Here is a 115,343-nt window from a genome sequence, read left to right as displayed (position 1 = left end):
ACAGGACGAGCGATCCTCACGCGTCTCCTTGGCGTCATCCTGGCGGCGTTGGCAGTGCAGTTCGTCGTCGACGGCGTGAAGTCGGCTTTCTTGGCTTAACACGTCTTCGCGTGGATGAATCGAAGGCTGGCAGAGCCGCGAGGTGGCGCGCCGAGGTCGTCAATTGCACCGCCACTGCCGGCTACAACCACGATGACCGTCAAAAACGCAAAAAGCCAGTCCCCGGGGACTGGCTTTCCCGTTTCAGCAAAGCATGAGCCGCTCGTGAAAGCGACCAAGCATCAGAACGGAATGTCGTCGTCGAGATCGCGCGAGAAGTTGCCGCCGCTCTGACCGCCCTGGCCGCCGGAGCGTCCGCCCGACGACTGGCGCGGTTGGTCGTAGTCCTCGTAGCCGCCACCATAGTCGTTGCCGCCGCCACGGCTGACACCGGAGCCGCCGCCCTCGCCGCGCCCGTCCAGCATCGTCAGCGTCGAGTTGAAGCCTTGCAGCACCACCTCGGTCGAATAGCGGTCGTTGCCGTTCTGGTCCTGCCACTTGCGCGTCTGCAACTGGCCTTCGATATAGAGCTTCGCGCCCTTCTTCACATATTGCTCGACCACCTTGCAGAGGCCTTCGTTGAAGACGACGACCGTGTGCCATTCCGTCTTCTCGCGACGCTCGCCGCTATTGCGGTCGCGCCAGGTTTCCGAGGTGGCGATGCGCAGGTTGGCGATCGGGCGGCCATCCTGCGTGCGCCGGATTTCCGGGTCGGCCCCGACATTTCCGATCAAGATCACCTTGTTGACGCTACCAGCCATATCGCTTTTCCCGTGCTTTCCGCCGAACCGCCGGCCCGGCTCTCCAAAATTTCAAGAACGCGTATCTTAGCGGCCCGCCGCCGTTGATACGCCCCGCATCGCGGATAATCCACAGCGATTTGTGAGATTACCTCTGCCATCTGTTCTTTTTTTGTTCTAATATTTCCCTATTATCCTGTCAACCGAATCGCAATTGCGCCGCCTCCTTGCCGATTGCGCCTCGACATGGGCGTAGTCGTCATTACATAGGAGGCTTTCAACGACATGTAAAAGCTGGCTTCCGATGAGCGAACTCAAGACCATCTCCATTCGCGGTGCGCGTGAGCACAATCTCAAGGGCATCGACCTTGATCTGCCGCGCAACAAGCTCATCGTGATGACAGGGCTTTCCGGATCCGGCAAATCCTCGCTCGCCTTCGATACGATCTACGCCGAAGGCCAGCGTCGTTATGTCGAGAGTCTTTCGGCCTATGCGCGCCAGTTCCTGGAAATGATGCAGAAGCCGGATGTCGACCAGATCGATGGCCTATCGCCGGCGATTTCGATCGAGCAGAAGACGACCTCGCGCAACCCGCGCTCGACGGTCGGCACCGTCACTGAGATCTATGACTATATGCGCCTGCTTTTCGCACGCGTCGGCGTGCCCTATTCGCCCGCCACCGGCCTGCCGATCGAGAGCCAGACTGTCAGTCAGATGGTCGATCGCGTGCTGGAGTTCGGCGAAGGCACGCGGCTCTATATCCTCGCGCCGCTCGTGCGCGGCCGTAAAGGCGAGTACAAGAAGGAACTCGCCGAGCTGATGAAGAAGGGCTTCCAGCGCGTCAAGGTGGATGGCCAGTTCTATGAAATCGCCGACGTGCCGGCGCTCGACAAGAAGTACAAGCACGACATCGATGTGGTCGTCGACCGCGTTGTGGTGAGGCCCGACCTCTCTACACGTCTTGCCGACAGCCTTGAAACCTGCCTGACGCTCGCCGATGGCCTGGCGATCGCCGAATTCGCTGACAAGCCCCTGCTGCCGGAGGAAACCGCGGCTGGCGGCTCCGCCAACAAGTCCCTGAACGAGACGCACGAGCGGGTGCTGTTTTCGGAAAAATTCGCATGCCCCGTCTCCGGCTTCACCATTCCGGAGATCGAGCCGCGGCTCTTTTCCTTCAACAACCCCTTCGGCGCCTGCCCGACCTGCGATGGGCTCGGCAGCCAGCAGAAGATCGACGAAGCGTTGATTGTCCCGGAGCCGAACCGGACCTTGCGCGACGGCGCGATTGCGCCTTGGGCAAAATCGTCCTCGCCCTACTACAATCAAACGCTGGAGGCGCTGGGCAAGGCCTTCGATTTCAAGCTCGGCAACCGCTGGAGCGAACTGTCCGACGAGGCGCAGCGAGCCATCCTGCATGGTACGGAGGAGAAGATCGTCTTCCACTATGTGGATGGTGCGCGTTCCTACAACACCACCAAGACCTTCGAAGGCATCGTGCCCAATCTCGAACGCCGTTGGAAGGAGACCGACAGCGCATGGGCGCGCGAGGAGATCGAGCGCTTCATGTCGGCAGCCCCCTGCCCGGCCTGTGCCGGTTATCGGCTGAAGCCGGAGGCGCTTGCCGTCAAGATCAACAAGCTGCACATCGGCGAGGTCACGGACATGTCGATCCGCGTCGCCCGCGACTGGTTCGATGCCTTGCCGGAGCACCTCAACGCCAAGCAGAACGAGATTGCCGTGCGCATCCTCAAGGAGATCCGCGAGCGGCTGCGCTTCCTGAACGATGTCGGGCTTGAATATCTCAGTCTCTCACGCAATTCCGGGACGCTCTCCGGTGGCGAGAGTCAGCGCATCCGGCTTGCCTCCCAGATCGGTTCCGGACTGACAGGCGTGCTCTATGTGCTCGACGAGCCCTCGATCGGTCTGCATCAGCGAGACAATGCCCGCCTGCTCGACACGCTCCGGCATCTGCGTGACATCGGCAATACGGTCATTGTCGTGGAGCATGACGAGGACGCGATCCTGACGGCCGACTACGTCGTCGATATCGGTCCGGCGGCCGGCATCCACGGCGGCGAGATTGTCGCGGAAGGCGCCCCGTCCGACATCATGGCCAATCCGAAATCGCTTACCGGAAAATACCTTTCCGGCGAACTCGCCGTTGCCGTTCCGAGCGAGCGGCGAAAGCCGAAAAAGAAGAAGGAAATCACGGTAGTAGGCGCGCGGGCTAACAACCTGAAGGATGTTACCGCCTCGATCCCGCTCGGTGTCTTCACCGCGGTGACAGGCGTTTCGGGCGGCGGCAAGTCGACCTTCCTCATCGAAACGCTCTACAAGGCGGCCGCCCGCCGCATCATGGGCGCACGCGAGAACCCGGCAGAACACGACCGGATCGACGGCTTCGAGCATATCGACAAGGTGATCGATATCGACCAGTCGCCGATCGGCCGCACGCCCCGGTCGAACCCGGCGACCTATACCGGTGCCTTCACACCGATTCGCGACTGGTTCGCAGGACTTCCCGAGGCGAAGGCGCGTGGCTACCAGCCTGGGCGCTTCTCCTTCAACGTCAAGGGCGGCCGCTGCGAAGCCTGCCAGGGCGACGGCGTCATCAAGATCGAGATGCACTTCCTCCCGGACGTCTATGTTACCTGCGACGTCTGCCACGGCAAGCGCTACAATCGCGAAACGCTGGACGTGCATTTCAAGGGCAAGTCGATCGCCGACGTTCTCGACATGACGGTCGAGGAAGGCGTCGAATTCTTTTCGGCCGTTCCGTCCGTGCGCGACAAGCTCGTGACGCTGAACCAAGTGGGCCTCGGCTATATCAAGGTCGGCCAGCAGGCAAACACGCTTTCGGGCGGCGAGGCGCAGCGCGTGAAGCTGGCCAAGGAACTGTCCAAGCGTTCGACCGGCCGCACGCTTTACATCCTCGATGAGCCGACAACAGGGTTGCATTTCCACGACGTAGCGAAGCTTCTTGAAGTTCTGCATGAGCTCGTTAACCAGGGAAATTCGGTCGTGGTCATCGAGCACAATCTGGAAGTCATCAAAACTGCCGACTGGATCATCGACTTCGGCCCCGAAGGCGGCGACGGTGGCGGTGAAGTGATTGCCAAGGGTACGCCTGAAGACGTTGTGAAGGAGCCCCGCTCCTACACCGGACAATTCCTGAAAGAGCTGTTGGAGCGCCGGCCGGTGAAGAAGGTCGAGGCGGCGGAGTGACCGGCTCGCGGCCGCTTTGCATCTCCGACGATACCGGGAACGCGGTAGGCGGTGCTCCGTTGGGACCGATGCTTGCCCGGAAACAGGTGGCCATGCTGACCGGGAGCGGCGACGCTGACTGCGCGATGTCGCCGAGTCGCTTGGCGGCAGGCAAAATGAATCGCCCGGACGGGCCTTGAGGAGGAGACGATGACACAATCCGGTAAAATCCGCGTCGGCATCGGCGGTTGGACCTTCGAGCCTTGGGAAGGCACCTTCTATCCTTCCGACCTCCCGAAGAAGCGGCAGCTTGAATTCGCCGGCAAGGAACTGCGCACGATCGAGATCAACGGCACATATTACAGCTCGCAGAAGCCGGAAACCTTTGCGCGATGGGCGGCGGAAGTCCCGGACGGTTTTGTCTTTTCGCTGAAGGCCAGCCGCTTTGTGACGAATCGCAAGGTACTCGCGGAAGCCGGTGAATCGATGGAGAGATTCCTGACCCAGGGGCTGACCGAACTGGGCGACCACCTCGGCCCTATTCTCTGGCAGTTCGCGCCAACCAAGAAATTCGAGCCGGACGATTTCGAAGGATTTCTCAAGCTCCTTCCCGAAAAACAGGACGGGCTAAAACTTCGCCATGTGGTCGAGGTTCGCAACCCGTCCTTCCAGGCGCCCGACTTCATCGAGCTTTTGAACAAATACAACGTGGCCGTCGTGCTCGCCGAACATGCCGACTATCCGATGCTCGCCGACGTCACCGCGGATTTCGTCTATGCGAGGCTGCAGAGAGGCCGCGATGACACAAAGACCTGTTATCCGTCCGAGGGTCTGGATCTCTGGGCCGAGCGGCTGAAAACCTTTGCGGCGGGCGGCGAGCCGGAGGGGCTCGAAAAGAGTGCGCCGGATCGTAAGGCCGATAAGACGCCCCGCGACGTTTTTGCCTTCTTCATTACGTCGGGCAAGGTCAACGCGCCGAATGGCGCAAGGGAATTGCAGAAGCGGGTGAGCTAGCCCTGCTCCGCCGCCACGCTGAACGCCGAACATAGCTTGGTTCGTGGCGGCCGAGGCCCGCCACGATGACGCTGGATGTGGTGGCGACCTCTCAATGAGCGCGGAGCGGCCCCGTCCAAGTCGCTGCATAGCCGAATCACCAGGCGCGCGTCACATCCAGACGGTCTTTGCAATCGCGGGTAGCGCTAGGGCATGGCCTTCATCTGCTTTTTTACCCTTGAAAAATTTGATCTTGCGCCTGCCGTTGCCGCATTGTCGCAGGCAACGTTCTGAAGTCCCTGATTTTCAACGGATTGACCAATGTCCCCGTTTTCCACAGTCGGTCCACACAACATATAGCGCTCAAACTTCCGTCACAAACCACCCCTTGACGCCCCGCGCCGATTCACGGTTAATGGATTTCACGTTGCGACGGCGGCGGACCGGGAAGTTAAGAGGCCGGTTCATCCCCCTAAATCGTCGGTCCTGGCATGCGATCGGCACGGATGATCCGTGTGGCCGCGCCAAGGTAGTTTTGCGCGATTTTCGGGCCGCCGGGACAACATTCAGGCTGGCATAAATGACTTGTTAATACTATATTTAGTGTTTGCAGCCAGCATCACCACAAGATACAGGATGACCCAGGGCATATGGGTTTCCTTCAAATGACGGAAGCTGGAGCTGGCTGCGGTACCTCGCGGCCGGGCGGGGATATTTGCGCCTAGGCGCATGGCAACAAAGGACACGGGACAATGAAGATCGAACGCCGTTTCACAAAGGCTGGGCAATCCGCCTACGCCGAGATCGATTTCCGCAAGGCGACGAGTGAGATCAAGAACCCGGATGGGTCGATCGTCTTCCGCCTCGAGAACATCGATGTCCCCGCGCAGTTCTCCCAGGTTGCCGCGGACATCCTCGCGCAGAAGTATTTCCGCAAGGCGGGCGTGCCGGCCAAGCTGAAGCGTGTCGAGGAAAACGACGTCCCCTCCTTCCTGTGGCGCTCGGTCCCCGATACGGATGCGCTGAAAGCATTGCCGAAGGATGAACAGTATGGCTCCGAAACGGATGCACGCCAGGTTTTCGATCGCCTGGCGGGCACCTGGACCTATTGGGGCTGGAAGGGCGGCTATTTCGATACGGAAGAAGATGCGGCCGCTTTCCGTGATGAACTCGCCTATATGCTCGCTACCCAGCGCGTCGCGCCGAACTCGCCGCAATGGTTCAACACCGGCCTGCACTGGGCCTACGGCATCGACGGCCCCGGCCAAGGTCACTTCTATGTCGATCCCTTCACCGGCAAGCTGACGAAATCGAAATCCGCGTACGAACACCCGCAGCCGCATGCCTGCTTCATCCAGTCCGTTGCCGATGACCTCGTCAACGAGGGCGGCATCATGGACCTCTGGGTGCGTGAGGCGCGCCTCTTCAAATACGGCTCCGGCACCGGCTCCAACTTCTCGCATCTGCGCGGCGAAGGCGAAAAGCTTTCGGGCGGCGGCAAGTCCTCCGGCCTCATGAGCTTCCTGAAGATCGGCGACCGCGCTGCCGGCGCCATCAAGTCGGGCGGCACGACCCGCCGCGCCGCCAAGATGGTCGTCGTCGACATCGACCATCCGGATATCGAGGAATACATCAACTGGAAGGTCAAGGAAGAGCAGAAGGTCGCCGCCCTCGTCACCGGCTCCAAGATCGTCGCGAAGCACCTGAAGGCGATCATGAAGGCCTGCGTCAATTGCGACGGCACCGACGACGCCTGCTTCGACCCGAAGCAGAACCCGGCGCTGAAGCGCGAGATCCGCGCCGCCAAGCAGGCGCTGGTTCCGGAAAACTACGTCAAGCGCGTCATCCAGTTCGCGCGCCAGGGCTACAAGGACATCGAGTTCAAGACCTACGACACGGACTGGGATTCGGAAGCTTATCTCACGGTCTCCGGCCAAAACTCGAACAACTCCGTCTCGATCAAGGACGATTTCCTGCGTGCCGTTGAGGCCGATGGCGAGTGGAGCCTGACCGCCCGCAAGGATGGCCGCGTGCTGAAGACGCTGAAGGCCCGCGACCTTTGGGAATCGATCTCCTACGCCGCCTGGGCGTCGGCCGATCCGGGTCTGCACTTCAACACGACGATGAACGACTGGCACACCTGCCCGGCTGCCGGCCCGATCCGCGCGTCGAACCCGTGCTCGGAGTACATGTTCCTTGACGACACGGCCTGCAACCTCGCCTCGCTGAACCTGATGCAGTTCAAGGATGCCGCCACCAAGCGGATCAACATCGGCGATTACGAACATGCCGTCCGCCTCTGGACGATCGTTCTTGAAATCTCGGTGATGATGGCGCAGTTCCCGTCACGCGAGATCGCCGAGCTCTCCTATGAATACCGCACGCTCGGCCTCGGCTACGCCAACATTGGCGGCCTGCTGATGTCGTCCGGCATCCCCTATGACTCAGCCGAAGGCCGTGCCATCGCCGGTGCGCTGACCGCGATCATGACCGGCATCGCCTATGCTACTTCGGCCGAAATCTCGGCAAAGCTCGGTCCCTTCCCGAGCTTTGCCCCGAACCGCGACAACATGCTGCGCGTCATGCGCAACCATCGTCGCGCGGCTCACGGCGAAACCACGGGCTATGAGAGCCTGTCGGTGAACCCGGTGGCACTCGTCCATGCCGATTGCCCGGACCAGGACCTGATCGCCCACGCCAAGAGCGCCTGGGACAAGGCCGTCGAGCTTGGCGAGAAGCACGGCTACCGCAATGCTCAGGCAACGGTTATCGCGCCGACCGGCACGATCGGCCTCGTCATGGATTGCGACACCACCGGCATCGAGCCTGACTTCGCGCTGGTCAAGTTCAAGAAGCTCGCCGGCGGCGGCTACTTCAAGATCATCAACCGCGCCGTTCCGGAAGCGCTGCGCACCCTCGGCTACTCGGAAAGCCAGATCGCCGAGATCGAGGCTTACGCCGTCGGCCATGGCAACCTCAACCAGGCGCCGGCGATCAACCCGACGACGCTCAAGACCAAGGGCTTCACCGATGAGAAAATCGAGGCCGTCAACGCTGCGCTGAAGGCCGCCTTCGACATCAAGTTTGTGTTCAACCAGTGGACGCTCGGCGCCGATTTCCTCAAGGGCACGCTGAAGGTCACCGACGAGCAGCTTGCCTCGATGGACTTCAACCTGCTCGAGCACCTGGGCTTTTCGAAGAAGGACATCGAAGCCGCCAACATCCATGTCTGCGGCGCGATGACCCTCGAAGGCGCACCGTTCCTGAAGGCCGAGCACCTGCCGGTGTTCGATTGCGCCAATCCCTGCGGCAAGATCGGTAAGCGCTATCTTTCGGTCGAGAGCCACATCCGCATGATGGCGGCCGCCCAGCCGTTCATCTCCGGCGCGATCTCGAAGACGATCAATATGCCGAACGAGGCCACCGTCGAGGATTGCAAGAACGCCTATATGCTCTCCTGGAAGCTGGCGCTGAAGGCGAACGCGCTCTATCGGGACGGTTCGAAGCTGTCGCAGCCGCTGAACGCCTCGCTGATCGAGGATGACGAGGAAGAGGAAGCGATCGAAGAGCTCATGCAGGCGCCGGCCGCCGCCCAGGCAGTCGCCGTCACCGAGAAGATCGTCGAGCGCGTGATCGAAAAGGTCGTCCGCGCCCGTGAAAAACTGCCGAACCGTCGCCAGGGCTACACCCAGAAGGCGATCGTCGGCGGCCACAAGGTCTACCTCCGCACCGGCGAATTCGGCGATGGCCGCTTGGGCGAGATCTTCATCGACATGCACAAGGAAGGTGCCGCCTTCCGGGCGATGATGAACAACTTCGCCATCGCCATCTCGCTCGGCCTGCAATATGGCGTGCCACTCGAAGAATATGTGGAGGCCTTCACCTTCACCAAGTTCGAGCCCGCCGGCATGGTCCAGGGCAACGATGCGATCAAGAATGCGACGTCGATCCTCGACTACGTCTTCCGCGAACTCGCCGTTTCCTATCTCGGCCGCCACGACCTTGCCCATGTTGATACCTCCGACTTCGGCAATACCGCACTCGGTCGCGGCATTCAGGAAGGCAAGACCAACCTTGTATCGACCGGTTGGACCCGCGGCTACAAGCCGACCATCGTCGGCGGCACGGCCGATCGCCAGCTCTCCGAGCCGAAGGGCGCCTCGACCGCCGCACCGGCGCGGGCGTCCGGTGGTGCCACGGTCACCTCGATCGCCGGCAACGCCGCCCGCAAGCTGGAACCGGCGATAGCTGCCGCTACATCGGAAGTCCTGGCTTTCAAGCGCGACTATGAAGAGCGGGCCGCCGAGCTTGCCGAGGACATCGCGGCCGAATCCGAGCAGGACGTAACCGCCCTCTTCTCCGACAAGGCCGCTGCCGAAGCCGCTTCGGCAAAAGCCGACGCCAAGAAGGTCGAAGCCGAACGCCGCGCCCGTTCGATCATGCAGGGCTACACCGGCAACATGTGCTCCGAGTGCCAGAACTTCACGATGGTCCGGAATGGTACGTGTGAGAAGTGCGACACGTGCGGCGCGACGAGCGGGTGCAGCTGAGTCCCGATTGCCTGGGCCTCGCGGAAGAAGAAGACAGAAAAGAGAGCGGCCACTTGGCCGCTCTTATGCGTTATACCGCATCTTTGGTGCAGATTATTCGCTGTGACGAATATCGAGCGACCCCGGGAAAGGACTTGCACCGCCTGCGCCGGCAACAAATGCTTCCTTGTCCGAAACTCGCTGAATGGAGCTCCCGCCCCTAATGTGCGCGAATCCTGGAAAGGAAACGACAATGAGCGCTATTGACAGCAAAGAGTTCGTTCTTGCAGGCGTCGTCATGAAACGCCTGCTCTCCGGAGAACAGACAGCGGGACAGTTCTGCCTTTTCGAGAACAACAGCGATGGAAACACGAGGACGCCGATCCATGTCCACGCCAAGGACGACGAGACGGTTTATATCATCGAAGGCGAATTGACTGCGGTGATCGACGGCCAGCCTCGACGGCTGACAGCAGGCGAGAGCATCTTCCTACCACGCAGCATTCCGCACCAGCTTATGAACATGAGCGGCAATCCTTGCAGATACATCTTGATCGGGACCCCCGCCCTGTTCGAACGGTTTATCGAGGAAGCCGGCCACGAACTTCAACAGGGCGAAGTCGCAGGACCGCCGACGTCCGAGGAGATCGAGCGCCTGCGCGAGGCTTCGCCAAGGTTCGGCATCACCTTGCTCTCTGATTGGCCGTCACCCAAGTCGTAAGCATCAAAGCGTCTCTTGGTGAGCCGATCGATCGAGCTCGCCTTCGTCTCGCGCGCCGTAGCAGGCGATGCTGGTCGCGATGTTCCTTCGGACGAGTATCTCCGCCTTTCCGAAACTCGACAAGAACTGAGCCGAAAGGCATCACTTCCAAATCAGGACGCCGAGATTTACGGCGTCGACGCGTGCACAGGTACTGGCGTGCCCCGCGGATTTCTCTTATACACTTCAGCTAATGGGGTCGTAGCTCAGTTGGGAGAGCGCCGCAATCGCACTGCGGAGGTCGAGGGTTCGAATCCCTTCGACTCCACCAAGCCTTGTCTTGTCCATACCGAAGACATAGGTAACAGAACGTACCTAAGACATGGGTGACAACCTCGTGCCGGGGCAGGCCTCGGACGCCTCCCGCCTTGCCAAGGTCGCGCCATCTCGACCTACAGCGCCGAGCGCCTAATCGGACCCGCAAGGACGCTGTAGCATTTTGAATTGCTGCATGTTTTTTCCTTAGATCGGGGTACGATTTAAGAAAACATGCAGTAGCCTCAGTGCGATTTCCGATAATCACCGCGGCGGAACGATGCCCTGGTAGTATTCCCCTTCGCCTCCAACGTGAACGGTTTGTGAGCACGCAGCGAGAGCGGCGACTGCGAGCAACAATAGGATCTTGCGCATAGGCCTCGTACTTTTTGCTAACGGATTGACGATCATTGATATTCCGGCAATGGCGCGGGATCAATTCCCCACCGATGATCGCAACCCAATCTTTCGTGTGTGCACGGCTATCGGCGAGATGGGAATTGGCCGGCAAGGTGTCACCGCTGCGGCAAGCGAACCGTCCTGCAGGCGCGGCAGGAACCCGACCGGTGCGGCTCCTGTTCATTACCTGACGTGAATATAGGCAGCGTCCTAGAATGGGGTTGGCGGCACGATGCCCGGATAGTAGTCCCCCTCCCCACGTTCGTACCGGTCGACCATGGTCGACCTTGAGGTTTGTGAGCACGCGCATAGTGCAGAAAGCGCTACCAACAACACGATCACGCGCATAGACCTTCGTCCTTTCCTGGCTGAAGTGGCGTCCCCCGATGCTCTGGCGTTTGCGCAGGATCTGGCGGCCTTTTCTTCATCGCGGCTGTGATTGTACTCTGTTGCTCAACCGAAGGTATAGAAATATTTACGGGCGCATGAGGCGGACCGTCGCGGCGGGCCGCCCGACTGTAATGCCTATTTCCCCTCGACCTGCTCCGCCCAGCTCTTTGCGCCGCTCTCGCCATTGAGGAATGGCAAGGCCGTTTCGAAGAGCTTCGGCGAGACGAAGATGTCGTAATGGGTGAGATCGGGCAGGATCGCCAGCCGGTTCTTCGACATGTTCTCGCGCATCCAGCCGGCATCCTTCAGGCCACCGCCAAGCTTGTGATAGAAAGCGACCACGTGCTCCAGCCGGAACATATCGCTGTCGCCATAAATGAGCATAACCGGCATGGTGAGCTTGGCCACGGCTGCGGATCCGTCGTAGTCGCGCCGCATCAGATCCCCCATCGCGTCGAGCAGTTTCGGGAATTCCGATACGTCCGGCGCAACCGCGGCGTAAGACTTGTACATCGGCGTTTCCTTCATCATCTCAGCCGCGCCGGCGCCGACCTGGGCCTGCGCTGCGATCATTTCCGGATAGAAGCCATCCTTGGCGTAAGGTGTCGAAACGAGCACCAGCCGCCGCACGCTCTCGGGCGCCTGCGCTGCCATCTGCAGAGCGACGCCGCCGCCCATCGAATAGCCGAGCACATCGACCTGTTCGTAGCCTAACTCCTTGACGAGGGCGCTCATGTCCGCGCCCATCGCCACGAGATCGATCGGGCGATCTCCGAGGGGCGTGCGGCCGTGGCCCTGGAGATCGACGCCGATCACTTGGCGGGTCTCGGCAAGTTTCGCGAGATTCGGTCCGAACATTTCGATGATCCCGAGACCACCGTGAAGAAGCAGCACCGGTTCGCCCTCGCCATAGACCTGGTAATAGTAGTTGATGCCGTTGATGGTGACGTGTCCGCTCTTCGTCGGCGCCGGCGTTGCCGCCTGCTCCATTATCACCTCCTCGGCAGCGCTCATCGCGGGCGTGCAAAATGCGCCTATCGCCGCGACGATCAGAGTGATCAGGGTTGTCTTCGGCATGTCTCATCCTCCGATTGGGGGTCGCCAAGGCGACGGGTCATGCCTCAAGGACGACCTGGCGGATAACCTGCCGACAGCGCAGCGGAATTTTTTGCGATGCGCCGTTCAACTCGCTGCAAACGTTAAGATTTGCATAAAATCCGCTGGCCCGATTTCACCGCCTCGCAAGCGAAATCTGGCACAGAAGAAGGATTGTTGAGGTTCGAAAAGGCGCACGGGCGCCGATGAGGCGGAATATCTTGACCCAGTTGTCTCCATCTCCGCGACGACGGCGGCATACGCGGCGGAAGCCGTCAAGCCGTCCGCCCGCGTGCGTGGCGATGGCCCGACCGACGAGGCGATCCCGCTGCTTTCGGTGCGCAGGCAGGAACAGCCCGCGCCAGCGCCGATTGCGAAGGTCAAGGGCGCCCTGCCGCTAGGGCTGATGCTGATCAGCGCCGATGGCCGCCCGCCGCAAGAGACGCAGGCCGAAGCGCTGCGCCGCTATCTCGAATACATGCAGGACGATGAACGCGGCGAGAAGCAGGAAAGCCGGCAGGAGGAAACCGCCGGCGATGAGAAGGAAGGCGATGACGAGATCGCCACGATCCTTGATCAGTTCATCCAGGGATCGTGACGGACGATCTTTGAGCATTTTGCAGTCAGGTGGAATCAGCTGACGTCGCACAAATGCCGCAAAAACAAGCAGATAGAGCTGCTGCGCGAACGCACGTGAGTGCATCTCGCGCTAGTTGTGCTCGTGGCCACCAACAGCTGCGCCGACTGGCAGCACATAATCGACCTTGCCGGTCTTTTCGAAGGTGAGCGTCACGGGCACGGTGTCGCCCTCCGCAAAGGGCTTCTTCACCTCCATGAACATCAAATGCAGGCCGCCGCTCTTGAGCTCGACCGTCGCGCCTGCCGGGATCGCGACGCCGTCCTCGAGCCTGCGCATTTTCATGACGTCGTTTTCCATCTTCATTTCATGCATCTCGACGCGTCCTGCTGCCGGGCTTTCGACGGCCAGAAGTCGATCGTCGGCGCTGCCGGTGTTTTTGACGACAAGGCCGCCACCGCCGACCTTCGCGCCGGGCAGCATCGACTTGACGGCACCGCCGGAAATTTCGAGGTCGCCGACTTCGACCGGAGCGCCGGCCGTCTGGTGGCTGTCATGCTCATCGTGTCCCTGTGTGCTGCTTGCGAGCGTCACGGTCGGTGCCGGGCTCTTGAGAGCATGGGTGCTCTGGCCCGCGGCTGCCATCTGCGCCATGCTTGCGGCGACAAGTGTCAGGCTGGCGGCAAGCAGGGTGAGTTTTGTCTTCGTCATGTCGTAATCTCCGAACCACGCGGGCCTCTGGCCCTCTGTGGTGAGCACCGCATTTGCGGCAGAATGAAAAATGATATGCGTCAGGAAAAGGTTACGACAGATGTTGGCGGACCACGTGACGGCGGTAGCAGCCGCAATGGGGTAAGAGCCGCTTCGGTCTTGATGACCGCTGCCTTGGCAAGCCAGTTGCCGTTTTCTGCGGGAGTGCTTTCCTGGGGTGGCGCCGGCAGCAGCACCGATCCGGCCAGGCGACAGGCTTCACACACGGGGGCGATGTTCGGCGCTTTGCCCTGCTGCCCGGCATCATGATTGACACCGTCCGTGCCGAAGCAGATATCCGCGAACGTACCGTCGGGCAGCAGGTAGTCGGCAGCCGCCGCTGGGCCCAGTGTCTTCGAGACAGCCGGCTTGTGGGCGAAAGACAGGAAAACGAGCGCAAAGGCGGCGAGCATCCGCACCGCAACCCGCCATTTGTCCACGCGCCTTGCCATGGTTCCCTCTTGGTCAGCCAATTCGTTATCCCTAGCCGACTAGAATTGCAAAGGCCGAATTGCCGCACGTAGCGAGCAGTGGTGATGAAGCCTCCGCGACAAAAATATGTTCGGTCGCGACATAGGCTCTTGCCAAGTTCTGGGCTTCGCCGTTATCTGGAGACGATCTCGTTGGGAGAAACCGGTTCAATCCGGTGCCGAAGGAGCAACCGCCCCGGAAACTCTCAGGCCAAAGGACCAGCAAGATACCGGTAGGACTCTGGAGAGAAGCGTTCGCGCTCGCCGAAGGGATAACAATCTCAGGCAAAGGGACAGAGGGGGCTCAAATTTCTCGGCGTTTGACGCCGGTAGTGTGAGCCGGCGCAGGATGCGCCAGACCTGGAGGCCGGATTTGGAAGATATTTCCCATTTGAAGCACACGCCGCTTAACGCGTTGCACCTTTCGCTCGGTGCGCGCATGGTGCCCTTTGCCGGCTACGACATGCCGGTGCAATACCCGGAAGGCGTGCTCAAGGAACACCTGCACACCCGGGCCGCGGCGGGCCTCTTCGACGTGTCGCACATGGGCCAGATCATCGTTCGGCCGAGGTCTGGTCGTATCGAGGACGCGGCTCTGGCGCTCGAAAAGCTGGTGCCGGTAGACGTTCTCGGCCTAGCGGAGGGCCGCCAGCGCTACGGCCTTTTTACCAATGATGAAGGCGGTATCCTCGATGACCTGATGATCACCAATCTCGGCGATCATCTCTTCCTTGTTGTCAATGCCGCCTGCAAGGACGCGGATTTCGAGCACCTGAAGAAGGGCCTCGGCGATACTTGCGAGGTCACGATGCTCGACGACCGTGCGCTGGTTGCGCTGCAGGGGCCGCGCGCAGAAGCAGTGCTCTGCGAACTCTGGGCAGACGTAGCCTCCATGCGTTTCATGGATGTGGCCGAAGCCGACCTCCACGACGTGGCCTGCATCATTTCCCGCTCCGGCTATACCGGCGAAGATGGTTTTGAGATTTCCATTCCAGTCACGTCGGCGGTCGATGTTACCCAGCGCCTGCTCGAACATCCGGACGTCATGCCGATCGGTCTCGGCGCGCGCGATTCGCTTCGCCTTGAGGCGGGTCTTTGTCTTTATGGCAACGACATCGACACCGGCACGACCCCGGTCGAGGCCGCGCTCGAATGGGCGATCCAGAAGAGCCGCCGTTCGGGCGGCGTTCGCGCCGGCGGCTTCCCGGGTGCCGAGCGCATCCTCGCCGAATTCGCCAATGGCGCCAAGCGCCGCCGTGTCGGTTTAAAACCGGAAGGCCGCGCGCCGGTTCGTGGCGGTGCGAACGTTTTTGCGGACGCCGAAGGCAAGATAGCCGTGGGCGCCGTTACCTCCGGCGGCTTCGGCCCGAGCGTCGATGGGCCGGTTGCCGTGGGCTATGTCGACGCCGCCCAAGCCGGTAACGGCACGAAGCTTTACGCAGAGGTGCGGGGCAAATATCTGCCGCTCACCGTCACCGCCCTGCCCTTTGTGAAACAAACCTACAAACGCTGATCAGGAGAGAGCGCCCATGCTGAAATTCACCGAGGAACACGAGTGGCTGAAGATCGAAGGTGACGTCGCGACCGTCGGCATCACCGAGCACGCAGCCGGACAGCTCGGCGATCTCGTCTTCGTGGAACTGCCGGAAGCCGGTGCCTCCTTCGCCAGGGGCGATTCGGCCGCTACCGTCGAATCCGTGAAGGCAGCCTCCGACGTCTATTGTCCGCTCGACGGGGAGATCGTCGAGGTCAACCAGGCGATCGTCGACGATCCGTCGCTCGTCAACAGCGATCCGCAGGGAGCCGCGTGGTTCTTTAAGCTGAAGCTCGCCGATCCGAGCGCCGCCAATGCCCTTCTCGACGAAGCGGCCTATAAGGAGCTCGTCGCCTGATGAGCATGCCCAAGGACTTCACTTTTACGGATTACAAGCCATACGACTTCGCCAATCGGCGCCACATCGGCCCGTCGCCCGCGGAAATGGAGGAGATGCTGAAGGTCGTCGGCTATCCGAGCCTTGACGCCCTCATCGACGATACGGTTCCGCCCGCGATCCGCCAGAAGACACCGCTCGTCTGGGGCACGGCGATGACCGAGCGCGAGGCGCTCGACAAGCTGCGCGAAACGGCGAACCGCAACCAGAAACTTGTCTCGCTGATCGGCCAGGGGTACTACGGCACGATCACGCCGCCGGTCATCCAGCGCAACATTCTGGAAAATCCCGCCTGGTACACGGCATATACGCCCTATCAGCCCGAAATCAGCCAAGGCCGGCTCGAGGCGCTGCTCAATTACCAGACCATGGTCTGCGACCTGACCGGCCTCGATGTCGCCAATGCTTCGCTGCTCGACGAGGCAACGGCGGCTGCGGAAGCCATGGCCATGGCAGAGCGGGTTGCGAAATCCAAGGCGAAGACCTTCTTCGTCGACGAGAATTGCCACCCCCAGACGATCGCGCTCCTGAAAACCCGTGCCGCGCCGCTCGGGTGGCAGGTCGTCGTCGGCGATCCCTTCGCGGATCTCGATGCCGCCAATGTCTTCGGCGCGATCTTCCAGTATCCGGGCACCTATGGCCATGTTCGCGATTTCACGACGCTGATCGCCACGCTGCATGAGCAGGGTGCGATCGCCGCCGTCGCGGCCGACCCGCTGGCGCTGGCGCTGCTGAAGTCGCCAGGTGAGATGGGCGCCGATATCGCCATCGGCTCGACGCAGCGCTTCGGCGTCCCAGTCGGCTATGGCGGTCCGCACGCGGCCTATATGGCGGTGAAGGATGCCTACAAGCGCTCGATGCCGGGCCGGCTTGTCGGCGTTTCGGTCGATTCGCGCGGCAATCGCGCCTACCGTCTGTCGCTGCAGACGCGCGAACAGCACATTCGCCGCGAAAAGGCGACGTCCAACATCTGCACGGCGCAGGTGCTGCTTGCTGTGATGGCGTCGATGTATGCCGTTTTCCACGGCCCGCAGGGCATCAAGGCGATTGCGCAAAGCGTTCACCAGAAGACGGTGCGTCTCGCCATGGGGCTGGAAAAGCTTGGCTACACGGTTGAGCCGAATGTCTTCTTCGATACGATCACGGTCGAGGTCGGCAAGCTGCAGGGCATTATCCTGAAGACGGCGGTGGCCGAGGAAGTGAACCTTCGCAAGATCGGCAACACGAAAATCGGCATCAGCCTTGACGAGCGTTCGCGGCCGGTGACGCTCGAAGCTGTCTGGCGCGCCTTCGGCGGCGATTTCAAGGTGGAAGATTTCGAGCCGGGCTATCGCCTGCCGCAGCCGCTGCTGCGCACCAGCGAATACCTGACCCACCCGATCTTCCACATGAACCGCGCCGAAAGCGAGATGACGCGCTACATCCGCCGTCTCGCGGACCGCGACCTCGCGCTCGACCGGGCGATGATCCCGCTCGGCTCCTGCACGATGAAGCTCAACGCAACGGCGGAAATGTTGCCGATCAGCTGGCCGGAGTTTTCCGAAATTCATCCTTTCGCTCCGGCGGACCAGGCGCTCGGCTATCGCCACATGATCGAGGACCTGTCGCAAAAACTTTGCGCGGTCACCGGATATGACGCGATTTCGATGCAGCCTAACTCGGGTGCGCAAGGTGAATACGCCGGACTATTGACGATTCGCGCCTATCACATCGCCAACGGCAACGGCCATCGCGACGTCTGCCTCATTCCGACCTCGGCGCACGGCACCAACCCGGCCTCTGCACAGATGGCTGGTATGAAGGTGGTGGTCGTCAAGGTCAGCGACATCGGCGAAATCGACATGGACGATTTCCGTGCTAAAGCCGAGCAATATGCCGACAATCTCTCCTGCTGCATGATCACGTACCCGTCCACGCATGGCGTGTTCGAGGAAAACGTGCGGGAAGTCTGCGAAATCGTCCACAAGCACGGCGGCCAGGTCTATCTGGATGGCGCCAACATGAATGCCATGGTCGGCCTTGCCCGGCCGGGCGACATCGGCTCCGACGTCAGCCACCTGAACCTGCACAAGACTTTCTGCATTCCGCATGGTGGCGGCGGCCCGGGCATGGGGCCGATCGGCGTGAAGGCGCATCTTGCTCCCTTCCTTCCGGGCCATCCGGAAACGGATGGCCATGAGGGCGCGGTGTCCGCGGCTCCCTTCGGTTCGGCTTCGATCCTGCCGATTTCCTGGAGCTACTGCCTGATGATGGGTGGCGAGGGCCTGACCCAGGCAACCAAGGTGGCGATCCTCAACGCCAACTATATCGCCGCGCGGCTGAAGGGTGCCTACGACGTGCTCTATAAGTCGGCTAAGGGCCGTGTCGCGCATGAATGCATCATCGACACGCGTCCGCTCGCCGACAGCGCAGGCGTAACCGTCGACGATGTCGCCAAGCGTCTGATCGACTGCGGCTTCCATGCGCCGACCATGAGTTGGCCGGTTGCCGGCACGCTGATGATCGAGCCGACCGAGTCGGAAACCAAGGCCGAACTCGACCGCTTCTGCGATGCGATGCTGGCTATCCGCGAGGAGGCCCGGGCCATCGAGGAGGGCCGGATGGACAAGGTCAACAATCCGCTGAAGAACGCGCCGCATACGGTGGAAGACCTCGTTGGCGACTGGGACCGGCCCTATTCGCGCGAGCAGGCCTGCTTCCCGCCGGGCGCCTTCCGGGTCGACAAATATTGGTCGCCGGTCAACCGTGTCGACAATGTGTACGGCGACCGTAACCTTGTCTGCACCTGCCCGCCAATCGAAAGCTACGCGGAAGCGGCGGAATGATGTGAGGCGGCGGGGCGTGCCTCGTGCACGCCCGCCGACACATCAAACGACAATGCGATGAAACGAAAAAGCCCGTCTGAAACCGGGCTTTTTTAAATTCATTGCATTTGCAAAACGTCAGTTCGCGCGAACGACCGCCTCGCCGCTGGCGGCCAGTGCAGCAAGGTCGGCCGGCTTGAGTTCGACGGACTCGCCGCAGCCGCAGGCCGACGTCTGGTTGGGATTGTTAAAGGTGAAGCCGGAGCGGAGCGGCGTCACTTCGAAATCCATCTGAGTGCCAAGCAGGTAAAGGACGGCTTCGGGCGCGACCCAGACCTTTGCATCGAGATGTTCGATGAGATCGTCCTTGGCGTTGGGTTCGGTCACGAGATCGACGGCATATTCCATGCCGGCGCAACCGCCCTTCTTGATGCTGAGGCGAATGCCCTTGGCATCGCCTCCCGCATGCTCGACGATCGCCCGCACGCGGCCGGCGGCCGCATCGGTCAGGCTCATTACGGCAAAGCCCATCGACTTTATCTCCTTCACGTCACCGGGGTAAAGGCCCGGCGCTTTCCAGAATCTAATGTAATGCCCGTATCTTAACGGATCAATATGGCTCAGTACCAGCCGAGCGCGACTTGTGCTTCTTCCGACATGCGATCCGGCGTCCACGGAGGATCGAAGGTCATCGTCACCTCGACGCCAGAAACACCCTCGACGGCGCCGACGGCGTTCTCGACCCAGCCCGGCATTTCACCCGCAACGGGGCAGCCAGGAGCGGTCAGCGTCATCTCGATCTTCACCATCCGGTCGTCTTCGATGTCGATCTTGTAAATAAGACCGAGTTCGAAGATATCGGCCGGGATTTCCGGATCATAGACTGTCTTGAGCGCCCCGATGATGTCGTCGCTAAGGCGCGCCAATTCCTCGGCCGGGATGGCCGAGTGAACGATGCCTTCGCGGACATCGATCTTTTCTTGCGTTGCGTCCAGACTCATGTCCGTCTCCCTGAGCAGGCTCCGCGAAAGTGTGCCACACCTTTACGGCAAGAACCTGCGGCAATCCATGTTTTGAACAGACGCTTTGCAGCGTGCGTTCACGCGAAAAACTTCCGAGCGTGGTCCAGCGCATCCGCGAGCGCATCGACTTCGGCCCGGGTATTGTAGAGGCCGAAGGACGCACGGCATGTGGAGGTGACGCCGAACCGTTTCAAGAGCGGCTGCGCGCAATGTGTTCCGGCCCTGACGGCAACGCCGGCGCGGTCGATCACCATCGAAACGTCGTGGGCATGGACCCCGGCAATCTCGAAGGAAAAGATGCTGCCCTTGCCAGGCGCGTCGCCGAAGACCCGCAGCGAATTGATCGATGACAGCCGCTCTCGCGCGTAAGCCGTGAGATCTGCCTCATGGGCGCGTATCGCTTCCCGGCCGACCTTTTCCATATAATCGAGCGCATAGCCGAGGCCGATTGCCTGCACGATCGGCGGCGTGCCGGCCTCGAAGCGGTGCGGCGGGTCGTTGTACGTGACGCGGTCCTCGGTCACCTCCTCGATCATCTCGCCGCCCCCCATGAAAGGACGCATCTCCTTCAGGCGATCCATCTTGCCGTAGAGCACGCCGATACCAGACGGGCCGTAAAGCTTATGGCCGGTCATCACGTACCAGTCGCAATCGATGTCCTGAACATCGACCGGCATATGCACCGCACCTTGGCTGCCGTCGACCAGCACCGGAATGCCGCGCTCGCGTGCGATGCGGCAGATTTCCTTCACCGGTACGACCGTGCCGAGCGCGTTCGACATGTGCGTGATGGCAATGAGCCTTGTCCGTTCCGTCAGGCATTTGACGAAATCTTCGATGTGAAACGCGCCGTCGTCGTCGACGGGCGCCCACACGAGCTTCGCACCCTGGCGCTCACGGATGAAATGCCAGGGAACGATGTTGGAGTGGTGCTCCATGATCGAGAGCACGATCTCGTCGCCCTCCCCGAGCTTCGGCATGCCGTAGCCGTGGGCGACCGCATTGATCGCTTCGGTCGAGGACTTGGTGAAGATGATATTGTCGGCCGATGGCGCGTTCAGAAAGCGGCGAACCTTCTCGCGCGCCGCCTCATAGGCTTCCGTTGCGGCGTTCGACAGGAAATGCAGGCCGCGATGGACGTTGGCGTATTCATTGGCATAGGCATGGGCCACGGCATCGATAACGAGCTGCGGCTTCTGTGCCGATGCGCCATTGTCGAGATAGACAAGCGGCTTGCCGTAGACCGTCCGCGAAAGGATCGGGAAATCCTTTCTGATGGCTTCGACGTCATAGGCCGGCACCGGCACGATATGTTCCATATCCTTCGTCCAATCAGGCGTGTTTTTCCAGCCAGGCCGAGATTATGCCTTCCAGCGCCTCGACCAGTTCCTCGTCGTCTTCAAGCTCTTCGACGATCTCGGCGACGAAGGCGTTGACGAGCATCGCGCGCGCTTTCTTCTCCGGGATGCCCCGAGCGAGCATGTAGAAGAGCTGTGTGTGGTCGATGTCGGCGACCGTCGCACCGTGACCGCACTGCACGTCATCTGCAAAGATTTCGAGCTCCGGCTTTGAAGACATGTCGGCATCGTCGGACAAGAGCAGCGTATTGCAGGCCATCTTCGCGTCCGTCTTCTGCGCGTCCTTGGCGACCAGGATCTTGCCCTGGAATACGCCCTTCGCCCGGTCGAAAACGACGTTGCGGATGATCTCGCTCGACGTGGTGTGCGGCACGTCATGGGTGAGCGTGAAGGTCACGTCCGTGTGGCTGTCGCCGCCGAGCAGGTTGATGCCGCGCAGCGTCAGATCGGCGCCCTCGCCGCTCGCCTTGCCGTGGATTTCCTGGCGCACCAGCTTGCCGCCGGCATTGATGACGAAGAGGTGCAGCTTCGCGTTCTTGCCGAGGTCGAAGCGGATCTGGCCGAGATGCGTATCGTCCGCGCCCTGCTGCTGGACGATGATCCAGATCACGTCGGCACCCTCGGCGAGCGTGACGTCGCTCACCGACGAAACGAAGCTTGGCTCCGCGTTTGTCGACAGATGCCGTTCGATCACCGTAGCCTTGGAGCCGGCGCCGAAGGCCACGGGAAAGCGCGTGTGCGTCTGGCCGTGGCTCTGGACGACCTGAATCTCGAGTGGCGCTTCAAGTTCGGCCCCTTCCGCAATCTCGATTTCGAGACCGCCGCGAACCAGCCCACCATTGATCCGGCCGATTGCATCATCCGAGCCGAGCACGGCAAGGCCGGCAACAGCCGAACCGTCAATCAGGCTGTCGGTATAGGAGCGCGCCGTCACACCCTCGGGAAGGCCCTTGAGGTCTGCCTGGCCGCTGCGAACCGGAAGAACGGACGAACCCGGAACGACGGCATCGACCCTGTCGGCAAAGGCTGACGGATCGGCGGCAGGTACCGTGCGTAGCAAGGTGCGCAGGTCCGTATAGTGCCATGACTCGATGCGACGTGTCGGCAGCCCCGCCGTCCTCAGTTCGTGGACGAGCGTGTCGCGGAGCGACAGCACCGCTCCGTCGCCGGGCAGATCACCGATCTGCGCGGTATAGGCATCGACCAGCGCGGTTTCGGCAGCCGTCATCTTGATGGCCTGTTGCATATTCATTCGAACACTCCTTCAACAGGCGTCAGGCTGCCGCCTCGATGAGATCCGCATAGCCTTTGGCTTCGAGTTCATGCGCCAGCGTCTTGTCGCCCGACTTGATGACCTGACCCTTGTAGAGGACGTGGACGGTATCCGGCACGATGTAGTCGAGCAGGCGCTGGTAGTGCGTGATCACGACAACGGCGCGATCCGGCGAACGCAACGCATTGACGCCGTCGGCGACGACTTTCAGCGCATCGATGTCGAGGCCCGAGTCGGTCTCGTCGAGAACGCAAAGCTTCGGCTGAAGCAGCGCCATCTGCAGGATTTCCGCGCGCTTCTTCTCGCCGCCGGAAAAACCGACGTTCAGCGGACGGCGCAGCATTTCCGGCGCGATCTTGAGGTCACCGGCCGCTTCCTTGACGAGGCGCATGAATTCCGGTGTCGTCAGTTCCTCTTCGCCCCGATATTTGCGCTGTTCATTCATCGCCACCTTCAGGAACTGCATGGTAGCAACGCCGGGAATCTCGACCGGATACTGGAAGGCGAGGAAGATGCCCTTCGCCGCACGCTCGGAAGCGTCGAGCTCCAGAATGCTCTCGCCGTTATAGAGAATGTCGCCTTCAGTCACTTCATAGTCTTCGCGACCGGAAAGCACATAGGATAGCGTCGACTTGCCGGAGCCGTTCGGTCCCATGATGGCGGCGACTTCGCCCGCCTTCACGGTCAGGTTCAGGCCGCGGATGATCTCCGTGCCGTCTTCGGCAATGCGGGCGTGCAGATTCTTGATTTCAAGCATTTTCAATCGTCCTCTTGGGAAGCGAATAGTCTTTGCGCGCAAGTCCCGCGCGCTTTTCGATAATCAGGTCGAGGTGTTAGCCCACGCTGCCTTCCAGCGAGATGCCAATCAGCTTCTGCGCCTCGACGGCGAATTCCATCGGCAGCTCCTGAATGACTTCCTTGACGAAGCCATTGACGATCAGCGCGATCGCCGCCTCTTCCGGAATGCCGCGCTGCAGGCAGTAGAACAGCTGGTCCTCGGAAATCTTGGACGTCGTCGCCTCGTGCTCGAACTGCGCCGTCGAGTTCTTCGCCTCGATATAGGGCACCGTATGGGCACCGCACTTGTCGCCGATCAAGAGCGAGTCGCACTGGGTGAAGTTGCGGGCGTTCTCCGCCTTGCGGTGGGCTGAAACCTGACCGCGATAGGTGTTGTCCGAAACGCCGGCGGCGATGCCCTTGGAGATGATGCGGCTCGACGTGTTCTTGCCGAGATGGATCATCTTGGTGCCGGAGTCGACCTGCTGGTGACCGTTGGAGACGGCGATCGAGTAGAACTCGCCGCGCGAGCCATCGCCGCGCAGGATGCAGGACGGATATTTCCAGGTGATCGCCGAACCGGTTTCCACCTGCGTCCAGGAAATCTTCGAATTTTTGCCGCGGCAATCGCCGCGCTTGGTGACGAAGTTGTAGACTCCGCCCTTGCCATGCTTGTCGCCCGGATACCAGTTCTGCACCGTCGAATACTTGATCTCGGCGTCATCGAGCGCGATCAGCTCGACGACCGCCGCATGAAGCTGGTTCTCGTCGCGCTGCGGTGCGGTGCAGCCCTCGAGATAGGACACATAGGCGCCCTCGTCGGCGATGATCAGCGTGCGCTCGAACTGGCCGGTGTTCCGCTCGTTGATGCGGAAATAGGTCGAAAGCTCCATCGGGCACCGCACGCCCTTGGGTACGTAGACGAAGGAACCATCGGTGAAGACGGCAGAGTTCAGCGTTGCATAGAAATTATCCGACTGCGGCACAACCGTGCCGAGATATTTCCGCACCAGGTCCGGATGCTCCCGCATCGCTTCCGAGATCGACATGAAGATCACGCCGGCCTTCTTCAGCTCTTCCTTGAAGGTCGTGACGACCGAGACGGAATCGAACACCGCGTCGACGGCGATCTTCGACTTCTGAACGCCAGCAAGGATTTCCTGTTCCTTGAGCGGGATACCGAGCTTCTCGTAGACCGCGAGCAGTTCCGGATCGACCTCATCGAGCGACCTCGGCCCCGACATGCTCTTCGGCGCAGCGTAGTAGTGGATGTCGCTGAAGTCGATCTTCGGGTAGCGGACACGCGCCCAGCTCGGCTCGTCCATGGTCAGCCAGCGGCGATAGGCGTTAAGACGCCACTCCAGCATCCACTCCGGTTCGTTCTTCTTGGCCGAAATGAAACGAATGATATCCTCGGAAAGGCCTTTCGGCGCCTTTTCCATCTCGATATGCGTTTCGAAGCCGTATTTATACTGGTCCACGTCGATCTTGCGGACCTGATCAATGGTTTCCTGCACGGCAGGCATGTCGTTCTCCAATCTTGCCGGATCCAAGGTCCGGCAGCTTGTCAACACGATGCAAACTTTGCGCACCGCTTATGTAATGGCTAAAAGGCGCTTTTCACCCCATTTGCCAAGCGGAAATTTGCTTTTCCGCAAATTCCTTCAACGTTTTGCCTCATGCGGCCTTTCCGGTTGAGCGCCGGCGGGCCGCCACCTTCGCGAAGACAGCCGCGCAACGCTCGATTTCGGCCTCCGTCGTTGTCTCGCCGATTGATATACGCAATGCGCCCTGGCGAGGATCGTAACCCATAGCTGTCAGCACGTGGCTCTGCCCGACCTTGCCGGAGGAGCAGGCCGATCCCGCCGAAAGCGCCACGCCTTCGAGATCGAAGGCAATCTGGCCGGTTTCAGCTTTCAGGCCCGGAAGCGTGAAAAAGGTCGTGTTGCCGATGCGAGCAATATCGCGTCCGTGGATCACTACATCCGGCGCCGACGACTGCATTTCGGCTTCGAGCCGATCGCGCAAAGCGGCAACGGCCGTAATCCGTCCGTCTATGTTACCGGCAACCACCCGGGCCGCCGCTCCAAAGCCGGCAAGTGCGGGCGCATTTTCAGTACCCGAACGGTGACCTTTCTCCTGCCCGCCGCCACGGATCAGCGCCGAAGGCATCATGACTTCACCACGCGCGACAAGTGCGCCCGCGCCTTTCGGCCCGCCGATCTTGTGCGAAGAGACGATGAGGAAGTCGGCACCAAGCGCTTCGATCGACAAAGGCAGACGTCCCGCCGCCTGCACGGCATCGACGACAAGGAGGCCGCCATGGGCGCGCACTATGGCGGCGACCTCGGCGATAGGCTGGACGATGCCTGTCTCGTTGTTGGCAAGCATCACGGCGACCATCGGCAGCCCGGCCTCGCGATCATGGGAGGCAAGCAGTGCATCCAGCGCGGCACCATCGACGACGCCGGCGCTCGTCACCGGCACCTCGCAAACATCTTCGCGCGCGAAACGTCCGCCCTCGCGGACTGCCGGATGCTCGATCGCCGAGGCGTAGAGCTTGGCGATCCTGAGCGGCGTCCGTCCCATTCGGAAATCCGGGGTCAGCACCATATTAGCGGCCTCGGTCGCGCCGCTGGTGAAGGTGACCGAGGCGGGTTGTGCGCCGCAAAGCGCGGCGACATCACGCCGGGCGCTTTCGACAAGCGTGCGTATCGCCCTGCCCTCGCCGTGAACCGACGACGGATTGCCGACCTGATCGAGCGCCGACAGGAGGGCCTCGCGCGCTTCAGTGAGAAGCGGCGCCGTGGCGTTCCAGTCCATATAAATGCGCGATCCCGACATCGTTTCTTTCGTTAGGACAAGCGGCTCGGCCGTTACAATCGGTGCCGTTGCATTTTCCTTGAATTTTCCGCGTCGCTTGCCTTATGAGACGAAGCACAAGGCGGAATGCCCGCACCGAAGTTTTGAACGGTTCTAAACTAGGTTTTAGAAAAGCTGACTGCTTTCGTCAAGACAAGATCGGCACTGAAACCGCAATTAGAACCAGAAACATTCCCGGAGAGCCAATGCCCGAGATTATCTTCAACGGTCCAGCTGGTCGGCTGGAAGGTCGCTACCAGCCTTCGAAGCAGAAGAGCGCCCCGATAGCCATCATCCTGCACCCGCATCCCCAGTTCGGCGGCACGATGAACAACCAGATCGTCTACCAGCTTTTCTACATGTTTCAGAAGCGCGGGTTCACGACGCTCCGGTTCAATTTCCGCGGCATCGGGCGCAGCCAGGGCGAGTTCGACCATGGTGCCGGCGAGCTTTCCGATGCCGCCTCTGCGCTCGACTGGGTGCAGAGCCTGCATCCAGATTCGAAAAGCTGCTGGGTTGCCGGTTACTCCTTCGGCGCCTGGATCGGCATGCAACTCTTGATGCGCCGCCCGGAAATCGAAGGCTTCATGGCGGTCGCGCCGCAGCCGAACATCTATGACTTCTCGTTCCTCGCCCCTTGCCCCTCGTCCGGCCTGATCATCAACGGCGATTCCGACAAGGTGGCCCCCGAGAAGGACGTCAACGGTCTCGTCGACAAGCTGAAGGCGCAGAAGGGCATCCTGATCACCCACAGGACCGTGCCGGGCGCCAACCACTTCTTCAACGGCCAGATCGAGACTCTGATGGCCGAGTGCGAGGACTATCTCGATCGCCGCCTCAACGGCGAGCTGACGCCGGAACCGGCCGCCAAGCGCATTCGCTGACATAGCGGCGGGCCGAATCGTCCTCGCGTGCAGTTCAGCGTGCGAGGACGCACTGAGACGTGGCGTCTAGCGCATGTCGCCCGAAAGTGTGGTGCGGTTTCGGGACAACGACATCACTGAAAGCAATAAAATAAAGCACGTCGCATGGCTCCAATCGAATGCGACGTGCTTTAGCTTCGTCCAACCCAATGCGGCACTGCAGGCTTGACGACGTCTGCCGGCGCTTCGGCACACTCCACCCTGTTCCGTCCGGCGGCCTTGGCGGCATAGAGCGCCTTGTCGGCTCTTTGCATGGCCAGTTCGAGCGGCTCGTTTACGGCAACCGCCGCGACGCCAAAGCTGGCGGTAACCGTCGCCTTTTCAGGCAGGCCGTTAATCTGCATTGAGGCCATCGCCGCGCGGATGCCATGGGCGAGGACACGCGCCTCCGATAAATCCGTCAGGGGAAGAAAGACGGCAAATTCTTCCCCTCCGAGGCGCCCGGCAACGGCGCGGCTCGGCATCAGATCGCGAAGAAGGCGCGAAAACCGCCGGATCACCTCGTCCCCGGCATGATGGCCGTAACTGTCGTTCACCTGCTTGAAATGGTCGAGGTCAGTAAGGATGAGCGCGCCGGGATTGACCGTGCCGCGTCTTTCCAGCATCGGAGCAAGACGCTCCACGAAGCCCCGGCGATTGTAGAGATCAGAGAGGGCGTCGATTTCAGAACTCGCCCGCGCGTCGTCGATGATATCCTTCACCATGACGCCGAGCATCGCCAGGCCGGTTCCGACGATCAGCATGGCGCCAAGAGCCTGCGAAATCAGCGCAAACGGGCTGGAGACATAATCGGCCGCCGTTCTTCCGGAGCCCGCCGCCACTGCGGCGTAGATCTTCGCAAGATAGTAGATCGCGCTCAGCACCAGAAGGCAGAGCAGCGTGCGGTCCGCGTAATTTTGCCGCCGCGACCGGACGATCGTTGAGGCGGACCACGCCTGAATGAGGAAGAACGGCATCTGGTAAAAGAAGGCATGCTGGAAGGTGCCGCGCGGAAGGTCGTAGATCACGAGATCGACGATGACCGAAGCGATGAAGAAAGCGGCAAGCAGCGCCGGCCGAACCGGCACGTCGTAATGCAGTCCAAGTCCCACGCGGAGCAGGCTGAAGCCCCCGAGGACGCTGGCGAACGCCGCTATCGCGAAGAGGCGCGGAAAAGCGCTGAAGGGCAGAACGGCCTCAAACACCGCCGACAGGGAAGCGACAACGAAGCAGGCAGCGATCCAGATCGCTGGTCGGCCCGAACGACTCTTTGCCGCGATGATAAGAAATGCGACCGCAAAGATCTGGGCGACGATGAAATTCACGGCCAGAAGGGAAATCGCACCACCCATTCGACAGCTTCCGAAGAGTTCCGACTGCGAATCACGGATCCGCATAAATCTCACACACCGAGCTATCCTACCGGCGGAGTGCAAAGAAACAATTAGAGCAAATCAAGGAAAAATGTGCTGTCAGGGCAGTTCGACCTGCCTTGTCGCTTGCTGAGCCTCGATATCTACCGACTTCGATGCAAATCGACCCCCGCTTACAGGGCGATCGACGCCGGTCGTTTCGGGATAGGTCAACGGCAAGCCGCGCAGTGATCTCACCGCCAGATAGGCCCACGCTTCGGCCTCCATCGAGTCGCCGTTCAGTTCCAGTGCTTCAGCGGCAAGCACCCGGCCGTGCACCGCGCCGGCGAGTCTTGTCAAATCCTTCATGATGGTCTGGTTGAGGCGGCCACCGCCGCAGATGACGTAGGTGGCCGGGGCCTCCGGAAGATGCCCTGCCGATTTCACGATTGCTGCCGCGGTGACGTAGGCGAGTGTGCGAGCGCCGTCTGCCAGGCTTGCGTCGGCGCCCGAGGGCGGCGTGAAGTCGTTTCGGTCGAGGGAGCGGCGTTTCTCAGCGGTAAAGAATGGATGAGAAAGGTACCGATCGGCGAGTTCTGGCACGATCGTGCCTTCGCTTGCGATCATGCCGCCCTGGTCATAGGGGATACCGGCGTGGGCCTCCACCCACTGGTCAATCAGCGTATTGCCGGGACCGCTGTCATAGGCGACGATCCGCCGGCCGGCGCCAACGAATGTGAGGTTGGAGATACCGCCGATATTGACGAAGACGACCGGCGCATCGATCTCTTGTTTTTCCGACAAGCCGTTCGCCAGAGCAGCGTGGTAGGCCGGAATGAGCGGCGCTCCCTGGCCGCCATGGACCATGTCGTTGGCCCGCATGTCGTAGACGACGTCGATTTGTGTTTCGCGCGCCAGCAAGTCTCCATCGCCGATCTGCACGGTCAATGCCTCGTCCGGGCGGTGCAGGACTGTTTGTCCGTGGAAACCTATTACATCAATATTCTCAGGCAACAGATTGTTTTCATGTAGGAATGATTCGACTGCTTCCGCGTGGCGCAGCGTCAGGTCTCGCTCCAGTTGAGCGAGTTCCCCCGGCCTTTCCGTCCGTACGGCAATCGATCTCGCGTCATCAAGTCCCTGCTTCAGGCGCGCCCGGAAACGCGCGTCGTAGGCGTATCCGGCCGAGGGGCCACGCTGCACGACGTTCTCGCCGTCGGTCCGGAGCAGCGCAACGTCGATGCCGTCCATGCTCGTGCCGCTCATCAAGCCGATTGCCGTCAAGAGCTTGCCCATTGATTTCTCCGCGCGCGTGCCTCGATCGATGTCGGCAGAAACCGAGCGCACCAGTCCTCGTTCCGCCAGTGCGTTCATAACAAAATGCCCGCCAACCAAAAACGTGCACTTTCGATAAAACAATGATAAACGCCGCCCGCAGACGTCCTACCCAGCCGAAAGAAACAGGTCATGTCCGAGTTCAAGTCCGATTTCCTCCATACCCTCAGCGAGCGCGGTTTCATCCATCAGACCTCCGATGACGCCGGGCTCGACCAACTGTTCCGTACGGAAACCGTGACTGCCTATATCGGCTTCGATCCCACCGCGCCAAGCCTCCACGCCGGTGGTCTCATTCAGATCATGATGCTGCATTGGCTGCAGGCGACCGGCCACCGACCGATCTCGCTGATGGGCGGTGGCACTGGCATGGTCGGCGATCCGTCCTTCAAGGACGAAGCGCGGCAACTGATGACGCCGGAGACGATCGCGGCCAACATTGCCAGCATCAAGACTGTATTCTCCAATTACCTGAAATACGGCCAAGGGCCGACGGACGCATTGATGATCAACAATGCGGACTGGCTGCTTGGCATAAACTACCTCGAATTCCTGCGTGATGTCGGCCGCCACTTCTCGGTTAACCGCATGCTGTCGTTCGACAGCGTCAAGATGCGACTTGATCGCGAACAGTCGCTTTCGTTTCTCGAATTCAACTACATGATCCTCCAGGCCTATGACTTCGTGGAGCTTCACAAGCGGACGGGGTGCCGGCTGCAGATGGGCGGCTCGGACCAATGGGGCAACATCGTCAATGGTATCGATCTCGGCCACCGCATGGGCACGCCGCAGCTCTACGCCCTCACCTCGCCGCTTCTGACAACCGCATCCGGCGCCAAGATGGGCAAGTCTGTCACCGGTGCCGTCTGGCTCAATCCCGATATGCTCGGCGCCTACGACTTCTGGCAGTACTGGCGCAATACCGAGGATGCGGACGTCGTGCGCTTCCTGAAGCTCTACACGACCTTGCCGATGACGGAGATCGATCGTCTGGCGCAGCTCGGCGGCTCCGAGATCAACGAGGTCAAGAAGATTCTCGCGACGGAAATCACCGCCATGCTGCACGGGCGCATGGCGGCCGAGCAGGCAGCCGAAACGGCGCGCAAGACCTTCGAGGAAGGCGCGCTTGCCGAGAACCTGCCGTCGATCGAGGTCCCCGCCTCCGAACTCGAAGCCGGCGTCGGCCTGCTGACGCTCATCGTGCGCGCCGGCCTTGCCGCTTCGAACGGCGAAGCGCGGCGCCACGTCCAGGGCGGTGCCGTGAGAATCAACGACGAAGCGATCAGCGACGAACGTCGCGTCGTTGCTTATGACGACATCGCCGACGGCGTCATCAAGCTGTCGCTCGGCAAGAAAAAGCATATCCTCGTGCGGCTGGCCTGAGCCCCTCGGAGTGGAAGCCGAAGCGTTCTTGAACAGGATGGGAGCGTGCAGCTTCCCATCCCGTCCGCGTTTGCATCTGCCGCGGACCACAGCAACTCGGTGGATCCGCCTCACCAGCGCCGGGATCGAGGCCGCTCGCCTTACTGAAACTCGAAGATGTTGCGGAACACGCCCGGCGCGATGATCGACAACGGGTTGATCGTCAGCTGCGGTTGCGTGAATTGGCCGGTCAGCTTGAAGGTGATGCCGAGCAGGCCGCGATCACGGCCGTTGCCGAGCAGGACTCCGATCAGAGGCAGTTCGCCGAACAAACGGTTCAGGCCGTAGGCCGGCATGAACGTGCCCGTCATGTCCATTCGGTCTCGTGCGTCGCGGACGGTGCCCTGGAACGTCGCCCCTACATCGACGCCGCGCAGGACGCCGCTTTCGACGCGGATCGTACCCTGATCCAGGAAGAGTTGAGCGAAGCCCCGGTCGAACTGCGCGGTGCTCACATCGATATCGCGGCGAACGGCCTGGTTGAGGCTGCGGCCATCCTCTCCTGCCGGAGTCGAGACCATGGATTGGAGCCGCTGTTCGCCGACGAGTGAGAATTTCCGTACATCAACAGCACCGCGCCACGAACGTGCGCCACGGTCGCGCAACCTCAGATTCATGAGGCCGCCGCTCATGTTGCGGTAGATATCGGCAAAACGCGCCAGCGAGCCTGCATCGCCGGTGGTCAGTTCCAGTATGTTGTCGGCGCCGGATTTTGCCATCTTGGCCACAACCGCTTGCCCGCTTCCGGTCACAGCCGAAAGTTCGATGTCGTCGATCTGTTGCCCGCGAGCCGCATACAAGAAGCGCACATTGGACAGGACTTCGCCGTTGAATCCCGTGACATCGTCAAGCCGGGCATTGAGCGTGATATTGCCGCTGTCAGATGAACCGGATCCGGATTTCACTCGCACCAGCGCCGGCCTTATGTCCACAGCTCGGCCGGTCAAGCCAACATCATAACCGCCCTTGTTGCGATCGATCGTGACGGAGAAATTGTCTCCGCTTGCAAGGCGCACATCGTTCAGTTCAGCCGATGCCAGGCCCGAGTCATCGACACGCAGGCGACCGGCGGCGCCGAACCCGTCGCCGGCGATATTGAAATCGCCGACCTCCGTCACGCCGTCTGTTGCCTTGACCGCGAATTGGGCTCTTGCAGGGATTCCGGCCCCCTTGCTCCACCCGATCCAGGGCAGCGACAGCGACGCCTTGCCGAGGTCCGCCTTGACGGATTGGCTGCCGTCTTCGGCAAGCGAAACGTCGACGCCGACCGGCCCGCTGACGATGCCGGACAAGGCCGGAGCGATCTTCCGCCTGGCGGCGTCGTCGAGCGTCCCCGAGATCTCGCGTGTTCGCTTCACGTTTGCCTTGCTGTCAACCGGCTCGGTCAGTGCGATCCGCATCTTGGAACCGTCGATCAGTGCATCGGCCTCAAGCACCGCCCGGGTGTTGTCGATCCGCATGGTGCCCGCCAGGTTGGCGATGGAACGACCGGAAATGGGCTTGTTAATCGTCACGTCCTGTAGCTGCATCTCCGCCTGCCAGAGAGGCGAAGGGGGCTTCTGGTCCGAAATCAGGCCGAACCGCGCGCCCACCAGGGCTGTCATCGGCCCGGTGAAATCCTCCGGCACGAATGGCGTCTTCTGGAGGGCACGGATCGGTTTGTAGGCGACAAGCTCGGCAATCGCGTCGGCTTGCCCGCCGACCTCGATCTTCATTTCCGCCATCAGCGGCTTCGAATAGACGTCGGGTATGACGAAGTCGCCCCCGTTCAAGGCGACGGAGCGGCCGGATGGGAAATAGGCGGCCCCCTTTCCGACGTCGACGACCATGCGTTCGCCGCTGAGCTTGAAACGCCCCGATGTGTCGCGAAGCGGCGGAATCTCCCCGGCGATGTTGATGCGGGTGTCTTCAATGGCGAAGTTGATGTTGAGCTCGCGCTCGTCGAGCCTAAGCTCGCCCTGGTTATTGGCGATCCGTCCCTCGGGTATCGAAACCTCGATCCGCGCGTCGCTCACAGTCCCGCCGAAGAGATTGCCTATCGCCCACCGTCTCGCTCCTTTGGCGAGCCACCAAGGCCACAATTGTTTGACCGCGGTGGAATGCATCTGATCGCTGAGCGCGACGAAGCTGATCTGCGGCGACGTCTTGCCGAAGGCGACCGAAAGCGAACCGGCCATGGAACCAAGTGGGCTCGATATCGCCAGCTGATCGAAAATAAGCCGGTGACTGTCTGCCTCGAAGCGTCCGCTTGCCTTGGCGTCGAAGGCAAGCGGTTTTTCCTGGATGTCTTCGGGGTCCGAGTTCGCATTCCTCAAGAGAAGGTCGACGGCGAAGCCCTTAGGGCTGGCCTCTGCAACCTTGTCGAGATCGATGAGGGCGCCCGTGAAAGGAAAGCTCGAGCGTCCGATCTTGACGACGGACGGCAATATTTCGACCGAGGCGCGGTCAAAATCATAGGAGACGTTCAGGTCGGACGGGTTGAGAGCGGAAACAAGGCCCCCCGCATGAAACGAACCTTGCGTTGTCCTGACGCTGACTTCCAGCGCCGGCTTCTGGCCGTCAGCCGCACGGCTGGCTTTCAGGCTGACGTCCGCCGCCGCCTCGACGCCGAAGGCTTCCTCGTTTCCCGATTTGCCGTGATAGAGAAAGGGAGCGAGCGGCAAAGCGCTGACGGTCCCCTCGAAGCCACCGATGCGGCCGTTCTCACCGAGGGCCTTGGCGGTCAATTGCGCTTCGATGCCGTCGATCGCAACGATTCCATCGACGCGCATGGAGCTATTGGGGTCGTGGGTGAACTCGAGCGTTTTCACTTCGACGGGAACGGCGCGACCACGCGACCCTGTGACCGATAGGCTGAAATCCGAGAGCAGCACGGTTTGTGTCGCCCTGCCCGCAGTCAGTCGCGACAGGCGGTCCGCCTGGGCGAACAACTTCTCGAGCGCTTCGCCGACATCCGCGATTCGGATCGTCGTGAGGTCGATAGGTTCGCCGCGTGGCAGCAGGCCCGTGTCGAGTTCGCCTTCTTCCGCCTCGAGCCGCGACACGGCTATGCGTCCGGTCATCAGAGAGAACGGGTCGAGCGCTATCGAAATTGCGCCGAGCTTAGCGAGGTGGCGACCCGACCCGCTTTCCTTGAGCGTCACCCCGCGCGCCTTCAGCGCAAGCGCGCCGCCGCTCGTCATGCGGATCACGGTGCTCTCGACATCGGCATTATAGTTTTCGCCAAGAGCAGCGTTCAGCGCCGTGCGTGCCCGTGTGTTGAGCGGCCCGTCGACCAGGCCGGTTTCGATAACCGCGACAAGGGACGCCACGGCAACGAAAGCGAGCAGCGAGCAGCACAGTATGATCTTGCCGAGAAAACGCAGCGCGCCGCCCGGCCGAGGCGCATGCACGATGACCGGATCGTGGGCTTGCGCCGAAGGCAGCTCGTGCAGCGCGACGATGTCTTCCTTGCGAAAGCAGACCCTTTCGCCGCGGATATCGCTCATCGGCGCCGGCGCCCTCCGCCTAAGTGCGGCATTGCAAATTTCCTTGTAAGGCCAGTCGCCGCGCGCGAGGGCCGGACCCTTTGTTCACCCATGTAGATCACAATTCGTCGAGCCAAGTCACCACGCGTCCCTGCCGATGCTGTGGAAAGGCTCGCTATCGCCCCAGTTTTTGCACGACGACGCGCCGACCAACCTCCTAGCCGAAGGAGCCGTCCGCCACCTGTCAAATCTATCACAAATCCGCTGGACGGCCGCCGTCGATTTTCGATATGCCCTACAGCGCCGCGCGTCTCGTCAGACGCGCAAAAGGACGCTGTAGCACTTTGAATCGCCGCATGTTTTAAATCGGCTCCGATTTGAGGAAACATGCAGTAGCTGCCGAATGTCTGCAAAACTTGGCGTAAGAAAGGTTAAATCATGGCACGATTGGGACCAGGTGATGTCGCGCCCGACTTCGAGCTTCCTCGCGACGGCGGCGGGGCGATCTCGCTCTCCGCTCATCGCGGCAAGCCGGTGGTGCTCTTTTTCTATCCCAAGGACGATACCAAGGCCTGCACCGAGGAAGCGATCTCCTTCTCTGGCCTTGCCGCCGAATTCGAAGCCGCCGGCGTTGCTCTGATCGGGCTCTCGCCCGATTCGGTCAAACAGCACGATCGCTTCGCCAAGAAGCACAATTTGACGGTCACGCTGGCGGCGGATGAAGAGAAGAACGTCGTCAATGCGTATGGCGTCTGGGTGGAAAAGAGCCTCTATGGGCGCAAATACATGGGCGTCGAACGCACGACGTTCCTGATAAACCCGGACGGGACGATCAACCGGGTCTGGGAAAAGGTCAGGGTTGCAGGTCATGCGAGCGAGGTTCTGGCCGCCGCAAAGGCGCTTTGAACCGAAGGAGCGATGGATGACCAAGCTTCCGCAGTTCCACAGCCTGCGAGGCGCTGCCATCGAGGCGATTCGCTCAGCGGATCTCCACCAAAAGACAGAGCTCGCGCAGGAGGCGGCTCGGCGTTGGCAGGGAAGAAAGCTGTCATTGCGCTCCCCGCTGGATCGTGCGGTTCCGGAGCGGCCAGGCCGTCCGGCAAGACCCGTGCTCACGCCGCCGACCCAGGTGAAGCGGCGCTCGCTCGGCTCGTTGAAAGGGCGCATCGCCCTCCTCCATGCGATCGCCCACATCGAATTGAACGCCGTCGACCTGGCGCTCGATATCGTCGCGCGCTTTGCCTCGGAACCGGTGCCCAATTCTTTCTTCGACGGATGGATGCAGGTCGCCTTCGAGGAGGCGAAACACTTCCGCATGGTGCGGCAAAGGCTGAACGACCTCGGCGCGGACTATGGCGACCTGCCCGCGCATGACGGCCTGTGGCAGGCGGCGCACGACACGCGGAACGACCTGACCGCGCGCCTTGCCGTCGTGCCGCTCATACTCGAAGCCCGCGGGCTCGACGTCACGCCGCCCCTGCGGGCGAAAATGCGCGAAACGGGCGACCACGAGAGTGCCTCCGTTCTCGATGTGATCTACGAGGACGAAAAGGGCCACGTCGCCGTCGGTGCAAAATGGTTCCGCTTCCTTTGCGCCCGGCAAAAGAAGGATCCGGCCGCAACGTTTCAGGCACTCGTGCGAGCAAATTTTCGCGGACCGCTGAAGGCTCCGTTCAATGACGTTGCGCGTGCGGAAGCCGGTCTGACGCCATCCTTCTACCGCTCGATGACGGCGTCCACCAACATCTGACACCGATCAACGCTCAATGGTTTGTTAACCCTAATAAAGTGTAATCGCTCCCGGGCAACGCGAGTTATTTCGCATCCGGCTGGGGGTGATGTGGTGACTGTTCGTTCGGCAGACGGCGCCTTTCGAAAGCGCAGGCAAAGTCATGTGCTTATCCTGGCGAGCGGCGATAAGGTGCGGCACATGACCGTTCGCCCATGGATGGCGGCGCTTGTTACATCCGTCGTCGGGATCTTCAGCGTCGGCTATCTGGCGGCTACCACCTATCTCGTCCTGAGAGACGACCTGATCGGCGGCACGATCGCTCGCCAGGCTCGCATGCAACATGAATACGAAGACCGGATCACCGCGCTCAGGGCGCAAGTGGACCGGGTTACGAGTCGGCAGTTGCTGGACCAGCAGGTGGTCGAGGAGAAGGTCGAGAAACTCCTGGAGCAACAGTCGGCGCTATGGTCGCGCAGCGACAAGTTTGGTGCTTTGGCGGCAAGTGCTGATACTTCCGAAGATCTCGGTGAGGGCACATCTCCTGTAATTGACCCCCTCGCCCTCGAAAAGCCTGCGGATGCGAACGGTGGGGTGGAAGCAATCGAAGAAATCATGGGCCTTAACGGGGAAGCCGGCGCAACGCCGACGCGTCTCGGCGCCCTCGCCTATGCACCTGCCTCGCCCGAAAGTGGCGAAAAGGAAACCCTTTCGGATCGAGCGGACCGGAATTTTTCCAAGATCACGCTTTCGCTCAAGGATGTCGAACGCGATCAGATGGCACGCATGGAACATCTGACGAGCAGCGCGACCCGAACATCCGAAGCGATCAGGACGATCGTGGAACGCACCGGCGTCACGCTGCCAGCCGGTTCCGCGGAGGCTTCTGCTAGCGACGCCGATGGAAGCGCGATCGGTGGGCCGTTCGTCGAACCGCAGGATGAAGATTCGTTCGGAAAGTCGCTTGTTGCGCTCGATAGCGCGCTTCTGGAATTGGAGAAAACCCGCGACGCCGCCCGCAAGCTGCCGCTCCAAAGTCCTGCGCCTACCATTGACGTCACCAGCAATTTCGGCAACCGGCTGGATCCGTTTCTCGGTCGGCTGGCGCTCCACGCGGGCATCGATTTTCGGACATCGATCGGCACGCGCATTCGCTCTGCTGCTGGCGGGACAGTCACCACGGCCGGGCCGACGGGCGGATACGGCAACATGGTCGAGATCGATCATGGCGACGGAGTCGTGACCCGTTATGCCCACCTGTCGGTCATTCTCGTCAATGTCGGAGACCATGTGCGAGCAGGCGACGTCATCGCCAAGTCCGGAAGTACGGGGCGGTCGACCGGCCCGCACCTGCACTACGAAGTTCGCCTGAATGGCCGCGCCGTCGATCCGGTGCGGTTTCTTCGCGCCGGAACGAAGCTCGCGGGCCTGATGGATTGATGTTTACAGGCGCCAGCACCGTCTCCTTCCGCTTGACAAGAAATGGGAAGATTCGCACTCGTTTACCTTTCACAGCTTCAACGTGCTGGATTTCTTGACTTTCGGCGCCTTTCGGCTTAAGAGCGCCGCCACGTGGTGGCGCATTTTCCATCGATCGATCAGTGTTCTATTGAACCGGAACGGAAACAGTTTTCCCTTTGACAAATTTTGCTGACCTTGGCCTGAGCCAAAAAGTTCTCTCCGCCGTTACCGACGCGGGCTATGCAACTCCTACACCGATCCAGGCTGGGGCCATCCCTCCGGCGCTGCAGCGCCGCGACATCTTGGGCATTGCACAGACCGGAACCGGCAAGACGGCGTCCTTCGTTCTGCCGATGCTGACGCTGCTGGAAAAGGGTCGCGCCCGCGCCCGGATGCCGCGCACGCTGATCCTCGAGCCGACGCGTGAACTCGCCGCACAGGTCGCGGAAAACTTCGACAAGTACGGCAAGAACCACAAGCTCAACATCGCGCTTTTGATCGGTGGCGTTTCCTTTGACGAACAGGACCGCAAGCTCGAGCGTGGAGCCGATGTGCTGATCTGCACCCCCGGCCGTCTGCTCGACCATTTCGAGCGTGGCAAGCTTTTGATGTCAGGCGTTGAGATCCTCGTCATTGATGAAGCAGACCGCATGCTCGACATGGGTTTCATCCCGGACATCGAACGCATCGCGAAGCTCATTCCCTTCACGCGCCAGACGCTGTTCTTCTCGGCGACGATGCCGCCGGAAATCCAGAAGCTTGCCGACCGATTCCTGCAGAATCCGGAGCGTGTGGAGGTCGCCCGTCCCGCCTCCACCGCGAACACCGTGACGCAGCGGTTCGTTGCCTCACATGCCAAGGACTATGAGAAACGCGCCGTCCTGCGCGACCTGATCCGCGCCCAGGACGAATTGAAGAACGCAATCATCTTCTGCAACCGCAAGAAGGATGTCGCCGATCTCTTCCGTTCGCTCGATCGCCACGGCTTCTCCGTCGGCGCACTGCATGGCGACATGGACCAGCGCTCGCGCATGACGATGCTCGCCAATTTCAAGGACGGCAATATCAAGCTGCTCGTTGCTTCGGATGTCGCGGCGCGCGGCCTGGATATTCCGGACGTCAGCCATGTTTTCAATTTCGACGTCCCGATTCACGCGGAAGATTATGTTCACCGCATCGGCCGCACCGGACGAGCGGGACGTTCCGGCGCCTCCTTCACGCTTGTCACGAGGCGCGACACGAAGTTCGCCGACGCCATCGAGAAGCTGATCGGCCAGAAGGTCGAGTGGCTGAACGGTGACCTTTCCGAGCTCCCGGAGCCGATGGAAAGCCACGATGCCGGCCGCAAGGATCGTGGCCGCGATCGCCACAAGGATCGCAAAAAAGATGTGGAACGTTCCGGCAAGGGCCGTTCCGATCATAGATCCGATACCGCCTATGCGGATAGTGCGGCTGAACTCGAACCAGTCGCGGAAAGGGCGGGCGCGGTGAAACCGGAACGCAATGCAGACAACGGGCGTGGCCATGCCAGCCGCAACGATCGGCCGGGCCGTGCGCAGAATGCCGCCAATGACGACAATCGCGACCGCCGCAACCGGCATCGTCGCGATCATGACGACGGTCCGACGCCGGTCGGTTTCGGCGACGAGATCCCCGCCTTCATGCTGATCGCCGGCAAGGCTTGACCTCCGGCCCGATGGCTCTTCCCGGCATCGATTTCCCCGGTGTTGGCTGCGGCCTCGCCATCATGCGCGAAGGCAAGATCCTGCTTTGCCGGCGCCTCAAGGCACCAGAGGCGGGTCACTGGAACATCGTCGGGGGCAAGGTCGACCATATGGAGTGCGCTGAGGATGCGGCGCGGCGGGAGGCGGAAGAGGAAAGCGGACTTTCCATCCATTCGACCCGCTTTCTCTGCATCAGCGAGCAGGTGATCGAGGCCGACCAGCAGCACTGGATCTCGCTGATCTACGTGACGGACGATTTTTCAGGCGAGCCGCGTCTCACCGAACCTGACAAGCTCTCCGACATCGGCTGGTTCGATCTCTCCGCCCTGCCCCAGCCGCTGTCGCGTTTCGCCGCCGATGCCGTTCGGGCTCTTGGCTAAGCTGCTGGCCTCATCAGTTCGGCTGCACCACCCTATTTTCTCGTTCTGAGCGCTGCCGCATAGGCAATCCTCACCCACCGGGCCATCTCGTCCGGATCGTCGAGCGCCGGATCAGGAATGCTCCAGTAGGGCATCTTCACCGGCTTGCCTTTCCCCTCATACTCCCATTGGCGGCAGCCTGCCTGCTCGTATTCCGGTGCCGATTCGGTGTCGCCTTTGAGTAGGATTTCGCCGTCGACCTCGAGCGCGAAGATCACGCCTTCGAAATAGATGCCTTTGCCGCCGAACATGCGGCGGATCGTCACCGGTCCCAGCGTTTCGAACGTTTCCTCGATCGCGGCATTGTCCATTCTTCATTCCTTCAGTACGCCGCCTGCAGCGATGATCGCTTCCGGGGTATCGAGGTCGAGACGCGCCGCCTCGCCGAGCTCGACGTCGATGACCGGGAGCCCGCACCGTTCGACGATATGCCGTGCTCCGACATCGCCGACGAGCTGCCTGACCGCTGAGAAAGTCTCTCGCGGCAGAATGACGGGATTGCCGCGCTGACCTTCCGAGACTGCGCGCACGACGGCTTGGCGGCCCTCGTTGTCGAAGACCTCGATCATCTTGCGCAGATGGTCGCCAGTAATGCCCGGCATGTCCGCCAGCATCACGAGCACGCCGCCTGCCTCTGGCCCGAGCGCGGATACGCCTGCCACGAGCGAAGATGCCATGCCGGCCGCATAGTCCGGATTGGAGACAAGCGTTACAGGCAGGCCGGCGAGCGAGGCGCGAATATCACTTTCGCGGTGTCCGGTTACCACCACCACCTTCCCGGCATCGGCGGCAAGTGCCGTTTCGACCGTACGCCGCACCAAAGGAACGCCGTCAAACTCGGCCAAGAGCTTGTGACCGCCGCTCGCACCCATCCTGCTTGCACGCCCCGCAGCCAGAACGACGATCCGTGCCGGACCTCGCGGCGGACTGGCGGTTTGCTCCCGCGGTTGCGGCCGCGTTGGGATTTCGGTTAGCAGGCCGCCGACACCGAGGCCGGTTATGTCCTCGGAATTCGGCCATTCGCCGGCAAGCAGGCGGTCGAGAATCCAGTCAAATCCGTTCTCTTTGGGACTGCGTGCGCAACCTGGTGCGCCAACGATGGGAATTTCGCCGATCCTACCCAGAACCAGAAGATTGCCCGGATCGACCGGCATTCCGACCTGTTCGACGACTCCGCCAGCGCTGCGGATTGCCGCCGGAATCACGTCGTCCGGATCGGCGACGGCGGAAGCGCCGAAGACAACGATCAGGTCATGGTCCGGCTCGAGATCGGCGATGGCAGCGGCGACGGCGCCTTCCCTATGCGCCACGCGGCGTTCCGTGACGAGATGGCTTCCAGAGCGCAAAAGTCGGGCAGCGAGAACCGTATGGGTCTTGTCCATGACCTGCGGCTTCAGCGATGGCAACTCGGTTGCGATCAGCGCCGCGCGATGCGGCACGAAGGGTTTTACCTCAAAGGCTGCCTCCGCCCGCAGCATATTCTCCGCCTGCTCGACGAACTGCTCCGGTACTGCCAGCGGAATGATCTTGATCGTCGCCACCATGTCGCCCGTTGCGACCGCCGTGTGATCGGCGAGGCAGGCGAGCGTGATCGCCGGATCGATCCGATTCAGGCGGTCGACGATGGCGCGATTTGCGACGAAAAGACCCGAGACGGTGGAGTAGACATTCACCCGACCGGTCGCTGCTGGTGAGAAACGCAGGTGGTCGGGCGCAATCGCCGCTGCGATGCGTGCGGCCGCCTCGTTTTCGAGCAGGTCATCCGCATCGAGCCGGGCAACGACGACCTCTTCGATGTTGGCTTCAGCAAGCGTTGCGATGTCCGTTCGGCTTAGCCGGTGACCTTTCGGTAACCGCTGCGCCTCGGCTTTTACTGCGTGACCTAGAACAGCGCCTTCGGCATCGGCGAGCTTTACGGGACCGAACTTCATCTTGCACCTCCTACCCGGCCGGTAGGATCGCGGCGGCGCATGGCTTCGATGATCTCGGCCAGGACGGCGACAGCGATTTCGGAGGGGCTCGCCGCGCCGATGTCGAGGCCGATCGGAGCTTTGATCCGGCCAATGGCGTCCTGAGGCACGCCTGCTTGTCCCAATCTTTCGACGCGTGCCGCATGGGTCTTGCGGCTGCCGAGCGCGCCCACGTAAAAGCATCCCGCTTCCAGTGCCGTCCGGATCGGATAGTCGTCGATCTTCGGATCATGCGTGAGTGCGGCGAGTGCCGTGTAGCGGTCAAGCGGCCTCGATGGCAGAACGTCTTCCGGCCATTCCGCCAGGAGTTCGACAGCACTGAACCGCTCCGCTGTCGCGAACGCTGTGCGCGGATCTATGATCGTCATGTCGAATCCGGCGACCGCCGCCAGGTCGGCAAGCGCTTGGGAGATGTGAACGGCACCGATCGCAACGATGCGCGGGGGCGGCATATGAGCATTGATGAAAAGCGACCGTCCTTCTACCGCCGCAATGCCGGCGCGTCCTGAACGCAACGCGTCGACGATCAGGCTCTCCCATTCCTGCGGAAAGCTTGTGCCTTCCAGAAAGACCTGACTGGCGCCGTCCGAAAGATCGGTGACGACGACAGCCGCGCGTCGCGCGGCACGCGCCGCATTGATTGCTTTGAGGGTTGTGCGTTCCATCGTCAGCCGTCGATTCTTTCGACATAGACCCGAATGCGGCCGCCGCAGGAAAGGCCGACGCGCCATGCGGTCTCGTCGGCGACGCCAAATTCGAGGATTTTGGGTATTCCTGACTCGATGATCTCCATTGCCTCGGCGATGACAGCGCCTTCGACGCATCCGCCGGAGACGGATCCCTGGAAGTTTCCTTCGTCGTCGATCACCAGATGGCTGCCGACCCGTCGCGGTGCTGAACCCCAGGTTTCTATGACCGTCGCAAGCGCCACGTTGCGTCCGTCACCGCACCAGGTTTCCGCGATCTCCAGCGGGTCGAGGATGTTGGGCTCTTTAGACATATTGGCTACCAGTTGTTTGTGTCTCATGCCGCGCGCATATGCAGGAAGCGCCGCGGATCGGCGCCTTGCGCACCCTGACCGGACAGCGATTTCACCAGTTCGGCCACAGACTCAAGATTGTGCACCGCCCGGAATTCGTCAACATGCGGCAGCATGGCCCTGACGCCCCGGGCGCGTGCTTCGAAGCCGTCGAAGCGCAGGAGCGGGTTGAGCCAGACCAGGCGCCGACAGGAGCGATGCAGGCGATCGATCTCGACTTCGAGCTCTGCCGTATCGTCGCGCTCGAGGCCGTCGGTGATCAGGAGGACGATGGCGCCCTGCCCAAGCACCCGGCGCGACCAACGCCGATTGAATTCGTGAAGCGTTTCGCCGATGCGGGTGCCGCCGGACCAATCATTGACCGCCGCCACGCATTCGTCGAGCGCTTCATCGGGATCGCGGTGGCGCATCTGGCGCGTAACATTCGTCAGCCGCGTCCCGAAGAGAAACGTATGAACGCGTTGCCGCTGTTCCGTCAATGCGTGCAGGAAATGCAGGAAAATCCGCGTGTACTGGCTCATCGATCCGGAAATATCGGCAAGCACGACGAGCGGCGGATGAACAAGGCGCGGCTCGCGAAAGCGCGGCAGAATCAATTCGCCGCCAAAGCGCATCGCATCGCGCATGGTGGCGCGCGGATCGATCCGCACCGGCCGATGGGCGGCGCGAAAGCGGCGGGTCCGCACCCGATCCATCGGTAATATCAGCGATGACAGGGCTTTCCTCGCCTCGGCGATCTCCGCTGTGGTCATCTGTGCGAAATCCGTCTTGCGGAAAAGCTCGCGACCCGAGACCGTGTGGCGGGCATCGACTTCGATTTCCGGTTCGTCGCGGGGCGAACGGGAGTCGTCCCCGCCGGCGAGAAGCGCCTCGCGGAGGCGCTCCTCGCCGGCGCGCCTGGCCCGATCTCCACCCTGCCGCCCCGGTGCGACCGGCGAGAGGAGCGCGATCATCTTTTGGACGAGGTCTCGCGAGCGCCAGAACAGGTTGAACGCTTCGTCGAACAGAACCTGGTCCTCATGGCGCTTGACGAAGGTGCATTGAAGGGCAGCATAAAATTCGCTGCGCGAGCCGATCCCGATCAAAGTGACGGCGTCGATGGCGTCGGCAATGGCGGCGGGACCAATTCTCATTCCCGCCCGTCGAAGGGCGCGGGCAAAGAAGACGATGTTGTCAGCAAGCTTGCCGTCGCTAGGTGCGATCGGAGAAACTGCCGTTCGATCAACGCTCTTGCCCACCATGACGGTCAGCCCTGCGCCAGGAGTTCGGCCTTGACCTCGGCAAGCAGCTTGCGCCCCTCCGCGCCCTCGATCCGGGCGATATCGTCCTGGTATTTGAGCAAAGTGCCGAGCGTGTCGGCGATCGTTTCCGGATCAAGCGCCAGCCGGTCGAGTTCGGTGAGCGCTGTCGCCCAGTCGATCGTCTCTGCAACGCCGGGGTTCTTGAATAGATCGATCGCCCGCAGTTTTTGGACATAGGCGACGATTTCCCGCGATAGAGTGGCGTTGCAGCCGGGTACCTTGCGCCGGATGATCTCCAGTTCCTGTGCCGCCTTCGGATAGTCGACCCAGTGGTAAAGGCAGCGTCGCTTCAACGCATCATGAATTTCGCGGGTGCGGTTGGTCGTGATGATGACGATCGGCGGCTCGTCCGCCCTGATCGTTCCGAGTTCCGGGATGGTGACCTGAAAATCAGAAAGCACTTCCAGAAGAAAAGCCTCGAAAGCTTCGTCGGTGCGGTCAAGCTCGTCGATCAGGAATACTGGAGACCGACCCGTGCCGGCGGATATCGCCTGAAGCACCGGGCGGCGGATGAGAAAGCGTTCGGAGAAGATGTCGCCCTCGATCCTTGGACGATCGGCCATGCCGGCCGCCTCCGAAAGGCGAATCTCCAACATCTGCGCCGGATAGTTCCATTCATAGACGGCGGAGGAGACGTCGAGCCCTTCGTAGCATTGCAGCCGGATAAGCGGGCGATCGAGCGAACGGGCAAGGACTTTGGCGATCTCCGTCTTGCCGACGCCCGCCTCGCCTTCCAGAAATAGCGGGCGCTTCATTTTCAGGGCCAGGAAAAGCACGGTCGCAAGCTGGGTACCGGCGAGGTAATTCTGCGCCTCCAGCATTGCCAGCGTTTCATCGATGGATTGCGGCAGCTTTCCCGTTTCGTGTTTCGCCATGTTTCCTCCGTGGCCGAAGAAAACTTATAGCGTGTGGTATCCCCGGTCCACATAAATGAGCGGCGGCTGCTTTTCCCCCAGGCGCAGGTCGACGACTTCGCCGAAGAGAATGAGATGGGTTGCCATGATCTTGACCTCGATGAGGCGGCAATCGAAGGCGACGACGGCGTCGGTGAGGATGGGCGCGCCGGTGGCAAGCTGCGTCCATTGGCCGAGCGCGAAACGGCGGTCCATGTCGAGCTGATCGCGGCCGGAGAAAGCATGTGCCAGCGCCTTGTGCGGCTCGCCAAGCACGTTGAGCGCAAAAGCACCGGAGCGAGCAAAGATATCGTTGCGCGGATTTGCGGCATTGAGGCAGGCAAGGATCGTCGGAGGATCGTCAGACACGGAGCAGGACGCCGTGATCGTGACGCCGCGCCGCGCACGCCCATCGGCCGTGGTGATGAGCTGCACATGAGCGGACATGCGGCTCATCGCGTCGCGGTAACTTATCGGGTCCAGTCGGGTCTTCTCCAACACATCTCGCTCCGGATCGATGTCTTGCACATACATAGACTCTCACGGAAAATATGAAACCCGGCCGTGCGAGATTCTTGCGAAGCAGCGGCATAGTCATGGCGTGAACGGAATGACGAGCTCCTGCGGTGCGATCTTTTCCTTTGACGGAGAGAAACACATCCTTAAAAGATTGCGTCGTTGCGGGAAAAATACATGTTTAGATTGATTGTTAAGAGCATCGTCGTCGCCGGATTGATCTCGGCTTCCCCTGCCCTTGCCGCGGGCCTGAAAGTTGCCGTCGTGGCTCCGACCGAAGGGCCTTTCGCCACGCTTGGAAAGCAGATGGTGGACGGCGCCGCTTTTCAGGCGGACGATCGTGGAAGCCAGATTGTCCCGATCGCCGAAAGCTGCGATCCCGCTGGCGGCGAGGCGCTGACGAAGGCGTTGCTAGCGAGCGGCGCGGAGGCTGCGATCGGCTTTCTCTGCACGGAGAGCCTCGAGGCGGCCCTGCCCGCCCTGGCCGAGGCTCGCATCCCCGCCATCACGCTTAGCGTCCGCTCCGATATCCTGATGGAGGACGCGCTCAAGAAGAATTGGCCGTTTTTCCGGTTGGCGCCGAGTGGAAAGGCCGAAGCTGCCGCGATCACCGACGTGATCGTCGCGAGTTGGAAGGGCAAACCGCTCGCGCTCATTGACGACGGTACGATCCATAGTCGGGAGCTTGTCGAAAGCGTTCGGAACGCCCTTGCCGAGATCGGCGTGACACCCGTCTTCACCGACACCTATCGTCCGGCGCAGGAACAGCAGGTTGGCCTCGTGCGTCGATTGGCGAAGAGCGGCGCCACTCACATCTTTACCGGAGGCGACCGCTACGACACCGCCGTGATCGCGCGTGACGCGAAGGCTGAAAAGGTCGCGATAACCCTGCTCGGCGGCGACGTATTAAATGCCGCCGATCTTGATGTTCCCCTCGAGAACGGAGTGCTTGCCGTGACGGTTCCAGAGGCGTCTCGGTCGAGCGACGCCGAAGCCGTCGCCAAGGCGATGCGCGCAATCGGAATCGAGCCCGAGGGTTATGTCCTGCCGGCCTTTGCCGCCATGTCGCTGCTCGAACAGGCGAAGGACCAGGCTGCCAAGGACGGCAGCGCGCTTCCCGAAGCCCTGCTGAAAGGGCCTTTTGCAACGATCCTAGGGCCGATAAAGTTCAACGGGAGCCATGAGAGGACCGCCACACCCTATCGGCTGATGGAATGGCAGGATGGCCATTTCGTCGCCGCCACGGGCGAAGGCGGTGCTGACTGATGCGCAAGGGTCCGAACAATCTGATTACCGATGTCGCGGGTCTCTTGGTCGGCAACGCCGAAGACCACCGGGTGAAGTCCGGTGTCTCGGTCGTGCTTTGCGAGCAGCCGGTAACGGCAGCGGTTCAAGTCCTCGGCGGTGCGCCGGGCACGCGGGAGACCGATCTGCTCGCACCGGAAAATACCGTCCAGACGGTTGACGCCCTCGTGCTTTCCGGCGGTTCGGCCTTCGGTCTGGACGCAGCCTCCGGGGTACAGGCCGCGCTCCGGGAAATGGGACGCGGTTTTGCGGTCGGCCCCCACCGCATTCCGATCGTCCCGGCGGCAATTCTCTTTGATCTCGTCAATGGCGGCGACAAGAATTGGGGACGCTTTTCGCCCTATCGCGACCTTGGTTACGATGCCGTGCGCGCAGCCGGTGCTACATTCCTGACCGGAACCGCCGGTGCCGGTACGGGCGCACTGACCGCTACCTTCAAAGGCGGCCTCGGCTCGGCATCGACGGTGCTCGCCAATGGCATCACGATCGGCGCACTCGTCGCCGTCAATGCGCTCGGCTCGGCGACGATCGGCGGCACGCGCCATTTCTGGGCCGCGCCCTTCGAGCTTGACGGCGAGTTCGGCGGGCTCGGCTATCCGGTCCCCATGCCGCAGGATGCGGCGCTGCCCCGCCTCAAGTTCCGCGAGAAGCAAGCGGCCGCTGCGAATACGACGATCGCCGTCATCGCCACCGATGCGGTGCTCAGCAAGGCTGAGGCGAAGCGGCTGGCCATCGCCGCCCATGACGGCTTTTCTCGCGCGCTCTGGCCGTCGCATACGCCGCTTGACGGTGATCTTATCTTCGCACTGGCGACCGGAGCGAGCGGCAAGGCGCCTCTGCTTGAAGATTTCATCGATCTTGGCGCGGCCGCTGCATCGACGATGGCGCGTGCGATCGCACGCGGCGTTCACGATGCTGTTGCGGCCGACAACGATACGAAGCCGTCCTGGTCGCAATAGAGCGGATGAGGAAGAATGTGTGCGGCTTTCCGCCTGCATGCCGCCTCTCCACTTACTAGAATCGATCAGGCGCTGAGCCACGGCTTCCTGCGGATGTTGTTTGCGCGTTACCGGGATGCTATGGCCCGGAAAACATCGGAGCCTGTCATGACCCATCCCATCCGCATTGCCCCATCGATCCTGGCGTCCAACTTCTCCAAGCTCGGCCAGGAGGTTCGCGATGTCGTCGAAGCCGGCGCCGACTGGATCCATCTCGACGTCATGGATGGCCATTTCGTACCGAACATCACCTTCGGCCCGGACGTCATCAAGTCGCTGCGTCCCCATACGGATGCGACCTTCGACTGCCATCTGATGATTTCGCCCGCCGATCCCTATCTCGAAGCTTTTGCCAAGGCCGGCTGCGACATCCTGACGGTGCACGCCGAGGCTGGGCCGCATTTGCACCGGTCGCTGCAGATCGTGAAGTCGCTTGGCAAGAAGGCTGGCGTCTCGCTCAATCCAGCCACCCCGGAAGGCGCTATCGAATATGTGCTGGACTCAGTCGATCTGATCCTGGTGATGACGGTCAATCCGGGCTTCGGCGGACAGAAGTTCATCCACGCCACCGAGGAGAAGATCCGACGAATCAAGGCGATGGTCGGCGACCGGCCGATCGAGATCGAGGTCGATGGCGGCATCACGCCGGAGACGGCTGCATTGCCAGTCAAGGCCGGTGCCAATGTCCTGGTTGCGGGCTCGGCCGTATTCAAGGGCGATTCCGTCGAGACCTATCGCGCGGCGATCGAGGCGATCCGCAAATCCGCGGAGAAGGCGCGCGGATGAGTGTGCGGGCGGCAATCACCACAACACTTCTGGCAGCAGCGACGATTGTGACCGCCGAGGCGCGTGCAGGAGACTTTGCCGCCTTGCAGCCGATCGGATTTTCATCTGATGGCAACGTCTTCGCCTTCGAGGAATATGGCGTCCAGGACGGTTCCGGTTTTCCCTATTCGACGATTTACGTCCTCGATACGCGCAAAGACACCTTCCTCCCCGGTGCACCTGTCCGCGCCGTCATCGAGAAAGATGGTAGCGCCCTGCACGAAGCGCGCCGTGAGGCGCACCAACGTGCCGCACCGCTGATCGATGCGTACGGCCTGACGGACACACCCGGGATACTGGCCGCATACAATCCTGTAACTGAAAGAAGCAGTGCCGACCACACGTTGAGCTATGATGCTTTTCCGGCCGATGACCCGTTCCGCAAGCGCTATGCGCTGAAGCTCGAAGAGAAGAGCTTCGGGCCGCAGGGCGTCTGCGCCAGCTTGTTGAAGGAGGTCAAAGGCTTTCGCCTGGTGATGACGGAGAAGGCGGGGAAGCCTGCAGCGGACCTGTTGCGCGAGGATACGCGCATCCCGGAAAGCCGTCGCTGCCCAACCGGTTATCGCATCGGTGGCGTCGTGACCCGCGTCAATGATGACGGATCCGAAGTCCACGTGGTGATGATCCTGGTCAAGTCCCTTGGTTTCGAGGGCTCGACCGATGGTCGCTGGATTGCGTTACCGATCCGGCTTCCCAAATGAGCAGCGACGAGCAGGCTTCCAAATCGCCATTGCTCCCTTTGGATGTCGCATCGTCGAAGCGATCGCGGTTGGTGCTTTCCCTTCCCAAACGGCAGGAAGTGCTGATTGGGACTCCTGCGTGGGCCTTGGCGATGGCGATATCTGCCTGGCTGGCGCTGTGGCTGCGCGGAAACGAGGCGGACTTCCACCTCAGGGATGTCCTATCGCTTTACGCGCTTGGCGGGCTGCTGGCGTGGCCGCTTTCGCTGTTTGCTGCGAGGTTTGCAGCACAAGGACGAACAGTCGAGACCCGCTTCTCGGCATTTCTCCTGTGTCTCGTCGCAGGCACGGTCGGTACGACGGCATGCCTCTTCGCCTTTGACTACCGGATATTCTATGCGCAGTGGCATGCGACCACCGGCACGCGCACGTGGCTGTTCCAGTTCCTGTTCACGTTTCTCGCCGCACTCTACCAGTTCCTGGTTCTCGGGGTTCGGCTCTACCTGCCGCTCGGCCTTGCCGCCCTTGTCGCCGCCAGCCTTTGGCTTGCGAGATCGGACATGCGCCAACGGCGTTGAGCTTGATCGCCATCTTTGATAGAGGCACAGCCATCCTCCACTGACGACGAAAGCTTAAGCCCATGATCCCCCGTTACTCCCGGCCGGAAATGGTGGCCATATGGTCGCCGGAAACGAAATTCCGCATCTGGTTCGAGATCGAGGCGCACGCCTGCGATGCCCTCGCCGAAATCGGTGTCATACCGAAGGAAGCGGCGAAGACGATCTGGGAAAAGGGCGGCGCAGCAAAGTTCGACGTGGCCCGGATCGACGAGATCGAGGCCGTCACCAAGCACGACGTCATCGCGTTTCTCACCCATCTTGCGGAATTCGTCGGGCCGGACAGCCGTTTCGTGCATCAGGGCATGACCTCGTCGGACGTGCTCGATACCTGCTTCAACGTGCAGCTCGTTCGCGCCACAGACCTTTTGCTCGCCGACCTGGACAAGCTGCTCGAAGCGCTGAAGCGCCGTGCCTTCGAGCACAAGGACACGGTCACCATCGGCCGTTCGCACGGCATCCACGCCGAGCCCACCACCTTCGGGATCAAGCTGGCGCTTGCCTATGCGGAGTTCGATCGGTGCAAGCAGCGCCTCCTTGCCGCACGCGAAGAAGTTGCGACGGGTGCCATTTCCGGTGCTGTCGGCACCTTTGCCAATATCGATCCGCGGGTCGAGGAGCATGTCGCAAAGGCTCTCGGCCTGAAGCCGGAGCCGGTCTCGACGCAGGTCATCCCTCGCGACCGCCACGCCATGTATTTCGCGACGCTCGGTGTGATTGCCTCCTCGATCGAACGTCTTGCAACGGAAATCCGCCACCTGCAGCGCACCGAAGTGCTGGAAGCCGAGGAATATTTCTCGCCTGGCCAGAAGGGTTCCTCGGCCATGCCGCATAAGCGCAATCCGGTGCTGACGGAAAACCTGACCGGCCTTGCCCGCATGGTCCGCGCCTTCGTCGTGCCGGCCATGGAAAACGTAGCGCTCTGGCATGAGCGCGATATTTCGCACTCCTCGGTCGAACGCATGATCGGCCCGGATGCAACGGTGACGCTCGATTTCGCCCTGGCGCGACTGACCGGCGTGATCGACAAGTTGCTCGTCTATCCCGACAACATGATGAAGAACTTGAACAAGTTCCGCGGGCTCGTTCACTCCCAGCGCGTGCTGCTCGCGCTCACCCAGGCCGGCGTTTCGCGCGAGGATGCGTATCGGCTCGTTCAGCGCAATGCTATGAAGGTATGGGAAGAGGGCAAGGATTTCCTTGAGGAGCTGCTGGCCGACACTGAAGTTCGGGCCGTGCTTTCGGAAGAGGAAATCCGCGAGAAATTCGATCTCGGTTACCACACCAAGCATGTCGACACGATCTTCAAGCGTGTCTTCGGCTGACAGGAAGAAGCTCAAGGTTCGACAGGGACCTTTGCGCGTCTGATTAGACGCGCTGCGCCGTAGTCTCGGCGCGGGACATGGTGACGTTGTGCATGAATACAAACGCTCGCATTCGGTGCATTTTGTTCGAGTGCGGGCGAGCTTATTAGCAACTTGTTCATGAGTGATGTGAGAGCTTCCCTATCTGTCTAATCAGGTTTCGAGGAAGCCATGACTTACAGGGACAGTGTTCAGCGCGCATCGCCGCGCACGCAGACGAAAATAACCGGCAAGGTTACCTGCAAATTCGGGTCGAGCAACGGGATCGTCAGAGACCTTTCCGACGAGGGTATCTGTTTCCAGCTGCTGTTCGACATCGGTGCCCAGACCGGACAGGAGGTCACGATTCAAAGTGAAGAGCTCGGCTATCTGACCGGGATTGTGCGCTGGTATCGCGGCGACAAGATCGGCATCAAGCTCAAGCTCTCGTCGAACACGGCGGCGCAGATCTCATCCTACTACAAGTTCTTCCGCCCATGACCGCGTCGCCGGCGGCGAACCGGCGAACTTTTGAAGACAATCGCGGCGATCTTGGGTCATTCAAGATCGCCGCGATGCCGTTGGAGGACCTGCCGTTCAGCGGCCGGCCGGCTCAGGTTCCACCATCTTGCGATAGAGGTGCCATGTGGCGTGGCCAAAGATCGGCATGATAACGGCCAGGCCAACGAAGACCGGAATCGAGCCGATCACCAGTCCCGCCGCGATGATGAGGCCCCAGCAGGCGACCGGCACCGGATTGGTAAGCGTCGCGCGGATCGAGGTCTCGACGGCCGCGACGGCGCCGACATCGCGATCAAGCAGCAACGGGAATGTAACCACGCTGATGGAGAGCACGACCACGGCGAAGACAAAGCCGACCGCGTTTCCGACAACAATGAGGTTCCAACCCTCCTCCGTGCCGACAATGCCGTCCCAGAAGGCCGAAATCGAATTTGGCGGAACCGTTCCGAAAATTCTGACGTAAAGCGCCTGGGCAACCAGAAGCCACGCAACGAAAATAACGAACAGCATGGCGGCGACCGCCAAAATCGATGGCAGCGCCGGTGAACGGTGCAGCCGCAAGGCGTGCGGCCATGACGCATCCATGCCCAGTTCACGGCGCCGGCTGATCTCGTAGAGGCCGACTGCCGCGACGGGACCGATGAGGGCGAAGCCGGAGGCAAGCGGATAGAGCAACGGCAGCATGTTTGCGCCCGCGCTCCAGGTTATCAGTACTGCACCGGCGATCGGGTATATCAAGCACAAGAAAACATAATGCGACGGCTTCTCGCGAAAATCGTTCAGCCCGAGACGCAACGCATCGAACACATCAGCAATGCCAATCTTTCGTATTCCGGGATGCGAGACTCTCGCATTCGCCCCCGACAGGACATGGAAGGTTGTCATGGCTCACACTCCTCAACGAACCAGAGCGGCCACGGACCCGCGACAACGGTGAAACTTGCCGCTGCCAACCGCGACCGGCATTTTCGATTATACAGAAAATGCAGCCTCTGTCGCCTGTGCCTTGACTTCGGCGCTTTTCACCTCCAAATCGCCGCGATTATGAAGGTTTCAGAAACTGACATCCTGATCGTGCCGGGCTACACCAATTCCGGCCCGGACCATTGGCAAAGCCGTTGGGAGCGAAAGCTCTCGACGGCGCGCCGCGTCGAGCAGGCGGAATGGTCAAAGCCTGTGCGCGAGGATTGGGTTGCGCGGATGGTCGAGGCAGTCAATGCCGCGCAAAAGCCGGTGGTCATCGTCGCACATTCCCTCGGTGTCGCCACGGCGATCCAGGCCCTGCCCCATTGCGCGAAGAAGATCGCAGGCGCCTTCCTTGTCGCCCCGCCGGACGTCGCCAATCCAAAGATCCGCCCGAAACATCTGATGACCTTCGGCCCCTACCCGCGCGATCCTCTGCCCTTCCCGTCGCTGATGGTGGCAAGCCGCAACGACCCCTTCGGATCCTTTGAGCACGCCGGAGACATTGCCAACGCGTGGGGCTCGTTCTTGGTCGATGCCGGCGAAGCTGGACACATCAACGCCGAGTCCGGTCACGGCCCGTGGCCCGAAGGTACCATGGTCTTTGCCCAATTCCTCAGCCGGCTGTAGCCATAAAGAGCATCGGCAGAAAAGCACGCGCCATTAATCCGAATTTCATTGCTGCAGGTCATCATCGGCTGGCAACTCTCAGGATCCGGGATAAGTGACCGAGCCGCGAGAACCAATCGACACCGGCAATGGGCCGATGACACAAGACAGCTTGGCGCCGCACGCGATGGATCAGGTCCCGGCGGGTGTCATCCTTGTCGATGCAGGCAATGACATACGCACTGCCAATGCAACCGCACTCCGGTTGCTCGGGCGCACTGCCGAAGAAGTCATCGGGGCATCGATCGCCGCATTCGTTCATGGCGAAGATCTTCCAGCAGTCGTTGCGTTTGAGGGGGTAGAGGGAGCCGAGGAGCCAGCGGTCGTCCGCTTCATCGGAGCATTAGGCACGCATGCCATGCTCGTTTCACGGGCCGCTCTGCCTGCAGCGCCAGGAGCCGGCGCGACGACGATACTGACAATGCTTCCGACCGACCGTCTCGTTTCCGAAATCGCAAGCCTGCGCAAGGACGAGACCCGTTGGAAATACGCCCTTGAAAGCGCCTTGGAAGGCGTCTGGGATCACGACTTCGAAACGGGCAATCTGTTTTATTCTTCGACCTGGCGGCGTCTGCGCGGCTTGGCGGATGACGCTGAGGTCGATGGCACGCTCGAAAAATGGATCGAGAACGTACATCCGGATGACCGTGCGCACGTGCTTGCCTGCATCGCGCGCCAGGACTCGGGTGAAGCCAAGTTCAACACGTTCCAATATCGCGAGCGACATGCGGACGGGCGCTGGATCTGGATCGAAAGCCGGGGCGCGTCGGTCGCTTACGGCCCTGACGGCAAGCCATGCCGCATCATCGGCACGGATACCGATATAACCGCCCGCAAGGAGGCGGAAGCTCGATTAGCGGAAGTTTCGCGTCGCCTGCAACTGGCGCTCGATGTTTCCAGGATCGGCGTCTTCGAGCACAATCTCGATACCGGGGTTTCGCATTGGGACGAAGCCATGTTCAGGATGTACGGCCTGGACCCTGCCGGCGAAGCGCCCTCCTCCGCCGGCTGGGAGAGCTTTTTGCATCCGGAGGACAAGGCCGTCGCGATCAAACGCGTCAACGATGCGATTGCCAGCGGCACGCCTTTCACCAACGCGTTCCGCATCATCAGGCCCGATGGCGTCGTCCGTCACATCCGCTCTAACGCCGCGTTCCATACCGATCTGGATGGCGCAACAAGGCTCGTTGGCGCCAATTGGGACATTACCGATGATATCGCTCTGCAGGAGGAATTGAGGCGGGCAAAATCCTTTGCCGAGGCGCGCAACAGTGAACTTGAGGCGGCGCGTGTCAGTATCGAGTATAACGCACTGCACGATCATCTGACGGATTTGCCGAACCGCCGCTATCTTGATCGGATCCTGACTGAAGCGCGTGTGGTCAACGCTATTCTTCATATCGACCTGGATCGCTTCAAGCAGATCAACGATACACTGGGTCACCAGGCCGGCGACGCAATGCTCGTTCATGCCGCGGACGTGCTGAGGTCACACGCCGAGAGGGACGATTTCATAGCTCGCATCGGCGGCGACGAATTCGTCATCGTGTGCCGCAGCGGCCGGGGCTCAATTCATCTCGAAGAGCTTGCCCAGGGGATTATTCAGGCCTTCCGCCGTCCCGTCCCCTACGCCGGTCAATTATGTCGGCTTGGCGCAAGTATCGGCGTTGCCGTGAATGAAGGCAGGCTCACCGATCCCAGGCAGCTCCTGATGGACGCCGACATCGCGCTTTATCGCGCCAAGAGCCTTGGCCGAGACCGGTTTGAAGTCTTTTCCGACGAGATGCAGAACCAGATCCTGACGGCAAAGCGGATCGGCGACGAACTCCGTGAGGCTCTCGAAAAAAGGCAGTTCATTCCCTATTACCAGCCCCAGTTCGACGCCCGCTCTCTGGAGATCACAGGCGTTGAAACCCTGGTGCGCTGGAGCCACCCGGCACGCGGCGTGCTGGCGCCCATGCAGTTCCTGAAAGTCGCCGAAGACATCAATCTTCTCGCGGCAATAGATCGGATGGTGGTCGAAATGGCCTATGCCGACTTCCGCGCATGGCAGCGGCAGGGGCTCGCCATTCCCAAGATCTCCGTCAATATTTCGTCGCGCCGTTTGCGCGACCCTCAACTCGTGTCCGACGTGCGGGAAATGAAGATCCCGCGTGGCGTCATGTCGTTCGAGCTGCTCGAATCGATCTTTCTCGACGAGTTCGAGGACGAAGTTGCGGAAACGATCGCCGCCTTGAACGAGCTCGGCATCGATATCGAGATCGACGATTTTGGTACCGGTCACGCGTCGATCATCGGTCTCCTCAAACTCAATCCGGCGCGCCTCAAGATCGATCGCGCACTGGTAGGGCCGGTCACGGAAAACAGAAAGCAGCAAAAGCTGGTGCGCGCGATCATCGATATCGGCCATTCGCTGAACATCAAAGTGGTCGCAGAAGGCGTCGAAACCTGGACCCACGCCGCGCTTCTCGCCGATCTCGGCTGCGACGTCCTGCAAGGCTATGCGCTGGCGAAGCCGATGAGCCGAGAGGATTTCGAGAGATTGGCCCGGAAGGGCTTTGACGTACCGCGCAGCTTTTCAGAGGCGCGCAGAGTGCGGTGAGCATCGAGCCGCCGCAGTCCGGGCGAAGCTTCGCCCGATACAAAAAGGGCCGCCCGATTTTGTTGCCTGGCGGCGCCATGTTTCTTCGCTGGCCGCGAGATCAGTTGTTCTGAAGTTGCTCTATCGCTTGGGCCATCAATTCCAGCATCCGCAAGCGGATTTCGTCTTCCGTCTGTGCGATGCCGGCAGCATCGAAATCGGCCTTGATCTTACGCAGCACGTCCTCATGGCCGCGTGCCTCGAGATCAGCGGTGACGATTTCCCTTGCGTAGGCTTCCGGATCGGCCTTGTTCAAGAGACCTGCGGCCCAAAGACCGAGCAGCTTGTTTCGGCGCGCTTCCGCCTTGAACTTCAGTTCTGCGTCCAGCGCAAACTTTGCCTCGAAGCCCTTCTCGCGATCCTGCATCGTGGTCATAAACTAATCTCCCTCAGAATTCCTTGCCGGAAACTGTTATCGCCATAAACCAAAACACCGTCGAAAGTGCAATGCGAAGTTTTCGTCTTTGCTGACTTTCATGATACCCTAATCTAAATCGGGGGATGGGAAGATACGCCGATTGTGAAATCCGTTCTTTTCAGATATGGACCCGCTGAGAAAATTCCAATTGCGCGACCCAAGAGCGCCACCAACCACAGAGATAAAATCCATGAATCGTCGCCGCCGTATCTACGAGGGCAAGGCCAAGATCCTTTACGAGGGTCCGGAACCGGGCACGCTGATCCAGTTTTTCAAGGATGACGCGACCGCTTTCAACAAGAAGAAGCATGATGTCATCGACGGTAAGGGCGTGCTGAACAACCGGATCTCCGAGTACATCTTCACCCATCTCAACAAGATCGGCATTCCGACGCATTTCATCCGCCGCCTGAACATGCGCGAGCAGTTGATCAAGGAAGTGGAAATCATTCCGCTCGAGATCGTCGTGCGCAACGTCGCCGCAGGTTCGCTCGCAAAGCGCCTCGGCATCGAGGAAGGCACCGTGCTGCCGCGCTCGATCATCGAGTTCTACTACAAGGCCGACGCGCTCGACGATCCGATGGTGTCCGAAGAGCACATTACTGCCTTCGGCTGGGCAAGCCCGCAGGAACTCGACGACATCATGGCGCTTGCCATCCGGATCAACGATTTCCTTTCCGGTCTTTTCCTCGGCGTCGGCATCCAGCTCGTCGATTTCAAGATCGAATGCGGACGCCTGTTTGAAGGCGACATGATGCGCATTGTCCTTGCCGACGAGATTTCTCCGGATAGCTGCCGCCTCTGGGACATCGAAACCAAGGAAAAGATGGACAAGGACCGGTTCCGCCGCGACATGGGCGGTCTCGTCGAGGCCTATCAGGAGGTGGCACGCCGCCTCGGCATCATCAACGAGAACGAGCCGCCGCGCGGCTCCGGTCCGGTGTTGGTCAAGTAATTTCAGGGATAAGCAAAGTGATCAAAGCACGTGTAACCGTGACGCTCAAGAACGGCGTTCTCGACCCTCAGGGCAAGGCAATCGAGGGTGCGCTCGGGGCGCTCGGGTTTGACGGCATTGGCCAGGTTCGTCAGGGCAAGGTCTTCGATCTGCAGATCGAAACGGCAGACAAGGCCAAGGCCGAATCCGATCTCAAGGCCATGTGCGAGAAGCTGCTGGCCAACACTGTCATTGAAAACTACACCATCTCCCTCGCCTGACGGCGGGGGAATGCTTTCCGCTGGTCATCCGTTGCTCGCCTGCCTAAATCAGCTTAGCGGCCCAGCCGATTGACTGACCAGCGCTACACTGCGCATTGAAACTGCCTCGAACTGCTCAGGCGCCGAGGCCAAGGCAAGGTATGAACGTCCCATGAAGTCTGCCGTCGTCCAACTCCCCGGTCTCAACCGCGATCGCGACATGATCGCGGCGCTCACCAAGATCTCCGGCCGCAAGCCTGTGACCGTTTGGCAGACCGAGACCGAAATTCCGGATGTCGACCTGATCGTCATACCGGGCGGCTTTTCCTATGGCGACTACCTGCGCTGCGGTGCGATCGCCGCGCGGATGCCGGTGATGCAGGCGATCAAGGCCAAGGCCGATCGGGGCGTCAAGGTTCTCGGCGTCTGCAACGGATTCCAGATCCTGCTTGAAGCAGGCCTCCTGCCCGGCGCCCTGATGCGCAATGCTTCGCTGAAGTTCGTCTGCCGCGAGGTGAAACTGGAAATCGTCAACGCCGACACGGATTTCACGCGCGCCTATTCGAAGGGTCAGATCATCCGGAGCCCCGTTGCCCACCATGACGGCAACTATTTCGCCGATGCGGAGACGCTGAAGGCGATCGAGGGCAGCGGTCGGGTCGTGTTCCGCTACGCCGAAGGCACCAACCCGAACGGTTCGATCAACGACATCGCCGGCGTCATGAATGCGAAAGGTAACGTGCTTGGGATGATGCCGCATCCGGAAAACCTGATTGAAGCGGCACATGGCGGTTCGGACGGACGCGGAATTTTTGCCTCCGCCCTCGACGTAATCGCTGCTTAACCATCGCGCTGATAGAAGACGGCCTCCCGCCACCCACCGACGATCGAGACCGCCGATGCCTTCATTCCCCTCCGCACGCCTCGCCGTGCTTGCCAGCGCCGTCGCGAGTTTCACGCTTGTCGCCGGTTGCCAGTCGAATCGTCCAGCCACGCCCGCGGCGAGTTCCGCCGCATTGCCGACGATGGAGCGTGTGGCGCTCGGCGCCAATGGCTGCTGGTTCAAGTCGGGCGACCCGGCCTTCAAGGCCTATCGTCTCGCGCCGGAACTCAACTCTTTTTCGGGCCGTCCGCGCATCCTGATCGTGCCACGCAAATCACCTGAGGCGCGTCCGCTCGCCGTCATTCAGGCCGAAGGACATCCTGCCCGCCTGCAGGCTTTCGGTCCGCTGCTCAGCGAGCCAGTCGGCGCGCGCATGACGACGGATGTCCGCCGTTGGGCGGCCGGCGATAAGGGCTGTAGTTGATCTCGGGACCCGCCTCACGAAGCTGACGGCTGCGGGCTGTCGTAACCCTCGACGATTGCCAAATCCATCACCGACTTACCCTGCCTGAGCGCCATGGCTTTGGCATATTCGGGCGATCGGTAGCACTCCAGCGCCGCGCTGTAGGTGGGGAATTCGATCACGACCACCCGTGAGCGTAACTTTCCCTCGGGCATCTCGCATGGACCGCCGCGGGTGAGAAAGCGTGCACCGTACTTTCGAAAAGCATTCGCATTCTCGGCGATGTAAGCCTTATACCCCTCCGGATCGGTAACATCGACGGAGGCCACCCAGTATCCTTTTGCCATGGCTCTTCTCCCATTCCGCAGGTGGAACGATACCATCGTGGCGGCCTTACTGCATGTTGCCCTTGATCGGAGCCGATTGAAGGACAAAACATGCAGCAATTCAAAATGGCACAGCGACCTTTGCGCGTCTGATAAGACGCGCGGCGCTGTAGCGACATATACCGGCCGGAGAGCGAGAACCGCGCATGGACACTCAAAGCCGCGAGCGCCAGAAAGGAACGGACGCTTCTCGCCGTGCCTCCTCCTCCGTCAGGCCGATGTCGTCGAGCAGGTGCTTGTCCAGTTCGTCAAGCGCGAGGCGACTGCGCCTCTTCGCGGCGAGTGCGCAATAATGGTGCCAGAGCCGTGAGAATGCATTGCGGGCCGGGCCCTGTTCGCAGCCGAATTGCGCCTTGCGAGGCGCCCCCATCCGCAGAGATTGCGTCGCAACGATTGTATTCATTGTATCCATCGTCAATCGCCATTGTATCTATTCGACCCATTGACTCAGAGATAATTGACATGGCTGGCGATGCAATATAGACAATTGTCACTATGACAAGTTGGCTGCCCGATATTCAGCAGGGCCAAGGCCCCCTCTACGCGCGTATCGCCGATCAGATCGAGCAGGCGATTGGCAGCGGGACCTTGCCTGTGGGCACGAAGCTGCCACCGCAGCGCAATCTTGCCTTTGATATAGGCGTGACGATCGGGACGATCGGCCGGGCCTACAATATTGTCCGCGAACGAGGGCTCGTGAGCGGCGAGGTCGGCCGTGGTACCTATGTCCTCGATCACCCGGAGAGCCGCCCGCCCGAACAGGCCGATCCTTTGACGACCTCTTTGGCTGGAACGCGGCCAATCAACGCGCCGGCGGGCAAGTTGCGCTTCGACAGCACGGCGGCGCCCGACGTCGGCCAGGGTGACATTCTGGCCAAATTGTTGGGTGACATCAGTCGCGAACACCATGCGGATATTGCGAGCTATGCCCGCAATTTTCCGGATGACTGGTTCGAAGCGGGCTGCCAATGGCTCGCGCGCGGCAACTTTCGGCCGGCTCGCGAAACCATCGTGCCGACGCTTGGCGCCCATGCCGCTGTCATTGCCGTAATCTCCGCTGTCACCTCCCCCGGTGATCGGATCGCGTTCGAAACGTTGACCTACTCGCAGGTCAGCCGCAGCGCAGGTCTGATCGGCCGCCGGACCGCATTGGTGGAAAGCGACGAATTCGGCTTCGTTCCGGACGATTTCGAGCGCGTTTGCGCCCAGCAGCATCCGAAACTCGCTTTCCTCATGCCAAGCGCCCAGAACCCGACGGTCGCCGTCATGCCGCTGGACAGGCGCCGGGCCGTCGCCGAGATCGCGCGAAAATACGGCGTTTGGCTGGTCGAGGATGAAGTCTATGGTTCGATGACGGGCGATCTAGTGCCGTTGCTCACGGAGTTGGCGCCGGAACGGACCTTCCTTGTTGGCGGCCTGTCTAAATCCGTCGCCGCCGGCGTCCGCGGCGGCTGGGTCGCCTGCCCTCCGAATTTCAGCCAGCGGATCCGCATCGCGCACAAGATGGTGAGCGGCGGTCTTCCCTTCATTCTCGCCGAGCTATGCGCGCGCTTGGTACTTTCAGGCGCCGCATCCGCCCTGCGCAACCGCGCCGTCGAGGAAATCACCGCCCGTGAAACGATGGCGCGCGAAATCTTTTCCGGGCTCGAGTTCAATTCCCACCCGAAGGTGCCCTTCCTCTGGCTGAAACTGCCGGATCCCTGGCTTTCGGGAACCTTCAAACAAGCGGCGCTGCAGGAAGGTGTGCTCGTCGACGACGAGGATGAATTCAAGGCGGGGCGCGCGGAGCGCGCCTTCCATCGCATCCGCATCGGCTTTTCTTCGCCGCCCGAGCGGTCCGAGGTGCAGAGAGGATTTCAAATCCTGCGCCGGCTGCTCGACAGCGGCCGCACCGGCTACGACAGCTTCGACTGAAATCATCTTTTGAGATGACTTTCGCGCAAGCCACGGCAATCTATTGCTGTGCTGCGTAACATTGATTCGGTTGAAGGATTCTTGAATGACGCATCCACGCTCGTCCGCCGGTCAGGGCAAGTTATCCCAATTCGCTGTCGCCCTGCTCTTTACGACCGGACTGGCAGCCGGCGCATCCCAAGCGAAGGCGGCAGAAGGCATTTTCGATGAAATGCGCTTCGGCGCTACCACGTCGATCGGGGACGGAGATAATCACGAAAGCGGCGTCTTCCCGTCCTTCACGATCTTCTTCGATCCCCTCGGGGCCGACAGCGCCACCGGCATTGCGGAAAAGATCCTGCGGCCGCGCATCCATGCCGGCGCGTCGATCGCGACGTCCTCCAGCGGCGTGAACGAGATTTATGGCGGCTTCAGCTGGGATGCCGAACTTACCGATCGGTTATTCCTCGAACTTGGCGCCGGTGCCACCGTTCACGACGGTGACTTGAACGATGACGGCACCAGCGGGCCGAAGCTTGGCTGCCGCCTGCTCTTTCGCGAATACGCGGCGGCTGGCTACCGCTTCGACGACCATTGGAATCTCTCGGCCACCGTCGAGCATGCCTCGAACGCCAATCTTTGCAACGGCCCCAATGACGGCCTGACGCGCGCCGGCTTGATGCTGGGCTACAAGTTTTGATGGCAGGAATCTCCCGTGTCCGCCTACAGCGCCGTACGCCTTTGCAGACGCCCAAAGGACGCTGTAGCACTTTGAATTGCTCCATGTTTTGTCCTTGAACCGGTTACGATTTAAGCAAACCTGCAGCAGGCATGCACGCTTCCGCGCCCTGTTGATCGACCTTATTTTTCTGTCGCGCCGCGCCGCGGCATAGGCTAAAGAAGCCGCAAAGCGCCCCCTGCAGCGCCGCGGGTCTCAGTAGACGCGCAAAGGTAGCTGTAGCACTTTAAAGTTTGTTGCGGTTCGCACGCGCCGTGTCCCTTTGAGAGGGTTGCGCGCCGCCCGAAGGATTGACGGTCGACGATGACGATTTCCAACACCCGCCCCATCACCACGGACCTTATCGCGTCGCACGGGCTCAAGCCCGATGAGTACGAGCGCATCCTGAGCCTGATCGGGCGCGAGCCGACATTTACCGAACTCGGTATTTTCTCGGCGATGTGGAATGAGCACTGCTCCTACAAATCCTCGAAGAAGTGGCTGCGGACACTGCCGACGAAGGGGCCGCGCGTCATTCAGGGGCCCGGCGAAAACGCCGGCGTTGTCGATATCGATGACGGCGACTGCGTCGTCTTCAAGATGGAAAGCCACAACCATCCGTCCTATATCGAACCCTACCAGGGGGCCGCGACCGGCGTCGGGGGTATCCTGCGCGACGTCTTCACCATGGGCGCGCGTCCGATCGCCGCGATGAACGCGCTGCGCTTCGGCTCGCCGGACCACCCCAAGACCCGCCATCTGGTGTCGGGCGTCGTGGCCGGTGTCGGCGGCTACGGCAACTCCTTCGGCGTTCCGACCGTGGGCGGCGAGGTTGAGTTCGACGCGCGTTACAATGGCAATATTCTCGTCAACGCATTCGCCGCCGGCCTCGCGAAGAGCGACGCGATCTTCTATTCCAAGGCGGAAGGTGTCGGGCTGCCGGTCGTCTATCTCGGTGCCAAGACGGGCCGCGATGGCGTCGGCGGTGCGACGATGGCTTCGGCCGAATTCGACGAGTCGATCGAGGAGAAGCGCCCGACCGTGCAGGTCGGCGATCCCTTCACCGAAAAATGCCTACTCGAGGCCTGCCTTGAGCTGATGCAGACAGGCGCCGTGATCGCGATCCAGGACATGGGCGCGGCTGGCCTTACCTGTTCTGCGGTTGAGATGGGCGCCAAGGGCGATCTTGGTATCGAGCTCGATCTCGACAAGGTGCCTGTGCGCGAAGAGCGCATGACGGCCTACGAGATGATGCTTTCGGAGAGCCAGGAGCGCATGCTGATGGTGCTGCGCCCGGAAAAGGAAGAAGAAGCCAAGGCGATCTTCGTCAAATGGGGTCTCGATTTTGCGATTGTCGGCAAGACCACGGACGACCTGCGCTTCCGCATCCTGCACCAGGGTGAGGAAGTTGCAAACCTTCCCATCAAGGAGCTCGGCGACCAGGCGCCGGAATACGACCGCCCGTGGACGCCGGCAAAGACCCCCTCGCCGCTCGCCACCAATGACATCCCGCAGGCGGACGTTGCCGAAGCGCTCCTCAAGCTTGTCGGTTCCGCTAACAATTCGTCGCGCCGCTGGGTGTACGAGCAATATGACACGCTGATCCAGGGCAATTCGCTGCAGCTGCCGGGCGGCGACGCCGGGGTTGTCCGTGTCGAAGGTCATGAAACGAAGGCGCTGGCCTTCTCCTCCGATGTCACGCCGCGCTACGTCGAAGCGGATCCCTTCGAGGGCGGTAAGCAGGCGGTAGCCGAGTGCTGGCGCAATATTACGGCAACCGGCGCGCTGCCACTCGCCGCGACGGACAACCTGAATTTCGGCAATCCGGAGCGTCCGGAAATCATGAGCCAGTTCGTTCACGCGATCAAAGGCATCGGCGAAGCCTGCCGCGCCCTCGACTTCCCGATCGTTTCGGGCAACGTGTCGCTCTATAACGAGACCAACGGCCAGGCGATCCTACCGACCCCGACGATCGGCGGCGTCGGTCTCATCAAGGACTGGTCGAAGATGGCACGTATCGGCTTTGCCGCAGCGGGCGAGACAATCCTGCTTGCTGGCGCACCGGAAAGCTGGGGCAGCCATATCGCCCAGTCGGTCTACATGCGCGACATCCACGGCCGCACTGACGGTCCCGCACCGCATGTCGACCTCGCGCATGAGCGCAAGGTCGGCGATTTCGTTCGCGGCCTGATCGAAGCGGGCCTTGCGACGGCAGTGCATGATTGCTCATCCGGCGGCCTCGCCCTCGCAGTGGCGGAAATGGCGATGGCGTCCGCCATTGGGGCGACGATCGATGCTCAGGTAGGGCATGATCCCATCCCGGTTTTCTACGGCGAAGATCAGGGACGCTACGTCGTGACCATTGCTGCCGGCAATCTCGATGCGGTGCTGGAACAGGCGAAGGCCGCGGGCGTTTCCCTCCCGGTCATCGGCAAGACCGGCGGCGACGCCGTCAAGCTCGGTGATGCGCGAGCAGTTGCAATCAAGGATCTGCGCTCGGCACACGAATCCTGGTTCCCGGACTACATGGGCGGCGACCTCGCGCCGGACAATTAATCCATGTCGCGCAAAAGTGCGCAGCGGTTTTGCGACAACGGCATGCATGAAGACAATGATCTAAAGCCGAGACACCGGAAGCGGCCGATTCAGCATTTGCTTTCCGCACGTGAATCATGGTTCCCTGAAGCCATGAAAGGCGTCGGCGACACTGCCGGCGCAGAATAAAAGGGAGTTGGCGTATCATGCCCATGACACCAGGCGATATCGAAGACATGATCAAGGCCGGAATTCCCGGTGCAAAGGTCACGATCCGCGATTTGGCCGGTGACGGCGACCACTATGCCGCCGAAGTCGTGGCCGAGGCGTTTCGCGGCAAGACCCGCGTGCAACAGCACCAGATGGTCTACAACGCATTGAAGGGCAATATGGGTGGCGTGCTTCACGCACTCGCTCTCCAGACCAGTGCGCCGGAGTAAGCCGGAATGGCGGACCTGATCAAGGAGCTCGTCAGCGGTGTCGTTGACAGCGCGCTGAAGGAGATCCTGAAGAAGACCGGCGCGAGGCGTTCCGCGACGAAGCGGACGAAGCGCCGGACCAGGAAAGCCGGTTCGGGCGGCGGTCTGCTCGCGGAGATCATCGAAGCCGCGGTGCGCAAACCGGCGAAGAAACAGGTAAGCCGTCGCCGCACGGCGGCCGCGAGGAGCAAGCTGCGCCGCCGCTCCTCGTAACCAGTGGTATCAAAGCCACATTTTGAGGACCATCAATATTTGTTGCGATTGGGTGGTGAAAATCACGCGCACGCATGCTATCTAAGCCCCAATCGACATCCGGTCCTTGAAGCCGGCGCAGGAAGGAAGACAAAATGAGCGGAATTCACGATTTCATCGATAACGAAGTCAAGACGAACGACGTCGTTCTCTTCATGAAGGGCACGCCGCAGTTTCCGCAGTGTGGCTTCTCCGGCCAGGTTGTCCAGATCCTCGATTATATCGGCGTCGACTACAAGGGCATCAATGTGCTTGCCGATGCGGATCTTCGCCAGGGCATCAAAGACTATTCCAATTGGCCGACCATTCCGCAGCTTTACGTGAAGGGCGAATTTGTCGGCGGCTGTGACATCGTCCGCGAGATGTTCCAGGCCGGCGAATTGCAGTCGCATCTTCAGGGACAGGGTATTTCCGTGAAGGGTGCCGCCTGACCCGGAAGGCTCCTTTCCAATATCGGGAAAGGCGGGCGACCGCCTTTTTTGATTCTGAAGCTATATTTCGACTGTCTAATTTCTAATGTGCTTCTCGAGCGACTGGCAATTTCCGGTCGCGGGGGAGCCTTCTCGATAGCATGACAAAGCTGCCCGCGAGGGGCACCTTTCATTCAGGGCATAAAAAAGCGGCTACCGCTTCGCCCGGACCTCCGCTCGCTTCTCGTCCTGACGAGCGAGCGCGTCCTACACCCGACGTGACGACCGGCATTCGCTGCTCGCCAGTTCGTTCGGAACCACTGACCGCATCGTTCGGGCCAGACGCGGCCTGCACCAGATGCGGAAACTCAACGCGTTGCAGCCCTCTCCCGCTCGGAGAGCAATTGTTTTCAAGACCCGATTGCCATACCCCGGCCATCAGCAGGACAAATGACATGACGAGGCCCATTGATCAGACCGCCACCCTCTCGGGACTGACGAAGTTCCAGTTCATCACGCTGATGGCAATGCTGATGTCGATCAACGCGGTCTCGATCGACATCATGTTGCCGGGCCTGCAGGAGATTGGCGCGAGCCTCGGTGTTGCCGACGAAAACGACCGGCAGTTTGTCATTACCGCCTACCTCATAGGCATGGGCTTCGCGCAATTGTTCTTCGGCCCGCTTTCCGACCGCTTCGGGCGAAAGGGGCCGCTGTTGGGCGGGCTGGCCTTGTACGGCCTTTGCGCGCTTGCGATCGTGTTCGTACCGACCTTCGCGGCGCTCCTGTTCTTTCGGTTTGTGCAGGGTGTGGGTGCGGCCGCAACTCGCGTTATCACTGTTTCCGTCGTGCGTGACGTGTATGGCGGCCGCCAGATGGCGGAGATCATGTCGCTGGTCATGATGGTGTTCATGATCGTTCCGGTCGTTGCGCCGAGCATAGGCCAGTTGATCATGCTCTTTTCGGAATGGCACATGATCTTCGTCGTGATCGCCCTGTTTGCAGTGACCATCGCCGTGCCGGTAGCCCTTCGGCTTCAGGAGACGTTGGCACCGGCCAATCGGCGCGCCTTCACAGTTTCAGTGATACTGGACGGCTTCCGCATCGTGCTGACGAACCGCTTGGCGCTTTTTTACACGCTGGCGACATCCGCCCTCCTCGGCGGCCTTTTCGGCTTCGTGAATTCGGCCCAACAGATCCTCGTGGGCGTATACGGGCTCGGCATCTGGTTCCCAGCGGTCTTCGCAGCTTTCGCCGGCATGATGGCGGTCGCGTCCTTCACCAGTTCACGCCTTGTCCAGCGATTTGGCATGCGAGCGCTGTCGCACGCAGCTCTTCTCGGTTTCACTCTGGCAAGCTTCGTCTGGGTATCCCTGTCGCTGATCGGGCCGCTGCCGCTGCCGCTCTTCATCATTCTGCACGCCGCGACGATGTTCCAATTCGGTCTGATCGCGGCGAACTTCAACGCCATGGCGATGGAGCCTCTTGGCCACGTGGCCGGAACGGCATCCTCCGTGCTGGGCTTCACGCAGACGATCGGCGGCGGCGTCATCGGTGCCTTTATCGGCCAAGCCTTCGACGGCACGGTGACGCCCCTCGCTGCCGGATTTTTCATTGTCGCCATTTTCGCTGTCGCCTTCGTGCTGATCGCTGAGGGTGGTCGGCTTTTCAGACCGCACAACCCGACCGTTTAACGCGACACGACATGGATGCGCGCACCGCTTCGTGCCGCTCCTCCTCCCAAAACTGCCTTTTCGGATATTCGACAATGTCTTCCGTCTCAGAACGATCTTCCATTCCTCAAAAAGCCGAACATGGCGACGGGACTTCCGGCGCGGCACGCATCCGCATGGGCATCGCCGAGTTCATCGTGACAATCGCGCTCATGACCGCCAGCGTCGCGCTTGCCATCGACAGCATGCTGCCCGCGCTTCAGAGCATCGGTCAGTCGTTCGACGTCGCAAATGCGAACGACGCGCAGCTTGTCATCGGCATCTTCCTGCTCGGATTCGGGCTCTCGCAGATTTTCTTCGGCAGCCTTTCCGACGCCTTCGGCCGGCGTATCGTGCTGCTCGGCGGCCTGGCCTTCTTCACGCTAACCTCATTCACCGCCTCGCAGGCCACGAGCTTCGAAGCGCTGCTTGTGATGCGCTTCGTGCAGGGGATCGGTGCCGCTGCCATCCGCATCACGACCATGGCAATCGTGCGCGATTGTTTCGGTGGCCGCGAGATGGCACGAGTCATGTCTTACGTGATGATCGTCTTCATGATCATTCCGATTGTCGCCCCTTCTCTCGGCCAATTCGTGATTATCTATGCAAGCTGGCACTGGATCTTCATCCTGATCGGCGGCATCGGTGCCGTCTTGTTCACCTGGGCGCTTACCCGGATGAAGGAGTCCCTGCCGTCGCAGGAGCGTCTGCCGCTTTCGGTCGGCGCCGTCCTCGCTGGATTCGGCACGGTACTGACGAACCGCATAACCTGCGGCTATATGATCGGGCTTACGCTCTTCTCCGCCGTAATCTGTGCTTACATCGTCAGCGTTCAGCAGGTCTTCGGAGAGGTCTACGGTCTTGGCGAGTGGCTGCCGATCGCCTTTGCAGGGACGGCGGGCGGCATTGCAGTCGCCAACTTCGCCAATGGCTTCTTTGTCCGCAGCTTCGGTATGCGCCGCATCTCACATGCGGCGATGATCCTCTTCACGTTGCTGGCGTCGATCGGTTTCGTACTGTCGCTTGCCGGCACGCCGGCCTTCGTCATCAGCTATTTGCTTTTCTCGATACTGCTGATGTTCTTCGCCGTCATTGCCACGAACTTCACCGCCATCAGCCTTGAGCCAATGGGACACCTTGCGGGGACGGCAACCGCGATTACCGGCTTCGTATCGACGACGGGCGGGACACTGCTCGGCGCCGCCGTCGGCCAGCTCTTCAATGGCACTCTGCAGCCCCTGTTCGGTGGCTTCGCGCTGTTCGGGCTGCTCACCATTCTCGCCACGCTCTGGGCAGAGAACGGCAAGCTCTTCACGCATCCCGGCGACAAGGATATGGCACACGAGCACGGCGGCCACATCTAGTGCGTGTCGGCGGCCGCGCACCGAGGGGCGCGGCCGGTTTGTACATTGCGACGCTCTCAGTTCACATCCAGTGGCGGCCCGGTGAACCGTAGATTGTGCCGGCCTGCGACCTCCACGATTGCCGGCATATCGTCGGGAACGGAGAACTGGCCCGCCGCCATTTCTACGAAGAATCCCTCGAAGCCGCCGGGTGTCAGGACCACGAGATGGCGGCAGGGAATATCCCCGACGACCTGGAAGGTATGCTCCGATCCACGGGGGACAAACACCGTCTCTCCCGGTCCTCGCATGAACTCTTCGCCTTCCAGCCAGAATTTGCATCGGCCCGTGAGGATCACGAAGATCTCGTCTTCGGCCTCGTGGATGTGTCGGGGAGGTCCGCTTCCGATCGGAGAAAGGCTGTCGACGATCGACATTTTGCCGTCGGTCGCCTTGGTGGGGAGAATTGTTTTATATTTGACGCCATTCCAATCGAAGGCATCGGCGTAAAAGATTTCGTTGTGCATGCTTAGCTCCGTCAAAGCGTTCCGATTGACTTGAGCTTATGCGGTGGAGCACTATCGGTCCAACCGATTGTACAGATATGACCTATCGTGAAAATCAATTTCGCAACGTTCGACCTCAACCTGATGCGCGTTCTCGACGCCATTCTGCGCGAGGGTTCGACTGTCCAGGCGGGCAAGCGGCTGAACATGTCCCAATCGGCAGTGTCGGGTGCGCTGGCCAGGCTGCGGCACGCACTGAAAGACGAACTCTTCGTCCGCCATGGCAACCGCCTGGTTCCGACCGACTATGCAAGGTCCATCGAATTGCCGCTTAGGGAGGAACTGGACCGGCTTGCAGTCCTTTTTGCGCCACCGAGCACGTTCGATCCCACAACGGCGGAGGGAACGTTTCGGATTACGGCAAGCGATTTCTTCGCGGAGATGCTGATGCCGGCGCTCGCGGATCTGCTGCGCAAGCAGGCGCCCAATATCAGGGCGCAACTCGTCGATCTCGTTCCGAACAGCTATATCGACAGCCTGGAGAAGTATCATGCCGATTTGGCCTTGATCCCGAACCAGCCCTTTCCAGACTGGGCTATCAGCCAGCCGCTCTTTTATTCGACCTTCGTCGTGATCACGCGAAGCAGCCATCCCCAACTGACAGCGGCGGGGTTAAGACCAGGCGAAATCGTTCCGATGGAGCTGTTCTGCGAGATTGGACACGTCCTTTTCTCGCCCGAAGGAAATTTCTCGGCCATGGGCGACGCCGCCCTGGCTAGGGTGGGCCGCCGCCGAAAGGTGATGATGACCTTGCCGGTGTTCTCGGGCGTTTGCCGCGCAGTGGCGGAAAGCGACCTGATTGCGTTGGTGCCGCGTCAGCTTGCCGAGCGGGTCGCTCCGCAGATCGGCCTGGAGATCTACCACCCGCCGATGCTGATTGATCCACCCTTGATCATCGCGGTCTGGCACCGACGTTCGACGTCCAACCCGCTCCACAGATGGATGAGGGAGAGGATCACCGGGTTGATGCGTCCCCTCAACGAAGGCAGCGGACTGCCATCGCCTAAAGCGCGTCGCATTCAATCGGACTCATGCGGCGCTTTTTAGGCCCCTATTTTCATGCATGTCGTTGTCCCAAAATGGCTGCACACTTTTGGGCGACATGCATTAGATGTTTTGTCAGACCGTGAAAACCTCTCGGCGCAACGCGTCCCAGCTCTCCTTGTCGGTCGCCAGAAGCAGCCCTCCGTTGGTATGGGCGGGCAGATACCGCGAGCCATCGAACCGGGCCGCATAGGCGCCCGCCTCTTCGGTGATCAACGTGCCGGCGAGGTGATCCCACGGCATCAGCTTCTGGTACATCAGGAAGTGCAGATGGCCGCCGGCAAAAGCGCGGTATTCATGGGCGGCGCAACGGTAACTGGTGGCGATCCTGACCTTGGCCAAATTGCCCATGACGATCCGTCGGTCGTCTTCCTTGTAGAAGGCCGTCGAAGCACCGCCGACCATGGCCTCGAGCGGCACGCCCGCAGTCACCGCCAACTTCTCCTGCGATCCATCGGGTCGGCACAGCCAGGCGCCTGCCCCCTTCTCCGCAATGACCCAGTCGTTGCCGAGCGGGTCATAGATGATGCCGGCGACGGTCTCGCCCTTGGCGACCACGCTTGCCATCACGCCGAAGAGCGGCAGGCCGGCGGCGAAATTGAACGTTCCGTCGATTGGGTCGACGACGATCGCGAGATCGGCACCAGCCAGCTTGTCGAGGAGTGCCGGATCGGCGGCGACGGACTCCTCGCCGATGAAGACGGCGCCGGGCGCGATAGCGCCGATCCCGGCCTTGATCAACCTTTCCGCCGCTTCATCCCCGTCGGTGACGAGATCGATCGCTTCCGACTTCATGCGCACGTCGCCCGAGCCGAGATTGCGGAATCGCGGCAGGATTTCCTTGACCGCCGCCTCCTGCAGAAGGTTGGCAAGCGCGGCGATGTCGACGGAATGGCTCATTCTTGGGACTCCGGAGAAAGGGATTGGAAATCGAAAAGCTTCGCGTCGAGCAGATGTGAAGGGTTCACGTGGCCAAGCGCGCGCAGCATCGTGTCCTTGCGACCGGGCATGCGCCGCTCAATGTCGGCAAGCATCGCCTTCATCGCATTGCGTTCGAGACCATCCTGCGAACCGCAGAGGTCGCAGGGGATGATCGGAAATTCCATCGCCGCTGCAAACTTCGCGAGGTCGTCTTCCGCTGCATAGGCGAGCGGTCTCAACACCATGAGATCGCCCTCGTCATTGAGAAGCTTGGCCGGCATCGATGCGAGACGCCCGCCATGGAAGAGGTTCATGAAGAAGGTTTCGAGAATGTCCTCGCGATGATGACCGAGGACCAGGGCATCACACCCCTCCTCCCGTGCGATGCGATAGAGATTGCCGCGCCTCAGCCGCGAACAGAGCGAGCAGTAGGTCGCGCCGGTCGGCACCTTTTCCTTTACGACGGAATAGGTGTCGCGGTACTCGATGCGGTGCTTGACGCCGATCGAAGTCAGATATTCCGGCAAAATGTGCTTCGGGAAGTTCGGCTGGCCCTGATCGAGGTTGCAGGCGATAAGTTCGACCGGCAGGAGCCCGCGCCATTGCAGGTCCATCAGCAGTGCGAGCAGGCTGTAGCTGTCCTTGCCGCCGGAAAGACCGACCAGCCAGCGCTTCGCGCCCTTCAGCATGCCGAAATCGTCGAGCGCCTGACGCGTCTGCCGCAGAAGTCGCTTGCGAAGCTTGTTGAAGGAAACGGACGACGGCATCCGGGCAAACAGCGGATGGGCGCCGGCGTCGAAGCCGGCGCCTTCCTCACCGACGATGCTGTTCATCCCATCGTGCTCTGACGATCGTGCGAGTTCCATGGCGACAGTCTCGGATTAGGCGGGGCAGCAACAGCTGCCCCAGGTGCATTAACCAGCACTTGCCCTGTCCGGCGCTGGAGATCAAGGGGAAACGGTCCGGAACGGCATTATCAAGGACCAAACACCGACCAGCCGGTGCGCGCGGCCAGCATTTCGAGCGCCAGCGAACCGAGCAGCGAATTGCCGTTCTCGTTGAGGCCCGGTGACCAGACGGCGACGGAAGCCTTGCCCGGCGCGACAGCCATAATGCCGCCGCCGACGCCGCTCTTGCCCGGCAGACCGACGCGATAGGCGAAATCGCCGGAGCCGTCGTAGTGTCCGCAGGTCAGCATCAGGGCGTTGATGCGGCGCGCACGTTGACGCGAGACGACCGAATGCCCCGTCAGGGGATTGGCCCCGCCGGCCGCCAGGAACAGGCCGGCCTTGGCGAGCTGGACGCAGGTCATAGCCAGCGCGCAATGATGGAAATAGACGCCGAGCACGTGTTCGGCCGGATGATCGAGCCGGCCATAGGACCGCATGAAATTGGCAAGGGCGACATTGCGGAAACCGGTAACCGTCTCCGAGCGCGCCACTTCGTGGTCGATCACGATCGTGTCGTCGTCGGCTAGATAGCGGACGAACTGCACGATTTCACCGATTAGCTCCTTAGGCGTGTGGCCTGCGAGGATGAGGTCGCTGATGGTGATCGCGCCGGCATTGATGAAGGGATTGCGCGGCTTGCCGCCTTCGTGCTCGAGCTGGACGATCGAATTGAAGGCTGAGCCGGACGGCTCGCGCCCGACCCGGTGCCAAATATTTTCGCCGTGTTTGCCGAGCGCCAGCGTCAGCGTGAACACCTTGGAAATGCTCTGGATCGAAAACGGCACTTCGGCGTCGCCGACCCGGTAGATCTGGCCGCCCGTCGTGACGATTGCCATGCCGAAACGGCGAGAGTCGACGCGCGCGAGCTGCGGGATATAATCGGCGACCTTGCCCTCGCCGAGCCGCGGCGTCAGCTCGCGGTAAATGTCATCGATGATCGCCTGCAGATCTTGCGGCGCGTTTTGCTCCGGCATGCGGCATTCCTCGATACTGATTGATCGACATCTTCGTACAAAAAAACCGCCCCTTTCCGGGCGGTTTTCGAAAACTCACAAGGCCGAAGCCCCGGATCAACGCGAATAGAATTCGACGACCAGGTGCGGTTCCATGACGACCGGGTACGGAACGTCGGAGAGAACCGGGACGCGGACGTAGGTTGCGACCATCTTGTTGTGGTCGGCTTCGATGTAGTCCGGAACGTCACGTTCAGCGAGCTGTACGGATTCGAGAACCGAAACGAGCTGCTTGGACTTTTCCTTGACTTCGATGACGTCACCCGGCTTGCAACGGTAGGAACCGATGTTGACGCGGACGCCGTTGACCTTGACGTGGCCATGGTTGACGAACTGGCGAGCGGCAAAGACGGTCGGAACGAACTTGGCGCGGTAGACGATCGCGTCCAGGCGCGATTCGAGAAGACCGATCAGGTTTTCCGGGGTGTCACCCTTGCGGCGCGAAGCTTCGGCGAAGATCGCACGGAACTGCTTTTCACGGATGTCGCCGTAGTAGCCCTTCAGCTTCTGCTTGGCGCGCAGCTGCACGCCGAAGTCGGAAAGCTTGGACTTGCGGCGCTGGCCGTGCTGGCCCGGGCCGTATTCACGACGGTTAACCGGGGACTTCGGACGGCCCCAGATGTTTTCGCCCATACGGCGGTCAATTTTGTACTTGGACGATTCGCGCTTGCTCATCGCATTTCCTTTCAATCGGTTACGCCGGCTTGTTGCCAAGCCGGATCAAGGAAACACGCCCTCCTCTGAGCCCATTTTTGGAACTCTGACAGGTCTCTCACGATCACGCGGACGCAAGAAACCACGGGACATGTCAAATGAAACACCGGGCATCGCTGCCCGGCGTTGGGCGGGTCTTTATGCTCGGATCGCTGATTTGTCAACGGAATATGACGGAAACATAGCGATTTTCGCCAGATAGCCGTCACTCGGCGGCTGCCCGTTCCCCGTTGCCGATATCCGGGCCGCTTGCATCCCCCGGCGCGGTTTCGCTGCCGAGGTCGGGGAAAGCCACGATACGCTTGCCGGAGAAATCCGCGTGCACCACGATCAGCCCATGCTCTTCGAAATAGCCGAGCAGCCGCCGCGCGCGCCGGGCGGAATGGGTTCCATAGGCGCGCGCGATCATCGCGTCCGAAGGACACGGCAGGCCACGCACGGCTGCCTGCGCCATCATCAGGAACACCGCTTGCAAGTCCTCGCTCACGCGGTCTGCAAGCCGGAGCGCCGATGCCCATGTCTCTGTCGCAGCCGTCTCGGCATCGACGCCCGACCGGGCGACGGCCATCTTGCGGCGGAAGGCGCTCAAGGAGAGCGCCGGCCCGGGCACGCGGCGGATACGGCAACGGACAAGAAAGTCCTGGAAGAGTTCTGCGTCCGGCCGGAATGCCGCGTCCGGATTGGCCAGGATCTCGGCGAACAGGCTGACGATCAGCGCATCGCGTTCCTCCGCCGACATTTCCGGCAGGGCGGGCTTGGTCTCCACCGGCGCCAAAGGCTCGGGGCGCGGTCGCGACAGCTCGGCGAGAATGTCGGTCGCCGGGCGCGGCTGCGGGGTGGGTCGGCGCATGTTGGGCCGTGTCAACTCTTCCGGATCCGGCGTGAAAATCAAGTCCTCGACATCCTGCGGCGCTTCCGGCAGCGGCATCAGCTTCGGGCTGGTGGAGCGGGCAGAGGTCTCGACGGAACCAATCGTCACTTTCAACGGTCGACGCGACAGCGCAGGCCCGAGCGCGACGAAAGAGCCGCGTTTCAGGTCGCGGAACATCTCGGCGGTGCGGCGGTCCATGCCGAGCAGATCGGCGGCGCGCAGCATATCGATATCGAGAAAGGTGCGCCCCATGAGGAAATTCGACGCTTCTGCCGCGACGTTCTTTGCGAGCTTCGCCAGTCGTTGCGTGGCGATGACGCCGGCGAGCCCCCTCTTGCGGCCGCGGCACATGAGGTTCGTCATCGCGCCGAGCGATACTTTGCGGACCTCTTCCGCGACATCGCCACCGACCGATGGCGCGAACATCTGCGCCTCGTCGACGACAACCAGGACGGGGTACCAGTACTCGCGGTCCGCGTCGAACATGGCATTCAGGAAGAAGCCGGCGCTGCGCATCTGCTGCTCGATGTCGAGACCCTCCAGCGAAAGCACACAGGAGACGCGGTGCTGGCGGATGCGCGTCGCAATGCCGATCAGTTCCGCATCCGTGCGCTCGCCTTCGATGACCACATGGCCGAACTTGTCGGCGAGCGTGACGAAATCGCCTTCGGGATCGATGATGCACTGCTGCACCCAAGGCGCGGACTGTTCGAGCAGTCGGCGCAAGAGGTGCGACTTTCCCGAGCCTGAATTACCCTGCACCAGCAGGCGCGTCGCCAGAAGCTCCTCGATATCGAGCGAGGCCGAAGTCCCTTCGGACGTCGTTCCCATGTCGATGCCGACTTTCATCCATACCTCGTTCATCACAGATTGATTCGCGATCCGTCGGGATCGTCAAACGAGCGACACGTAGCACGGTTTATCCCACGACTATCCCGCAGATTCCGACAACCCACAGGGAATACTTCGTTCCGCGCCGGCCTGAGGGGAAACTCACCGCCTCCCCTTCAATGCAAGGGAAAGTTGAATATTAGGGTCGCAGCATCTTTCTTAGGTTCCCGACCGTCTCCATATGAGTTTTGTCGTCACAGCCTGCTAGGGACAGCGATGCACCAGAACGAAACCAAACAACAATTCGAGATGTACAAGCTCGATGAACGCATGCGCGAAGCGCACAAAGATGCCCAGCGGGTCATATCCAGGAAGGAAGCGGCGCAAATGAAGGTTGCCAACGCGATTGTCGCTGGCGCCTTGGCTGTCCTTGTTGGCAGACTTTTGTTCTTGCTGGACGTTTTCTAAACGATAGCTTGGCTGGGTTTCGCCCGCTTATCGGGCACGGTGTTTGCAATCACGGTTAACCCAAAGCCTTGCATCAGCCGTCGTGTGGCGAAGTCCGGCTTTCCCGAGGTAAAGACCGCCGGATCGAAGCCGTTCAATGGCTCGAAACCGTTCGGCAGCGGCACGAGCGAGCGGGCACGCCGCGCAATCGCCTCGGCTGGATCGAGCCAGTCCACCGGCCAGGGCGCCAACCGCCGGAAGACGTTCGCCATGAAGGGGTAATGCGTGCAGGCGAGCACCACGATATCGGTCTTTTCCCCATCCCTCTCGACGAAACATGACGCGATCTCGCCCAGCACTGCTTCGTCATCGAGCTTCTCGCCGCGGATATAGGCTTCTGCCATGCGTGCCAGATTTTCCGAGCCGACAAGCCGCACATGGCATTGCGAAGCGAAGGACTGGATGAGATCGCGTGTATAGGCGCGTTTTACCGTGCCGGGTGTTGCAAGAACCGAAACCAGCCCGGAGCGGGTCCGCTCCGCCGCCGGCTTGATCGCCGGCACCGTGCCGACGAAGGTCATCTGCGGATAGGCGCCGCGAAGATCGGCGCCGACGAGCGTGAAGGCGGTGTTGCAGGCGATGATGCAGATTTCCGGGTCGTGCGCGGCGAGCAATTCGCCGAAGAGCGCTATCACGCGCTCCTTCAAGGCCCCCTCCTCCCAGCCGCCGTAAGGAAAACCGGCGTCGTCTGCAACATAGATGAAATGCCGCTCTGGCATTAGCACGCGCGCCTCGCGCAGCACCGTCAGGCCACCGATTCCGCTGTCGAAGACGAGTATGGGTTTCAGTTCACTCGTTGTCACCGCTGCCTTGCACTTTCCTGTTGCGCCCTGCCGGTGCACCGGAGCCGCGCGGATTTTCGCGCGTGAACCGGTCGAGCGAAGAGATGACGCCGCGCAGCACCTGGATTTCAGATTCGGTAAAGGATGGTCTCGTTAGAACAGCGCGGAGATTTTCGACCAATTTCGGCTTTTTGTCGGCGGAGCGGAAGTAATTGCGCGCTTCCAGGGCGTCTTCCAGATGCTCGAACAGACCCTGCAGATGTTCCTTGGTCGCCGGGCGCTGTGGGATCGCCTGGAACGACGTTTCTTCTTCCGATTCCATGCCGGTCTTCATCCACTCGTAGGACATGAGCAGCACGGCCTGTGCGAGGTTCAGCGAAGCGAAGGCCGGATTGACCGGGAAGGTCACGATCTCGTCGGCCAGCGCCACTTCCTCGTTGGTGAGGCCCGTGCGTTCGCGGCCAAAGATGATGCCGACCGCTTCCCCGCTTTTGAATCGCTGGCGCAGCGTGCGTGCGGCGATGATCGGCGAGCGCACGGGCTTGTAGCCGTCGCGGTCGCGGGCCGTGGTGGCGTAGACGAAGTTCAAGTCCGCGATCGCCTCCTCGAGCGAGCCATAGAGTTTGGCGCCATCGATGACGTGGTCGGCGCGGCTTGCAGCGGAGCGCGCCTTCTCGCTCGGCCAGCCATCCCGCGGATTGACGAGGCGCAGTTCCGACAGCCCGAAATTGGCCATGGCGCGCGCCACCATGCCGATATTTTCGCCGAGTTGCGGATAAGCGAGAATGATCGCCGGACCTTCCGTCAGTAGTTCGCGCTCGCTGTTGGTACCTGCCATTTCTCAAGCCTTCGCCTTCTGTTCGCCGCTTCCCTCGCACAATTGTTCACGAAATTAAAGTCCGGCGTCCATCAGCCTTGAAGACGACTACCCTCAGCAACGTGAAGTCGCTCCAGCGATATGGAGATCATCTCCAGCCCGAGTTGAGCGTCGTCCCTGGAGATCGGCAAGTGGCGTTCGACAGGTGCGGCCACCCGGCGTGTTTCATAGAAATAGGCTGCGCCATTCTCGCGGACCTTGCCGGCGGTCTCCAGGTTTCTTTCGATCTCGGCGACGAATTGGGCCGTGTCGCCATCGGCCGCGTTCGGCATTCGCCGGGCGAAGATGCGGGCCCAATAGGTGCAGCCCATGAAGACCGCCAGCGTCTGGCGCACATGGCCTGGGCGCGTGACGAGCTGCCAAGAGGCGCCGAGCGGTTTGGCAGCCGCCGCCAGATCCCTGTATGCGCGATCGAGCGCCTGCGATTGGACAATCAATGACAAACCCGATGTACCTTTCTTTGCATCTTCAAGCAGCGCCATCAAAGCGTTGCACCAGGCCTTAATCGCCGCATCAAGCGTGGTGCGCGTCCGCGTCGGAAAGACGAGAAAGGCAACCGCCGCGCCGGCGACCGAGCCGATGAGCGTTTCCTCGAGACGCAGTTGCAGAAGGTGTGGTGTCAAAACGCCCATCAGGCTGTAGACCAGCGAGAGGACGATTGAGATGAAGAAGGTCATCGCCGCGTAGGACACAGCCAGGAAATAGAACGCGAGGAAGATGCAGGCGGCGCTGAGCGGCAGGATGACATAGAAATTGCCCGCGACCGCTGTACCAAGCGCGATGCCGACGACAATGCCGAACAGCGTTCCCGCCGAGCGCTGCAGCGCCTTGATTGCCGTATCGCCGCGCGAGCGCGTGTTGGTGAAAACGAGGAACGCCGCCAGCACCGCCCAGAACCAGCGGTCCCGCGAAAGCATCAGCCCGAAGACCATCGCAATGCCCGTGGCGAGCGTGATCTGGATCGCCGTCCGCAGCGCGGGATCGGATAAGGAAAGTTGTAGGCGACCCGTCGAAGGCACACTGCTTGGAGTGGTTGCCGGATCCTGCAGGTCGCTTTCGGAGAGCGCTGTGAGGCTCCGCTGCAGCCGCCGGCGGACGTCGCGAAGCCACAGCAAGGCCTTGGCGGTCTCGATCTGCTTCAAGTTCGAAGCGTCAAGCCGCTTCATTTCGTCCTCGATCTTCTCGGCGTCGCGCGCCAGCATCGCTTCGACGAGGGGTGCTGGCGGCATCGCCTGAAAACTGAGGACAATGGCGCTCTCGGCGGCGAGATGAATGTCGAAGAGGTCGATGACCAGGTCCGAGGATGCAAGGCCAGGTTCCGGCTCCGGCCGCCGGTTCTCCGTCGGGATGAGGCTCTCGGCCATCAGCACCGCTTCCTTCAGCCGCTCTTCCTGAGCCAGCAAGCGGCGACGGTCTATTTCCGTGAAAACAGGCCTGCGGGCGGTTTCGGCCAGTTCGAAGAGGATCTGATCCACGCGCCGTTGAACGCTCGCGGCGGCGCGCAAGAGATCAAGGTAGCGATTGTCGGGAAGAAGACGGGTGCGCACGAGGTGCGCGACGGTTGCGGAGATTGCCGCGCCCATGAACAGCGCCGGCAACTGGTCCGGCGTAGGACGAAGATAGGCGCCGAGGAAATAGGACATGAAGGCGAACATGCCGACGGCGAACCAGCGCTGCCCGTAGCCCCGGCCATAGACCGCCAGGAAGATGATGATCAGGAAGATCACGTCGGATATGTAGCGGTGGCTTTCCAGAGCCGAGGCGAGGCTCACCATCGCGACGCCGACGAGGACGGCAATGATGCGGGTGACCAGCTGTTCGCGCGACGTGCGGTCCCTGACGGCGAGGCCGCCTTCGATGGACAGGGAGACGGCGAGACCATAAGCCGCCGGCGGCAACGGCGCGACGATGAAGTGAAACGCGATCAGCAGGCAAACAGAAATGACGATCGTGGAGGTGACGCGCGACGCCTGCCGCAGGCGGGAAAAGGCCGGATCGTTGGCCAGCAACCAATCACGCAAACGAAGCCGAAACGTCATGAGGCGCCTTCTGCCTTTCCGCGGAGGGGCGATGCCGGACGCCGCCGTTATCCCTTTGCATATCGTCTTCCGCGATCTTTTCAAGCACTGAAGCCGGGTCGCCAAACGATCCCCGCCTTGCACGCGGAAAGCCGCAGGCGACAGTCTCTCCTCCATCCAAAGTTTCACCCAAGCATGCTTTGCCTTGCCGGTTCACAATGCTATAGGGCTCTGGATTTCTCCCACCGGGGGGCATCGCGTCCGATGCTCCGCAAGCTACGAGGCATACCCATGGCAAAGATCAAGGTCGCCAATCCGGTCGTCGAACTCGACGGCGACGAGATGACCCGCATCATCTGGCAGTTCATCAAGGACAAGCTGATCCACCCCTATCTCGACCTCGATCTCGAATATTATGACCTCAGCGTCGAGAACCGCGACGCGACCGAAGACCAGGTGACAGTCGATGCCGCCAACGCCATCAAGAAGCATGGCGTCGGCGTCAAGTGCGCGACGATCACGCCGGACGAAGCCCGTGTCGAGGAATTCAAGCTGAAGAAGATGTGGAAGTCGCCGAACGGCACGATCCGCAATATCCTGGGCGGCGTCATCTTCCGCGAGCCGATCATCTGCAAGAACGTGCCGCGCCTCGTTCCCGGCTGGACCAAGCCGATCATCGTCGGCCGTCACGCCTTCGGCGACCAGTATCGCGCCACCGACTTCAAGTTCCCGGGCAAGGGCAAGCTTTCGATCAAGTTCGTCGGCGAAGACGGCCAGACCATCGAACACGACGTCTACGATGCGCCTGGCGCCGGCGTTGCGATGGCCATGTACAACCTTGACGAATCGATCACCGAATTTGCCCGCGCTTCGTTCAATTACGGCCTGCAGCGCAAGGTTCCGGTCTATCTCTCGACCAAGAACACCATCCTCAAGGCCTATGACGGCCGCTTCAAGGACATCTTCCAGAAGGTGTTCGACGAGGAGTTCGCCGAACAGTTCAAGACTGAAAAGCTGTGGTACGAACACCGCCTGATCGACGACATGGTCGCCTCGGCGCTGAAGTGGTCCGGCGGTTATGTCTGGGCCTGCAAGAACTACGACGGCGACGTCCAGTCCGATATCGTCGCCCAGGGCTTCGGTTCGCTCGGCCTGATGACTTCGGTGCTGATGACGCCGGACGGCAAGACGGTCGAAGCGGAAGCCGCGCACGGCACGGTGACCCGCCACTACCGCCAGCACCAGAAGGGAGAGGAAACCTCGACCAACTCCATCGCCTCGATCTTCGCCTGGACCCGTGGCCTTGCCCACCGCGCCAAGCTCGACGGCAACGCCGAACTCGCCAAGTTTGCCGACACGCTCGAACGCGTCTGCGTCGAAACGGTCGAAGCCGGCTTCATGACCAAGGACCTGGCGCTGCTGATCGGTCCGGACCAGCCGTGGCTCTCGACCACCGGCTTCCTCGACAAGATCGATGAGAACCTCAAGAAGGCAATGGCCGCCTAAACCGGCCAAATCCGCAGGAAGTCCTGGAACCCGGCCATGCGCCGGGTTTCTTGTTTTATCGGTCCCCCGAGCGCTACAGCGCGCATGGAACGCATACGCCACTCGCTCATTTCCCGATGGACGTTTCCAACCATGGACATGTGCGGAATGGAGCAAGCGGGATCAAAACCGGTGCGGCTCGTCGCTTTTGATATCGATGGCACGCTTCTCGGCGATGACGGGGCGGCGAATCGCTTTCGTTCGGCCTGGCAGGCGCTCGACGAGAGCGAAAGGCCGCTGCTCGTCTACAATAGCGGCCGGCCGATCAACGACATATTTTCGCTGGTCGATGTCGATCAGTTGCCGCCGCCTGAATACGTGATTGGCGGCGTCGGGACGATGATAGCGGACGCGCGCAGAAGGGAACGGTTGCAGGCGTTCACCGAAGCGCTTGGACCTCCCCTCGACGTCAAGGCCGTCACAGCGGTCATGGAGACGGTAGAAGGCGCGGTTCCGCAGGCGGCCGTCGACCAACATGCTCACAAGGCGAGCTGGCGTTTGCCGGACGCACGAGAGGAGGAAATCTCTGCCATCGGGCAACGGCTGGCAACCGCGGGATTGGACGTGAAGCTGGTCTATTCCAGCAGCCGGGATCTCGACATATTGCCGCGCGCCGGCGGCAAAGGCAGCGCACTCGCCTGGATCTGCCGGGAGCTTGCGGTCGATCTCGACGAGGTGGTCGTCGCCGGCGATACCGGCAACGACCGCGAAATGTTCGACATGCCGCGCGTGCGCGGCGTGGTGGTTGCTAATGCGCTTGCAGAACTGCGCCAGGCCGTCGAGCACGGGAGCCGGCATTTCCTCGCGCGCAACTCCCACGCCGACGGCGTGCTGGAGGGACTGCGCCACTGGGGCGTCATCGGATAGGTCCGGTCCTTCGGCGCGCCCTACGGCGCCGCGCGTCTTACCAGACTCTGTAGAACTTTGATTTGCTGCATCTTTCCTTAAATCGGCTACCTCCTGCGGAGATCAAGGGCTCGAATTTGTTCGGGGTAGCGACTCATATACTCTGACGTCGTCTAGTCCGCTTGCCCGCCACAGCGGAATCCCGAAAGTCTCGTCGATGCCCGATTCTCTCGTCCCCAAAACGGTAAGCGTCTTCAAGGAAGGATACGACGGCGCGCGCCTGAAGGCGGACGCCTTTTCGGGGTTGACCGTCGCCATCGTTGCCTTGCCGCTATCCATGGCCATCGCGATCGCCTCGGGTGTTACGCCCGACCGCGGACTGTACACCGCGATAGTCGGTGGGTTTCTGGTTTCGCTTCTCGGCGGCAGCCGGGTGCAGATCGGTGGCCCTGCCGGCGCTTTCATCGTGCTGGTGGCTGCAACAGGCGCCAGGCACGGTCTCGACGGCCTGCTGCTGGCTACGGCGATGTCGGGCGTGATGCTGGTCGCTGCAGGCTACCTGCGGCTTGGCAACTACATCAAGTTCATCCCTTACCCGGTGACCGTGGGGTTTACCGCCGGGATCGCGGTGATCATCTTCGCCAGCCAACTGCGCGATCTCTTCGGCCTCACCCTGAGCGGCCGCGAGCCCGGGCCCATCATCGAGAAGCTTGCGACGCTTGGTCTTGCCGCCGGTACGGTCAACTGGGCAGCAGTTCTGACCGCGGCGCTGACGATCGGCATCATTCTCGCGCTGCGCAAGCTGCGGCCGCACTGGCCCGGCATGCTGATTGCCGTTGCTGCCGCTTCTGCCTTCGTCGCTCTCCTGCAGTTGCCGACGGAAACGATCGGAACGCGCTTTGGCGGCATTCCTCGTGGTCTGCCCTCACCGGCATTCCCGCCGTTCTCGCTCGAGAAGGCGGGCGCCGTCTTTCCTGATGCCGTCTCCTTTGCGCTCCTCGGTGCAATCGAGTCTTTGCTGTCGGCCGTTGTCGCCGACGGCATGACCGGTCGCCGGCACCGTTCGAGCATGGAATTGATTGCGCAGGGGATTGCGAACTTCTGCTCGGCGCTTTTCGGCGGCATCTGCGTCACCGGGACGATCGCCCGCACGGCCACGAATGTGCGTGCAGGCGGGACCAGCCCGGCTTCCGGCATGCTGCATTCCGTCTTTCTCCTTCTATTCATGCTTCTCGCCGCTCCGCTCGCAAGCTACATCCCGCTCGCGGCGCTCGCCGGCGTGCTCGCAGTCGTTGCCTGGAACATGATCGAGAAGCCCGCGTTTATGGCGCTCCTACGATCCTCATATGGCGATGCGGTCGTGCTTCTGGCGACCTTCGTCATCGTCGTCTTCCGCGAGTTGACGGAAGGCATCGTGATCGGCTTCGCGCTTGGCGCGGTGCTTTTCATCGACCGCATGGCAAAGAGCATCTCGGTCGGAGAAACAAAACCACTGGTGGCCCTGAAGAAGGAAAATGGTGAGGAAGAACACCCGGTCGTCGCGGACGATCCGGACACGGTGATCTATCGGATCTCCGGTATCTTCTTCTTTGGCTCGGCCGCAACTGTCGGCACAGTGCTCGACCGCATCGCCGACCAGCGCCGGAACTTCATTCTCGATTGCTCGGAAGTGCCTTTCATGGATTCGACCGCTGCGAATGTCATCGAGGGGACGCTGCGGAAGGCCGAGCGGACGGGCGTGCGTTTTATCGTCACCGGCGCCAGGTCGCAGGTGCGGCGCACGCTGCGCCAGCATGACGTCCGGCCACCGCGTGTCGTGATGCGCGCCTCGGTTCAGGCGGCGCTCAAAAGCATCCGCGACGAAAAGAGCGCATGAAAAAGGGCGCAGCGGCGCCCTTTGCTCTGTTCACTCAAGTGCAGGTCAACCGGCGAGCGCTACGGCGACCGCCTCGATCGCTTCAGCTGCACGGTTGCCATCCGGTCCGCCGGCCTGAGCCATGTCCGGGCGTCCACCGCCGCCCTTGCCGCCGAGTGCAGCGGAAGCGACGCGCACGAGATCGACGGCGCTGACCTTCGAGGTCAGGTCGTCGGTAACGGCCACCACCGCGCTCGCCTTGCCGTCGCCGGAAACGCCGACGAAGGCGACAACGCCGGAACCGAGCGTCTTCTTGCCGTCATCGGCGAGGCTCTTCAGGTCCTTCGGCTCGACGCCGGACACGACCCTGCCAAGGAAGCGGACGCCCGCGATATCACGGGCGGCATCGGCCGAACCGTTCTGGCCATCTCCGGCGAGAGCAAGCTTCTTCTTCGCCTCGGTCAGTTCCCGCTCCAGCTTGCGGCGCTCGTCGAGCAGGGCCTCGACCCGTCCGAGAACATCCGCCGGCTGAACCTTGAGGGCCGATGCCAGCGTCTTCACCCGTTCATCCTGCTCGTTGAGATAGGCACGGGCCGCCTCGCCCGTCAGCGCCTCGATTCGGCGCACGCCGGCACCGACCGCACTTTCAGAAACGATCCGCACGAGACCAATGTCGCCGGTCGCCGATACATGCGTTCCGCCGCAGAGTTCGACGGAATAGGGTTTCCCGGCTTTCGCGCCGCGAACGCCCCGGCCCATCGAGACGACACGGACCTCGTCGCCATATTTTTCGCCGAAGAGCGCCATGGCGCCTTCCGCGATCGCATCGTCGACAGTCATCAGTCGCGTCGTCACCGGCGAATTCTGAACGATGATCTCGTTCGCCATCTCCTCGACGACCTTCAACTCGTCGGCCGTCATCGGCTTCGGATGCGATACGTCGAAGCGCAGCCGTTCCGGCGCGACAAGCGAGCCCTTCTGTGCCACATGCGTGCCAAGCACCTCGCGCAGCGCTTCGTGCAGGAGGTGGGTCGCGGAGTGGTTGGAGCGCAGCCGCCCGCGACGCGCATGGTCGACGGTGAGCGCGGCCGCCTCGCCGGTCTTCACGCTGCCTTCGGCGACAACACAGTAGTGGACGAAGAGCCCCTCGCCGCGCTTCTGGGTGTCGGTGACCGTCAGCTTGCCGGTGTCCGTCGTGATGACGCCGGTATCGCCCATCTGGCCACCGGATTCGCCATAAAACGGTGTCTGGTTCAGGATCACCTGAATGCTCTCACCCTTGGCAGCGGATTCGACCACAGCTCCATCGCGGACGATCGCCTGGATCACGCCCTCGGCGGTCTCGGTGTCATAACCAAGGAATTCCGTCGCGCCGTGCTTTTCTTTGAGCTCGAACCAGATCGTCTCGGTTGCGGCCTCACCGGATCCGGCCCAATTGGCGCGAGCCTCCGCCTTCTGACGCTCCATTGCCGCGGAAAACGCATCGGTATCGACCGTGATGCCCTTGGCGCGCAACGCGTCCTGCGTCAGGTCGAGCGGGAAGCCGTAGGTGTCATAAAGCTTGAAGGCTGTTTCGCCGTTGAACTGGTCGCCCTCGGAAAGATCTGCCGAGGCTTCGGATAGGAGGTTCAGACCGCGCTCAAGCGTCTTGCGGAAGCGGGTCTCTTCCAGCTTCAGCGTTTCCGAGATCAGAGCTTCGGCGCGGGCAAGCTCCGGATAGGCGCGGCCCATCTGCTCAACGAGCGCCGGCAGGAGCTTCCACATCAACGGCTCCTGCGCGCCGAGCAACTGGGCATGGCGCATGGCGCGGCGCATGATGCGGCGCAGCACATAACCGCGGCCTTCATTCGAGGGCAGGACACCGTCGGCGATGAGGAAGGCGGAGGAACGCAGATGGTCGGCAATGACGCGGTGGCTTGCGCGGCGGTCGCCTTCTGCCTTGACGCCGGTTGCTTCTTCGGAAGCAGCAATCAGCGCGCGGAAGAGATCAATGTCATAGTTATCGTGCTGGCCCTGCAGCACGGCCGCAACACGCTCCAGTCCCATGCCGGTATCGATCGACGGGCGCGGAAGATCGATGCGCTCCTCCTTGGTGACCTGCTCGTACTGCATGAACACGAGATTCCAGATCTCGATGAAGCGGTCGCCATCTTCTTCGGCCGAACCGGGTGGTCCGCCCCAGATCTGCTCGCCATGATCGTAGAAAATCTCCGAGCACGGACCGCAAGGGCCGGTATCACCCATCGCCCAGAAGTTATCGCTGGTCGGAATGCGGATGATCCGGTCGTCGCTCAATCCGGCGATCTTCTTCCAGAGGCCGAAGGCTTCATCGTCGGTATGATAGACGGTAACGAGCAGGCGCTTGGCGTCGAGCCCGTATTCCTTGGTGATGAGGTTCCAGGCAAGCTCGATCGCCCGTTCCTTGAAATAGTCGCCGAACGAGAAGTTGCCGAGCATTTCGAAGAAGGTGTGGTGCCGGGCGGTGTAGCCGACATTGTCGAGATCGTTGTGCTTGCCGCCGGCGCGCACGCATTTCTGCGCCGTCGCAGCCGTCGAATAGGGGCGCTGCTCGAGTCCGGTAAAGACGTTCTTGAACTGCACCATGCCGGCATTGGTGAACATCAATGTCGGGTCGTTGCGCGGCACCAGGGGGCTCGACGGCACGATCTCGTGACCGTTCTTGCGGAAATAGTCGAGAAACATCGACCGGATTTCATTCACGCCGCTCATCTTGCGTCCTATCTGTGCACCATTCGCGGTCGCGACCGCACTTTTCGCCGGCTGCGCACCACTGTCTTCAACCCCGCGTCTATCGGCAATAGACACACCCTCCAGCAACGTCGGTCCGCCGGAACCTCAGGCTTTTATCTTCCGTGTCCCACGCTGTCCAGACGGCAGCAAAAAACCGGCCGTCTGGAAAAACGACCGGCTTTATCCAAAACTTACCCGCCGCAGATCTTACATTTCGGCGGCTGCATCGCCGTCGTCATCGCTCTCCGGTCCGCCGTTCTCCAGGAACTTGTCGGCGATCAGGCCGGCATTCTGCCGCAGAGCCATCTCGATCTCGCGCAGGAGATCGGGATTGTCACGCAAGAAAAGTTTCGCGTTCTCCCGACCCTGGCCGAGGCGCTGGCTATTGTAGGAAAACCAGGCGCCGGATTTTTCGACGATGCCCGCCTTGACGCCGAGATCGATGAGTTCACCGGTCTTGGAAACGCCCTCGCCATACATGATGTCGAATTCCACCTGCTTGAAGGGCGGCGCCATCTTGTTCTTGACGACCTTGACACGGGTCTGGTTGCCGACGACCTCTTCGCGCTCCTTGACCGAGCCGATGCGACGAATATCGAGGCGAACCGACGCATAGAACTTCAACGCGTTGCCGCCCGTCGTCGTTTCCGGCGAACCGAACATGACGCCGATCTTCATGCGGATCTGGTTGATGAAGATCACCATGCAGTTGGACTTGGAGATCGACGCGGTGAGCTTGCGCAGTGCCTGGCTCATCAGGCGGGCTTGCATGCCCGGCAAACTGTCGCCCATTTCGCCTTCGATTTCTGCGCGCGGCACGAGAGCTGCAACCGAATCGACAACGAGGACGTCGATCGCGCCGGAACGGACCAGCGTGTCGGTGATTTCCAGCGCCTGTTCGCCGGTGTCCGGCTGCGAGATCAAGAGGTTTTCGAGATCGACGCCCAGCTTACGCGCATAGACCGGATCGAGCGCATGTTCGGCGTCAACGAAGCCGCAAATGCCACCCTTCTTCTGCGCCTCGGCGATGGTCTGCAGCGCCAGCGTCGTCTTGCCCGAGCTTTCCGGGCCGTAGATTTCAATGATGCGCCCCTTCGGCAGACCGCCGATGCCGAGCGCGATATCGAGGCCAAGCGAGCCGGTCGAAACAGTTTCGATCTCGATTACGCTGTCCTTCGAACCGAGCTTCATGATCGATCCCTTGCCGAACGACCGTTCGATCTGGGAGAGAGCCGCTTCAAGTGCCTTGCTTTTATCCACCGATTTGTCCTCTACGAGCCGCAAAGAGTTTTGTGCCATTTGGTCCCACCTTTAGGTTATTGAAGCTACCGAGGCAATGAAGCCGCCGTAGGAGCTTTTGTACATGTTTTGTTCTGCTTTGGCAATAGAGTGGCAACCAATTGAATGATAATGGTTATTCTCGTTGCGTTCGATTCTTGTTCACGGCCATTGTACCACATTTCCGCGAAGCCATGCCGCAGCTCGGCCGGGCTTGGCGGCACCGGCGCGATTCGCCCGTGTCGCGTCTGCGAACTTGAATTGAAGCAGCCCAAAGAGGAGCTTTTATGAAGAAACGGGAAATCGCCGTGTTCGGCGGCGCCCACATCGACCGTCGCGGCCGCATCAGCGGCGTGACCGCTCCCGGCGCGAGCAATCCCGGTTCGTGGTTCGAGGAGGCGGGAGGCGGCGGTTTCAATGCGGCGAGAAACCTTGCCCGCCTCGGTCACAGCGTACGAATGATCAGCCCGCGTGGCGGTGACGCTGCAGGCGAGATGGTCGCGGCGGCAGCGGCCACAGCCGGCGTGATCGATTGCCCCTTCACCTTTCTCGACCGGAAAACGCCGAGCTACACTGCGATTCTCGAAGACGACGGCAACCTTGTCATCGCGCTTGCCGATATGGAGCTCTACCAGTTGTTTTCGCCGCGCCGGCTGCAGCAGCGCGCGATACGCGAAATAGTGGCGGCGAGCGATCTGGTGCTGATGGATGCGAACCTGCCCGAGGAGACACTCACGGCTCTGATCAACGTTGCGTCGAGGGACGACCGAATTGTAGCCGGCATCGCCGTGTCACCGGCAAAGGTTACGCGCTTCAGGAAATGCGTCAACGGGCTCAGCTTCCTGTTCATGAACGAGGCGGAAGCGCGTGCCCTGACCGGGAGGGATGTCGAAGGGGCCGCAAAGTGGCCGTCACTATTGCGGGAGGCCGGTCTTGTGGGGGGCGTCGTAACGCGCGGCGGCAGCGCCGCTGTCGCCTTCGATCGCAGCGGGGCTTGCCTCGTCGTCCCTCCCGCCCTGCCCGCGCTTGCGGATGTCACAGGCGCCGGTGATGCATTGGCCTCGGGATTTCTCACGGCGCGGCTTTCAGGCCTAGATCTTGCCGGATGCCTGCGCCACGGGATTGCTGCAGCGGGGATAACGCTTCGCTCGCCTTTTGCCGTTTCACAAGAACTCTCTCCGATCAACCTCGAACAGGCGTTGGCCCTTGTGCCGCCGCCGCAAATGCTGTCATGAGAACTGATGTCGAACGCCGGGCGGAAAGAAAGTGCGCGCAACTCTCCGCCCGCACTCGCTCCGGACTCTTTTAGAAACGATCTCGGTGATCTTTGGTTGATTTCAGCCCAGCATGATCGCGATTTAAGGATAGATTGATGACCAAACCCTCCTCCCCGTCCCTGCCGATGGCATATTCCGATGAAGTCGCGGCTGCCAGGGCGCGTGGCGCGCCGATCGTCGCGCTGGAATCGACGATCATCACCCATGGCATGCCCTACCCCGGCAATCTCAATATGGCCCGGAGCGTCGAGGCGATCATTCGTGAACAGGGCGCCGTGCCTGCAACGATTGCGGTCATTCACGGCGTCCTTCACATTGGACTCGACGACGCGAAGCTGGAGGCACTTTCGAAGACGGAAGGCGCGATGAAGCTCTCGCGCGCCGATCTTGCATTCGCGATTGCCGAACGCCGCACGGGCGCTACGACCGTGGCGGCCACGATGATCGCTGCGGCGCGCGCCGGCATCAGCGTCTTTGCCACTGGCGGGATCGGTGGCGTTCACCGCGGCGCGGAAGAGAGTTTCGACATTTCCGCCGATCTTGACGAGCTCGCCCGCACCGGCGTCATCGTTGTCTGCGCGGGCGCCAAGGCCATTCTCGACATTCCGAAGACGCTGGAGGTGCTGGAGACTCGCGGCGTTCCGGTCGTTACCTATGACAGCGAGACGTTCCCGGCCTTCTGGTCGCGCGATTCCGGCATCAAGAGTCCGCTGATGCTGAACAGCCCCGCCGCGATCGCCAATTTCCAGAAGATGCGCGACCTGCTCGGCATCGACGGCGGCATGCTCGTTGCCAATCCGGTTCCCGAAGAGAGCGAAATTCCACGCGAGGAGATGGAAATCTACATCACCCGTGCGCTCGACAATGCCGCGAGCGACGAGATCGTCGGCAAGGCCGTCACGCCCTATTTGCTCGACAACCTTTTCCACATGACCGACGGCCGCAGCCTTGAAACCAATATCGCGCTCGTGGAAAACAATGCCCGTCTCGCCGCCGAAATCGCCGTTGCACTGACGGCGAAGTAGCGATGCAACTTTGCTGGATTATTTCGTTGGAACATTGAAATGATCTAATCCCGGAACTGCTTGAAGAAGGCCCGGTACTGCACCGGGCCTTTTTCATGCGCCGGACACCAGCGCCCGATCAGGAATCCAGCATCTCGCGAACGGCCACAGCCAGTTGTTTCAGCGAGAATGGCTTCGGTAGGAAACCGAATTTCGCGTCGGCCGGGAGGTTGCGCGCAAAAGCGTCTTCCGCGTAGCCCGACACGAAGATGAACTTCAAATCCGGGTATTTCTTGCGCAGTTCGCGCAACAGCGTCGGTCCGTCCATCTCCGGCATCACCACGTCCGATACGACGATGTCGACCGCTCCGTTAAGTTCATCCATGATGTCGAGCGCTTCAACGCCCGATCCGGCCTCGTGAACGGTATAACCGCGCGTTTCGAGCATGCGCTTGCCGCCGCGGCGCACCGCTTCCTCGTCCTCGACCAGCAGCACGACGGCGGAATCGCCGGTGAGGTCCGCAGGCTCCGATTCCGCCTTGGGCGCGGGCGCCACTACCAGGTTGTTGGCTGCCGGCATCGGCACCTCGGTTCCTGACGACACTCCAGGTGCGGCTTCCTCGCGGACTTCCTCGACATGGCGCGGCAGCAGAATGCGGAACGTGGTGCCTTTCCCGACTTCCGACTCCGGATAGATATAGCCGCCCGACTGCTTGACGATGCCGTAGACCATCGAAAGGCCGAGGCCGGTGCCCTTGCCGACTTCCTTGGTCGTGAAGAAGGGCTCGAAGATCTTGTCCATGATCTCCTGCGGAATGCCGGTGCCCTGGTCGGCAACCTCGACCATCACGAAGTCGTCCTCCGGCAGTTCCCGGCGTCCGAGTGCCGCCACCTCGCTTGCCGGCAGATTTCTCGTCCTGAGCGTGATCGTTCCGCCTTCTGGCATGGCGTCGCGTGCGTTGACAGCGAGATTGAGCAGCACCTGCTCGAATTGGCCGAGATCGGTCCTCACGGGCCAGAGGTCCCGGCCGTAGTCAACCTCGACCTTGACATTGGTGCCGGTCATCCGGTCGACCAGCATGCGCAGATCGCCGATGACGTCCGTGAGGTTGAGCACGGTCGGGCGCATCGTCTGCTTGCGCGAGAAGGCAAGCAGTTGCCGCACGAGCACGGCGGCGCGATTGGCGTTGCGCTTGATTTCCATCAGGTCGGCGAAGGTGGCATCGGCGGGCCGCGCCGAGAGCAGCAGGTGGTCGGAGGAAAGCAGGATCGCGGTCAGCACGTTGTTGAAATCGTGGGCGATACCGCCTGCGAGCGTCCCGACGGCGTTCATCTTCTGCGTCTGCGCCATCTGGGTCTCGAGCGCCTTCTGCTCGGTGATCTCCAGCGCGTAGATGATTGCCGCCTCCTCGGGCGCCTGATCGCTCTGGTCGATCACGGCGTTGACGTAGAAGCGGAAATGCCGCGCCTCGTCGCTTGGATGCAAGGCGTCGATCGGCGCGATGTCGCTCTGCCGGTCCTTCGCCGCCGCAAGCGCTTCCTGTAGGCGGCCCTTTTCCGATTCATGCACGACCGTATCGATCAGCGCGCCGCGCTCGACGTCGTCCTGTGAAACGAGACCTGCAAACAGCTTCAGGAACGGCGCGTTGGTCCTCAGGATCCGCCCGTCGCCGTCGACGGAGGCGATCGCCATCGGCGTGTTGTTGAAGAAACGCGTGAAGCGCATGGCGGCGTTCGAGGCCGACTGATCGCCATCATCGCCTTCACGCGACATGACAATCGTCCGGCTTTCGCCAGGCGCGCCGTCACGGGTCGACGAGACGCGGTGGATCAGGCGTACCGGCAGGCTCTGGCCATTGGCCTTGCGCAGATCGAGGTCGAGCACCTTCGTCTTCTTGAGGCCCGGCTCGGCCTGAACCGACTGGACGAGCGCAAGCCCTTCGCCGGCAACCACATCGGCAATGCTGACCGATCCCGGTTGAAACTTCGTGAGATCGATGCCGAGCCAATCGGCCAGGGTGGCGTTGATATAGAAGATCTCGCCCTTGCGTCCGGCCGAAAAGAAGCCTGCCGGGGCGTGATCGAGATAGTCGATCGCGTTCTGCAGTTCTTTGAAAAAACGCTCCTGGTCGTCGCGTTCGGCGGTGATGTCGGCGATCTGCCAGAGATAGAGCGGGTTTTTTTCGCTGTCCTCCAGCGGCAGCACGCGCGCCTTCAGGCGGAACCAGTGGGCACCGGACGCGATCGAGGCGCCGTTTGCGAGCGGCTTCAGCAGCCGGAATTCCTCGTGGCCCTTCTTGCCTTCGTGGAGACCGTTGGTGAGCCGATAGATCGCTTCGGTCGCTTCGCGGTTCCTGGAGAGAATGGCCTCGAGCGACTGGATGCCGGCAGCGCTCTTGGCCCCGGTCAGCGCGCCATAGGCGGCATTGGCATAGATGATCCGCCCCCTGCGATCGGTGACGACCGTGCCGTCTTCGTGGGCATCGAGAAAGGCACGCGCGAGCTCGTCGGGACGCGTCTGCGGCATGACTTCGATGAAACCGATCACCGACGAGACCAGGAAGAATATGCCGACCATCGCCAGCACCCCGAGGATTCCGAGAACGATCTCGTTCTCGAGCTGGCTCTTGAAGACGACGAAGGCGGCCGCCGACGCAGTGAGCACGATCGCCAGCAGGATAATCCGCAAGACCGTGCCCGGCCGGACGCCGCGGTCAACAACCGGCATCTGGTAGTCACCTGACTGCCGCAATTTCGTCATCGGGTCCTCACCTGCCGCCGCGGCCGCGCGCGACCACCTCTGCACATCATAGACAGCGCCGTGCTCCGTGTTCAGGCGTGCAAGGCTCGCTGCAGTCCTCTGCGTTGCTGCATAATTTATCCTTAAATCGATCCCGGCTTAAGGAATCATGCAGTAGCCGGCGTCCGACCAACGTTTCGCGAAATCCGCAAGTGCCTTTCCCGCGTTCGGATCATCGAACTGGAATCATCTTTAACAATCAGAGATAACAGCAAAAAGCGTCTCTGCGGAAGCATCCCGGTCAATTCACAGGGAATGTCGGGCGCAAGCTTGTGCCGGCCCGAAAAAAGCCGTCAAATATTGACATGCGGGGGAGGCAGAAGGAGTTCAGCCTATGATCGAAAACCTTGTCGGGGACAACGGCAGCCGATTCATCATCGCCGCCGCGGCCGTTGCCGTCGGACTTTTGTGCCTTGTAGCCGTCCTTTGGATCATGCGCCACAGACCCTCCTCCCCCTTTGTGCGCGGCGGCAAGAACAGACAGCCGAGACTCGCCGTCCTCGACGCCGCTGCGGTCGACGCGCGCCGTCGGCTGGTGCTTGTTCGCCGCGATGATGTCGAACATCTCATCATGATCGGCGGCCCGACTGACATCGTCGTCGAAAGTCGAATTGCGCCGGACGGTGCCCTGCCGGCACAGACCGGCGCCGCCGTCGCCGTGGAGCAAAAAGTCGCCGAGGCGCCGAAGGCTGCGCCGCGGCCTGAGTCGAAACCCGCGCCGGCGCAGGTTCCGGCTCCGGCGGAATCGACAGCAGCCGTCGAGGAGCGGCCTGCGGTGCGCGCCGAAGAGCGGGAGCAGGCAGCCGCTCCCCGCGTGGACCCGGCACCGCCGATCCGCCTTGCCGCGGAACAACGACCCACGACAGTGGCGCAACCACTCCAGCAACCGCCAGCCAGGGTTTCGCCCCCGGTATCCCCGATCCCCACGGTTTCCGCCATAGAACGTGCGGAAGATATTTTCGACGTCGCTCGGGAGCGAGTGCTGCCAGTGGCGCCGCGGCGCGAGCAGGCGCCGATGCAACAGCCCTTAACGCAAGCGGCCTCACAAGCGGCCTCCGTGCCGGCGGCACAGATTCAGCCGATGCCGGTTCAACCGGCTGCGTCGGACAGGGTTTCGGATTTCGAGCGGATTCTCGATGCGGAGATCAGCGGCGATCTCCAGCGGCTGGCGCCCGCCGTTGGGCCTCAGGCAGAGAGCCGGCCAGTTGCGGGCGGTCGTCATGAACCCTTGCTCGGCGGTACTCCGGACAATATCCGCAAGGAACCGACGATCGAAGAGGAAATGACCCGCATGCTCGCCGACATTTCCGCCGGGCGTAAGCCCTGAGCACGGCCGGAACCGCGTGAGGCGATTCCATTCGCGGCGAACGATCACCTACAGCGACCTCTACACCTCCGATTGGACGCACAGCGCTGTCGATTGTCGGAAAGTTTGTTGTGCCCCAGGTCATCCTATAAAGAGCAATCCCGTAAAGAAAAACGGCGCGGTTGGCCGCGCCGTTTTTTCAGACCAGGAAGAACCTGTCTCCGTTATTCGTCCCGATAGACTTTCTCGCGACGTTCGTGACGCTCCTGCGCCTCGATCGAGAGGGTTGCAATCGGCCGGGCGTCGAGCCGCTTTAAACCGATCGGCTCGCCCGTTTCCTCGCAGTAACCGTAGGTGCCTTCGTCAAGCCGCTGCAGCGCAGCATCTATCTTGGCGATCAGTTTCCGTTGCCGGTCCCGGGCGCGCAATTCGATGGCCCGGTCTGTTTCGGAAGAAGCTCGGTCCGCGAGGTCCGGATGGTTGGCGCTCTCCTCTGCCAAGTGGTCCAGTGTCTCGCGGGCTTCGCGAAGGATATCATTTTTCCAGGCATTCAACTTTGCACGAAAATATGCCCGGTGGTTGGCATTCATGAATTCCTCGTCCTCGGAGAGGACAAAGGTACTAAGATCGATCTTCTCACTCAACGCGATTCTCCTGAAGAACATCTCATTGCGGCGGTGTATAGACCCATGGAAGCTCTGATTCAAGCCTTGTGCCAGACACTCAACCGCATTTTACTAATGCTTGCATTTCAGGCTAACTGGCGAATATTTCATCAAAATTACACACAGAGTCTTGATCGCCGAATAAGCTCGGCCGTCCTACCTGCAAACTGCCTTCCGATGTCTGCAAGATATCGGATTGCGACATCTGGTGTGCCTTGGGCGTCAATTCAATAGCCGTGGGTTCCGCGGAAAACGTAAGCCGACGGCTTGATCTTTGCTGCGGCAGCGGGACAAGGTACCGATCCCGCCGGACCCGCGACTGGATCCGGCCTCCAGCGCCGCGCGTCCGAGACGTGCAAATGGGCGCTGTAGGACCTTGAATTGCTGTATGTCCCTTACGCTTAAATCGGCTACGGTTAAGGGAACAGGCAGTAGACAGATGCCTCCAACCCTTGGCGACTTGATCGCCCGGACAATACATGCAAGACAGCGTCTCCCCGCCATTTCGGCTTTTTCTTCTCCGCCACGCCCGTTCGGGCTGGGCGCTGCCAGGTCAGCGCGATTTCGATCGCGCGCTTGACGATACCGGCTATGCCGAGGCGGAACTAGTCGCCCAGCGCGCTGCCGACAATGGCATGCGGCCCGACCTGATCCTGTGCTCGACCGCGGTGCGGTGTCGCCAGACCGCCGAACCGCTTTACCGAGCGCTCGGCGAGGACATCGATCTTCGCTACATCGATGCGCTTTATACGGGATCCATGAACGTCTACGCCGAGCTTCTCGAAGCAAACTCAGGGCTAGCCTCGCTGATGCTCATTGGTCACAATCCGATGATCGAGGAGTTGTTTCGCCGACTGCTCGGCAATGAGGCTGCGGACAGGGTTCTCGTGGACGGCTATCCCCCGGCCGCGTTGGCAGTCATCGACTTTTCGGCACCCCCGAGCGCCGGCGCCAGATGGTTGGCGCGACTTTCGACGCTGTTGCTGCCCATGGCGGAGGAGCCGGGAAAACCGTGATGAAATCGTGCCGTGACCTGAAAATCCGGCTATGTCGTTGCAGTGGCGGAAAGATTTCCTATATCGCAACGGCCAAGCATGTGCGCGGCGTCTTTAGTGGCTGCAGGTGAGCGGAAGATTCTCATGTCGACGGTTTCAGTCCCGAGGAACGGACAGACTTGGCGCCTATTTTGAGCAGCTTCAAAGATGATGCCCTGATTGTGCTGGACAATCTTGCCGATCGCGCATCCAGGCTCGTCAATCCCGCAGTCCGGCTCGGAGTCACGGGCCTGTCGCGCGCCGGCAAGACCGTTTTCATTTCCTCGCTGGTGCACAATTTGCTGAACGGTGGCCGCCTGCCGGTGTTCGAACCCATCCGATCCGGGCGCGTCTCCAAGGTCCGGCTGCAGCCGCAGCCTGACGATGCGGTGCCGCGCTTCCAATACGAAGATCATATCGCCGCTCTCGTCAGAGATCGCGTCTGGCCGGATTCGACGAGGGCGATTTCGCAGCTGCGCATCACGCTCGACTATGAAAGCGCCAGCGGCTGGAACCGGATGTTTTCGCCCGGGCGGCTCTCGATAGACATCGTCGACTATCCGGGGGAATGGCTGCTTGATCTGCCCCTGCTTGGGCAGGATTTCCGTGAGTTCAGCGAGAGCACGGTGCGCCGGGCGCGCGCCGGTACGCGCGCAACTCTTTCGCGCGAATGGCTGGCGCTTGCTTCGGTGAGCGGTGCGACTGTGGCAGCCGACGAGGGCAGCGCTCGGCGGATTGCCGAAAGCTTCACCGCCTATCTTCAAGCCTGCAAGGCCGACGACCGATCCCTCTCGACTCTGCCGCCGGGGCGCTTCCTGATGCCCGGAGACCTCGAGGGGTCGCCGGCGCTGACCTTCTCGCCCCTTCCGGATCTGCCTCAAGGCCGGGCGCCGAAAGGGTCTCTCTGGGCGATGATGGAACGCCGGTACGAGGCGTACAAGACCCACGTCGTAAGCCCTTTCTTCCGCGAACACTTCGCCCGTCTCGACCGCCAGATCGTGCTCGTCGACGCCCTGCAGGCGATCAATCGCGGGCAGGAAGCGCTGAGTGATCTGGAACAGGCGCTCGCCGACGTGCTCGCCTGCTTCCGGCCCGGCACCAATTCCTGGCTCTCGTCCCTGTTCACTCGCCGCATCGATCGGGTCCTGATCGCCGCGACTAAGGCCGACCACTTGCACCACGAGAGCCACGACCGGCTCGAGCGCATCACTGCCCGGCTCGTCAGCCGCGCGGCTGAACGCATAGGTATGAGCGGCGCAGGTCTTGAAGTGATGGCGCTTGCATCCGTCCGCGCGACGCGCGAGGCGACGGTGAGCCACGACGGCCACACGCTCCCGGTGATCGTCGGCACCCCGATCGCCGGCGAGAGGATAAATGGCGACGTATTCGACGGTGAAAGAAAGACAGCGATATTTCCCGGTGACTTACCGGAAGATCCTGAAGTCCTTTTTGAGCCAATGAATGGGCATAGGGTTTCGAAATCCACGGAGGCGGAGTGTGCGATTCCTGAGCTGAACTTCGTGCGCTTCCGCCCGCCGCCTCTGGAAGAGACGCGCGGCGGATTGAAACTTTCGGTACCGCATATCCGGCTCGATCGTGCGATGCAGTTTCTGCTCGGAGACCGCCTGGCATGAGTGACGATTTCAAGAACCGTGGGCGCAAGCCGGCCGCCTTCAACGTCGAGCCGGACGAGCAGACCGGACGCGCGGAGCGGCAACAACGACGTGCGCCGGCAAGCTTCAGCGACCAGGTCGTCATGACGCCTGATGCAGAAGATCCATTCATCGAGACGACTGCGGCGATCGAGGCGCTCAACCTGCCGGAAGCAAGCCCGCGTCGCCGTCGGCTGTCCTTCGGCAAGGTGGCGGTGGGCGCGCTGGGAATACTGCTTTCGCTTGCCTTGGGATTGTGGGTCGATCGCCTGGTTCGCGACCTCTTTTCCCGGGCCGATTGGCTTGGCTACGGGGCGATCGCCGTCGTCGCGATCGGCGCCCTCGCCTTCCTGGTCGTCATTGTGCGCGAACTTTTCGGCATGATGCAGCTGACGGCGATACAGCAATTGAAAAAGGATGTCGGTGAAGCTGTGGCCAGCAGCAAGACCGCGCGCGCAGCAACCGCGCGGCTCGTACATTTGCTGGCCGCCAATCCGCGCACGGCAAAAGGCCGGGCGCGTCTTGCGGAAACCGAGGGCGAGATCATCGACGGCCCTCATCTTATCGAATTGACCGAGCGGGAATTGCTGACGCCGCTTGACCGCGAAGCGCGCCGGATCATTCTGGCTGCCTCGAAACGCGTGTCGATCGTGACAGCCGTAAGTCCGCGCGCGCTCGTCGATCTCGGCTATGTTCTCTACGAATCGGCGCGGATGATCCGTGCGATGGCGGAACTCTACGGTGGTCGCCCGGGCACGCTCGGCATGCTGCGGCTCATGCGCGACGTCATCGCCCATCTTGCCGTCACGGGCTCGATCGCCGCCGGCGACAGCCTCATCCAACAGGTTCTCGGCCACGGCCTCGCATCCAAACTCTCCGCGCGTCTTGGCGAAGGCGTTATCAACGGACTGATGACCGCGCGTATCGGGATAGCGGCGATGGACCTGTGCCGGCCCATGCCGTTCCGCGCGCTCAAGCGACCTGGGATCGGGGACTTTCTCTCCGATCTGGCGCCCGGTGCATCTCGTTCGCAAGATCGACCCGAGAGCTGATCCTGTCGCCGCTAGATGCCCGCATACCAGTCATAGCCGAGGTCCTCCCAGAAACCGCCTTTCCCCTGGCCGTACGGTGCGAGGTCGGAGGCGAGCTCGATCGAGCGAATGTATTTCGCCATCTTGTATCCGAGCTGACGCTCTATCCGCACCCGCAAGGGGGCGCCGTTCGCAATCGGGAGCCGCTCTCCGTTCAAGCCATATGCCAGGATCGTCTGTGGGTGACGGGCGTCGAGCATGTCGATCGACTCGTAGTAGGCGACCTCCCCGGAGAGGCCGAGATCCATGGTGTCGAAGCATCGAAACACGACGTAGCGAGCTTCCGGCTTTGCTCCCGCTTCATCCAGAACGGCGGCGAGCGGAACGCCCGTCCACTTCGCGATGCAGCTCCAACCTTCTACACAATCATGCCTAGTGACTTGCGTGCGTGAGGGCATGTTGCGCAATTCATCGAGCGACAGGCTGAGAGGCCGGTCGACCAGTCCGCCGACGCTCAAACGGTAGCCGGCGAAAGCGCCATCCCGGAGAGCGATGTAAGTGGCATCCGTCGGATCAGTCGAGCCGTTCGGCCTTTGGCCCTGCCGGATTTCACTTGCCGAATATTCCTTTGCCAGACTGTCGGCGCCGATAAGGAAGCGCTGGACGCGGTAGGTCAGGCTATTCGCCTTGGCCATTATACCACGTGCCGTAGCTTCGCTGGACAGCATCTCGTCCAACGCATCGCATCCAACAAGGGGCAACGTCGAGGCTGCGACACCCGCTACGGTCAAAAGCCGCCTACGGTTGATGATGATCCGGCTCATCGTTCGGTTCCCCCTTCGCCTGCCTCCCGATCGATCCGGTACCGCCCGGTGACCATGGAGCGCATCTCGTTGATCGGTCCGGCGGCAAAGACCATGAAGATGTGGATCGCAAAGAAGCCGACGAGCAGCAGCATGACAGCGAAATGGATGGTGCGCGCCGTCTGGCGGCCGCCGAATATCTCCGTGAGCAAGGGCACGGCGGCGTTCATTCCCGGTGACATCGTCAGGCCCGTCAGGATCATCAGCGGGAAAAGCACCAGAAGAACAATCGCATAGGAGATTTTCTGAAGACCGTTGTAAGAACGGCCATGATGAAAACGAAACCGCAGATGCTCGACGAAGCTGCTCGGCAAGCCACGAATATCCGAGAAAGTCGGCAGGATATCGCACCGCAGATGGCCGTTGATCAGGCTCGCAGCAAACCATGAGGCAAACGCGGCCGCGAACAGCCAGGCGAAGAAGAAATGCACGATCCTGCCCGTCGCAAGATCATGATAGGAGGGCACAGTCAGCCAGGCGGGAAACGCCTGATACGTGCGGCCGTCCTCCGGCCCGCTGACACCGAGCAGGCCTGTGGTATCGATAGGTCGACCGAGCAACGTCGTCAGACCTTCGGCATTACCGTCGGCTCCCCGGACCGCGCGGATCGACAACACGCTGTTATCGAATGCGAAACCCGATTGCTCGCCGATATAAAGTGATGGGTGGGCATTAAAGATCTGCAATCCGCTGAGGAGCAGGAAGAACAGCGCGACCGCCCAGGTCCAGTGCGTGATCCGCGTCATGAGGCCATGCCGACGAATCGTCGTCCGCTGCAGGTTGGTGTCATGCTTCTGCTTATCTATCGCCGTCGCCATGTCAGAGACCTCCCGCGATAATACAGTGACGTAACAGGCGGCGACAGAGTTTCAAAAACACGTCTGCCCTCATCGACGCAATTCCCGGTGAGGCCGGCGTGAGCCGCGCGAACGGCGCTTTTCATGCGGCGATATCCGGGCGGATCGGCACGTATATGAGCGACAAAGAAACTGTCCGTTAACCATTTCAGCGCAAATGTGGTTGCCAGTTTCGGACGTTGACCCATCAAGGATCGATTATGTACTCGCGCCCTTCTTTGATCGTTCGCGGCGTTGCCGCTTTTGCGCTTGCTGCCACTGTCGGTCTTGCGACGCCGGCGTCGTCCGGTGCCCGCGACAAAGCTTTTTTCGAGAAAGTGGCCGGCCAGTGGAAAGGTCCCGGCGAGATCGTCGCCGGCAAATACAAAGGCACGAAATTTACCTGCGACCTTACCGGCGAACCGACGTCAGGTGCAGATGCCGGGATCAAGCTGGAAGGCTTCTGCCGGGTCGGTGTCTTCAAGCAGCCGATGTCCGCCATGATCACGCAGAAGGGTAGCAGCTATACGGGCAAGTTCCTCGACGGTGCCGACGGCAAGGGGCTCGACGTGGTCTCGGGCAATGTTGCCAAGGACAAGGTCGTTGTCGGAATCAACCGCAAGCAGCTCAATGGCGCGATGATCGCCCGGCTGCAGGACGCGGAGACCATGAACATCACGATCTCCGTCAAGGTCGAGGAGACAATGATTCCGGTCATCGGCGTCAACCTCAACCGGCAAATGGACAATATCGCCGTCGGCTCGATCAAGTAGCGACGGAAGGCTGTGTGGGCAGCCCGGTCTTGGCACCGGGCGCTTCTGCAAGAGCGTTCAGCTAAGTCTGCGCCACCATTCGGCATCGCTATCCGCGACTTCAATTCCGGTGACATCGGCATCGTTCAGCCACTCGCGGACGGTACGCCCTTCTATTGAAAGGTCGGCCGCGAAGTCGGCAAGCGGCATCAGCACGAAACCGCGCTCCGTCATGCGCGGGTGCGGCAGTTCCAGTTTTTCGCTCGCTGAGTTCACTCCGGCGAAGGTCAGCACGTCGATATCGATCGTGCGGGGCCCCCAGCGTTCCTTGCGAATCCGCTTCATCGCCCGCTCGATATCAAGGCAGGTGTCGAGCAGCGCTTCGGGATCGAGCGCCGTCTCCACCTCGGCGCAGGCGTTGAAGAACCAGGCCTGATCGGTTTTGCCCCAGGGCGGTGTTCGGTAGAGACGCGACACGGCGGTAATTCTGCAATCCGATCTTTTGTCGAGTGCGCGCAAAGCCTCCGCCATCGTCCGCGGCGGATCACCGAGGTTGCCGCCGAGACCGAGGGTCGCGCGCCGCCAGGTCTTATTCTGCGACATGCTCGACCGTGACTTCCACATAGTCCAGCACGCCGGGGACAGGCGCGTTCGGCTTTCGGATAGACACCTTCGCGCGTCGGATTTGCCGGAAGCGTGCACAAAGGGTCTTCGCAACCTCGAGCGCCAGCGATTCAATCAGGTAGCGCCGGCGACCGGTGATGATTCTCTCGATTTCCGCAAAGGCGATGCCGTAGTGCACGGTGTCGTCGATGCAATCCTCCGCGAGCGCCGTGCCCTGCTCTACCTCGAGCTCGGCATCAACGAAGAAGCGCTGCCCGAGAAACTCCTCCTCGTCGAGCACGCCGTGCCGGGCGAAGAAAGCGCAATTCTTCAAGGTGATGATGTAGGTCGCAGTCATGGCTTCGTATCCCGTCGGCTGTTCTTTGCGGCCAGCATAGCATCTGCCATCACCAGCGCATCCCTGTTGAATGCGACATCATGCACGCGAAAAATCGCAGCGCCGGCAGCCCTGAGCAGCGCAGTCGTCGCCGCCGTTCCGATGTCACGCGCCGGTGCGTCTCGTCCGGTGACCGCGCCGATGAAGCGCTTGCGCGACGTTCCGACCAAGATCGGCAAGCCGAAACGATGGAGCTCGCCGAAGCGTGCCATCAGTTCGAGATTTTCATCGGTATCCTTGGCGAAACCGAAACCCGGATCGAGTACGATCCTATCGCGCGTGATGCCGGCCCGGGCCGCGATCTCAAGCGATCGATCGAGAAAATGAAACTGGTCGTCGACAACATCGTCGAGCTTCTTCCGGTCGCGGCCTGTGTGCATGATGCAGAGCCCTGCGCCGGTTGCCGCCGCGACATCCGCGATCGCCGGTTCGCGCTGCAAGCCGTGCACATCATTGACGATGTGTGCGCCCGCTTCCACGGCAAGCCGCGCCGTTTCGGCGCGGTAAGTGTCGACGGAAATAATCGCGTCGGTTTCTCGAGCGAGCCCCGCGATCACCGGAAGGATGCGCGCCTGCTCCTCCGCCGCAGTCACGGGCACGGCATCCGGGCGGGTGGATTCGCCACCGATATCGACGATTTCAGCACCCTGCTCCACCGCACGCAGCCCCGCGTTAACGGCGGCAGCGGCGTCGATGAGACGCCCTCCGTCGGAGAATGAATCCGGCGTGACATTGATGATCGCCATCAAAACGCCACGCGGTCCTAGTTCGAGATTGCGCCTGTGCGCCAATTTCCAGCGAGACACCTGAAATGGAGTGATCGTCATGTTCCCGTTATCCCGCGATGCCGATTAGTCTGTCATATTGCTGGCCTCACCAAGCATAGATCAGCCTGTTCAATATCAAAGAGTTGTGACGCTTTCTTCAAGCTACTCCGAGAGTTCCGCGCGGCATCCCCAGTCGATTTGTGTTGCGCTCGCGCTGGCTATGCCCCAAGCTTCAACGAAGTTCAACCAAAGAGAACCACGCATTGATGCACCGAGTAAGCGTTCCCCTGAAAGTCGCTCTCGTCGCGCTCCTCATCGGCCTGCCGTTGGGGAGCGCCGCCGCAGAGACCGTGTTCAGCAAGAGCTTCACCTACTTCTCGATCGGCGGTCGCACGGCTGCTGAACTGGACAAGGCACTTGCTGCGGCCGGCCCTCAGATGGCAAGCACCGGCGCGCGCCACCCGGGAGCGACGCGGATCAAGTTCGGTGGCTCGATCACCTATGTCAGCCGTGGCGGGCGCTGCGCCATCGGTACGGCACGCGTGACGCTCAACACGCGTATCATCCTGCCGCGCTGGAAATATCGCAAGCAGGCCGGGCGTGATCTCGCCTTGGTCTGGGATACGCTCGCAAGCGACATAAAGCGTCATGAGGAACGGCATGCGGAGATCGCCCGCAATCATGCACGCCAGATGGAAAAGGCGTTTCTTGCTCTGAAACCGGAAGCAGACTGCGAGCGTATGCAAGCGAAAGTGGCTCGAACGAGCGCGGACGAAGTCGAAAAGCACGACAAGGATCAGGCACGCTTTGACCGCACTGAGGCCGCAAACTTCGATCGCCGTATGATCCGGTTGCTGCAATACCGACTGGAAAGCCTCAAAGGCGGGCGCTGAGTCCGTCCTGCTTTCCGCGCCTTGCACTGTGGTTCGCAAAGCGACCACCCGCTCTGTTGAAAAAGCAAAAAATTGCACCCCAAGAACAGGGTGACTATAATCTGGGCGTGCGCAAGGCGGCTGCGCAAAACCCACGGTATTTTATTGGCGAATTCTAACGATGGCAGTGGGACGCCGACTCAGCTATATTGTTACTATGAGATGAGAGGTTGATTTGAAGTTCAACTTCTCGACGAGATGAGCGTTTAGCTGTCGGTCGGTAGTAAGACGTCGTACTCGTATGAGACTTTATTTCGGTTTCGCCTCGTTGCTTCAGGCTTTTAATTGAGCGCCGAAGCAATGAAGCAAAAACAGGTTCTCCTGGCGTGTCCTGGTGCAGCAGATGTTCCCTCCCTCATCTGTCTGCGATACGCCCTCCTTGCCTCGCTCGTCGACGCGACCAGCGAGGCATTTTTTTGCGTGCTATCCCGGAGTGGCCGCCGGAATCAGGCTTGGCGTTCCGGCACATGGACGACCAGTCCGTCCAGAGCCTCACTCATCTTGATCTGACAGGAAAGCCGCGACGCAGGGCGCACGTCATAGGCGAAGTCGAGCATGTCTTCTTCCATTGCCTCCGGCGCGCCGACGGCAGCCGCCCACTCGTCGTCGACATAGACGTGACAGGTCGCGCAGGCGCAGGCGCCGCCGCATTCGGCTTCGATGCCCGGCACAGAATTGCGAACCGCATTCTCCATGACCGTGGAGCCGTTCTCGACATCGAGTTCGTGGCGCGTGCCGTCAAAGGCTACGATCGTAAGTTTTGTCATTTCACTTTCCGGAATGGATTGGTAGGTCTGGCCGCCAGCGCGAGATCCTGCTGCAGCAGACGGCGACGGCGCGAATTCTGCGCACGTTCTTCCAACAAATTGGCCAGCCAGTCAACAACAGCCGGCAGCGCCCCGTGGCACATGCGCGTCGGCACGGCCACGAAGGGCGTCTAAGTTACGCTGGACCCCGCAAAGTCAGCGGCAAAGCTTCAGAATGAAAAGCTCGGTCACGAGCACCGCCGCGCCGAGCGCCCCGACAAGGATCGCGTTACCGGGTTCGCGCTCGATCGCAGCAGCCGCCTCTGCGACGTCGACGGCTCCGACGGCGAGTGCCGCGCCCTTCAAGCGATGCGCAGCCTGCACGCGCCGGTCGGCGTCACCTGCAGCGATCTCGGCCACCGCTTGGCGCGCCTGCCGCGCGAAAAGTTGGAGAACTTCGATCTCCAGTTCCTTGTCCCCCATCGTCTGCTTGCCGAGCAGGGCGAAATCGATGGGCTTTTTGCCGAGGGATGAACTTCCGGGGTTGTCCGGTGCCTCGAAGGCTATCTTGAGTGCCGCCATGGGTCACTTTCCTATCAATAGGTGTCACGTTCGCCGGCGCTGTCATGCCGCATAGAGCATGCGTGGATCATCGACCGGCGCCGCTGCCATCGGCTTAAAGCGCGATGTAAGCGGCGCAGGAATCTGGGGAAATGGTTAATGGACGTTAAACGGGCTGATTTCCTTGGCTTTTCGCACCGGAAAGCCGTCATTCTGTTAAGAAATCATTAGGATTTTAATGAATGCCGATTGCGCTTAATTGTAAGAACCTGGCTAATGTGTCACTACGATACGGTTTGGAACGTGATTGCGTACGAAAGTGGCAACTGTTCCGGTGGATAAGCTCTGTGCTCGGTGCCGAGAGGCCTTAGTTCCGGCTATCCACCGATGCAATGGAATGGGTGATCAGGCAGGGTATTTCGCGAATGTGGCGCGTGTCCCCTGGTGTCACCGCCCTGTTTCGGATGTCTTCGGGTGCCTCTGCGGCGCCTTGGAGATGGCCATCGGCGGGCAATAGTAGTGAGGCGTATCCCTATGGCGACGAAAAAGAGCAGTGAGTCGATCGACGAAAAGGCGTTCCAGGCATTGGAAGCGGCCCTGAAAATCGACTTTGACGACCTCAAGTCGGCTCTGAACGACAAGACTTCCTTGGATGAACCGGAGGAAACCGTGTCTGAGCCCAGCAAGCAGGCGGCCGCAGTATCTGATCAGGCGCAGGCTCCAAAGGCGCAGCAGGAAGCGCCGAAGGCAGTACGCAGCCTCGCACCCGAGCCGGCTCCGAAGCAACCGCCGCTTTCGCCGGCCAATGACGATACGCGCCGATCGCCAGCCGCGATGCTGCGGTCGCTCGAAGTCCGCACTAGCCGCGCGGCAATCCGCACTGCTGCGCTGGTATCGCTGCTCTGGGCCTTCGCTGGTCTCGCCATCGCCCATCTCCTTTACGCACCGCAGATCTGGGAGATCCGTTCGCTTCCCGATCTCGCCGCGACGCCGGGTGCAATTGGTGTTCTCATCGGCATCGCCCTGCCCGTGATGCTGTTCTTCTCCTTTGCCATCATGCTTGCGAGAGCGCAGGACATGCGTAATGCGGCGCGCTCGATGGCGGAGGTCGCCCTGCGTCTTGCCGAGCCGGAAACGACCGCCGCCGACCGCGTGATGACCGTCGGCCAGGCCGTCCGTCGCGAAGTGTCGGCGATGAACGAAGGAATCGAGCGGACCATCGCACGCGCGACGGAGCTCGAAACGCTGGTTCACTCCGAGGTCAATGCGCTTGAACGCAGCTACAGCGAAAACGAACTTCGCGTCCGCACCCTCGTGCAGGAACTGGGACTTGAGCGGGAAGCGATCATCGGCCACGCCGACCGTATCCGCACCTCGATCGCCGGTGCCCACACCAAGCTGAAAGACGACCTGGAACTGGCGAGCGAGGATATTGCCTCGCGCATCGCCTTGTCCGGCGAAGCCTTTGCTTCCTTGATCGATACGCGGTCCGCCGCCCTCAGCGAAAGGTCGGAAAACGCGCTGCAGACCATCAGCACGATGCTGTCGACCCGCACCGATGCGCTCCTTTCCGGACTGACGACGGCAGGGGTTGCGCTCAGCAACGAGTTCGATGCGCGGCTCGACGCATTGAGCGAGACCCTGGAGAAACGCGGCGAGCAGTTGCTCGGCCAGTTCGAGACCCGCGCTTCGACCCTCGACGCCAATACCGAAAAACTGAATGCTGCGCTCAACGAGCGTGCGCGCCAGCTCAACGAAACGCTTATCGCACGGACCCGCGACCTCAACGAGAGCCTGAGCGTTGGCCAGCAGGCAATCGCCGGCGGGCTCGACGACATGCTTGCCTCGCTCAATTCCGCCCTCGACGAAAAGGGCGCAAGCTTCAGGCAGAGTCTCAAGACAAGCGCCGACGACGCGATCATGGATCTGGATCTCCGCGGCGGCTTCTTTGAAGAGAAGCTGCAGACGACCGTCGGCCAGTTGGCGACCGCCTTCGACGAGCGCTTCCATGAATTCGCAAGCGCCTTCGACAAGCGCGCGAACCTGCTAGACACCAAGCTGATGGAAAGCCTGCACCGGATCAACGAGACCGTTTCCGGCGGCTCTGAGGCGATCGGTACCGCGCTCGATAGCGGCGTCGAGAAGATCGGTTCGGCGCTTTCCGACCAGTCGCTGACGCTTGCCACGGCGCTTGGCGCGACACAGGATTTCATCGAGGAAAGCATCGGCAGCCGCACGTCCGAGCTCGGCAACCTCATTGGTGGTGCGCAGGAGCGTATCGAGAGCGTGCTTTCCGAGAAGACTGGCTCGCTGATGGGCGCGCTTACCGAGGCGCAGGAACGGATCGAAAATGGCTTCGGGCGGCGCGCCGATGCGCTTGCCGATGCGCTCACGACCAGCGAGCAGCGCCTGACTGAGGGGCTTGATTCGCGCACATCCGCCTTCATCGACGGCCTCCAGTCGGCTCATGCGCGGATCGAACAGACGCTCACAGGCACGACCGACGAAATCACCAGCGCGATCGCGGCAAGCCAACATCGGCTGGACAACACGCTTTCGGAGCGCACTGCCGCCATCTCGACCGCCCTTACCTCCGGCGCCAGCCTCGTCGAAGGTGCCGTCGCCGGAACCGCCGATCGGCTGGAGCGCGTTCTCTCCGAGCGCGGACAGGCGATCTCCGAAGCGCTCAGCAGCCAGACCCAGGCGCTCGAAGGCGTGCTGTCGCAGCGTGGCGACGCGATCACCGATGCGCTTGCAAACCAGACGACGGCGCTCGATGGCATCCTTTCGGAGCGCGCAACGCAGATCAAGTCGACGATCTCGGCCCGCGCCAATGAAATGGCGGACACGCTCAGCCGCCACGCCGAAGACGTTGCCGACAACCTGACGTTCCGCGCAATGGCCGTTGCCGAGACAATGACGGACCGCGTCGGTGAGATCGAGAACAAGCTTTCGCAAAGCGTCTCGGAGGTGGCCGAGAACCTCGGCAGCCGCGTCAGCCAGATCGCCGGCACCCTTACCGAAACAAGCGCGCGCATCGCCGAAGATCTGAGCGGCCGCGTCGGCAAGATTTCGGACGCCTTGACCGGCACCAGCGCCGAGATCGCCGAAGCGCTCACTGCCCGCACGTCCGAAGCGACCGCCTCCCTCGCCGGCAAGGCGGCAGAAATCGAACAGGCGCTTTCCGGCAAGACCGAGCATCTGCGCGACACGCTCACGACGACGCATGACCAGATACGGGCGACGCTCGACGATCGGATCCATGCGATCAATCTGGCCGTCGGCCAGGGCCGCGAACAGCTCGAGGATCTGCTCTCCGATCAGTCCATGGCGATCGCGACCACGCTCGCCACAAGCGCCAGCATGCTGGAAATGTCGCTCGAGGAGCGACAGACGTCGATGGCCGGCGTTATCGACCGCAGCGCCGAAGCGCTCGATGCGCGCATGCGCTCCACCACCGGCAATATCGCGGAGCGGCTTGCCGAGACGGCCGACCAGATCAGCCTCGCTGCCGACACGCTCACCAACCGCGTCGACATTTCGATCAACGGCATCAACAGCCGTCTCGACGAAACCGGAGCCCGCATCGAGGCGAGCCTCGGCTCGCTCGAAGATCGCGTTCAGGGCAGCGTTGGTAACGTCAACGCATTCGTCGATGAAGCCGGTTCGCGCGTCGAAACGAGCCTCGGTTCACTTGAGGAGCGTATTCGCGGCACCGTCGGCACTGTCAGCGGGATTGTGGACGACACGGGTATCCGCATAGAGAACCGCCTTGGCGCCGTAGAAGAGCGCATCCGCGGCAGCGTCGGCAACGTCAATGCGATCGTCGAGGACACCGGCGCGCGTATCGAAACGAGCCTTGGTTCGCTCGAAGAGCGCATTCGCGGCAGCGTCAGCAACGTCAACGCGATCGTCGACGATGCTGGCTCGCGCATCGAAACGAGCCTCGGTTCGCTCGATGAGCGAATTCGCGATAGTGTCGGCAGCGTCAACACCATCGTCGACAATGCCGGACAGCGGATCGCCGATAGCCTTGGCGAGCGCGCCGGGGAGATCGATCGGATCAGCGAGACGGCTGCAGCCCGCATCTCCACGGCGATCGAAGCCGGCACGGGCCGCATCGAAGAGCGGCTCGGTACGATGGATCGTGCACTCAACATCGGTCTTGAAAACGTCAACCGGACGATAGAGGGCAAGGCAGCGGCCCTCGTAACGAGCCTGCGCGGTGCGGTAAGCAGCGCGGCGCAGGAACTTGACGCGGAAGCTGCACGTTCGGCCGATCTCTTGTCCAGGGCCGGCACGGATTTCGCCGACGCGCTTGCCGCACGCAACGCCGAATTCGCGACTTCGATCGAGCAGACCGCATCGGCCACGGCCGCCCGCCATGCCGACCTCGTCCGCTCGGTTACGGACGCCGCCGATACGGCAACCGCCCGGCTGGCCTCCACCCATAACCAGGTGGCGAGCCACGCTCAGGGTATCCAGCAGAGCCTCTTGGATGCGGAAAAGGCCCTTGAGGCCCGCGGCCAGGCCATCCGCAGCACGCTCGACGAACGCACCCGTGAACTCAATTCGATGCTCGCCGGCCGCTCGCTCGAACTGTCCCGCCTTCTCGACGAGCAGGCACGGCCCGTCATCGAGCAGTATGCGGCAACCGGTAAGGAAGCCGCCGAGCGGATCGCTGCCCTCACCCAGGAAAGCGCGGATCGCCTGCGCGCCGAAAACGCCGCGCTCATCAATGCCATCACCGAGCGGACCGACGAAACGTTGAACGCCATCACGCTGCGCGCAGAAGAGACGGCCAAGGCCATGAAGATGGTCGAGAACCGCCTCCAGTCGACGGCGATGGGCCTGATCGACCAGCTAGCGGCCAACAATTCGGCGATCGCCACCGTCATCGACCAGGCGAGCGACAATCTCGGCGACATGGATCAGCGGCTCGAGGCGACGGCATCGAAGTTCTCGGAAACGACACGGCAGGCGTCCGACATGCTGTCGAGTTCCGCGCGCCTCATCGAAGGCCGGGTCGACAAGTTGTCCGACATCGCTGGCTCGACGCTTTCTCAAATCGGCGGGATCGTCGGTCGCTTCGAGGATCATTCGAAGGTTCTCGGCCAGGCGTCCGACCTGCTAGCCGCCGCCCAGTCGAACCTGGTCAGCACGCTCGAAGAGCGCCAGGGCGCATTGCGGACCCTTTCCGTCGGCCTGGTGCAGCGCTCGGAGGAAATTGAACGCACGATGCGGGCCTTGGAAGGCTTCGTCGATGGCGCCTTCCAGCGCGCCGAAGAGCGCTCCGGCCAGGTCGCCGGCAATCTTCGCAATGGCATTCAGTCCTCCTTCGCAGACGTTGGCCGCCTGCTGTCGAGCACCGAACAGCGTGCGAACGAAGCCGCCGAGGCCATGCGCAACACGCTGGCACAGGCTGGTGAGGAAGCCGGGGCGTCGGTCGAAGGCGTCTTCGCCCGTGCCGAGGAGCGGACCCGCCAGATCGCCAACACCTTGCGCTCGGGCGTCGAAAACTCGTTCGCCGATGTCAACAAGACCCTGTCGCAGGTGGAGGGCCGCGCGCTCAGCGCCTCCGAGGCGCTTCGCCAAGCGATCGCCAAGGCTGGCGAGGATGCCGGTCATTCGATCGAGGGCGCCTTCGCAAACGCCGAGGAACGCTCCAAGGAAGTGGCGTCTCGCCTGCGCGGCAGTGTCGGTGCCTCGGTGTCCGACATCGAGCGCATGCTGGCAGAAAGCGGCAAGAAGTCTGACGGCGTCGCCGCCCAACTGCGCGAGGCCGTCCGCCAGGCAATCGACGAGGCGATCAACCGCTTCAGCGGTGCGACCGACGATATCCGCCGCTCCGCCAACGAGATCCGCAAGGAACTCGACATGACCCGCGAGGAACTGAAGCGCGGTGCCTTCGACCTGCCCGAAGAGGCAAAGGAGAACGCCTCGATGATGCGGCGAGCCGTCTCCGAACAGATCAAGGCGCTGCAGGAGCTTTCCGAAATCATTGGCAAGTCCTCCACGCAGCTTGAGGTCGCGCAACCCGTTCGCCAGCAGGCCGTTTCGAATGCTCCCGCGCCTGTTGCCCCTCGCCCCGCTGTCCAGCAACCGGTCGCACAGGAGCAGCGCGAGCAGCCGGCCCCTGGACCAGTGCCGGCCCCAGCTCCAACGCCGGCTCCCGCTTTGCGTGGAAGTCTTGGGTTGGATCAGGCCACGCGCCCGCAGCAACCTGCCCGTAAGGACCTGACCGAGGACCGCTCGGAAGAAGGTGGCGGCTGGATGCGTGACCTGCTTCGCGCCGCCTCGCGTGAAGAAGCTCCCGCCACCACACGCCAGCGGCCGGCGGAAAGCCAGCCCTCGGTGCGCCCCGGCGATAGCCGCAATCCGCGCCATGTGGTCGAGTCGTTGAACTCGCTGTCGGTCGACATCGCCCGGGCGATCGACCACGACGCGTCCGTGGATCTCTGGCGGCGCTATCAGCGCGGCGAGCGTGACGTGTTCACGCGCCGGCTCTACACGCTCAAGGGCCAGCAGACATTCGATGAGATCAAGCGCAAGTATGATCGCGAGCCGGAGTTCCGGACGGCGGTGGACCGTTACATCGCTGATTTCGAAAAGCTGCTCGCCGATGTCGCGCGGAACGATCCCGACAAGCGCATCACGCAGACCTATCTGACGTCCGACACGGGCAAGGTCTACACGATGCTCGCCCACGCGGCCGGCCGCTTCAACTGATCCGGCGGAGACCTCCTGCCAGGCAACGGCCCCGTCAATAAGATGGGGCCGTTTTCGTATCCGCCGTATCGCAAAAGCAACCGGCGCGAGCAACGCGGCGTCGGCACGCCGAGCATGGTTCGTCCAGTCGATCGCGCTCAGCGCGCTTTCTGTACTTTGGCGTTGTGGGATACAGCCATCACGCGCGACAGCGCCCCCTTGCGTGTCGGTGCACGACAGAAGCGTTATGGGTTTGGCGGTGCTCTTTTCGCCGTCATCTCGTGCGTGTCGTTGGCAAGGAGATGCCTTGCGGCAGCGAAACCGATGGTTACTGGATCAGAGGCCGGCTACCGCATGATCTTTCGATTGGAATCGATCTGAGAACAAGATCTTGCAGCGGTTCAAAGTGCTACACCGACCTTTCAAAAGTCGCGCGGCGCTAAAGGCTCCTGGCCCTTAAATCGGCTGCGATTTAGGGACAAAATCATTCAGCAAATCAAAGGCTGCAATGCGCTACGCGCGTCGGATAAGGCGCGCTGCGCTCAAGGAGGCGCAAATGAAGCCGCGGATCAAAGTCCTCACCCTTGGCGTGAGCGATCTCGAAAAGTCTCTTGCCTTTTATCGCGATGGAATGGGATTGCCGACGGAGGGAATTGTCGGGCAGCAATTCGAAGATGGTGCGGTGGTCTTCTTCCATATGGGCGAGGATCTCATCCTGGCGCTGTTCCCGATGACGTCACTTGCCAAGGACGCGAAGATAACCGCGCCGCCAGTGCGGCTTGGTGCGGTATCGATCGGGCATATCGTCAAATCGAAAGAAGAGGTCGATGCCGTCATGAAGCAGGCCGAGAGCGCCGGCGCAGTCATTACCGATGCGGCGCATGACCGCGTCTGGGGCGGGTATTCGGGTTATTTCCACGACCCGGACGGCCATCTCTGGGAGATCGTCTGGAACCCGCAATGGACGGTAGCCGATTGAAACCACGACGGCTGTCGCAGCGCGTCGAGAGCTCGGTGGTCGCTTTCGGGATCCCTGTCGAAGCATGAACGATATCCCGGCAAACGAAAGGCCCCGGATGAACCGGGGCCCGCGAAGTTCTGCTGATGATCGATCCAGCCGTTGCCGGATGTTCGATCAATGCTCCTTGTTTGCGTAAACCGACTTCTTCGTCAGGTAGATGAGGCCCGTGAAGATGAGCAGGAACACCATGACCATGAAGCCGGTGCGCTTGCGATCCTCGAGATGCGGCTCAGCTGCCCACATCAGGAATGCCGCAACGTCCTTTGCGTACTGGTCGACCGTCTGCGGCGTGCCGTCATCATAGGTGACCTGGTCGTCGGAGATCGGCGGGGCCATCGCGAGCGCCGAAGCGTTTGCAAAGTACGGGTTGTAGTGCGTACCTTCCGCGACCTGGATGCCTTCCGGCGGCTCCTGATAACCAGTCAGCAGCGAATGGATGTAGTCCGGTCCGCCTTCCTGATAGGGCCAGAACATGTCGAAGACGAACTGCGGGAATCCGCGTTCGATGCCGCGCGCCTTCGCGATCAGCGAAAAGTCCGGCGGAGCGGCGCCGTTGTTGGCGGCGGCCGCTGCTTCCTTGTTCGGGAACGGCGACGGGAAGTGATCCGACGGAACGGCCTTGCGTGTGAACATCTCGCCGTCCGCGTTCGGTCCGTCCTGAACTTCATAGTTTGCCGCGAACGCCTTCACCTGAGCCTCGGAATAGCCCAGATCTTCCAGAGTACGGAAAGCAACGAGGTTCATCGAATGGCAGGCAGAACAAACTTCGGTGTAGACCTTCAGGCCGCGCTGCAACTGGCCCCTGTCGTAGTGGCCGAAGGGACCGGAAAAGGTCCAATCCTGCTGTTCCGGCTTGTGGATCGGGAAGTGCGGCGTGCCGCTGGTGGCGTGCTCCTCCCCGCCTGCCGGTTCCTGGGCAACGGCGGCGCCCAGGCCGAGACCGGCGACGACAGCGAGTGACAGAATGCCTGTAACAAGCTTTTTCATTGTTGTGGGTTCCTTATCAATCACTGTTCTGATCAGGCGCGTACGGTTGCCGGCTGCGCCTTTGCCTTCTGCTTTTCCAGCACCGCTTCAGTGATGGAGTTCGGAATGCGCTTGGGCGTTTCGATCAGGCCGAGAACCGGCATGATGACGAGGAAGAACGCGAAGTAGTACAGCGTGCCAAGCTGCGACATCACGACATAGAGGCCTTCTGCGGGGCGCGAACCCAGCCAGCCAAGCATGATCGCGTTAGCCACGAAGATCCAGAAGAACAGCTTGTACCACGGGCGGTAGACGGCCGAGCGGACCTTGGACGTGTCGAGCCAGGGGAGGAAGAACAGAACCAGGATCGAGCCGAACATCACCAGAACGCCGCCAAGCTTGGAGTCGATCGGTCCGATGCTGAAGGTGATGGCGCGCAGCATCGCGTAGAACGGCAGGTAGTACCATTCCGGAACGATGTGTGCCGGGGTCTTCAGCGCGTCAGCCGGGATATAGTTGTCCGGATGGCCGAGGAAGTTCGGCATGTAGAAGACGAACCAGGCGTAGACGATCAGGAAGACTGATACGCCAAGCGCATCCTTCAGGGTCGCATAGGGCGTGAAGGCGACGGTGTCGGTCTTCGACTTCACTTCGACGCCGGTCGGGTTGGTCTGGCCGGTGACATGCAGGGCCCAGATGTGCAGGACGACAACGCCGGCGATCATGAAGGGCAGCAGGTAGTGCAGCGAGAAGAAGCGGTTCAGCGTCGGCTGGTCGACGGCGAAGCCGCCAAGCAGGAACTGCTGGATCCACTCACCCACCAGCGGGAAGGCCGAGAAGAAGCCGGTGATAACGGTCGCGCCCCAGAAGGACATCTGACCCCAGGGCAGAACGTAGCCCATGAAACCGGTTGCCATCATCAGAAGATAGATGACGACGCCGAGGATCCAGAGGATCTCGCGTGGCGCCTTGTAGGAACCGTAGTAGAGACCGCGGGCGATGTGGAGGTAGACCGCGATGAAGAAGAATGACGCGCCGTTGGCGTGCAGGTAGCGCAGCAGCCAGCCATGGTTGACGTCGCGCATGATCTTTTCGACCGAGTTGA

Annotated in this window: 99 protein-coding genes, 1 tRNA gene, 1 pseudogene and 1 riboswitch (2 of these 102 cut by a window edge); of the genes and pseudogenes, 53 read left to right on the top strand and 48 right to left on the bottom strand. The window is 61.4% G+C overall.

Annotation, left to right across the window (positions count from 1 at the left end):
* On the top strand, positions 1-99 hold the 3' portion of the coding sequence (locus GHK62_RS20670) for a MarC family protein (RefSeq protein ID WP_153441013.1). It extends 531 nt beyond the left edge of the window; 99 of the gene's 630 nt are visible here — the last part of the coding sequence; its start codon lies beyond the left edge, outside the window; its stop codon occupies positions 97-99.
* Positions 100-281: 182 nt separating this feature from the next.
* Here the strand turns inward: GHK62_RS20670 and GHK62_RS20665 are convergent, their stop codons facing one another.
* Complete coding sequence (locus GHK62_RS20665) at positions 282-800, bottom strand: single-stranded DNA-binding protein (RefSeq protein WP_153440981.1); 519 nt, start codon at positions 798-800, stop codon at positions 282-284.
* A gap of 283 nt (positions 801-1,083) precedes the next feature.
* Here GHK62_RS20665 and uvrA point away from each other — a divergent pair, with 283 nt between their 5' ends.
* From uvrA to GHK62_RS20640, 5 genes are all read left to right on the top strand, one after another.
* On the top strand, positions 1,084-4,005 hold the full coding sequence (gene uvrA / locus GHK62_RS20660) for an excinuclease ABC subunit UvrA (RefSeq protein ID WP_153440980.1): 2,922 nt from the start codon (positions 1,084-1,086) through the stop codon (positions 4,003-4,005).
* 189 nt (positions 4,006-4,194) lie between these two features.
* Positions 4,195-4,998, top strand: coding sequence for a DUF72 domain-containing protein (locus tag GHK62_RS20655; protein ID WP_153440979.1), 804 nt, complete (start codon positions 4,195-4,197; stop codon positions 4,996-4,998).
* 731 nt (positions 4,999-5,729) lie between these two features.
* On the top strand, positions 5,730-9,527 hold the full coding sequence (locus tag GHK62_RS20650) for a vitamin B12-dependent ribonucleotide reductase (RefSeq protein WP_153440978.1): 3,798 nt from the start codon (positions 5,730-5,732) through the stop codon (positions 9,525-9,527).
* A 232-nt stretch (positions 9,528-9,759) separates the two neighbouring features.
* A complete protein-coding gene (locus GHK62_RS20645) occupies positions 9,760-10,227 on the top strand; it encodes a cupin domain-containing protein (protein WP_153440977.1) in 468 nt (155 codons plus the stop codon).
* 234 nt (positions 10,228-10,461) lie between these two features.
* A tRNA-Ala gene (locus tag GHK62_RS20640) sits at positions 10,462-10,537 on the top strand.
* A gap of 908 nt (positions 10,538-11,445) precedes the next feature.
* Here GHK62_RS20640 and GHK62_RS20635 read toward each other — a convergent pair.
* Positions 11,446-12,387 (bottom strand): alpha/beta fold hydrolase, encoded by a 942-nt coding sequence (locus tag GHK62_RS20635; RefSeq protein WP_153440976.1) that lies wholly within the window; start codon positions 12,385-12,387, stop codon positions 11,446-11,448.
* Between the two features lie 256 nt (positions 12,388-12,643).
* Here GHK62_RS20635 and GHK62_RS20630 point away from each other — a divergent pair, with 256 nt between their 5' ends.
* Positions 12,644-13,003 carry a hypothetical protein gene (locus GHK62_RS20630; protein ID WP_184108764.1) on the top strand — a complete coding sequence of 120 codons (360 nt, stop codon included), beginning with the start codon at positions 12,644-12,646 and terminating at the stop codon, positions 13,001-13,003.
* 111 nt (positions 13,004-13,114) lie between these two features.
* Here the strand turns inward: GHK62_RS20630 and GHK62_RS20625 are convergent.
* Together GHK62_RS20625 and GHK62_RS20620 are read right to left on the bottom strand one after the other, a co-directional pair.
* A pseudogene (locus GHK62_RS20625) lies at positions 13,115-13,630 on the bottom strand (copper chaperone PCu(A)C); the annotation flags it as partial.
* Positions 13,631-13,773: 143 nt separating this feature from the next.
* A complete protein-coding gene (locus tag GHK62_RS20620; RefSeq protein ID WP_153440974.1) occupies positions 13,774-14,184 on the bottom strand; it encodes a hypothetical protein in 411 nt (136 codons plus the stop codon).
* Positions 14,185-14,346: 162 nt separating this feature from the next.
* Positions 14,347-14,434, top strand: a riboswitch (glycine riboswitch).
* A 141-nt stretch (positions 14,435-14,575) separates the two neighbouring features.
* Here GHK62_RS20620 and gcvT point away from each other — a divergent pair.
* Genes gcvT through gcvP form a run of 3 tightly spaced genes read left to right on the top strand, consistent with a single transcriptional unit; the run spans position 14,576 to position 18,958 of the window.
* Positions 14,576-15,715: a glycine cleavage system aminomethyltransferase GcvT gene (gene gcvT / locus GHK62_RS20615; RefSeq protein WP_153440973.1), complete on the top strand. Its 1,140-nt coding sequence runs from the start codon at positions 14,576-14,578 to the stop codon at positions 15,713-15,715.
* A 16-nt stretch (positions 15,716-15,731) separates the two neighbouring features.
* Entirely contained in the window at positions 15,732-16,094 is a 363-nt protein-coding gene (gene gcvH, locus GHK62_RS20610; RefSeq protein ID WP_153440972.1) for a glycine cleavage system protein GcvH, read from the top strand.
* Positions 16,094-18,958 carry an aminomethyl-transferring glycine dehydrogenase gene (gene gcvP, locus GHK62_RS20605; RefSeq protein ID WP_153440971.1) on the top strand — a complete coding sequence of 955 codons (2,865 nt, stop codon included), beginning with the start codon at positions 16,094-16,096 and terminating at the stop codon, positions 18,956-18,958. The genes gcvH and gcvP overlap by 1 nt, the downstream gene beginning before the upstream one ends.
* Positions 18,959-19,075: 117 nt before the next feature.
* Here gcvP and sufA read toward each other — a convergent pair whose 3' ends face one another.
* From sufA to GHK62_RS20570, 7 genes are all read right to left on the bottom strand, one after another.
* Positions 19,076-19,468, bottom strand: coding sequence for a Fe-S cluster assembly scaffold SufA (gene sufA, locus GHK62_RS20600; protein WP_153440970.1), 393 nt, complete (start codon positions 19,466-19,468; stop codon positions 19,076-19,078).
* Between the two features lie 89 nt (positions 19,469-19,557).
* The gene (locus GHK62_RS20595) at positions 19,558-19,938 is read right to left on the bottom strand and encodes an SUF system Fe-S cluster assembly protein (RefSeq protein ID WP_153440969.1); all 381 of its coding nucleotides are present in this window, start codon (positions 19,936-19,938) and stop codon (positions 19,558-19,560) included.
* Between the two features lie 98 nt (positions 19,939-20,036).
* Positions 20,037-21,278, bottom strand: a complete 1,242-nt coding sequence (locus tag GHK62_RS20590) for a cysteine desulfurase (RefSeq protein ID WP_153440968.1) — start codon at positions 21,276-21,278, stop codon at positions 20,037-20,039.
* Between the two features lie 13 nt (positions 21,279-21,291).
* Positions 21,292-22,569 (bottom strand): Fe-S cluster assembly protein SufD, encoded by a 1,278-nt coding sequence (gene sufD, locus GHK62_RS20585; RefSeq protein ID WP_153440967.1) that lies wholly within the window; start codon positions 22,567-22,569, stop codon positions 21,292-21,294.
* 22 nt (positions 22,570-22,591) lie between these two features.
* Positions 22,592-23,347, bottom strand: coding sequence for a Fe-S cluster assembly ATPase SufC (gene sufC, locus GHK62_RS20580; protein ID WP_153440966.1), 756 nt, complete (start codon positions 23,345-23,347; stop codon positions 22,592-22,594).
* Positions 23,348-23,423: 76 nt separating this feature from the next.
* Positions 23,424-24,893 (bottom strand): Fe-S cluster assembly protein SufB, encoded by a 1,470-nt coding sequence (gene sufB, locus GHK62_RS20575; RefSeq protein ID WP_153440965.1) that lies wholly within the window; start codon positions 24,891-24,893, stop codon positions 23,424-23,426.
* Between the two features lie 151 nt (positions 24,894-25,044).
* Complete coding sequence (locus GHK62_RS20570; protein WP_153440964.1) at positions 25,045-26,211, bottom strand: cysteine desulfurase family protein; 1,167 nt, start codon at positions 26,209-26,211, stop codon at positions 25,045-25,047.
* 224 nt (positions 26,212-26,435) lie between these two features.
* Between GHK62_RS20570 and GHK62_RS20565 the strand changes: the two genes are divergently transcribed.
* Positions 26,436-27,113, top strand: coding sequence for an alpha/beta hydrolase (locus tag GHK62_RS20565; RefSeq protein ID WP_153440963.1), 678 nt, complete (start codon positions 26,436-26,438; stop codon positions 27,111-27,113).
* Positions 27,114-27,283: 170 nt separating this feature from the next.
* Here GHK62_RS20565 and GHK62_RS20560 read toward each other — a convergent pair whose 3' ends face one another.
* Positions 27,284-28,483: a GGDEF domain-containing protein gene (locus tag GHK62_RS20560; RefSeq protein WP_153440962.1), complete on the bottom strand. Its 1,200-nt coding sequence runs from the start codon at positions 28,481-28,483 to the stop codon at positions 27,284-27,286.
* Positions 28,484-28,603: 120 nt separating this feature from the next.
* Positions 28,604-29,779 (bottom strand): anhydro-N-acetylmuramic acid kinase, encoded by a 1,176-nt coding sequence (locus GHK62_RS20555; RefSeq protein ID WP_153440961.1) that lies wholly within the window; start codon positions 29,777-29,779, stop codon positions 28,604-28,606.
* Between the two features lie 171 nt (positions 29,780-29,950).
* On the opposite strand from GHK62_RS20555, the gene tyrS reads away from it, so the two are divergent.
* Complete coding sequence (gene tyrS, locus GHK62_RS20550; protein WP_153440960.1) at positions 29,951-31,201, top strand: tyrosine--tRNA ligase; 1,251 nt, start codon at positions 29,951-29,953, stop codon at positions 31,199-31,201.
* A gap of 140 nt (positions 31,202-31,341) precedes the next feature.
* Here tyrS and GHK62_RS20545 read toward each other — a convergent pair whose 3' ends face one another.
* The gene (locus GHK62_RS20545; RefSeq protein ID WP_153440959.1) at positions 31,342-34,728 is read right to left on the bottom strand and encodes a YhdP family protein; all 3,387 of its coding nucleotides are present in this window, start codon (positions 34,726-34,728) and stop codon (positions 31,342-31,344) included.
* Positions 34,729-35,145: 417 nt separating this feature from the next.
* Here GHK62_RS20545 and GHK62_RS20540 point away from each other — a divergent pair, with 417 nt between their 5' ends.
* The 5 genes from GHK62_RS20540 to GHK62_RS20520 all read left to right on the top strand — a co-directional run bounded on the left by GHK62_RS20540 (position 35,146) and on the right by GHK62_RS20520 (position 40,001).
* The gene (locus GHK62_RS20540) at positions 35,146-35,613 is read left to right on the top strand and encodes a peroxiredoxin (protein ID WP_153440958.1); all 468 of its coding nucleotides are present in this window, start codon (positions 35,146-35,148) and stop codon (positions 35,611-35,613) included.
* A gap of 16 nt (positions 35,614-35,629) precedes the next feature.
* A complete protein-coding gene (locus tag GHK62_RS20535; RefSeq protein WP_153440957.1) occupies positions 35,630-36,457 on the top strand; it encodes a ferritin-like domain-containing protein in 828 nt (275 codons plus the stop codon).
* 93 nt (positions 36,458-36,550) lie between these two features.
* Complete coding sequence (locus tag GHK62_RS20530) at positions 36,551-37,876, top strand: M23 family metallopeptidase (RefSeq protein WP_184108745.1); 1,326 nt, start codon at positions 36,551-36,553, stop codon at positions 37,874-37,876.
* A 197-nt stretch (positions 37,877-38,073) separates the two neighbouring features.
* Positions 38,074-39,582, top strand: coding sequence for a DEAD/DEAH box helicase (locus GHK62_RS20525; RefSeq protein ID WP_153440955.1), 1,509 nt, complete (start codon positions 38,074-38,076; stop codon positions 39,580-39,582).
* An 11-nt stretch (positions 39,583-39,593) separates the two neighbouring features.
* Positions 39,594-40,001, top strand: coding sequence for an NUDIX hydrolase (locus tag GHK62_RS20520; protein ID WP_153440954.1), 408 nt, complete (start codon positions 39,594-39,596; stop codon positions 39,999-40,001).
* A gap of 32 nt (positions 40,002-40,033) precedes the next feature.
* Here the strand turns inward: GHK62_RS20520 and GHK62_RS20515 are convergent, their stop codons facing one another.
* Genes GHK62_RS20515 through GHK62_RS20485 form a run of 7 tightly spaced genes read right to left on the bottom strand, consistent with a single transcriptional unit; the run spans position 40,034 to position 45,777 of the window.
* On the bottom strand, positions 40,034-40,351 hold the full coding sequence (locus tag GHK62_RS20515) for a TfoX/Sxy family protein (protein ID WP_153440953.1): 318 nt from the start codon (positions 40,349-40,351) through the stop codon (positions 40,034-40,036).
* A 3-nt stretch (positions 40,352-40,354) separates the two neighbouring features.
* Positions 40,355-41,971: an NTP transferase domain-containing protein gene (locus tag GHK62_RS20510; protein ID WP_153440952.1), complete on the bottom strand. Its 1,617-nt coding sequence runs from the start codon at positions 41,969-41,971 to the stop codon at positions 40,355-40,357.
* Positions 41,968-42,675 (bottom strand): XdhC family protein, encoded by a 708-nt coding sequence (locus tag GHK62_RS20505; protein WP_153440951.1) that lies wholly within the window; start codon positions 42,673-42,675, stop codon positions 41,968-41,970. Before GHK62_RS20505 ends, GHK62_RS20510 begins: the two co-directional genes overlap by 4 nt.
* A 2-nt stretch (positions 42,676-42,677) precedes the next feature.
* Positions 42,678-43,010 carry an XdhC family protein gene (locus GHK62_RS20500; RefSeq protein ID WP_153440950.1) on the bottom strand — a complete coding sequence of 111 codons (333 nt, stop codon included), beginning with the start codon at positions 43,008-43,010 and terminating at the stop codon, positions 42,678-42,680.
* 23 nt (positions 43,011-43,033) lie between these two features.
* Positions 43,034-44,290 (bottom strand): vWA domain-containing protein, encoded by a 1,257-nt coding sequence (locus GHK62_RS20495; RefSeq protein ID WP_153440949.1) that lies wholly within the window; start codon positions 44,288-44,290, stop codon positions 43,034-43,036.
* A 5-nt stretch (positions 44,291-44,295) separates the two neighbouring features.
* Entirely contained in the window at positions 44,296-45,225 is a 930-nt protein-coding gene (locus GHK62_RS20490; RefSeq protein ID WP_153440948.1) for an AAA family ATPase, read from the bottom strand.
* Between the two features lie 24 nt (positions 45,226-45,249).
* The gene (locus GHK62_RS20485) at positions 45,250-45,777 is read right to left on the bottom strand and encodes a flavin reductase (protein WP_153440947.1); all 528 of its coding nucleotides are present in this window, start codon (positions 45,775-45,777) and stop codon (positions 45,250-45,252) included.
* A 159-nt stretch (positions 45,778-45,936) separates the two neighbouring features.
* Here GHK62_RS20485 and GHK62_RS20480 point away from each other — a divergent pair, with 159 nt between their 5' ends.
* From GHK62_RS20480 to GHK62_RS20450, 7 genes are all read left to right on the top strand, one after another.
* Positions 45,937-47,025, top strand: a complete 1,089-nt coding sequence (locus GHK62_RS20480) for a branched-chain amino acid ABC transporter substrate-binding protein (RefSeq protein WP_153440946.1) — start codon at positions 45,937-45,939, stop codon at positions 47,023-47,025.
* A complete protein-coding gene (locus tag GHK62_RS20475; RefSeq protein WP_167528316.1) occupies positions 47,022-48,023 on the top strand; it encodes a P1 family peptidase in 1,002 nt (333 codons plus the stop codon). Before GHK62_RS20480 ends, GHK62_RS20475 begins: the two co-directional genes overlap by 4 nt.
* Before the next feature lie 147 nt (positions 48,024-48,170).
* Positions 48,171-48,848 carry a ribulose-phosphate 3-epimerase gene (gene rpe, locus GHK62_RS20470; RefSeq protein WP_153440944.1) on the top strand — a complete coding sequence of 226 codons (678 nt, stop codon included), beginning with the start codon at positions 48,171-48,173 and terminating at the stop codon, positions 48,846-48,848.
* Positions 48,845-49,588 (top strand): DUF2259 domain-containing protein, encoded by a 744-nt coding sequence (locus tag GHK62_RS20465; protein ID WP_153440943.1) that lies wholly within the window; start codon positions 48,845-48,847, stop codon positions 49,586-49,588. Before rpe ends, GHK62_RS20465 begins: the two co-directional genes overlap by 4 nt.
* Positions 49,585-50,145, top strand: a complete 561-nt coding sequence (locus tag GHK62_RS20460) for a hypothetical protein (RefSeq protein ID WP_167528313.1) — start codon at positions 49,585-49,587, stop codon at positions 50,143-50,145. The genes GHK62_RS20465 and GHK62_RS20460 overlap by 4 nt, the downstream gene beginning before the upstream one ends.
* Positions 50,146-50,207: 62 nt before the next feature.
* Complete coding sequence (purB, locus tag GHK62_RS20455; RefSeq protein ID WP_153440941.1) at positions 50,208-51,509, top strand: adenylosuccinate lyase; 1,302 nt, start codon at positions 50,208-50,210, stop codon at positions 51,507-51,509.
* 210 nt (positions 51,510-51,719) lie between these two features.
* Complete coding sequence (locus GHK62_RS20450) at positions 51,720-52,028, top strand: PilZ domain-containing protein (protein ID WP_153440940.1); 309 nt, start codon at positions 51,720-51,722, stop codon at positions 52,026-52,028.
* Between the two features lie 96 nt (positions 52,029-52,124).
* Here GHK62_RS20450 and GHK62_RS20445 read toward each other — a convergent pair whose 3' ends face one another.
* On the bottom strand, positions 52,125-52,934 hold the full coding sequence (locus GHK62_RS20445) for a DUF2189 domain-containing protein (protein ID WP_153440939.1): 810 nt from the start codon (positions 52,932-52,934) through the stop codon (positions 52,125-52,127).
* A gap of 159 nt (positions 52,935-53,093) precedes the next feature.
* Between GHK62_RS20445 and GHK62_RS20440 the strand changes: the two genes are divergently transcribed.
* Both GHK62_RS20440 and GHK62_RS20435 read left to right on the top strand, forming a co-directional pair.
* Complete coding sequence (locus GHK62_RS20440; RefSeq protein ID WP_153440938.1) at positions 53,094-53,642, top strand: RBBP9/YdeN family alpha/beta hydrolase; 549 nt, start codon at positions 53,094-53,096, stop codon at positions 53,640-53,642.
* 94 nt (positions 53,643-53,736) lie between these two features.
* Positions 53,737-56,283: a sensor domain-containing protein gene (locus tag GHK62_RS20435; RefSeq protein WP_153440937.1), complete on the top strand. Its 2,547-nt coding sequence runs from the start codon at positions 53,737-53,739 to the stop codon at positions 56,281-56,283.
* A gap of 100 nt (positions 56,284-56,383) precedes the next feature.
* On the opposite strand, the gene GHK62_RS20430 is transcribed toward GHK62_RS20435, so the two are convergent.
* Positions 56,384-56,698, bottom strand: coding sequence for a DUF1476 domain-containing protein (locus tag GHK62_RS20430; RefSeq protein WP_153440936.1), 315 nt, complete (start codon positions 56,696-56,698; stop codon positions 56,384-56,386).
* Positions 56,699-56,930: 232 nt separating this feature from the next.
* Here GHK62_RS20430 and purC point away from each other — a divergent pair, with 232 nt between their 5' ends.
* The 4 genes from purC (at position 56,931) to GHK62_RS20410 (ending at position 59,241) form a co-directional block, all read left to right on the top strand.
* Entirely contained in the window at positions 56,931-57,695 is a 765-nt protein-coding gene (gene purC / locus GHK62_RS20425; RefSeq protein WP_153440935.1) for a phosphoribosylaminoimidazolesuccinocarboxamide synthase, read from the top strand.
* Positions 57,696-57,712: 17 nt separating this feature from the next.
* A complete protein-coding gene (gene purS, locus GHK62_RS20420) occupies positions 57,713-57,955 on the top strand; it encodes a phosphoribosylformylglycinamidine synthase subunit PurS (RefSeq protein ID WP_173513265.1) in 243 nt (80 codons plus the stop codon).
* A gap of 151 nt (positions 57,956-58,106) precedes the next feature.
* Entirely contained in the window at positions 58,107-58,778 is a 672-nt protein-coding gene (gene purQ, locus GHK62_RS20415) for a phosphoribosylformylglycinamidine synthase subunit PurQ (protein WP_153440934.1), read from the top strand.
* 55 nt (positions 58,779-58,833) lie between these two features.
* Positions 58,834-59,241 (top strand): hypothetical protein, encoded by a 408-nt coding sequence (locus GHK62_RS20410; protein ID WP_153440933.1) that lies wholly within the window; start codon positions 58,834-58,836, stop codon positions 59,239-59,241.
* 14 nt (positions 59,242-59,255) lie between these two features.
* Here the strand turns inward: GHK62_RS20410 and GHK62_RS20405 are convergent, their stop codons facing one another.
* Together GHK62_RS20405 and GHK62_RS20400 are read right to left on the bottom strand one after the other, a co-directional pair.
* The gene (locus GHK62_RS20405) at positions 59,256-59,567 is read right to left on the bottom strand and encodes a DUF1330 domain-containing protein (protein WP_153440932.1); all 312 of its coding nucleotides are present in this window, start codon (positions 59,565-59,567) and stop codon (positions 59,256-59,258) included.
* Positions 59,568-59,760: 193 nt separating this feature from the next.
* Positions 59,761-60,009, bottom strand: a complete 249-nt coding sequence (locus GHK62_RS20400; RefSeq protein WP_234886974.1) for a DUF1127 domain-containing protein — start codon at positions 60,007-60,009, stop codon at positions 59,761-59,763.
* Between the two features lie 92 nt (positions 60,010-60,101).
* Here GHK62_RS20400 and GHK62_RS20395 point away from each other — a divergent pair, with 92 nt between their 5' ends.
* The 8 genes from GHK62_RS20395 (at position 60,102) to GHK62_RS20360 (ending at position 68,969) form a co-directional block, all read left to right on the top strand.
* A complete protein-coding gene (locus tag GHK62_RS20395; RefSeq protein WP_153440931.1) occupies positions 60,102-61,520 on the top strand; it encodes an aminotransferase-like domain-containing protein in 1,419 nt (472 codons plus the stop codon).
* Positions 61,521-61,605: 85 nt separating this feature from the next.
* Complete coding sequence (locus GHK62_RS20390) at positions 61,606-62,199, top strand: acyloxyacyl hydrolase (RefSeq protein WP_153440930.1); 594 nt, start codon at positions 61,606-61,608, stop codon at positions 62,197-62,199.
* Between the two features lie 342 nt (positions 62,200-62,541).
* Positions 62,542-64,773, top strand: a complete 2,232-nt coding sequence (gene purL, locus GHK62_RS20385) for a phosphoribosylformylglycinamidine synthase subunit PurL (RefSeq protein WP_153440929.1) — start codon at positions 62,542-62,544, stop codon at positions 64,771-64,773.
* A 185-nt stretch (positions 64,774-64,958) separates the two neighbouring features.
* Entirely contained in the window at positions 64,959-65,192 is a 234-nt protein-coding gene (locus GHK62_RS20380; protein ID WP_057248940.1) for a BolA family protein, read from the top strand.
* A gap of 6 nt (positions 65,193-65,198) precedes the next feature.
* Complete coding sequence (locus GHK62_RS20375; RefSeq protein WP_153440928.1) at positions 65,199-65,444, top strand: hypothetical protein; 246 nt, start codon at positions 65,199-65,201, stop codon at positions 65,442-65,444.
* Between the two features lie 134 nt (positions 65,445-65,578).
* A complete protein-coding gene (gene grxD, locus GHK62_RS20370) occupies positions 65,579-65,914 on the top strand; it encodes a Grx4 family monothiol glutaredoxin (RefSeq protein ID WP_153440927.1) in 336 nt (111 codons plus the stop codon).
* Positions 65,915-66,348: 434 nt separating this feature from the next.
* A complete protein-coding gene (locus GHK62_RS20365) occupies positions 66,349-67,587 on the top strand; it encodes a multidrug effflux MFS transporter (protein WP_153440926.1) in 1,239 nt (412 codons plus the stop codon).
* Positions 67,588-67,661: 74 nt separating this feature from the next.
* Positions 67,662-68,969, top strand: a complete 1,308-nt coding sequence (locus tag GHK62_RS20360; protein WP_153440925.1) for a multidrug effflux MFS transporter — start codon at positions 67,662-67,664, stop codon at positions 68,967-68,969.
* Between the two features lie 56 nt (positions 68,970-69,025).
* On the opposite strand, the gene GHK62_RS20355 is transcribed toward GHK62_RS20360, so the two are convergent.
* The gene (locus GHK62_RS20355) at positions 69,026-69,475 is read right to left on the bottom strand and encodes a cupin domain-containing protein (protein WP_153440924.1); all 450 of its coding nucleotides are present in this window, start codon (positions 69,473-69,475) and stop codon (positions 69,026-69,028) included.
* A gap of 87 nt (positions 69,476-69,562) precedes the next feature.
* Between GHK62_RS20355 and GHK62_RS20350 the strand changes: the two genes are divergently transcribed.
* Positions 69,563-70,561: a LysR family transcriptional regulator gene (locus GHK62_RS20350; protein WP_327791073.1), complete on the top strand. Its 999-nt coding sequence runs from the start codon at positions 69,563-69,565 to the stop codon at positions 70,559-70,561.
* Between the two features lie 72 nt (positions 70,562-70,633).
* Here the strand turns inward: GHK62_RS20350 and GHK62_RS20345 are convergent, their stop codons facing one another.
* The 5 genes from GHK62_RS20345 to GHK62_RS20325 all read right to left on the bottom strand — a co-directional run bounded on the left by GHK62_RS20345 (position 70,634) and on the right by GHK62_RS20325 (position 75,876).
* On the bottom strand, positions 70,634-71,458 hold the full coding sequence (locus tag GHK62_RS20345; protein ID WP_153440923.1) for an inositol monophosphatase family protein: 825 nt from the start codon (positions 71,456-71,458) through the stop codon (positions 70,634-70,636).
* Complete coding sequence (ttcA, locus tag GHK62_RS20340; RefSeq protein ID WP_153440922.1) at positions 71,455-72,345, bottom strand: tRNA 2-thiocytidine(32) synthetase TtcA; 891 nt, start codon at positions 72,343-72,345, stop codon at positions 71,455-71,457. Before ttcA ends, GHK62_RS20345 begins: the two co-directional genes overlap by 4 nt.
* Before the next feature lie 110 nt (positions 72,346-72,455).
* Complete coding sequence (locus tag GHK62_RS20335; RefSeq protein WP_153440921.1) at positions 72,456-73,403, bottom strand: glutaminase; 948 nt, start codon at positions 73,401-73,403, stop codon at positions 72,456-72,458.
* Between the two features lie 96 nt (positions 73,404-73,499).
* Complete coding sequence (gene rpsD / locus GHK62_RS20330) at positions 73,500-74,117, bottom strand: 30S ribosomal protein S4 (RefSeq protein WP_153440920.1); 618 nt, start codon at positions 74,115-74,117, stop codon at positions 73,500-73,502.
* 244 nt (positions 74,118-74,361) lie between these two features.
* On the bottom strand, positions 74,362-75,876 hold the full coding sequence (locus GHK62_RS20325; protein ID WP_153440919.1) for a helicase HerA domain-containing protein: 1,515 nt from the start codon (positions 75,874-75,876) through the stop codon (positions 74,362-74,364).
* 258 nt (positions 75,877-76,134) lie between these two features.
* On the opposite strand from GHK62_RS20325, the gene GHK62_RS20320 reads away from it, so the two are divergent.
* Positions 76,135-76,326 (top strand): hypothetical protein, encoded by a 192-nt coding sequence (locus tag GHK62_RS20320; protein ID WP_153440918.1) that lies wholly within the window; start codon positions 76,135-76,137, stop codon positions 76,324-76,326.
* Here the strand turns inward: GHK62_RS20320 and murI are convergent.
* The 3 genes from murI to GHK62_RS20305 form a co-directional block, all read right to left on the bottom strand.
* Positions 76,323-77,168: a glutamate racemase gene (murI, locus tag GHK62_RS20315; protein ID WP_184108747.1), complete on the bottom strand. Its 846-nt coding sequence runs from the start codon at positions 77,166-77,168 to the stop codon at positions 76,323-76,325. The two genes, GHK62_RS20320 and murI, sit on opposite strands and share 4 nt — an antisense overlap.
* On the bottom strand, positions 77,155-77,985 hold the full coding sequence (locus tag GHK62_RS20310; protein WP_153440917.1) for an RNA methyltransferase: 831 nt from the start codon (positions 77,983-77,985) through the stop codon (positions 77,155-77,157). The genes murI and GHK62_RS20310 overlap by 14 nt, the downstream gene beginning before the upstream one ends.
* Before the next feature lie 71 nt (positions 77,986-78,056).
* Entirely contained in the window at positions 78,057-80,063 is a 2,007-nt protein-coding gene (locus GHK62_RS20305; protein ID WP_153440916.1) for an FUSC family protein, read from the bottom strand.
* Between the two features lie 270 nt (positions 80,064-80,333).
* Between GHK62_RS20305 and GHK62_RS20300 the strand changes: the two genes are divergently transcribed.
* The 3 genes from GHK62_RS20300 (at position 80,334) to GHK62_RS20290 (ending at position 84,309) form a co-directional block, all read left to right on the top strand.
* Positions 80,334-81,548, top strand: a complete 1,215-nt coding sequence (locus tag GHK62_RS20300) for an NADP-dependent isocitrate dehydrogenase (protein ID WP_153440915.1) — start codon at positions 80,334-80,336, stop codon at positions 81,546-81,548.
* A 147-nt stretch (positions 81,549-81,695) separates the two neighbouring features.
* Positions 81,696-82,454 (top strand): HAD-IIB family hydrolase, encoded by a 759-nt coding sequence (locus GHK62_RS20295; RefSeq protein ID WP_234886973.1) that lies wholly within the window; start codon positions 81,696-81,698, stop codon positions 82,452-82,454.
* A gap of 196 nt (positions 82,455-82,650) precedes the next feature.
* Positions 82,651-84,309 (top strand): SulP family inorganic anion transporter, encoded by a 1,659-nt coding sequence (locus GHK62_RS20290; RefSeq protein ID WP_153440913.1) that lies wholly within the window; start codon positions 82,651-82,653, stop codon positions 84,307-84,309.
* A gap of 45 nt (positions 84,310-84,354) precedes the next feature.
* Here GHK62_RS20290 and alaS read toward each other — a convergent pair whose 3' ends face one another.
* Together alaS and recA are read right to left on the bottom strand one after the other, a co-directional pair.
* Positions 84,355-87,018 (bottom strand): alanine--tRNA ligase, encoded by a 2,664-nt coding sequence (gene alaS / locus GHK62_RS20285; protein ID WP_153440912.1) that lies wholly within the window; start codon positions 87,016-87,018, stop codon positions 84,355-84,357.
* Positions 87,019-87,246: 228 nt separating this feature from the next.
* Positions 87,247-88,338: a recombinase RecA gene (gene recA / locus GHK62_RS20280; RefSeq protein WP_136505560.1), complete on the bottom strand. Its 1,092-nt coding sequence runs from the start codon at positions 88,336-88,338 to the stop codon at positions 87,247-87,249.
* A gap of 266 nt (positions 88,339-88,604) precedes the next feature.
* On the opposite strand from recA, the gene GHK62_RS20275 reads away from it, so the two are divergent.
* Together GHK62_RS20275 and GHK62_RS20270 are read left to right on the top strand one after the other, a co-directional pair.
* Positions 88,605-89,552, top strand: a complete 948-nt coding sequence (locus GHK62_RS20275; RefSeq protein ID WP_153440911.1) for a carbohydrate kinase family protein — start codon at positions 88,605-88,607, stop codon at positions 89,550-89,552.
* A gap of 137 nt (positions 89,553-89,689) precedes the next feature.
* Positions 89,690-90,619, top strand: a complete 930-nt coding sequence (locus GHK62_RS20270; protein ID WP_153440910.1) for a pseudouridine-5'-phosphate glycosidase — start codon at positions 89,690-89,692, stop codon at positions 90,617-90,619.
* Between the two features lie 118 nt (positions 90,620-90,737).
* Here the strand turns inward: GHK62_RS20270 and cckA are convergent, their stop codons facing one another.
* Positions 90,738-93,359: a cell cycle histidine kinase CckA gene (gene cckA, locus GHK62_RS20265; RefSeq protein WP_153440909.1), complete on the bottom strand. Its 2,622-nt coding sequence runs from the start codon at positions 93,357-93,359 to the stop codon at positions 90,738-90,740.
* 373 nt (positions 93,360-93,732) lie between these two features.
* Between cckA and GHK62_RS20260 the strand changes: the two genes are divergently transcribed.
* A complete protein-coding gene (locus GHK62_RS20260; RefSeq protein WP_153440908.1) occupies positions 93,733-94,725 on the top strand; it encodes a flagellar biosynthetic protein FliO in 993 nt (330 codons plus the stop codon).
* 203 nt (positions 94,726-94,928) lie between these two features.
* On the opposite strand, the gene dksA is transcribed toward GHK62_RS20260, so the two are convergent.
* Complete coding sequence (gene dksA / locus GHK62_RS20255; RefSeq protein ID WP_136505565.1) at positions 94,929-95,348, bottom strand: RNA polymerase-binding protein DksA; 420 nt, start codon at positions 95,346-95,348, stop codon at positions 94,929-94,931.
* A 500-nt stretch (positions 95,349-95,848) separates the two neighbouring features.
* Between dksA and GHK62_RS20250 the strand changes: the two genes are divergently transcribed.
* From GHK62_RS20250 to GHK62_RS20240, 3 genes are all read left to right on the top strand, one after another.
* Complete coding sequence (locus tag GHK62_RS20250; protein ID WP_153440907.1) at positions 95,849-96,385, top strand: SixA phosphatase family protein; 537 nt, start codon at positions 95,849-95,851, stop codon at positions 96,383-96,385.
* Positions 96,386-96,543: 158 nt separating this feature from the next.
* A complete protein-coding gene (locus GHK62_RS20245; RefSeq protein WP_153440906.1) occupies positions 96,544-98,037 on the top strand; it encodes a YcjX family GTP-binding protein in 1,494 nt (497 codons plus the stop codon).
* Positions 98,034-99,107, top strand: a complete 1,074-nt coding sequence (locus GHK62_RS20240; protein WP_153440905.1) for a YcjF family protein — start codon at positions 98,034-98,036, stop codon at positions 99,105-99,107. Before GHK62_RS20245 ends, GHK62_RS20240 begins: the two co-directional genes overlap by 4 nt.
* An 11-nt stretch (positions 99,108-99,118) precedes the next feature.
* Here the strand turns inward: GHK62_RS20240 and GHK62_RS20235 are convergent, their stop codons facing one another.
* Positions 99,119-99,910, bottom strand: coding sequence for a molybdopterin-binding protein (locus tag GHK62_RS20235; protein ID WP_153440904.1), 792 nt, complete (start codon positions 99,908-99,910; stop codon positions 99,119-99,121).
* Entirely contained in the window at positions 99,907-100,767 is an 861-nt protein-coding gene (locus tag GHK62_RS20230; protein ID WP_153440903.1) for a cytochrome b/b6 domain-containing protein, read from the bottom strand. Before GHK62_RS20230 ends, GHK62_RS20235 begins: the two co-directional genes overlap by 4 nt.
* A 239-nt stretch (positions 100,768-101,006) precedes the next feature.
* Between GHK62_RS20230 and GHK62_RS20225 the strand changes: the two genes are divergently transcribed.
* Complete coding sequence (locus tag GHK62_RS20225) at positions 101,007-101,558, top strand: hypothetical protein (RefSeq protein WP_153440902.1); 552 nt, start codon at positions 101,007-101,009, stop codon at positions 101,556-101,558.
* A gap of 57 nt (positions 101,559-101,615) precedes the next feature.
* Here GHK62_RS20225 and folK read toward each other — a convergent pair whose 3' ends face one another.
* The 3 genes from folK to folP are packed head-to-tail and all read right to left on the bottom strand — an operon-like array spanning position 101,616 to position 103,364.
* The gene (gene folK, locus GHK62_RS20220) at positions 101,616-102,140 is read right to left on the bottom strand and encodes a 2-amino-4-hydroxy-6-hydroxymethyldihydropteridine diphosphokinase (protein ID WP_153440901.1); all 525 of its coding nucleotides are present in this window, start codon (positions 102,138-102,140) and stop codon (positions 101,616-101,618) included.
* A complete protein-coding gene (gene folB, locus GHK62_RS20215) occupies positions 102,127-102,498 on the bottom strand; it encodes a dihydroneopterin aldolase (RefSeq protein ID WP_153440900.1) in 372 nt (123 codons plus the stop codon). The genes folK and folB overlap by 14 nt, the downstream gene beginning before the upstream one ends.
* Complete coding sequence (folP, locus tag GHK62_RS20210) at positions 102,495-103,364, bottom strand: dihydropteroate synthase (protein ID WP_153440899.1); 870 nt, start codon at positions 103,362-103,364, stop codon at positions 102,495-102,497. The genes folB and folP overlap by 4 nt, the downstream gene beginning before the upstream one ends.
* Positions 103,365-103,570: 206 nt before the next feature.
* Here folP and GHK62_RS20205 point away from each other — a divergent pair, with 206 nt between their 5' ends.
* A complete protein-coding gene (locus tag GHK62_RS20205) occupies positions 103,571-104,197 on the top strand; it encodes a DUF922 domain-containing Zn-dependent protease (RefSeq protein WP_153440898.1) in 627 nt (208 codons plus the stop codon).
* Between the two features lie 485 nt (positions 104,198-104,682).
* Here GHK62_RS20205 and GHK62_RS20200 read toward each other — a convergent pair whose 3' ends face one another.
* From GHK62_RS20200 to GHK62_RS20190, 3 genes are read right to left on the bottom strand one after another with little or no spacing between them, the layout of a single operon-like run.
* Complete coding sequence (locus GHK62_RS20200) at positions 104,683-105,003, bottom strand: 2Fe-2S iron-sulfur cluster-binding protein (protein WP_153440897.1); 321 nt, start codon at positions 105,001-105,003, stop codon at positions 104,683-104,685.
* Complete coding sequence (locus GHK62_RS20195) at positions 105,000-105,164, bottom strand: hypothetical protein (protein ID WP_153440896.1); 165 nt, start codon at positions 105,162-105,164, stop codon at positions 105,000-105,002. The genes GHK62_RS20200 and GHK62_RS20195 overlap by 4 nt, the downstream gene beginning before the upstream one ends.
* 34 nt (positions 105,165-105,198) lie before the next feature.
* Positions 105,199-105,564: an Hpt domain-containing protein gene (locus GHK62_RS20190; RefSeq protein WP_153440895.1), complete on the bottom strand. Its 366-nt coding sequence runs from the start codon at positions 105,562-105,564 to the stop codon at positions 105,199-105,201.
* 513 nt (positions 105,565-106,077) lie between these two features.
* Between GHK62_RS20190 and GHK62_RS20185 the strand changes: the two genes are divergently transcribed.
* Positions 106,078-112,272, top strand: a complete 6,195-nt coding sequence (locus GHK62_RS20185; RefSeq protein WP_153440894.1) for an apolipoprotein A-IV repeat region-like domain-containing protein — start codon at positions 106,078-106,080, stop codon at positions 112,270-112,272.
* Positions 112,273-112,807: 535 nt separating this feature from the next.
* On the top strand, positions 112,808-113,230 hold the full coding sequence (locus tag GHK62_RS20180) for a VOC family protein (RefSeq protein ID WP_153440893.1): 423 nt from the start codon (positions 112,808-112,810) through the stop codon (positions 113,228-113,230).
* Positions 113,231-113,386: 156 nt separating this feature from the next.
* Here GHK62_RS20180 and GHK62_RS20175 read toward each other — a convergent pair whose 3' ends face one another.
* Positions 113,387-114,259, bottom strand: a complete 873-nt coding sequence (locus tag GHK62_RS20175) for a cytochrome c1 (protein WP_153440892.1) — start codon at positions 114,257-114,259, stop codon at positions 113,387-113,389.
* A 32-nt stretch (positions 114,260-114,291) separates the two neighbouring features.
* Positions 114,292-115,343, bottom strand: partial view of a cytochrome b gene (locus tag GHK62_RS20170; RefSeq protein ID WP_153440891.1) — the 3' portion only. 229 nt of this gene lie beyond the right edge of the window; the window shows 1,052 of its 1,281 coding nt (coding positions 230-1,281); its start codon lies off the right edge, out of view; it ends in the stop codon at positions 114,292-114,294.

Origin of the sequence: Sinorhizobium terangae (genome assembly GCF_009601505.1) — a bacterium.
Lineage (GTDB): Bacteria > Pseudomonadota > Alphaproteobacteria > Rhizobiales > Rhizobiaceae > Sinorhizobium > Sinorhizobium terangae.
The sequence above is the reverse complement of the archived record's forward strand: the minus strand, read 5'-3'. Positions and strand labels throughout refer to the sequence as shown.

Coding starts and splice junctions, on each gene's coding strand:
- folP (WP_153440899.1), bottom strand. CDS start 103,364: ATGACGATCACTCCATTTCAGGTGTCTCGCTGGAAATTGGCGCACAGG.
- GHK62_RS20500 (WP_153440950.1), bottom strand. CDS start 43,010: ATGTCTAAAGAGCCCAACATCCTCGACCCGCTGGAGATCGCGGAAACC.
- GHK62_RS20295 (WP_234886973.1), top strand. CDS start 81,696: ATGGAGCAAGCGGGATCAAAACCGGTGCGGCTCGTCGCTTTTGATATC.
- GHK62_RS20555 (WP_153440961.1), bottom strand. CDS start 29,779: ATGGGCAAGCTCTTGACGGCAATCGGCTTGATGAGCGGCACGAGCATG.
- GHK62_RS20440 (WP_153440938.1), top strand. CDS start 53,094: ATGAAGGTTTCAGAAACTGACATCCTGATCGTGCCGGGCTACACCAAT.
- GHK62_RS20290 (WP_153440913.1), top strand. CDS start 82,651: ATGCCCGATTCTCTCGTCCCCAAAACGGTAAGCGTCTTCAAGGAAGGA.
- GHK62_RS20200 (WP_153440897.1), bottom strand. CDS start 105,003: ATGACAAAACTTACGATCGTAGCCTTTGACGGCACGCGCCACGAACTC.
- GHK62_RS20270 (WP_153440910.1), top strand. CDS start 89,690: ATGACCAAACCCTCCTCCCCGTCCCTGCCGATGGCATATTCCGATGAA.
- GHK62_RS20570 (WP_153440964.1), bottom strand. CDS start 26,211: ATGTCGGGATCGCGCATTTATATGGACTGGAACGCCACGGCGCCGCTT.
- gcvP (WP_153440971.1), top strand. CDS start 16,094: ATGAGCATGCCCAAGGACTTCACTTTTACGGATTACAAGCCATACGAC.
- GHK62_RS20400 (WP_234886974.1), bottom strand. CDS start 60,009: ATGAATACAATCGTTGCGACGCAATCTCTGCGGATGGGGGCGCCTCGC.
- GHK62_RS20665 (WP_153440981.1), bottom strand. CDS start 800: ATGGCTGGTAGCGTCAACAAGGTGATCTTGATCGGAAATGTCGGGGCC.
- GHK62_RS20565 (WP_153440963.1), top strand. CDS start 26,436: ATGCCCGAGATTATCTTCAACGGTCCAGCTGGTCGGCTGGAAGGTCGC.
- GHK62_RS20480 (WP_153440946.1), top strand. CDS start 45,937: ATGTTTAGATTGATTGTTAAGAGCATCGTCGTCGCCGGATTGATCTCG.
- GHK62_RS20185 (WP_153440894.1), top strand. CDS start 106,078: ATGGCGACGAAAAAGAGCAGTGAGTCGATCGACGAAAAGGCGTTCCAG.
- rpsD (WP_153440920.1), bottom strand. CDS start 74,117: ATGAGCAAGCGCGAATCGTCCAAGTACAAAATTGACCGCCGTATGGGC.
- tyrS (WP_153440960.1), top strand. CDS start 29,951: ATGTCCGAGTTCAAGTCCGATTTCCTCCATACCCTCAGCGAGCGCGGT.
- GHK62_RS20490 (WP_153440948.1), bottom strand. CDS start 45,225: ATGGCGAAACACGAAACGGGAAAGCTGCCGCAATCCATCGATGAAACG.
- GHK62_RS20430 (WP_153440936.1), bottom strand. CDS start 56,698: ATGACCACGATGCAGGATCGCGAGAAGGGCTTCGAGGCAAAGTTTGCG.
- GHK62_RS20240 (WP_153440905.1), top strand. CDS start 98,034: ATGAGTGACGATTTCAAGAACCGTGGGCGCAAGCCGGCCGCCTTCAAC.
- ttcA (WP_153440922.1), bottom strand. CDS start 72,345: ATGGAACTCGCACGATCGTCAGAGCACGATGGGATGAACAGCATCGTC.
- purB (WP_153440941.1), top strand. CDS start 50,208: ATGATCCCCCGTTACTCCCGGCCGGAAATGGTGGCCATATGGTCGCCG.
- GHK62_RS20590 (WP_153440968.1), bottom strand. CDS start 21,278: ATGGAACATATCGTGCCGGTGCCGGCCTATGACGTCGAAGCCATCAGA.
- GHK62_RS20405 (WP_153440932.1), bottom strand. CDS start 59,567: ATGGCAAAAGGATACTGGGTGGCCTCCGTCGATGTTACCGATCCGGAG.
- GHK62_RS20325 (WP_153440919.1), bottom strand. CDS start 75,876: ATGAAAGTCGGCATCGACATGGGAACGACGTCCGAAGGGACTTCGGCC.
- GHK62_RS20390 (WP_153440930.1), top strand. CDS start 61,606: ATGACGCATCCACGCTCGTCCGCCGGTCAGGGCAAGTTATCCCAATTC.
- folK (WP_153440901.1), bottom strand. CDS start 102,140: ATGTCGCAGAATAAGACCTGGCGGCGCGCGACCCTCGGTCTCGGCGGC.
- sufC (WP_153440966.1), bottom strand. CDS start 23,347: ATGCTTGAAATCAAGAATCTGCACGCCCGCATTGCCGAAGACGGCACG.
- GHK62_RS20225 (WP_153440902.1), top strand. CDS start 101,007: ATGTACTCGCGCCCTTCTTTGATCGTTCGCGGCGTTGCCGCTTTTGCG.
- GHK62_RS20485 (WP_153440947.1), bottom strand. CDS start 45,777: ATGTATGTGCAAGACATCGATCCGGAGCGAGATGTGTTGGAGAAGACC.
- sufA (WP_153440970.1), bottom strand. CDS start 19,468: ATGGGCTTTGCCGTAATGAGCCTGACCGATGCGGCCGCCGGCCGCGTG.
- GHK62_RS20645 (WP_153440977.1), top strand. CDS start 9,760: ATGAGCGCTATTGACAGCAAAGAGTTCGTTCTTGCAGGCGTCGTCATG.
- purQ (WP_153440934.1), top strand. CDS start 58,107: ATGAAGTCTGCCGTCGTCCAACTCCCCGGTCTCAACCGCGATCGCGAC.
- recA (WP_136505560.1), bottom strand. CDS start 88,338: ATGGCACAAAACTCTTTGCGGCTCGTAGAGGACAAATCGGTGGATAAA.
- cckA (WP_153440909.1), bottom strand. CDS start 93,359: ATGACGAAATTGCGGCAGTCAGGTGACTACCAGATGCCGGTTGTTGAC.
- GHK62_RS20180 (WP_153440893.1), top strand. CDS start 112,808: ATGAAGCCGCGGATCAAAGTCCTCACCCTTGGCGTGAGCGATCTCGAA.
- GHK62_RS20515 (WP_153440953.1), bottom strand. CDS start 40,351: ATGGACAATGCCGCGATCGAGGAAACGTTCGAAACGCTGGGACCGGTG.
- GHK62_RS20460 (WP_167528313.1), top strand. CDS start 49,585: ATGAGCAGCGACGAGCAGGCTTCCAAATCGCCATTGCTCCCTTTGGAT.
- GHK62_RS20650 (WP_153440978.1), top strand. CDS start 5,730: ATGAAGATCGAACGCCGTTTCACAAAGGCTGGGCAATCCGCCTACGCC.
- GHK62_RS20175 (WP_153440892.1), bottom strand. CDS start 114,259: ATGAAAAAGCTTGTTACAGGCATTCTGTCACTCGCTGTCGTCGCCGGT.
- GHK62_RS20360 (WP_153440925.1), top strand. CDS start 67,662: ATGTCTTCCGTCTCAGAACGATCTTCCATTCCTCAAAAAGCCGAACAT.
- GHK62_RS20540 (WP_153440958.1), top strand. CDS start 35,146: ATGGCACGATTGGGACCAGGTGATGTCGCGCCCGACTTCGAGCTTCCT.
- GHK62_RS20445 (WP_153440939.1), bottom strand. CDS start 52,934: ATGACAACCTTCCATGTCCTGTCGGGGGCGAATGCGAGAGTCTCGCAT.
- GHK62_RS20620 (WP_153440974.1), bottom strand. CDS start 14,184: ATGGCAAGGCGCGTGGACAAATGGCGGGTTGCGGTGCGGATGCTCGCC.
- GHK62_RS20635 (WP_153440976.1), bottom strand. CDS start 12,387: ATGCCGAAGACAACCCTGATCACTCTGATCGTCGCGGCGATAGGCGCA.
- GHK62_RS20505 (WP_153440951.1), bottom strand. CDS start 42,675: ATGGAACGCACAACCCTCAAAGCAATCAATGCGGCGCGTGCCGCGCGA.
- GHK62_RS20545 (WP_153440959.1), bottom strand. CDS start 34,728: ATGAGCGATATCCGCGGCGAAAGGGTCTGCTTTCGCAAGGAAGACATC.
- GHK62_RS20335 (WP_153440921.1), bottom strand. CDS start 73,403: ATGCCGGAGCAAAACGCGCCGCAAGATCTGCAGGCGATCATCGATGAC.
- purL (WP_153440929.1), top strand. CDS start 62,542: ATGACGATTTCCAACACCCGCCCCATCACCACGGACCTTATCGCGTCG.
- GHK62_RS20305 (WP_153440916.1), bottom strand. CDS start 80,063: ATGACGTTTCGGCTTCGTTTGCGTGATTGGTTGCTGGCCAACGATCCG.
- alaS (WP_153440912.1), bottom strand. CDS start 87,018: ATGAGCGGCGTGAATGAAATCCGGTCGATGTTTCTCGACTATTTCCGC.
- GHK62_RS20260 (WP_153440908.1), top strand. CDS start 93,733: ATGATCGAAAACCTTGTCGGGGACAACGGCAGCCGATTCATCATCGCC.
- GHK62_RS20230 (WP_153440903.1), bottom strand. CDS start 100,767: ATGGCGACGGCGATAGATAAGCAGAAGCATGACACCAACCTGCAGCGG.
- GHK62_RS20410 (WP_153440933.1), top strand. CDS start 58,834: ATGCCTTCATTCCCCTCCGCACGCCTCGCCGTGCTTGCCAGCGCCGTC.
- GHK62_RS20190 (WP_153440895.1), bottom strand. CDS start 105,564: ATGGCGGCACTCAAGATAGCCTTCGAGGCACCGGACAACCCCGGAAGT.
- GHK62_RS20510 (WP_153440952.1), bottom strand. CDS start 41,971: ATGAAGTTCGGTCCCGTAAAGCTCGCCGATGCCGAAGGCGCTGTTCTA.
- GHK62_RS20450 (WP_153440940.1), top strand. CDS start 51,720: ATGACTTACAGGGACAGTGTTCAGCGCGCATCGCCGCGCACGCAGACG.
- uvrA (WP_153440980.1), top strand. CDS start 1,084: ATGAGCGAACTCAAGACCATCTCCATTCGCGGTGCGCGTGAGCACAAT.
- GHK62_RS20300 (WP_153440915.1), top strand. CDS start 80,334: ATGGCAAAGATCAAGGTCGCCAATCCGGTCGTCGAACTCGACGGCGAC.
- GHK62_RS20275 (WP_153440911.1), top strand. CDS start 88,605: ATGAAGAAACGGGAAATCGCCGTGTTCGGCGGCGCCCACATCGACCGT.
- gcvH (WP_153440972.1), top strand. CDS start 15,732: ATGCTGAAATTCACCGAGGAACACGAGTGGCTGAAGATCGAAGGTGAC.
- GHK62_RS20520 (WP_153440954.1), top strand. CDS start 39,594: ATGGCTCTTCCCGGCATCGATTTCCCCGGTGTTGGCTGCGGCCTCGCC.
- grxD (WP_153440927.1), top strand. CDS start 65,579: ATGAGCGGAATTCACGATTTCATCGATAACGAAGTCAAGACGAACGAC.
- GHK62_RS20205 (WP_153440898.1), top strand. CDS start 103,571: ATGCACCGAGTAAGCGTTCCCCTGAAAGTCGCTCTCGTCGCGCTCCTC.
- GHK62_RS20355 (WP_153440924.1), bottom strand. CDS start 69,475: ATGCACAACGAAATCTTTTACGCCGATGCCTTCGATTGGAATGGCGTC.
- GHK62_RS20495 (WP_153440949.1), bottom strand. CDS start 44,290: ATGGTGGGCAAGAGCGTTGATCGAACGGCAGTTTCTCCGATCGCACCT.
- GHK62_RS20595 (WP_153440969.1), bottom strand. CDS start 19,938: ATGAGTCTGGACGCAACGCAAGAAAAGATCGATGTCCGCGAAGGCATC.
- sufD (WP_153440967.1), bottom strand. CDS start 22,569: ATGAATATGCAACAGGCCATCAAGATGACGGCTGCCGAAACCGCGCTG.
- sufB (WP_153440965.1), bottom strand. CDS start 24,893: ATGCCTGCCGTGCAGGAAACCATTGATCAGGTCCGCAAGATCGACGTG.
- GHK62_RS20310 (WP_153440917.1), bottom strand. CDS start 77,985: ATGGCAGGTACCAACAGCGAGCGCGAACTACTGACGGAAGGTCCGGCG.
- GHK62_RS20250 (WP_153440907.1), top strand. CDS start 95,849: ATGCAAGACAGCGTCTCCCCGCCATTTCGGCTTTTTCTTCTCCGCCAC.
- GHK62_RS20395 (WP_153440931.1), top strand. CDS start 60,102: ATGACAAGTTGGCTGCCCGATATTCAGCAGGGCCAAGGCCCCCTCTAC.
- rpe (WP_153440944.1), top strand. CDS start 48,171: ATGACCCATCCCATCCGCATTGCCCCATCGATCCTGGCGTCCAACTTC.
- GHK62_RS20375 (WP_153440928.1), top strand. CDS start 65,199: ATGGCGGACCTGATCAAGGAGCTCGTCAGCGGTGTCGTTGACAGCGCG.
- GHK62_RS20365 (WP_153440926.1), top strand. CDS start 66,349: ATGACGAGGCCCATTGATCAGACCGCCACCCTCTCGGGACTGACGAAG.
- GHK62_RS20380 (WP_057248940.1), top strand. CDS start 64,959: ATGCCCATGACACCAGGCGATATCGAAGACATGATCAAGGCCGGAATT.
- folB (WP_153440900.1), bottom strand. CDS start 102,498: ATGACTGCGACCTACATCATCACCTTGAAGAATTGCGCTTTCTTCGCC.
- GHK62_RS20345 (WP_153440923.1), bottom strand. CDS start 71,458: ATGAGCCATTCCGTCGACATCGCCGCGCTTGCCAACCTTCTGCAGGAG.
- GHK62_RS20235 (WP_153440904.1), bottom strand. CDS start 99,910: ATGAGCCGGATCATCATCAACCGTAGGCGGCTTTTGACCGTAGCGGGT.
- GHK62_RS20560 (WP_153440962.1), bottom strand. CDS start 28,483: ATGGGTGGTGCGATTTCCCTTCTGGCCGTGAATTTCATCGTCGCCCAG.
- GHK62_RS20465 (WP_153440943.1), top strand. CDS start 48,845: ATGAGTGTGCGGGCGGCAATCACCACAACACTTCTGGCAGCAGCGACG.
- GHK62_RS20320 (WP_153440918.1), top strand. CDS start 76,135: ATGCACCAGAACGAAACCAAACAACAATTCGAGATGTACAAGCTCGAT.
- GHK62_RS20655 (WP_153440979.1), top strand. CDS start 4,195: ATGACACAATCCGGTAAAATCCGCGTCGGCATCGGCGGTTGGACCTTC.
- GHK62_RS20535 (WP_153440957.1), top strand. CDS start 35,630: ATGACCAAGCTTCCGCAGTTCCACAGCCTGCGAGGCGCTGCCATCGAG.
- purC (WP_153440935.1), top strand. CDS start 56,931: ATGAATCGTCGCCGCCGTATCTACGAGGGCAAGGCCAAGATCCTTTAC.